This is a genomic window from Pseudalkalibacillus sp. A8 (assembly GCF_045920555.1).
Taxonomy (GTDB): domain Bacteria; phylum Bacillota; class Bacilli; order Bacillales; family Fictibacillaceae; genus Pseudalkalibacillus.
The window spans coordinates 5,938,319-6,022,064 of record NZ_CP174509.1; the positions used below are offsets into that span (position 1 = coordinate 5,938,319).

An 83,746-nucleotide genomic window follows, 5' to 3' on the forward strand; every position below is an offset into this window, starting at 1 on the left:
GCCTTTATCATCCGCTGTAGTAGCGATTTTTTTCAGTAATGTCGATTTCCCTGATCCAGGTCTTCCTTTTATGAAATAGCGTTTGTAGATATCTTCCGTCAGATTCGGGACAAAATCTACTGCTCCTTTTGGCGTTGCAGCTCCCAGGAAGCGATGAACAACCTTCGCACCTTTGTTCAACGATTTTCCTGCAAAAAATTCTTCGATCAATTCAGTTGTCAGTTGGTCGGCTTTTGTAAAGTCCATATTTTCGATATAGATCTTTTCCCATTCATCATGGACTACCAATGCTTTAGAAAAATAGGAATAAGCTTCATCATAAGCATTAGCAATGTTACCGTTGAGCTTCTTGATTTCTTCACGGTGAGCTTCCAACACGGTTGAATCCCAAGCTGTACCTAAATTTACATATTCCTCGATCGCTCCAGGATATTTTGGTTCGATTACATGTGGAGCCGTTCCATCAACTATCCCTACTTTTAGACAAGGTATGATCACCCCATCGATCGAATCATTATCTGATGAACAATGGAGAAATTCTATATCATAGCCTTTGTCATTCCATTCATACCCGATTGCTTTCATTAGCGAGGATTTACCTGTACCGGGTCCGCCTTTCAAGATGAACAACCGGTCCAACCCATCAAGGCATGATTCATATAAACTGTGAAAACCTCTAGCCGTATTGCCGCCTGCAAAATAATTTGTGATTTTACCTGGCAAAAAGAGCACTCCCTTCCATTTTATCATTGGGTTGCCTCTCTTATCGTATGCAGGTAGCCTTTTTTAGGTGATAGCCTATGAAAATCTCTGTTTTGAAAAGAACTTAAACAGGGAACTTTATAAAGGAATTTATTTTACGGAGGGATAGTAATGGACGTCCACCTGAAAAGAATTTATGAATCAAAGTCTGAAAAGGACGGACAAAGAATACTTATAGATCAAGTTTGGCCCAGAGGAATATCAAAAGAAAAGGCAGAATTGGATGTTTGGCTTAAAGAGATCGCTCCAAGTACGGACTTACGTAAATGGTTCGGCCATGATCCCGAGCGTTTTGAAAGGTTCAAGGAACAATACAAAAAAGAATTGGATTATGATGAAGAAAAGCAACAAGCAGTAGAAAAGTTAAAATCATATATCAAAAAAGGGAAAGTGACTCTTTTGTATACGGCAAGAGACCAAAAACACAATCATGCAATCGTGTTAAAAGACCACCTCTCCTAAAAAGCAACGGATGATCAGATAGCCTACCAAAGCCCCTCTTTGAGTACCTCGTTTTCCGTTTTTCTCTTTTTCAGGGTGGGCAAAACCCCTCTTTAAGTACCCCGTATTCCGATTTTTACTTTTTCAGGTTGAAATCAATATTCAAATTGATCAAAAAGAATGGGAATGACTTGAAAACGTCATTCCTCTCTTAAGATTTTGTGATTTTTGGATTTGAATTCTTTTCATACTTTTCCCTGATTTTTTCTGTACCTTTATTTGGAGGGCCTAAACTGATGACAATATCGCCTTCCTCACCTTTAATCGTATCTTCCTCGGTAAAAAATGCAATTTTACCTGAAGGTCTAAGGATGCATAATAATTCTGCATCATCAGCACGTTCATTTACATATTGTTCAAAGGTATATTGGTCTGTAATTTTCGTCTTTCTGAAAACATAACCGCTTTCCACCTTTTTGTTAAGCACTTCCCATGTTGCCCCATCATGGAAAATGATGTTTCCGCCTACAGTAGGGTTAAGTCCTCGAAGGTCATCTCCTGTAGTGTTATGAAGGCTTAATTGATACACATCTGTTCTCCCGAAAGTAGGAACAAATGTGTTACAAACCAGAGCATTATAAGAATCGATATCTGTTGAAGCAACCAAATATTCATATGGTGTCAAGTCGATCTGATAATCCGTTTGTTCAGATAATATTTCACCACGGTAGATTGGGACACCCAGGTTTCGAGCAATAATCAGACGCTCGTAGGAAGAATCCGTAATCAGAACTGGGATATCCAACTCCTTCAACACTCCCCCGAATTTTGCGCTGAAACTGCTGCCACCTACTAATAAAACACCTGGTTGATCATCGATTGCGAGTCCGAGCTTACCGGCCAGCCATCGGATTGAGAACCCGTGGGCACAAACTGTTGCAAATACAAGCCCTAATGTCAAAGGGATCAACAACCGTGCATCTTCAAAGCCTTGTGCACGTAATGCCCCCGCAAAATATCCTGAAACCGTAAGCGCGACGATTCCACGAGGTGCAATCCATCCTAGCAATGTCTTTTCTTTCAGGGATAAATCTGTTCCGATTGTTGATAAAAAGATGGACAATGGCCGCACGACAATCATCATCAAAATGACAAAGGAGAGAATATTCCAACTAAAAATCTCCAATAACGTTTCGATTGGCAAAGAAGCCGTTATCATGATAAACACTGCTGAAATGAGCATGACAGACATCGTTTCTTTGAAGTGCCTCATATCATCGATTGATGTGATGTGCATGTTTGCCATCGTGATTCCCATCGCGGTTACTGCAAGAAGTCCTGTTTCATGCATGATTTCATCGGATATGGAAAAGCAAGCAAGAACAAACGCGAATACAAAAGGCGACTTCAAGAACTCGGGAACATGACCTTTTTCGATCATCCAACCAGATACCCTTCCAAAGAGCCATCCGAGAAACCCTGCTACCGCAGAAGCAACGAAAAAGAGCAATAAAGTTTTGGCTGTAACCGTTTCTTCAGTAAGAAATTGAATGATTTCAAATGCGAATACAGCAAGTAAAGCTCCTAAAGGATCGACGATAATACCTTCCCATTTCAAAATCGCAGCAGGGCGTGATTTAAGTTTAGCCTGTCTTAGAAGCGGAAGAATGACAGTCGGCCCTGTTACGGTAAAAAGACCACCAATAACAAATGCGACCGCCCAGGAAAGACCAGCAAAATAATGGGCTGCTAAGGAACCTAAGACCCAAGCAATAAATGCTCCAAAACTGACAATCCGTAAAATGGGTCTGCCCACACCTCTTATTTCCCTATAATCTAAGCTCAGGCTCCCTTCAAAAAGGATGATAGCAACAGCTGCCGATATGATCGGATTATAGATCTGACCGAAATCTTCTTGTGGATTGATGATCCCCAGGAATGGACCAGCAATAAGACCAGCAACTGTCATGATTACAATCGCAGGAAAACCAAAACGCCAAGCCAACCATTGTGAGCCTATACCTAACACGATGATCAGCATGATTGTAAATAATAAAGATTCAATCATTATGTTCTCCTTCGCTCTTAAAGTATTTTAATAAAGAGAGAAACTTAGTCTTCGACCTATTATTAGTATGCAAAACCTTTGTGAATTTTAATTATACAGTTTTTCAGTTTCATGTCATGTATTTTAGTTCATCCACAAAGTGCATTCTCTTTCACAGATAAAATCAAATAAAAGAGACCCTCAATGCCATTAGCATGAGGGTCTTCAAATTACGTTTTTCTTAATTGTCTCACTCGTTTGATCGTTCTTTCTTTCAGTTTAAGTCCATTTCCTAAAGAACCAAATAAAATTCCTTTATGCGGGTCAATCAACTCTTTATCTTTGTAATAGAGCCTCGGTGTTTTAAAGAGTGCCAATAATGCGTGTCCAAAAGGCATCTCATGGTAGCGGTCAGGCCACATTTTTTTGATATGTTCCTTGACCATCGGATAATACTTGGGACTCATACCAGGGAACAGATGATGTTCAGTATGATAGGAAAAGTTAAAGTGTAAAACATCAACCCATTTCGGGGTTACGACTGTCAAACTGTTCGCTAATGGATCATTCACTGGTACAAGCGGGTTCAGGCGATGATTCGTCGAAATATAAGCCATTACAATAAAGTTAGCAATCAATAACGGCAACAAAAAGGCGAAGAACCATTTTTCAAACCCGATCCACAACAACAAACCGATCCAAGTCGCCCATGGTAAAATCGCTTCCAACCAGACACTCGGCTGTTTCTTTGGATTGAATTCCTTAATATATACGGTAAACATCTTCATAGAATGAAGTGTGAATGTAACAGCCAATGATGCAAAGCTGGCGATTGCTCTTATTGAAAATGGAACCCTGTAAATCCACTGCATTAATTTACTCTTGGTAAACTTCCTCATACTCGGCCATGCATCAGGGTCATTTTCTTCATCCTGTGTATGGACATGATGGGTCAGATTATGCCATTTCCTCCAAAGCTTAGGGCCAGTGGTCAACGGCCAGAATGCGACTGCACCTAGAAAGTCCCGCAGCCACGGTTTTCGTACAACTGTGCCGTGTAAAATTTCATGTCCTAAAAAGCCCATGCCCGCAAAACTTGCACCAAGGATGAAACTAATCAATATGCTTAACCAAATATTTATATCAAAGAAAATGATCGTGACAAAACTGGCAATTGAAATCAGTAAATATGCTAAACCGCCCAAAAGTCTTGCTGGTACGGGTTTGAAGGCTTTTTTCGGAAGGTGTGGAGCTATCCGTGCAGCATACCAACCAAATGTATGATAATCTTTCATTTTTACCGCTCCTTTTGTCGTTCCTGAATGAATTATAACTCGTATTTATACTCCTCCCAATTCAGCATTTTAATCAAAATATTGGAATTTTAATTTTCGCAAACTTTCTGAAACTTAAACTTAACGCTAACAGGTATGTAGTACACATGTCAATGAAAATTATTACCAAGTCATAATATGAGGTAGTATGTAACACAAATAGTTCTCCATGTAAAACAATACCATTACAACCTTATTATCGAAGTCTGAATTCGATATATGGAGAGCGAATCGGAACATTTATTTGGGATCTGTCTCTAATCATGCAAGGTATTTTCCCCGCATACTTTGAATTGATCATTTTCAATATGACAAAATTCGAATTTCTCTCAATTAACCGCATCCATGTTGAACCGGGCATATGATCTGGTGGCCTGCATGGAAAAATCAAAAGAACAACCGGTTTTATCTGAGGATATTGCGACCCTTTTACAGAATTCAACCATGAAAACCAGGACAAAGAACATTTTCTGGTCACAATTAGCATTTGATCCGCGCGGATGGCACTATGGATGAAAATATTAAAGTAACTCTGGATGGTTTAGAGTCTGAAATTGAAAAAAACAAGAATAGCTGTCATTCAAGGAATGATATCAAATTTGGATTCCGTTGGAGAATTTGACGATTTCATTAAACAAATTAAACAGTTTTATCAATTGAATTAAGTTGATCCATGGAGAGGTACTAATGTGCCTCTCTTTTTTATTGGGCGATTATTCCTTTACATACATGAAAACAATAAGTTGGGAAAAATTATGTAACAATCGATAAGAATGAGGAGGAATTCCTATGCCTAATAATTCTTCACTCCCTCAATTCCCTGAACCGATATGGAGAGCGGATGCCGGGCTTCCGTCGTTTGATACTTTGACTGAGGATCAGACCGTGGACGTAGCCATAATCGGTGGCGGGATTACGGGAATCACAACAGCCTATCTTTTATCCCGATCAGGTCATAAAGTTGCTTTGATAGATGCTGGAAATATCATTAATGGAACAACCGGTCATACAACCGCTAAGATTACAGCTCAGCATGATCTTATTTATGATGAATTGATCCAGCATATCGGCGAAGTCAGAGCTAAACAATACTATCAATCCAACACAGAAGCTATACGATTCATCCAAAATATTATCAATGAAAACAATACCGATTGTGATTTTAAAAATGAGGATGCTTATCTCTATGCAACGACAAAGGCTTCCAAGCAAAAGCTTCAGAAGGAATATGACGCCTACCGGAAATTGGGAATAGACGGAGATCTGGTTGATCAAATACCGTTTGATATTCCCGTTGAGTCAGCGCTAGTCATGAAAAACCAAGCTCAATTCCATCCGCTTCGCTATTTGCTGCCGCTTACTGAAAAAATCAAAGCAAACGGCGGGCAGATTTTCGAGAACACGACTGCGGTTGATGTGGAAACCGGGACAAAACCAACAGTAGTTACGAGAAACGGGTTCAAAATCAATTGTAACCATGTTGTCATCGCCTCCCACTTCCCGTTTTTTGAAGGGAAAGGTTTTTATTTCGCAAGGATGTATGCTGAAAGATCATACGCGATTGCCATCAAATCAGAGAAACCGTATCCAGGTGGCATGTATTTAAGTGTCGATCAGCCGAAACGTTCACTTCGTACAACGACCTTCAATGGCGAGGAGTACATTTTAGTTGGAGGGGAAAACCATAAGACTGGGCATGGCATCAACACCATCAAGCATTATGAAGCGCTACAAGATTGGGCGCAGATTACGTTAGGAATTCGTGAATACCCTTTCCGGTGGTCTACACAGGATTTGACGACAATCGATAAGATTCCTTATATCGGGAAAATCCGATCAAAATACGACAACATTTTCATTGCTACTGGCTTCAAAAAATGGGGGATGACCACCAGTGCTATTGCAGCACAACTGATTACAGATCTAATCACAAAGGGACTGAGTCCATATGCAGACCTTTATACGCCGTCCCGCTTTTACACGGACCCAAGCTTGAAGAACCTGGTGGTCCAAAATGCGGATGTTGCAGGTCATTTCGTTGCAGGAAAAGTAGGTCTGGCCCATAGAAAGCTTAAAGAAATGGCGAATGACGAAGGTGCTGTCGTTAAAGTTAATGGGAAACGTGCAGGGGCTTATAAAGATAAAAATGGCTGTTTACACCTGGTGGATACGACTTGTACCCATATGGGCTGTGAAACAGAATGGAACAGCGGTGACCGCACTTGGGATTGTCCTTGTCACGGTTCGCGTTTTGCAATTGACGGGACTGTCGTCGAAGGTCCTGCAGAAAAGCCGTTGAAGAAGGTCTCCCTTGAAGATTAAGGATTAATGGCTGCTATATAGGGTATTAGTATAGACATTTCCACCCAAGAATCGGAGGTCTTTCAGTGAAACAAGTATCCAGTGTATTTTGGATTTCAATTATCATTACCCTCGTTTTCGTTATTTGGGGAGCGATCATGCCGCAGCTCCTTATTGATGTCATGAGCAATACACAAGCATTTTTCATGAAAAATTTCGGTTGGTTCTACCAGCTGTCTGCAACTTTTTTCTTGGTCTTTGCCCTTTTTCTCATTTTCAGTAAATATGGGAAAATCAAACTTGGCAAAGATGAAGATAAGCCTGAATTCAACCGTCCTACTTGGTTTGCAATGCTATTCAGTGCTGGTATGGGGATCGGTTTATTATTCTTTGGGGTATCAGAACCGATTTCACACTTTTCCAACCCGCCCTTCGGAGAAGGTGGCACGAGCCAAGCAGCGAAAATCGCACTTCAATACACATATCTTCATTGGGGTTTCCATGCGTGGGCGATCTATGCTGTCGTCGCGCTTGCCCTCGCTTATTATAAATTCAGAAAAGGACTTCCTGGACTGGTAAGCGCTACCCTTTACCCGATTTTAGGTGAAAAGACAAAAGGACCGATCGGTAAGCTCATCGATATTGCAGCAGTCATAGCAACCTTGTTTGGTGTTGCTGCATCCCTAGGACTCGGAGCTGCGCAAATAAATGGAGGTTTAACTTACCTTACTGGTATACCGAATAATATTTCCATACAATTCATGATTATTGTAGTTGTCACTCTCTTGTTCCTTATTTCTGCGGCTACAGGAATCAAACGGGGAATTAAATATTTAAGTAATGCGAACTTAGGACTCGCATTCATTTTATTTGCCTTCTTCTTGTTCGTCGCACCCACGGTATTTGTTCTCGATTTATTCACGACTACTTTCGGTGGGTATATTCAAAATTTAGCAGGTTTAGGTTTGAGACTAGCCCCGTTTAATGAGGAAAATGCAACTTGGTTGCAATCTTGGACGATTTTCTATTGGGCTTGGTGGATCGCCTGGGCACCTTTTGTCGGCACTTTCATTGCACGTGTATCCAGAGGAAGAACAGTCCGTGAATTCATTACTGCTGTTTTGATCATTCCTACACTGGTATGTGCTTTCTGGTTTGCTGTGTTCGGGGGGACAGGAATCTTCATGGAATACAATCTTGGCCTGGATGTTTCAGGGCAAGCTCTAGAAGCAGCATTGTTCTATGTATACCAACAACTTCCCTTTACGATTATCCTTGTGGTGGTGACCCTGTTATTGATTTTGACGTTCTTTATTACATCAGCCGATTCTGCAACCTTCGTATTAGGAATGCAAACAACATATGGAAGCATCAATCCACCTAACATTGTAAAAATTGTCTTAGGTCTGTTGTTATCTGCTTCTGCGGTCGTCCTGATGGCTACAGGGGGGTTACCAGGGTTCCAATCAGCCATCATAATCAGTGCGTTTCCTTTAGGAATCGTCCTTCTCTTCAGCTGCTATGCGTTATTGAAGGCTTTTCGGTCGGAATTGAAGGGAAATAAGCAAACCCTAAGTAAAAAAGTTCCTGTAATCCTCAGAGGAAAGGTGCAACGAAGAAAGCTGCGTAAAAACGACATTTGATAAGTGACTAACAATTACAACTCAAACTGACATTTTTAATACTAAAGTTGTATTTTAAATGCATTTTAAAAAAAGGATTTGGCCTTATAAAAACGAATATTGAACTAGAGGAATAACCGAAATATCGACACGCTTTGAGATCATAGTAACCAAGAGATTCAACATCAAATGCTGCAATTTTAAGATTCTTGAGCAAAATTCGTAATAGCAAGAACCTTTCAGTAAGAAAATCTCTAAATACGGAGTCGATTTATGTGGATTATTATTAAGGATATTTTAGTAAACGTTTTATTCATTTTATTCCCTACGCTTTTCTATTTTGTTTTTCTTCGTGAAGATAGTCGCGTGCGAGAAAAAGTTATTTCGAAATTCTTTTTCGTATTGTTTTTTTCTATTATCCTGACGATGATCTTACCTGCTGTCTATTCTGAAGAGTTTAAATATGATCTTAGAATCATTCCCATCATCCTCGGTTTCATATATGGGGGATTGCTGCCTGGGCTTTGCTTGACTGCTTTGATGCTAGGGTTTACCTACATCCTATACCCGGCTGAATTTTTTACAGCCCTGGGTAATTACATAATCGCTTCTATCGTCTTGATCATTCTAAGCAAGTTTTATCATACTCAATCCAATAAAGGGAAATTACTCATCTTAACTGGGTTTTATTCCGTAATTGCCAGTTTGAGAGCTGTTTATTTCATCGCTAATGGATACTTCGATCAAATTGAGATTACAATCTATCTGTCAGTAATTACGTTGTTTACTTTGATATGCGTCATTGCACTGATCGAAGCCCTCAATAGGCAGATCATGCTTCAGAGGGAATTGGAACACATCGAAAAAATGAATGCAATCAGTCAGTTGGCAGCTTCAGTAGCGCATGAAATCCGAAATCCGATGACGACAGTCCGAGGCTTTCTACAGATTTTAAGCGGAAGTAAAGAAATTCCTGAAGGAGACCGTTCCTTCATTACAATTTCTATCTCAGAACTTGATCGTGCCCAAACAATCATCAATGAATATCTTTCTTTATCAAAGCCTCAGAAAAACACATTAGAGGTCATCGATTTTACCAAACTAATCAATGATTCGATCCAGATCATATCCACTTATGCCATCATCAATAATGTGGAAATCTCAAAGTCTGTGGATGATTCCTTAAAGGTCAGGTGTTTTAAGCATGAAGTTCAGCAAGTGTTGATCAATATCATGAAAAACGGAATCGAGGCAATGGACGGTTCTGGTAAAATGCATGTATCAGCCGTAAGAAAAAACCAATGGGTGGAAATCCTTATTCAAGATAATGGATCAGGAATACCTAAAGAACAAATAAAACGCTTGGGCACCCCTTATTTTTCTACTAAAGAAAAAGGTACCGGTTTAGGCCTCACAGTAAGTTTCGAGATCGTCAAACGAATGAATGGGTTAATTGATGTGCAAAGCCAGGTCGGTAAAGGAACGACCTTTAAAATTAGTTTACCAGCTGCGCAAGTAAAAAATGAAACCTAATGTAAAGAGGTTGGCGCTCATGCCAACCTCTTTTTTAGGGAATCATCCCATCTTTTTTTCGGCTTCCAATTGATGGATCTGATCTTTTAAATCTTTTATTTGTTGTTGAAGCTCGATTGTCCCTTTCTCATTACCAGGCTCGATCTCCTGTGCAATCAAGTTCGATAATTGCAACTTCAACCGCTCGATTTCATTGTTGATCCTTTGTTCTTCTTTTGATAAATGGACATGGTTTTTCCATTCCTTATAAGTCCCTTTATATTCGTAAAATCCATTATCCAAGGAAAAGACACGGTTTGCGATTTTCTCAAGCATATAAGGATCGTGTGATACAGTAACTACAGATCCAGAGTATACAGTCAATGCGTCTTCGATTCTTTCTCTTGTCTCGATATCGAGATAGTTGGTAGGCTCGTCAAGAACAAGAAGATTCGCTTCAGAAAAATACAACTTCACAAAAGCAACACGACACTTCTCCCCCATGCTCAAATCCTTCACTTTTTTAAATACTTGATCACCTTTAAACAAAAAGCATGCAAGAATGGTTCGTGCATCTGCTTGAGTCATTTGCGGCAACTTTAAAATTTGTTCGAGAATCGACCGTTGCAAGTCAAGCCCCTCCAACTCCTGCATAAAATACCCTATTTTCAATTGAGGATGATGGATGACATTCCCTGATACAGGCTGAAGATGTCCGGTGATCAGCTTGAGCAGTGTCGATTTCCCAGTTCCATTTTGACCGATCACGGCGATTCTGTCTCCATGGTCGATCCCAAAGGATAACGAGTTAAAAAGCAATTCATCTCGTTCATATTGAAAAGCTGCATTTTCAATCCTGAGCAGTGTTTTACTGTCGAACTTGCCAACTTCCAATTCAACATTGAGTGTCGGAGTATCTTTCGGTTTCTTGACCTGATTACTTTCAAGTCTTTCCAATGCTGCTTCCTTTGCCTTGAAGCGCGTCATATTCTTATTTGCTTTCTTCTTAGCAAAGGGGTCCCGCTCACTTGCAGCACTGTGGGATTTCTGAAACCACTGTTTGTATTGCGTAACAGCTTCCAAAAGCTTTCTTTTTTCTGCTTGTTGTTTGTGATATTGGGTCTCTAGAGACTTCCGTTCATGTTCAACCTGTTTAAGGTATTGTGAATAGCCTCCTTGATACTTTTTCGTTCCCTCGGGAGTAAGTTCATACGTGATTGTCGCTACTTGATCAATGAAAGCCCGTTCATGAGAAATGAATAATATAGCCCCTTTAAATGATCGGAGCCATTGTGCAAGCCATTGAATCGTCTCTACATCAAGATGATTGGTCGGTTCATCTAGAACAAGACCCTTTGGATTTTGCTGCATTGCCTTTGCAAGCTTAGCGCGTGTTTTCTGGCCGCCGCTCAAGCTCGTAATGGGCTGGTTCCAAGCTTCCTTCATAACGCCTAGCTTAAGTAACCACATCTCTACTGATACCTCCCACTCATATCCTCCTAATTCCAAAAAATTAGTAAGAACATCGTTATAAGCAGAAAGTACATTCATATCATCCGGTGTTTCTTGGATCGCTTGCTGATACTCTTCCAGAAGTTGCTTAGCATGAAATAAATCCGAGCTTCCACTCTCAACAAATTCTCTGGCTGTCAATGGATTATCCTGTAAAGAATCTTGTTCTACGATTCCCCATTCTTCGTTCTTCATAGGGTAGTTGATCGTCCCACCGGTCGTTTTCTCTTTCCCTAACAAACAGTTGATGAGAGTGGTTTTCCCTACTCCATTCCTTCCAATCAAAGCAATATGATCGCCATCATTGATTTCGATGGATGCACCTTCGAATATTTGCTTTCCGTCTCGTTCAACTGTAATATTCTCTGCCTTCAAAACTAGCATACAGATCCCTCCTTTTTGATGCTCTGTTAAACAGCTATGCCGATTTTTTGTTCATATCCGCTTCATTTTCATCGATAGGTTTTAACAAAGCCCTTTTGAACACAAAAAAACACAGGCCGCTGCCTGTGAACCAGATAAATGGAATCATGATGCTGAAAAAGGATTAGCCAAAATCCGATCATGAAAAAGTACGATATCTAAATGAAGACACACTAATCCCTATACTCTGTTTACAGGCAGAGCCATTTTTCGTATTAAGCTACGCGAAAAATGTTTAGGGACTTCATGATTTAAGAATCGATACCTCCTCGTATTTATATGTTCATTATATACGATAAAGCTCCTAAAATCCAAAGAATTCCGAAAAATTGTTTCACATGGAACACTTTCTGTTTAACCCCTTACAATTAAGGCTACAAATAAATTATCAATTCCCATTTTTTTGATGGTATGATAAGGATAAAAGTAACGGTAAAAGGAGGGAAAGTAGTTTATTATGCAGGCGCCAACACCGATTTCGACTCACCAACGTATCGCAACCATTGATATCATTCGTGGATTTGCACTTCTAGGGATTTTCTTTGTGAATATGCCAGCTTTATTCGCTCCAGCTCTGATGTATGACCTGTACTCTATCCAACTGACATATGAAGGGCTAGATCGATGGGTACGTCTCATTTTTGATATATTCATTCAAGCCAAATTTTACCCGATGTTCTCATTTCTTTTTGGATTTGGTTTTTACATATTCATTTCCAGAGCTGAACTTAAAACCGATCGACCTCGTAAACTTTTTGTCCGCCGGTTGGTCATCTTGCTTGCCTTTGGTTTACTGCACTTGATCTTTGTCTGGTATGGGGACATCCTTCATACCTATGCATTGATAGGTTTTCTGTTATTATTCTTTTATCCTCTCAAACCGAAAACGTTATTGATATGGGCAGTGTCCTTACTCGTCCTTTTTTACGCGTTATTGGCGCTGCCTCTACTAGCTCCCCCATCTTATTATGAAACTTCAAATTATGTAAGCGAGACCGTGGGCAGTAAAAAAGTGGAGGAGTCTGTCCACATGTACCAGGAAGCAGGATATATTGAATTGACAGCCTATCGCTTCCAAAATGAAGTCCTTCCTGTCCTAGAGTATTTTGTATTCAATATCCCTCAGATCCTGGCACTCTTTTTATTAGGCTTATATGTTGGGAAAAAAGGGATCATAGCTGACCCACGGTCACATAAAAGAATGATCAGGAAGATTTGGGGAATAAGTGTTACCATTGCCTTGCCGATCATGATCTGGTTGACAGCTATCGAACTGGATTGGCTTGATTACGGGGGCTATGAAGAAAGTCTTTCGTACTTGCTTATGAATTTAAGCGGCATGTTCCTGGCTTCCTTTTACATCTTTTCGTTTGTTTTGTTTTTACAGAATGCAAGAATGAATCGAATATTGCAATCTTTTCAAGCAGCTGGAAAAATGGCATTGACAAATTATCTCGTCCAAACCATCCTTTCCGTCATCTTTTTTGTCGGTCTAGGTTTTTACAATGAAGTCAGTTTGACTTTCGGGCTTGTGATGGTACTGATCCTGTTCTCCATTCAGCTTGTCTACAGTCATTATTGGTTGAAATATTTTTACTTCGGGCCTTTTGAATGGCTATGGCGTTCCCTTACATATAAACAACTACAGCCGATGAAAAGGAAGGATCTTCCTAACAACGAAATGTCTTAATAATTAAAGAAAAGCGCAAGAGCCCTGGGCATCCACGAAGGTCACTGGAAGTCCGACGAGGAGGCTGGCACCGCCGCAGGAGGTCTGAAGTGATCCAAGTGGTTTGGCGATGGAGCTAGACATTACTTCACCGCTACCAAAATTTATACTTTCTTATATTCCAAAAAAAGGGTTGACCTAATCGGTCAGCCCTTTAAATCTCTCAAATGTTGATCCAATCGATGTCTTTTTTCAACATGGACATCGTTTCGGCTTCTTTACTATTTGGTCGGGGTTGGAAGTTATATGTCCAGCTGGCCACAGGTGGCAAGCTCATGAAAATCGATTCGATACGACCTCCTGAATCCAAACCGAACTTCGTGCCTCGATCATATACAAGATTAAACTCGACATACCGTCCTCTTCGGACCCGTTGCCATTCCAGCTCGCCTTCTCCATAAGGCAGGTGTCTGTTTTGGTTAATTAGTGCCGTATAGATGCGGGAAAAAGCCTCGCCTACTTCATGGACGAGGGAAAAGCGGTCTTCCAAAGTGAACTCCTTCGATATACCAAGGCGGTCAAAAAAAATCCCGCCCACTCCTCGTGTTTCATTACGGTGTTTAATATAAAAATAATCATCGGCCCATTTTTTAAAAGCCGGATAATAGGAAGGATGATGTTGGTCGCATAAAGATTTAAGCTTTTGGTGGAACATTTTTGCTTGACGGCCATCAATGTAAATCGGGGTAAGATCAATTCCGCCTCCGAACCACTTCTCACCATTTGAAACTTCAAAATATCGAACATTCATATGTATGATAGGTACCATTGGACTGACTGGATGCATGATGACTGAGACCCCAGTGGCGTAGAAGGTTCCACCCCGATTAACTTGAAGGACATCCGCCATCTTGTCGGAGAGAGGGCCATGAACCTCTGAAAAATTGACGCCTCCCTTTTCGATGATCTTCCCGTTCTGAATAACCCGGGTGCGGCCGCCCCCACCCTCGTCACGTGTCCAAAGTTCTTCCATGAACTTTTCCTTGCCATCACACGCTTCAATCTCACTACAAATGTCATCCTGCAGGCATTTGAACGATTTACTAATCAATTCTTTGTCGACTCTAACTGCTTTTGTTTGTTCTTTTATACCCATAGCTACAAGCTGGTCCCTGTGTATATGACTGAACCAGAAACCAGCCACTCCCCCTCACATGATTTACTTTTTCAAAAGCAAATTTAGTTTGTTCAGGATCATTGAAGACTTAGACTCTTTCATGAATCAAACATACAGCATTCTCCGAATTTTGTAAAATATTAACTTATATTGTAGAAGAGTGTAAAAAAAGAGTGTTAACCTTATGGAAAAGCACTCTTAAGCTGCCGATATTTTTTCAAATCACCTTTTGATTTTCTTGATAAAAAGTACCTTCAAGTAATCGCCTTCCGGAAATTCCTTAATCGTCTTGAAATCCTCTGGAAGTGAATGTTCCTCAATAAGCTTATATTTTCCGTTCATTTCCCTGAACGCGTTTTCTACGTATAATTTGAATTTTTTCATATCAAAACCAGCAAAATTCGTCGAGGCTATGATCATCCCATCATCTTCTGTAATGGAAATTGCTTCTTTTATCAAATCTTTATAATCTTTCGCTGCGCTGAAGCGATGTTTCTTGGACCTTGCAAAGCTAGGCGGATCAAGGATGACCATGTCAAACTTCAACTTGTTCCGGACAGCATATTTGAAATAATTGAAAACATCCATGACACGGATATCGTGCGCTTCGTAATCTAGCCCGTTCAGGCTGAATTGTTCAATCGTCTTATTAAGACTACGGTTGGCAAGGTCAACACTTGTCGTTTTCGCCGCTCCTCCAAGCGCAGCGAAAACAGAAAACGCACCCGTATAAGAAAAAGTATTCAATACCGTCTTCCCTTCCGCATGATGGTCACGTATCGACTTACGTACATCCCTTTGATCGAGGAAAACGCCAACCATTGCGCCATCGTTCAAATAAACGGCAAAGTGAACGCCGTTTTCTTTGACGATGATCGGAAATTGAGCCCGTTCTCCGGTAAGGAAGTCGTCGTCTTCAATGTATTGCCCTTTTTGATCAAAACGTTTCTTTTCATAGATTCCTTTGTAATCAACTGAACTTTGGAGCGCCTCTCTAATCAAGTCCTTGAACTGGTAGATGCCTTCGCTGTACCAATTGATCAGAAGATATCCATCAAAGTAATCGACTGTAAAACCGCCGACACCATCTCCTTCCCCATTAAAAAGGCGGAAGGCGTTCGTCTGCGAATCTACGAAGAAAGCTTTCCTATGTTCAAGCGCCTTATTGATTTTACGCTCGAAAAATTCGTAATCAATTTCCTCATGTTCTTTTCTCGTCAGAATCCAACCAAGTCCTTTATTCTGTTTGCCATAATACCCTTTTCCGATGAAACGCTTTTGTTCATCGACAAGCTTGAGAAGAGTACCTTCTTCCTTCAGATTGTTTAAATTGACGATCGCTTCCTTGAATAGTAGCGGGTAACCGCCTTTTAACTTATTGAAGTACTTCGACTTTATCGTCAGCATCATTTCTTTAGGCATGATAGTCATCCTTCATTTATGTATTTTATCGCTCAAACCTTCTGAATCCATACTACCACTTTTCAAATCGTGAACAAAACTCTGCTAACGGGTCGAGACGAAACTATAAACCGCTGGTAGATTCTGTTCTTGATTTTTAATAGCAAATTCCTTATAAAAAAGGACCTACTGCAAAAACAACACTGCAATAGGCCTAATTTGATCAATTTTAGATCTGATAAAAAATCTTCAAAATCGTATCCTCTTCTTCAATTATCGAAAGAAGGGGTATATGCCAGCTTTACCCGGTTGGATTGGATGACTTCTCCTTTTTCTCACTTAATAATTGAACGTTTGTCATGAACCGTGATGCCGCTCTTTGTAAAAGGATTGGTCCTTGCTCCATCGCTTCTGCCAATGTCATAGGTTCATCGACGATCGGCAGTACTGAGGAAAGGCCTTGTTGCTTAGCGGCCTGTAAATCACCTTCGATTTTCCCAGCAAATGCGATTGTGGGTACGTGGTACTTGGCTGCAATCCGTGCGATTCCGACAGGGACTTTCCCATACAAAGACTGGGCATCGACTTTACCTTCACCTGTGATGACAAGCCGGGCTTGGCTGATATGTGATTCCAACTCGCTTAATTTCGAAATCAAGGTGAAGCCGCTCTCGAACTTCGGTTGTAAAAAGGCTAGGAGGGAGAAACCGAATCCACCTGCCGCACCGCTGCCTTCATCGGATCGGTGATCTTTTCCCGTATGAGAGGTGACGGTTTCTGCATACCGAGCCATCCCATTTTCAAAAAAAGCAAGTTTATCTTCTGCAACCCCTTTTTGCGGGCCAAATACTGCAACAGCTCCTTCTCTTCCTAGTAAAGGATTGCTCACATCAGAGGCAATCGTGAATTCAACATCTGCTAAGCGAGAATCCAAATTGGTGGCATCAATGGATTTAATTTCACCAAGTGTACCACCCGAGGCTTGGACCCCGTTCCCACCCTCATCCAAAAACCGGATTCCCAATGCTTCGAAAAAACCAGTTCCTGCATCGACTGTTGCACTGCCCCCAAGACCGAGGATCACTTTATCCGCACCAAGATCAAGTGCCCGGGATACTAACTGGCCCGTTCCATAAGTAGAGGCATGGTAAGGATCCAGCTCTCCCTCTTCTAAGTGGGGAAGACCAGATGCAGCCGCTGTTTCGATTACTGCCGTCTTTGTTTTCTCAATCCATCCGAAAGCCGCATGTACCTTACGTCCTATCGGATCTTTCACTTCTTCTGACTGTTTTTCTCCTCCTAGGATGGCTGTAAGAGCTTCAACCGTTCCCTCACCCCCATCTGCCATCGGGATCAGTATAACGTCAAGATCTTTATCGACTTCTAACAAACCTTTACGTATCGCTTCAGAAGCTTCAATGCTCGTCATTGACCCTTTGAAAGAATCCGGGGCGATGATTATTTTCATTGCAATCACCTGCTTTTTGTTTAGTGTTGTTACTATCTTACTAAAAAAACGAAACCGCTATCTATGTTACAAAGGACAAAATATCAATCTTAAAATTTCTCATTTTTATTTCATATAACAAAAAGAGCTGACTTAGTATCAGCTCCTATCTGGACCTTTATTAATCTTATAAAATATTAAAGCAACATAAAGGTTGACCGCATCTGTTAACACCCGAGGGTCATAACCAGTCATTTCTTTGATCCGCTTCAACCGGTATTGCAATGTATTTTTATGAATAAACAACTTATCAGCCGCTTGGGTAATCGATCCATTCACCTCAAAGTAACATTCCAATATATTTACGATCTGGGATAGATCATTGCCCGTTTCAGTCAAGAGAACCTTTTGGATGTATGCCTCCCGTGTCTCATCCGAAAGCTCATAGGCAAAAGTTTCTATACCTAATTCATCAATGAAAAATAGGGGCTGACTGCGATTTTTTGCATGTAATAATGCACGTTCGGCTTCCTGTACAGAGATTGAAATTTCCCTTGGATCGTGATATGCCTGACCGATCCCGGCAGCTGTTTTGAAACCATAAGCGGTTTGGATCGTTGATTGGATCATATCTAGCCTGTAGCGAATTATCTCTTTCATTTTTTTGTCCGTGGCCTTTTCATCTACTGATAATAATAATGTGTACTTTGTACTTCCTGAAGGAATGATGACATGTTGGCTTTGCTCTGGGAAATGTTCCCGGATTAAATTCAAAATCTCTCGTCTGAACCGCTGGAATTCCAATTCCCCTTTAACATCTGCTTCATAGCTTTTCAGTTTTTCATACAGAATATGATTAAAATCTCTCACATCTAATACTACCGCTATCCTGGGAATATGCACATTGATTTTAAGAATCCAACCTCTAGCCGCGAATAACTTATCATTTTCCCAATCCCCGGCGAGCCATTGGTTGATGAATGATTCCTTCGCCCTGCTTTCGAGTTCGACTTGTTCTTCTAAATAGGCTTCTTTTAAAAGTATTTCAGTCATTCGTTTAATGACCTCACCAAACTGGACAACCTCACCTGGTTTCCCGGTTACTCCGATGACACCAATGATTTGATTGTTCAATTCCACAGGCAGGTTGACGCCTGCTTTTGCCCCTTCATATTCATTTTCCTCATGTATGATCAGCGCCTCTTTTTTCTTCAAGACGGTCCACGCACCTTCATGGAAATAACCGATTCTATTTAGGTCGATGCTTGCAATGATATTTGCCTGGTCGTCCATGAAATTGATATTTCTGTCTATGATTTTTACTGTTTCTTCTACAATCGATTGTGCAACTTTGGAGGAAATGACCATCTTTCACACCTCTTAGGATATTAATTTAAGAAGGATCGGTTATTATTGATCCATTGTCTGACTCTTCGTTTGATTGTTCGATAGCAGCGATGACAGCTCCACTAGCTTGTTCAGTAAATAGCTCAGTTAGTTATTTACTGGCTGCCACCTATATTTTCAATAGTGGAACTTCCTGTATATTTTGGCTCTTCATCTTTATTTCATCAAAATTGTAGTTGGTACGGCAACAAAACTTAAAACTTAACATTCAGCTTACGCGCTGAATCCTGAAAACTCAACACTTCTTCAGAACATTCTGCTCGCTGATTTGAGTATGCACGAGGTCCGCATAGAATCCATTCTTTCTCAACAGTTCCCGATGGTTTCCTTGTTCGATGATTTCTCCCTCACTAAGGACAAGGATTTCATCAGCGCTTCGGATCGTATTCAATCGATGTGCGATAACGAAACTTGTGCGTCCCTTCATCAATGTTTTTAAGGCAGCGGTAATTTTCATTTCAGTAACGGTGTCGATGCTGCTTGTCGCCTCATCTAAAATAAGCAAGGCAGGATTTGCTAACATGGCTCTTGCTATCGATAGCAACTGACTCTGTCCATGGCTGATCCCTTTTCCATCAGAATCCAGAATCGTATCATATCCGTCTGGCAAGCGTTTGATGAAATCATCGACATGTGCCGCCTTCGCTACTTTCTCAACCTCTTCATCAGTCGCATTAAGTCTTCCATAACGGATGTTCTCACGTATCGTCGTATGGAAGAGCATCGAGTCCTGCAAGACGACTCCCATCTGTCGGCGCAAGCTTTCCCGTGTGATTGTTTTGATGTCTTTGCCATCTATGTAGATGTGTCCTTCATCGTTTTCATAAAATCTGGACAAAAGGGAGATGATTGTCGTTTTTCCTGCACCGGTTGGACCTACGAGCGCTATCGTCTCCCCTTTTGCTGCATGGAAATTTATATTCTTTAAAATCGGCTGGTCATCTTCATAAGAGAAATAAACTGATTCAAATACGATATCTCCTTCGATTTGTTCGATATCTTCTGCATCCTTATCATTTTCTTTTTCTTCAGCCTCGTCAATGATTTGGAAAACACGTTCCGCACCAGAAACCGCTGAGAGAATCATATTGTATTGGTTTGCCAGGTCGTTCAATGGACGGGTGAATTGCCTCGAATACGTCGTGAATGTAACAATCACTCCAATCGATATAAACCCGTTCAGGGCTAAAATCCCCCCTGCACCAACTATAATAGCGAAGCTTGCATTATTAAGCATGTTCATGAGTTTTGGAATAAATCCCGAATAAGTCTGAGCCCAGTAGCTCGCATTCCTCAACGATTCATTTTTTTCGGAAAAGTCATCAATCACACGCTTTTCCTGCGAATACATCTTAATAATCTCATGACCTGTAAAGATTTCTTCAACATAGCCATTCATTTCACCTAAATGCTTTTGCTGCTCTTTAAAATATCGTCCTGTTCGCTTCGTAATCCACTTCATACCGAAGTACATGACCGGAACAATCGTCAATGTCAACAGGGTAAGGATCGGGCTTAACCAGATCATCATTGCAATCGTACCAGTGATCGTCAGTACACTTGTAGTAAATTGGATAACAGCAGAATTCAAGGTTCGGCTCACATTATCCATATCATTAGTGAGACGGCTCATTAGCTCACCATGCTGACGTCTTTGGAAAAATAGCAACGGTAGCCGTTGTATATGTGAAAACAAATGATTACGCATCGAGTATACGGTGTTTTGGGAAATCCCGATCATCCAATAGTTCTGCATCCAGGATGTTACAGAATGAAGAATATACACAGCCAATAATAGCCCTGCCATTTGGAGAAGAGTTTCCGTTGCAGGATCTGAAATGATTTTGTCGACAGCAACTCCTAACAAATAAGGGCCTAGTAGCGACAATAACGAGCTGATCACTACGATGAACAGGACAAACATGAATAATTTCTTCTCAGTTCTGATGTAGGTCCAAATTCTTGCTAGTGTCGACCACAAATTTTCGACTTTTGGCGGCTTTGTACCGATGCCTTGATGCCGGCGATGAGGATGCTGAGGCGTACGATCCCGTTGTACAGTTGATTTTGACATCTAGATCACATCCTCTTCCATTTGGGACTTGTAAACACTCTGGTAGAAGGGGCTTGTTTGCAGCAAGCCTTCGTGATTTCCACTTCCGATCAGCTCTCCTTGATGCAACAGGAGGATCTGGTCTGCCGCTCGGATTGAACTGATCTTTTGTGCGACAATGTAAACCGTACACGCTTGTTTTTTCAATGTTTGAAGCAATCTGGCTTCCGTGTGGGCATCGAGGGCACTCGTACTATCATCCAATATCAGGATTTTCGGCTTGCGTACAAGAGCACGGGCAATCGAAAGCCGCTGCTTCTGTCCGCCTGATAAGGTGATTCCTTTCTGACCAATTCTCGTATCATACCCATCTGGTAAACTCATGATGAAATCATGAATCTGCGCATCCTTAGCTGCACTGATGACCTCCTCTATTGTTGCCCCGTCCTTTCCCCACTCGATATTTTCTTTTACACTCCCTGAGAACAGGTGGGCTTCTTGAGGTACGACGCTCATCTGCTTTCTTAAATGTTCATTATCAATCTCATCAATTTCTGTTCCATCTATGAAAATATGCCCCGACGATTTTTCTAACAGTTTCGGAATCAAATTCAAGAGCGTTGTCTTGCCGGATCCCGTCTCCCCCAATATCCCGACCGTCTTATTTTCATCAGTTGAAAAAGTAATTCCCTTTAAAACATCCCCGGATTGATCACTATACCGGAACGAAACATTTTCAAAACGTACACTTCCACTGATAGATTGTAAGGAAAGAACTTCAGAATGATGTAACGTTTTTTCATTTAGCACTGAAGCAATCCTTGTAGCTGAGGCGCTGCCTCTCGAATAGTTCATGATGAGGAAGGTGAAGACCGAAAATGTAAAAAGGATTCGGGTTGCGTAATTGATGATCGCGACAAGTTCTCCTGCCTGGACTTCTTGCATATTGAGCTGAACCGCACCAATCCAAAGGATAAGGATGATGACAATGTTCATCCCCAGCATCACCACAGGCATCGCCACTTCTATCATCCATAACGCTCTTTTATTTTGGTCGACCAATGAATGGTTTTCCTGTTTAAACCTTCCCTCCTCATATGCGCCACGATTAAACCCTTTGATCAGGCGGATTCCTGATAAATTTTCACGAATGACTGTATTTACGCGGTCAAGCTTTTCTTGAACTTTACGAAACAAGACAATACCTTTCGTCAAAATCCAAAATAAAAAAAGAAGTAAGGCTGGAACTGATAATAGAAGGTAGGTTGCAAGCCCTGGGTGGACGAAGAAAGCCATGATGATACCGCCAACAATGAATAAAGGCGCTCTCAGGGCAATTCGCATCAACATGAATAATAAACCTTGAACTTGTGTAACGTCGTTGGTCATACGCGTCACAAGCCCTGGAGTGGAGAATGTCTGAAAGTGTTTGCTCGTGAATTCTTGTACCTTATGAAAAAGGTCTCTTCGCAAGTCATGGCCGACACCTTGACTCGCATGAGCTGCAAAAAAGGAGTTCGTGATGCCTGCTGCAAATGCTATCAGTGATAGTCCGAGCAGAACGCTCCCCCATACTGCTACAATCGATAAATCTTCCAGTAAGATGCCATCGTCAATGATTTTCGCCATCAGCAAAGGCTGTACCAATTCAACGATCAATTCAAGGACCATAAGTGATAAAGCAATGGAAACCGATAATTTATATGTATGTAAATAGGAAAAGGCCTTTTTCATTTATAGAACCCCCGGTGTTTCTTGATGTTGTAATAATTATACAGCATATAGAAAAAAGAGCGTACCGGAATGGCCGCTCCTCTTAAACCTATTCTGTTTCCCCTGGAAACAATCCTCTTTTTTTCAAGTCTCTTTATGATGCATAAAAGAAGGGGATCCGGCTGTTCCTTTGGTTGAAGAAGAAAAAAGGGAAAGTCAATTGGTCTAAGTTCTCGAATCAATGGTCATTGTTTCCGCTTAAAACAACTTTTTTTATATAAAATGACGTTGGCTTTATTGCTTTATAAAATGCTCTGCTGCAGCCAGGTTTCATCCTGTCATGAAGCTCGATGATCAAGATTTTCACCTTGCCTACCAACTCTCGTACCCTTGTGAAATACTCTTTCTCAGCGCCTTCAATATTCAGTTTCAGGATATCAATCTCTTCTATACCGAAATCTGCAACAATGGAGTCGATTGTGACTGCTTTAAATGCACCTAGTTCAGACCGTTCGATTTCCTCTACCATCATCCCCCATTCGCCTAAACCAACATCCTTTACTCTCAAATACGTATTCTTGTTCCATAAACCGGCATGTAGAAGTTCAATCTGATCATAATTCCTGATGTTTTCTCTCATCACTTCTACATTAGAAGTTCTGATTCTACCGCCACTATTTTCGCATCTGGAAATTGTTCTGCAAAATAGACACTCGTATACCCGACATTTGCGCCGCCATCGATAATCCATTCAGGTTTAAACGTCAATGTTGACAAACGGTATTCCTTTTCATAAAACACGTATTTGAACGTATCGTAATCTGTAGAATCTCCTCGGAAATACAATATTTCTTCAATATCCGGTGGCTTTACGGCATTCAGTTGAGGCTCCCCCAATCCATTACCCCCCATCCTTTTTTATATTCATATGAGTCTTTTCATATCCCGTAACGGAAATGACAGAAGTTTATTAAAAACCTGAAGACTAGACTGATGTCACAAACAAAAATGACGGGTTTCCCCGTCATTCGTTTGTTGTCTTCTATTAGGATTTTTTACTGTTGTCGTTACCGTTTTTCGATTCTGAAATTCTGCCAAGGAAAAAGCCATCTATTTGTTCAATTTTCCCTCTCCAAAGGATCTTACCTTTAGAAGGTGTCGGTTTATTGTCTCCGCAATATACACGGGTGTTTTTCATATGAATAAAATTTGCTTCTCCACCATCATGTGAATCCGCTGCTTCACTTGCTTCCGAAAGGTCATCACTTAACTTTTGAGCAATCTTACTGCCATCTTCAAGTTTACCACTAAGCTCTTCGAAATATTTCTTCGCAGAAATCATCGTACCTGATATCACAGAACCATTCACGTTCAATGTAATATCTAACGTGAAATCACCTGTATTCGCTGCTTTCACGAAATATTCGAGTATACTATCTTTTGGTACAACTGAACTCATAATAATCACTCCTTTACTATTCAGTTATGACGAAGTGTCATCATCACTTGTTAGTGATGTGTCTTCATCTTCATCATCGTCTTTGTCTTCTTTGTTGGTTTTGTTAGATGATGTCTTCTTTTTTCCATTTGTCCTGTTTGATTTCTTGGCATTGGTATTCTGCTTTTCTCTTTCTTCTTCCTCTTCATCATCGTCTTTGTCTTCACGATCGTCTTTTTTTTCTTCTATTTTCGTATTTTTAGATTGCTTTTTCTTTGTTGAAGTTGAGCTTGGTTTTTTTCGATTCGTGGATTCTTCTTTCTCATCGTCGTCTTCATCTTCATCACTATCTTCGTTTTTGGTTTTTTCACCTTTGTTGCCTTTTCCTTTGTTTTGGTTCTCTTTATCTTCTTCTTCGTATTCATCTTTGTTATCAAGCAATTTATTCATTTTCTCTTCTAATGAATTCAACCGATCCTGGAGCTTTTGGTTTTCTTCTCTCAAGTTTTCAATTTCTTGGGAATCATTTTCGGTATCCTTCTCATCTGCCGTTTCCGTCGTAGCGCTGACTTCTGTTTCAGCACTTTCACTTTCTTCAGAATCTTTGCGTTTTCTGTTATTCAAGAAATTCGTAGTAGAGGTTTTAAGGCTCTGGGCAGCTAGCTTGGATTTTTCTTTCGCTGATCGGCTCAAATCCATACTTTTGTTTTTTAATGCTTCTTTATCGACCCGTGCCCAAAGTTTCTTGCCATTTTCAGGTGTGGCAAGATATCCAACTGTAGCACCAAGTATACCGCCTGCCACTGTACGTTTGATCGGTCTACCTGTCACCATGTTTTTAGCCTGCTTTTCCTTGTCTACCATAATTTTCCCCTCCGTTTATTATTAAATATCTTCAGCATTCAAACGATTAGTTTGATCGGTGTGAGTTGAATTGTTTTCAAGTTGTTCCAAGCGTTCTTTCAATGCCTTATTTTCATCCTCTAATGCTTTGTTTTGCTCTTCTGATGCTTTAGAACTCAAGTAAGGATCCGTTTCCCACCAATCCATGCCGATTTCCTTCGCTTTATCAACTGATGCGATGATCAGGCGGATCTTGATTGTCAACAGTTCGATGTCCGCAAGCCCTACTCGGATATCTCCTGCAATAACGACACCTTTATCTAGAATCTTTTCTAAGACATCGACGACTGAATGTGATTCCACTGGATGTTGTACAGCCATTGTATATCCCTCCTTGGTCCTTTTTCTGGACCGTTCAAAACGAGTCACGAATCAAATTCGCCGTTTATCAATAGTTTTTGCTTGTTTCACTATGATTTGTACCAAGGCGATTCATTCTCCAAGTACACTTGCGGACACTGGTACATGAGCCCTTGGTCCTTGATCCTGATGAAAAATATCTACCTAAGAAGGTTTCCTAAAGGACCTAAATCTATATTCAAATCCTCAGCTTCAAGGCCGAAGATGTTCTTTAGTTCTTCCATTTTTTCTTCTAAATTCATGAGGGCGACACCGAGGTCTTCAATCTGTTCATCCGTAAGGTTTCCACCTTCTACCCGTCTGATTGCATGCCGTTCGACAATTTGTCGTAATAATTCGATCACTGTCATGACTAATTGAGCTAGTCCTTGTTCGGATTTTTCCGGGTCGATGTTTATCCGTGAATTATTTGTTTGACTCTCCGATTGCATCATTCAGTTCACCCCTTTGTCTTTCAAAGTTTTCAGACGATAAATTTTTATTGCCGTGTGCTTGTACGAGGGTTTCTACTGAGGAGATCAATACACGTAAATCCAAGTACACTAGATCTACACCCGCGATTGAAATAATGATATCTCCCCTTATTGCCACTCCTTTATCAAGAATGACATCTAATATATCTATAAGTGCAATTTCCTTGTTTTCAATCGATTCTCTTTGTGACATCCATCAGATCCCTCTCTTCACGAAAAGCTGGAAAAATGATAAGCCGGCCAAGGCCCTGAAGCTTCAAACCTCCAACCAGTTTGTCCTAGTTCCTTTTCTAGTCTTTTGACTTCTTCCAAATAAGAATCAACTTTGTCGACTGGTAGAAGAAACACACTGTTCCACGCCATATTCTCTTTTAGACCTGTGACATCCCTGCTCCAATTTCTTTTGATTTCAGCTTTAACGGAAAACTCTTTCAGCTTTTCATGTAACTCTTCACATACACGGTTTTTCTCCTTTTCAAGTTCCGCTTCAACCAACTCATCGATCTTTTTCATTTCAAAAAATTGTCGCCCAGGTGTCAGTGTACTGATCTCTTTTTTCTTCGCTTCGATTTCGAAATTGTTTTTACTGACATCCTGTTTTAACTTTTCATCATCACAGTAGATTTTAAGGTTCCATTCTTCATTACCTTCAAGTGATTCAAAAGTCTGTTCGATTTTTTCTTCACTCGCTTGAATCTTGTCATACATGCTCTGTTCACTTTTATAAATCGTACAGAACTTCAAAGGTATAACGGTATATTCCTTATATAACGCAACCAGTGTCTTATGATGATGGAATGCTTTTTCCTGCAGCCATTCCATGTCATTATCAATCTTCTCTTTGATGGTTTCTTCTGAATGCCCATTTGCGTCAAGATTACAAACAACAGCAGTAACCTTGTTTATCGGGATCGTATAAATCTCTGACTCGCCGTCGAACCCTTGAAACGATGGAAATGATTTTTGTGCTGTAGCTGATGTTGGAATTAAACCGTATAAATAGATTAGTTGATCCATCCCCATTACCTCATTCCTTCTTCTTGGTCAGTTCTTCCCATTGTTCTATTTCTTTTTGTTTTGCAATTTCGTATCGGTTCAATAACTCTTCTTCTTTCACTTTATAAACATCTTCTGGTATTTCTTCTAGTTCATACATCATTTGAAGCTGGATGAGCTTCTGTTGAATCGTTGGAAGGTCATACAGTTCCTTGTCGACTTCTTCTTTCACCTTTTCGCCTACTTTAATGACCAAATTCATTGGTGCAGTGACGATTTTATGCAACATCAGCTTTCCTCGACGGTCAAGCGGATATTGATGAAATTGTAGGCTGGCCAAGGACCTGTATATTTGAAATCAACTTTATCCTTCCATTTTTCATGAGCTTCGTTCACCTTTTGATCGAACAATTCCTCTTTATCTCTATCAACTAGGAAAGAAGCATTCAAGAGCATGGTCTCACTAAGAGACTCATTTGCTTTAGCTGCTTCAGCCGTTTTCTCCAGAGGTGCAAAAATTTCCGTTTCTATATCATTTTGTATTTCTTGAACCATCTTTTGGGCTATTCCACCTAACTGGATACGCTCAAAATAGCTTGCAGCCTCTGATCTACCTTTAACGGCCTCTGCTTTCTGGACGGCTTCAGGATTTTCGTTGACCTTTGATTCAAGCCATCCCTTTTTTCCGATAACCTTTAAACCAACTTCTATTTTCCCTTTAATTTCAGGGAATAGTTTCTTGAATTGTGGATACAAGTTTTCCAACAGGACCTTTACATCATCCGTAGTCTTGAAAACATTTCCGAAGCTGATCGGGATTACCGTATCATTTTGATCCATTACTTTGGATACAGTGTTCTGATGAAACATCAAATTATCTCTATTGGGGTGATAGATTTTCATCGGCACTTCGGTTGCAACCATGGCCGCATCCTTGTATCTGATTGTGAATATTTTTCGTTCAGTCCCTTCTATTTCCACTGTTCCAAAATCGTCATCCTGTTCGGTCTGTATCCCACAAAATAGATATATCCCCTTCTCTTCCTGCTCGCCCATTCTATTACTCTCCTTTTCCATGATTACATGGTCATATATTATTGCATTCTTTTCTTATCAGCTCTTCTGCTGCTGTGCGAGGGTCTTCAGCTTCAATGCAACGGCTCATCGGATAAGAAAGTATGTCGAGACAAAGTTGTTGAAATTCTTCATCCTCGCCATCGATTAGAATATCTTCTTCTAAAGCAATCGTTGCAATCATGATCGATGATCTTATGCTCGGAACATTGCTCGTTTCCTTGGAGCATTGGACACGTAAATTTGATACAAGGGTCGTAATCGCCCTGGCATCACTTTCATCAATCCCAACTTTCTCGGCTACGATTTCTGTTTCCCCATCTATATCTTTGTAATCCACGTAGATTGTGACCAATCGATCCATCAAGGCATCCTGTGTTTTATAGACACCAGCATATTCTGCTGGATTACTAGTGAAAATCACTGAAAACTCAGGGTGTACCCTGTAGAAGGGTTCTGTAAGTTTTGACCCGTACAACGGGAGAACACCCTCTTCCAATATTGATAAAAAAAGATTGTTCGTCGTTGGTCGGGATCGTGTAAACTCATCATAAACGAGGGTATACCCATTTTTGACTGCTTCAAGCAAACGGCCATCTCTCCAAGTCTCCGTTACACTTTCATCTTTTTTGTATACAGAACGTATATACTGATCGATGACCTTTTTGCTTGTATAACCTGTAAAATCACCGATCAAATCCTTATTGTTCAGTTCATGGTTGCCATGCATAACCATGACAGGCCTCTTCCGTTTCTTTGCAACGGCTAGTGCAAGCGATGTTTTGCCTGCACCGGTAGGTCCTATGAAATGGAGCGGATATCCGGCGTTCAGGTATTGCAAAGATCTGGAAAGCAACTGTTCGGTTTTTGGATCTTTTATCAGTTCTCTTGTATCTTTCTTTGCCTGTTCTTTCAATACAGCCATTGAAGCCTCCCTCTGGTTACCTCCTAGACTCAACATCTACAGCGCTTCTAAAGCGAACATCCAGTCTTTTAAACGAGGTGACCTCTTTATCTTGATTGATTAAGACTTCATAGGTTCCAATCATTTCGTCTTTTGCATACTTTTTCATATATTCTTTTTCCTCGATTACTTCGATTGTGACCTTCCAGCCTTCTTTTTCCTCCATTGCCTCTACCGATGTGATCTTATGCGGCGGGGCAACATGCTCTTTGAAAAAATCAGTCACATTTTGCATGATTTCTTTAATTTCCATAGCCGCCTCCACTAACCATTTGAGTTATGAGGGAAGAGGGCTTATTACAAGCCCTCACACCTCTATATGCTGAATTGTGCATTTCTTCTTTCATTTGATTGTGCAGGTAACCCTTCTTCTTCCACTTCATCCCGCACCAATCCAACTGCTTCTGCATAACGCAGCCATGTATCGACACTTGCGATAACTACCCGTGCTTCAACTGTTAAAATTTCTATACCCACAACAGAAACTCTGACGAAAGCATCGATGACAATCCCCTTATCGAGGATCCGATCGATCACTTCTGCAAGACTAGAACTATCTGTACTTTTTTGAACAGCCATTTTACCATTCTCCTCTCCATATGGTTTAATGATTTAAGATCCCAATGTCTTAATATCCTTTGAAGATTTAATATCCATTGAGCTTTTTATTTCTGTTGAACTTTTTACATCTTTATAGCTCTTGATATTGTTGACGCCTTTAATATTTTGAACGCCTTTCAATTTCTTTGTATCTTTATTATCCGAGGAAGATATTTTTTCTTGGAACTCTTCCCCAGCTTCTTTGATTTTTGCCAGTTTTTCTCTGACAGACAATAAGACGTCTTGTACTTTGTCTTGTGCCTTTTCTGCTTTTTCATGAACTTTATCCGCATTCCGATCTTTAGCATCCGCTAATTTTTCAGAAGCTTCATTAGCTTTGGATTGAAGCTCACTTGTCATCTTTTCTTTTGCTTTTTCTTTTGCTTCTTCCTTTACCTTCTCTTTAATAGAGTCAGGAGTCTTTTCAATTGCTTTGATGACTGCTTTACGAACAACCTTTTTTACAGGTTTATCACTCATGGGAATTCCCCCTTTAAGGTTGCCTAAACATTACTTTTTCTCCTCAAGCAAAGCATTCAATTTTTCCTCAATTCGTTGTAATTGTTCGTTCAAACTTTTATTTTCTTCTTTCAGTTCATCGTACTTTTCATCATTCTCAATGACGGATTCTTCACTTTCCTGCTCGTCATTACTTGGTTTTAGAAAAGCTCCGCCTTGTTTCAATAAACTTCCTTCATATTTATTCCAATAACCTGCTGCGGTTTGCCGCAGTGCCATCATAGCCTGTTCTGTGATCATCTGTTGTGCTGATCTTCTTAGTTCGGTTCCTGCAGCCCTTACCACTTCTGATTGACCAAGGCTGTTCATAACCTTTTTTCCAGTGCCAGGGCTTGATAGGAGACCGATGCTAGCACCAACAAGCCCTCCAATTATGGCAAAATTCATAGAATTTTGTTGTTGTTCATTTGTTGGTTGATTATTTTTTTGTTTATCTGTCATCCCGATTCGATTCCCTTCTCTAGTATTCTTCACAATTTAGAGTTTGCCAGCCTCATATATTTTAAAAGCTTAATTGCCCCTGTCTGCCATTTTCTTCTACTAGTCCTTCTTCTTGTACATCATCACGTAGTAATCCAACAGCATTGGCATATCTTAACCAGGTATCTACGCTGGCGATGACCACTCTCGCTTCAACCGTTAAAATTTCAATGCCAACAAGTGAAACTCTGACGAATGCGTCAATTACAATTCCCTTATCTAAAATCCGATCGATCACTTCGGCAAGGCTGGAACTATCTGTACTTTTTTGAATGCTCATGGTCCACATTCTCCTTTCGGTTATTATTAAAGTGATTAAGAGTCTAACCAAACTGAATATTTGAATTTAGTGGGAATATACCCCCTTTGATTTGGTCTTAAAACCACTGTTGGGTAAAGATGGATATCGAGTACCAGTTTTTTTATATATTTTTTTCTAATACTATTTTGATGTAATAATAGAATCCCTTAACAAAAGGAATTTTTACGCTCTTGGTGTCTGAATAAAACAAACGTAACAATTAGATTACAAAAAATATAAACAGGCAATAATGATGATTCCCTTATGTAATTACTCAAAAAAAGACAATTTTTGAGCATTTCAGAGCATTTGTGAGAATATTCAAACTTATTGCCCGTTGTAAATTTTACATTGCTTAAAATTTGAATATATAACCATATTTAGGCTTTGTGTCCTAGATTATAGTTCACTATACTAATAAGATAGTTCTTTCGTCTAAGAATCTTTTATACTGTTATCTCTCACTAAAACTCTCAAATCTTTCTTTATATTTGGCTCTGTTATACTTCATTGTTGAATTTTGCGAAATTCACTCCCTTTCCGCGGGCGATCCACAAGCCTTCTCGCGCGTTCCTCGCTGCGGGGTCTCGCCTGGCTCGTTTTATCCGCAGGAGTATCACGAATTTCGCATTTAGCATTTTTTCTATTAGAAATCAACATTAAAATTTAACAAAGCCTTATATTAAAAACTTTTAAGGAGGTTTAAAAATTGAAAAGACTATCTTTATTTATGGTGATCACCACAATGCTTTTACTAACAGCTTGTGGAAACAATTCTGATGTCGATAGTGATCTTTCAACATTTGATCGGGCTAAGGAAGAAGGAAAAATTACCGTTGGTTTTGCTGGTGAAAATCCTTACGCATATGAAGATGAAAATGGAAAACTTACTGGAGAAGCTGTCGAAATTGCCAGGACAATTTTCAAAGAGTTAGGTATAGAGGAAATGGATGGTGAATTGGTAAAATTCAGTTCATTGATTCCAGGATTGAAAGCTGGAAAGTTTGATGTCATCACAGCCGGCATGTACATAACACCAGATAGATGCAAAGAGGTGGCATTTGGTGAGCCAGAATACAGTATAGGAGAATCTCTCGCAGTTCAAAAAGGAAACCCGTTGGACCTTCACAGTTATGAAGATATCGCGAATAATCCTGATGCAAAAATTTCTGTCATGAACGGTGCCATTGAAATTGATTATTTAAAGGCGGCGGGAGTTAAAGATAGCCAAATGGAAATCGTTTCTGATATTCCAGCGAATATTTCCGCCCTTGAATCAGGCAGGGTAGATGCGATTACAATGACTGGTCCAACTCTTGAAGCTGCCCTCGAAACGGCAAATGCTAAGAATATCGATCGTGTAGAAGATTTCACACAACCGACAGTGGATGGAGAGAGTGTACGGGGGTATGGTGCTGCAGCATTCAACCCATCAGATGGAGAACTTATCGAAGCCTATAACAAAGAGCTTGAAAAATTGAAGGAGTCTGGAGAACTATTAGAAATTATACAACCATTCGGGTTCACTGAAGAGGACCTGCCAGGAGATATGACAACAGAAGCTTTATGCGGTGAATAGACCCGTTCCTTTTATAGCAAGTAATGAATATGAAGACAGGCGCTCTATAAAAAGGAGGGCCTGTTCTTTTCTTAAAGGCTTCATCAGTTCAATTTCTATGAAAGATCTTTTAAAACGTCTTTCCATAGATCCTTTTCATATAATCCAAAATTGAAGGGTGTGGGACAACATTAACGTTTATTTGGACATCTTACATAAATTATTACCGGCAGGATGGATGACGATCAAAATCTTAGTAACATCTGCATTATTAACGTATTTGATCGCTTTTATAGCTGGTTTAGGGAGAGTATCACAGTTTTCAATCATTCGAACCTTGACCATGATTTACGTAGAATTATTCCGTGGCACCTCCTTGCTCGTGCAAATGTTCTGGATCTTCTTCGCCTTACCTGCATTTGGTGTAGAGTTTTCAGCTTTCTGGGCAGGGGTATTAGCATTAAGTTTAAACTACGGGGCTTATGCCTCTGAGGTTGTAAGAGGATCAATCCTCGCTATTCCCAAAACGCAGACTGAAGCCTCCATCGCTTTGAATATGACTCGATGGCAACGTTTGAAATTGGTCATCTTACCTCAAGCATTCCGGATTATGCTTCCGGGTTTGGGAAACAACTCGATTGAACTGCTGAAAGGAACTTCCCTTGTATCACTCATTACTTTAGGGGATTTGACCTACCGTGGATTGATCATCCAAAATACAAATCTTAGTTACACGGTCCCTGTATTTGTATTATTATTGATTCTTTATTTCATCATCGCTCTACCACTTATTATCATCGTACGGCGATTAGAGGCTAGAGCATCGAAAGGAGTGGCCAAGGCATGAGTTGGGATTGGGAGTTTGCCATAAAAGTTTTCCCGGAAATATTCAATGTAATTTGGCTTGTAATTGGAATAACATTTGGTGCCTATGCAGTCGCTCTTGTATTTGGTCTGATATTAACCTTCGCACGAAGATCAAGCTTCAAGCCTCTGTCTTGGACTGTATACGGTTTTATTGAATTTATACGCAGTACACCGCCATTAGTCCAACTATTTTTTGTGTATTTTGCGTTACCGTTGATAGGTATATCTCTTAACAAATATGTAGCAGGAATCCTTACCTTAGGGATCCATTACAGTACATATGTGTCAGAAGTGTATCGTTCTGGGATCGACTCGATTGAAAAAGGGCAATGGGAAGCTGCAAGAGCATTGAACTTTACCAAATCACAAACATGGTTTAAAGTCATTCTCCCTCAAGCAATCCCCCCTGTTATCCCAATGCTTGGAAATTACTTGATTATTTTATTTAAAGAAACTCCACTCTTAATGGCAATCGGAGTAGTTGAATTTCTACAAAAAGCATTCTTGATTGGAGCAGATCATTTCAAATATCTGGAGCCATTAACCATTGTCGGCTTACTATTTCTTCTGCTCAGTTATCCATCTGCTCTACTTATCAACAGACTTGAAAAATGGTCAAACCAGGCTTACGGAAAGGGAAGCCGTTAAATAATCCAAGCTAATGAATGACAATAGGAGAAAGGAAGGAACAATGACAAAAAATTCGGTTCAAAATCAACCACTTGTTAAATATGAAAAGGTTACAAAGAAATTTGATGATTTAGAGGTTTTAAAAGGATTAGACCTTGATATCAATCAAGGAGAAAGAGTTGCATTAATAGGACCAAGTGGTTCAGGGAAAACCACAATCATCAGAATGTTGATGACATTGGAGAAACCTACTGCCGGTATCATAAAGGTAGACGGCACTCCATTATGGCATAAAGAGGTAAACGGTAAATTGATGCCTGCCGATGAAAACCATTTACGAAAAATCCGCGGGGATATCGGTATGGTCTTTCAACAATTCAATCTATTCCCTCATATGACGATTCTAAGAAATGTAACGGAAGCTCAGATCCATGTAAAAGGTATTCCTAAGGCTGAAGCTGAAAAACGTGCAAAAGACATGCTTGAAAAGGTCGGGCTTGGGGAAAAAATCGATGCTTATCCTCTTCAACTATCTGGCGGCCAGCAACAACGAGTTGCAATTGCCAGAGCCGTTGTTATGCAGCCGAAAATTATGCTCTTCGATGAAGTAACCTCTGCATTGGATCCAGAGCTCGTCGGGGAAGTATTGCAGGTGATTAAAGAAATTGCAAAGGAATCTGATATGGCCATGATTCTCGTTACACATGAAATGGATTTTGCACGTGATGTAGCCGATCGCATCGTCTTCCTGCATGATGGACTAATTGAAGAACAGGGAAGTCCTAAAGAAATATTGGAAAACCCACAAAGCCCTAGACTCCAATCCTTCCTTAAGCGTTTTTTGAGTACTACTTAATATAAAGGCACTGTTATACTTTATGATGGATTTCAGCGAAATTCACTCCCTTTCCGCGGATCCACAAGCCTCCTTAATCGCTTTTCCCGCTGAAGTGTCGCGAATTACGCATAAAGCAATTTGCTATCTTGCTATTGATAATCACCAACAAGAATATAGCGTCAATAGAAAAAAAGTAGCGGTTATTTTTCGCTACTTTTTTTCTATTACTTATTCATACTGGATAGGAAGTCACCCAGCGGATCTTCATCCTCTTCAGAATCGTCTTCTTGTTGATTGTGAAGTTTAGCCTGTAGATTATCCAAGTTGAACTCGGTTAAATCATCGTCGTCTTCTACCCATTTGTGCTTTTTGCTTGCAGGTTTAGCCGTGTTAACCGTTTCTTGATGTAAGTCCGGTAGTGTAGCAGCTGCCTCATCTTCTTGCAAATAAAGTGCTTCATCAATATCAACCGAATTACTATTCAAGGAAGCAAGAAGCGTAGTTGCGCGCATTGGGTCATTAAGCAAATGGAACATGATACTGCCTATAAGTGCTTCGGAATGCTCGTGCTTGATCCAATTTCGCTGTTCTTTCGTCAACTGCTTAGGAAGGGGGATTGTAATCGTTTCTCTTTCTTTAGCAAAGGATTCATTTACGCCTTGTAGAACAAACTGAGCTATTTTACTAGAAAAGTTTCTTTTCTCAGTTTCTTTCAACCTTTGCAGTTGTTTTAAAAGATGATCCGGTGTATCAGAGGGCACACGAAATGTTATCGTTTGACCTCGTTCTACACTTTTTTTAGAACCATTCATACAATCACCTACTTAGCAGATGCAGTCTCTTTCTTCTCTTCTTTCGTATCTTTAGTATTTTTACGGATGAAATCAGAAATCAGCTTGTAATAAGCATTTGCCATCATCCAGACACTTTCATTTTCATCCTCAAAGAATTCAATATTGAATCCTTCCAAGTTGTTATTCAACATCTTCAGATAATCCTTGAGGACAGCAGAACCACCGCCTACAAAGTAGCAAATCTCTGTTTGAGAGTTACGTTGCCATACGTTTCTCAGATAACGGTATTGCTTTTTTGCAAGCTCTAAAAGGATTCGGTCTGTAATGTCATGCACGTTTGTACGGCTTCCTTTTACCATGATGTGGTGACGATTGTTCTTTCTAGTGATGATATCGACAACATCCCTGCGACTGTCCAGTTCGACGCCATGTTTCGTCAAAATTTCATCACGGATCATTTCAAGGGATTCTGCAACACCTAAATTGAATCCTTGTGCTTTGTCATCATCAACGTTCCGATTACGGATTACGGCGATATCCGTAGAAAGACCTCCAATATCTTGAATAAGGATTTGTTTGTCGATCAAGTCTTTGTTAATGATATTCAAGTCATTATCCATTACTAGATTCACAAACGCTGCAAATCCTTCAGGATATACTTTGACCTCATCAAACTTGATGTTAACTTTCAATCCTTGATAACGGGGTGTGACCAAAAATTCGATCTGGTGGACTGACCCTAGTAGTTGAGAACGGTAACCGACATCTTTGCCTTCTTTAACTTCTCTTAATGGTAATCCTGTTCCAAGTGTATAATTTGCTTCGATCACTTTTTTATTGTCCCTTGATTGATTTCTTCCATAACCGACTGCATCTAATGCTAGTGAAGCAAATAGCATGATCAACGTTTGGTCTTCTTCTGATTTACTGCTTCCCGGATCCAATTCTGTGGAGTTACTAGTTTTCGTTGCTAGATTACCAACACGATAAACCGCATTATTTTCTTTTAAAGCTGGAGAATGGACGCGTATATGTATGTTATCGATTGGGTCTTTTTCATCCAATTCTTCAATTCCGATGACAGGACGGTCTTCCATGTCTCTTGCAATCACATTAGGAATATACAATGAATTTTCTAGTTTTCCAAAATTAGCTTTTACTGCATCATTACCAACATCAACCGCAGCAATTCTTGATTTAGCCATAAAAATATTACCCCTCTCAGAGAAAGTATTTAATAGATTAAACTTATTAGACAATGGCAAAATAGTCAATGCGTCTTTTTTCGTGTTCTTTTTTGTATACTTGTACACAATTTGTAAACAGTTGATATATCAATATGTATACGTATATGTAAACATGTACACGCTTTTGTATACTTAATGTTTACATTTTGTGTACATGTTTACCTTTTTGTATACATTCCAATATATAGGTAAATAACCCCCTCCCCCGCTCTCTTAACAGACGAAAACAAGGTTGTTCCTGTAAATTATTGGGGTCTTATTTTGTCATATATTGTTAATTTTAGAATGTTAAAATCGAAGTAGAATAGTAGATAGGAATGACTTACAAAGAGGTAAATGATAAATTTAATCTGGAGGAGGAAGTAGGTAAGGAATACAAGAGTTAAATAAACAATAAAAACTTTCTTGCCTTGGAGCGAAAAGAGGTAAAAGAGGAAGAAGCGACTTTAGAAATATGTTGTAATTTATACAAGGTAGGAAGAAGATGTAGAAAGATTGTACAAAATTACTCTAAATATAAAAGACAAGATAGGAACAAAGCATAATATGTCATAAAAAAACACCTATAGAAGAAGATTCGAACTGGACGAAGGATACATTCAAGTGATCAACCAAAAACCCCCTTCTGAATCATTTATTCAGAAGGGGGAAGAAAATATCGATTTTTGATGGATCACTAGTTAGCTGAGTGGAATTGTTCAGTTTCTGTCGAGCCTTTAAGAGCGGTTGTGGAGGAAGTCCCACCTGAGATAACTTTTGCTACTTCATCAAAATAGCCTGTTCCAACTTCACGTTGGTGTCTAGTAGCTGTATAACCGTATTGTTCACTTGTGAACTCGGCTTGTTGAAGCTCAGAATATGCAGCCATTCCTCGATCCTTGTATTGTCTTGCCAATTCAAACATGCTGTGGTTTAATGCATGGAATCCTGCTAATGTGACAAATTGGAACTTATACCCCATTTTTCCGAGTTCCTTCTGGAATTTAGCAATCTTGAGATCATCAAGTTTTGCTTTCCAGTTGAAAGATGGTGAACAGTTATACGCGAGAAGTTTACCAGGATATTTTTCATGAATTGCCTCTGCGAATTGTTGAGCTTCCTCAATATTCGGTTCAGATGTTTCACACCATACCAGGTCAGCATAAGGCGCATAAGCAAGCCCTCTGGCAATTGCCTGGTCGATTCCAGCATTCGTACGGTAAAATCCTTCTGCTGTACGCTCACCTGTAATGAAATCTGCATCCACTGGATCAATATCACTTGTGATAAGGTCCGCAGCGTTTGCATCAGTACGTGCGACAATAATTGTAGGTACCCCCATCACATCAGCAGCAAACCGTGCTGAAATCAAATTACGGACAGAAGTCTGGGTTGGAAGTAATACCTTTCCGCCTAAATGCCCGCATTTTTTCTCAGAAGATAATTGATCCTCAAAGTGGACTCCAGCAGCTCCTGCTTCAATCATACTTTTCATAAGTTCAAAGACATTCAACTGTCCGCCAAACCCCGCTTCCGCATCAGCCACGATCGGGGCGAACCAATCGATATCACCTGTACCTTCCATACATTGTATCTGATCAGCTCGCTGCAAAGTTTGATTGATTCTTTTCACAACTTGCGGAACGCTGTTAGCTGGATAAAGGCTTTGGTCTGGATACATATTTCCTGATAGGTTCGCATCTGCTGCAACTTGCCATCCACTCAAGTAAATCGCCTTTAAACCTGCTTTCACCTGTTGCATCGCCTGGTTTCCAGTCAAAGCACCAAGGGCATTGACGAAATCCTCTGTTTTAAGTAGTTTCCAAAGCTTCTCAGCACCATGTCTAGCTAAAGTATGTTCTATTTCAATCGAGCCTCTTAACCGGATCACATCTTCAGCTGTGTACGGCCTTGTAACGCCTTTCCATCGTCCATCTTCGTTCCAATAATCCTGTAAATTCTCAATCTTTTCTTTACTCAATGTAGGATCCTCCCTAATCAACATTAGTTTTTTTTGATAACCTGGGTTCTTAAAGAATTCTCAAAATGATCATTTACTATCAACCATCTTTAAACGCTCTTTTGAATAACGATTAACTTATGGTTTTATTCATATCGTCACCCTTCAACTCTCTGAACATTTCCACCTTAACCCTCCAGATTTTCACTTCCATTCATCCTCCTAAGTATTAAAAAGACGATAGAAAGGACGAGGAACACCCTCATCCTTCTATTCTGCTTTTTTTGACAGGCAGTGTTCACATTCCATGAAATACGACTCAGCCTGTTCCTTGATCGTCTGTCCACACTCAGGGCATTTTTTCTTAGGCAAGTTTTTGAAAAATTGAACCGGATTCTCCATCGCCATTTGTAATTCCTCCTTTTTTAGATCAAATCATTTTTTGGTTTCTCTGTTATAGTACAGTATACATAAGACAGGTGAGTTTGTGTACCCATTTTTTGATTTTTTTGAAATTTTAACAACTCATATAGCTATAAACCTTGTTATATAAGGGTTTATAGAAATATTTTTTTGTTTCGATCAATTTATTTCTGTTATATTACAGAATATTGAATTTAAAAGCATCTATGTTGTGAAGATGAAATCCACTAAAAAAAAGAGCTTCTCTGGTGGAAGCTCTCTATTTAGTATGAATTCCATTTGTAGATCTAAAGGTTCTTTCGAATACGTTCTGATTAATCTCTTTTACATAACTACACCCCAAACTTATATAAAAATGTTGGGTTTCAATTGATAGATGGGCAGCAATATATAACTTGTATGCCCCTTTTTGTTTTGCTTCCGCGCAACACATCTTAAACAGCTTGTTACCTACACCCTTGTTACGGTATTCGTTCGATACATGGATATAAGAGAGTTCGAGATAATCATCATTAGATCCGAAAAACTCACCTTCTACACTCGCAAAGCCAATCAAAGGTGCTTCTGAAAAAGAACCTGCAACAATTCCGCCATACTGTATGGAATTTCGCAACTCCTGTAAGACTAGACGTTTTTTATTTTCATCCCAATCCTCTATGAAGTGATCGGTTTTAATAGCGTATTGGTCATTCTCTTTGTACCATACTTGATCTCTTGAAAACGGCTGAAAGTCGTGAACAGATCGGGGATTAATTCCTTTGATGTTATTAATCTATATTCTAATACTTGCATAGTTTTATGTTGTAATTGGAATCATGATGGTAAATTCGGGATCTTTGTCATAGGGATTTTGAGCCATCGGATACTTTTCAAAATGAGTAAGATCATCAACATTGTTTTCCTTGTATCCTTCCTTCTTAATCCATCCATATATGTTGTTATATGATTGATTGTCCTTTATGGTGTTCACATTTAGCATAGGTTAATTCAGGGACTGATATCTTTACCATATCGGTAGGAACTTCTTCTACCTGTAACACTTTTACGACAGAGTAGTGAGTAAACCCTGAACCGCCTGGAGTAGCGTGGTAAGACAACCCTAGTAATACATCCGGGTTCTCAACATATGCGATTTCATTTAGTCGTTCATGCATTTTTTTCTGCACGTCTCGTATTTCTCCAGCAAAAGCCGCTTCAAAAGTCCCTTCCCATTTCAATCCAATTGCTTTAAATGCTCCTTCAGTCACTAATGTTACTGAATTCTTTTGCTCCACGGACATGAATATAATCCCTCCCAATCGGTTTATTATATTTTAAATCTATGAACATGAAAAAATCTTCCATTTTTTCACCGAATCAGTTGAGGTTTCTTTTTTTGAAAATGAGTAGAATCTTGGTACACTATTAACAAGTTACTAAACAAATGAAAGAAGATGATAGTATGGGTTCACATAAATCGATTAAAGATATTCCTTTTTCAGTCCTTGATCTTGCTCCTATCCTTGCTGGCGGTACACCATCCGAATCTTTTCGAAATACAGTGGATTTAGCCCAGCATGCTGAAAGATGGGGCTATAATCGTTACTGGATAGCCGAACATCACAATATGCCTGCGATCGCAAGCTCTGCAACTTCGGTGGTAATTGGACATGTAGCAGCGAACACTTCTAAGATACGTGTGGGATCAGGAGGGATTATGCTGCCGAATCATGCGCCACTCGTGATTGCTGAGCAGTTTGGAACCCTTGAATCGATGTTTCCTTGTCGAATTGATCTCGGGCTAGGCCGGGCTCCTGGAACCGACCAGACCACATCATACGCCTTAAGAAGGAATCATAAACAGGATGCCCAGGACTTTCCGGAACAATTGGCAGAATTACGCACCTATTTCGACCCTTCAATGGCTCGCGGTAAAATACGTGTACGAGCGTTTCCTGGAGAAGGATTGGATATTCCAATTTGGTTATTGGGATCGAGCGGGTTCAGTGCCGAGCTGGCTGCCAAGGAAGGCATGCCATTCGCTTTTGCCAGCCATTTTTCACCTAACAACACTTTACCGGCTTTACAAGTCTATCGCCGATTCTTCGAACCATCTGAGTTCCTTGAAAAACCTTATGCTATGGTTGGTGTCAATGTTATAGCAGCAGACACGGATGAGGAAGCACAGCTATTAGCAACATCTCTACAGCAACAATTTTTGAATCTGATCCGTAACCAGCTGGTACCGCTGCAGCCGCCTGTTGAAAGTATGGAAGGAAGATGGACAGAATATGAAAAAGCCGCTTTACAACAGCAATTAGGCGGCTCTATCATTGGAAGCCCTGAAACAGTCAGGGAAAAACTTGATCATTTTCTTGAAGAGACAGAAGCTGATGAAATGATCGTCGCTTCTCAAATCTACAATCATAAAGCCCGTCTCCGCTCGTATGAAATCCTTGCAGAAATTATAAAAAGCTAAAAATAAGGAAAAGGAGCCATGTTCATTTTCAAAACTGGCTCCTTAATTCTTATATCAGGTTATCAGGATAGTGATTTTAAGTATTGACAGACTGTTTCAATCCCTTTAGTAAAATTCTCTAGATGGAAATGCTCATTCGGTGCATGGAGATTTTCAGAAGGAAGACCAAAACCCATTAACACAACCGGTGTACCAAGCACTCTTGAAAATACCTCTACGATCGGGATGGACCCGCCTTCTTTCGGAAACAGAGGACGGACTTTATATACTGCCTCATAAGCATCTGCCGCCTTTTGTATCATCGGATTCTGAGAGTCCAGTGAGACAGGATTAGCTTTGATGGTCTGCTTTAATTTGACTTTCGTCCCAACTGGTTTATTTATTTGCACATGTTTTTCAATCTGTTCATAAACCGTCTGCGGATCTTGCTCTCCGACAAGACGGCAGCTGATTTTAGCACTCGCTTCGCATGGAACGATCGTTTTGATGCCTTCTCCCTGAAAACCAGCTGTAATGCCATTGATTTCAAGGGTAAGCCTGACTCCTGTTTGCTCTAAGAACGTAAACCCTTCTTCACCAAATAAGGCTTCCAATCCTAGCTCTTTCTTTGTTTTCTCCTCGTTAAATGGAATTGCTGACACTTCATGCTTCAATTCTTCTGTCAGAGCAGGGACTCCTTCATAAAATCCTTCGACTGCAATCTTTCCATTTTGGTCATGGAAAGAATCCAATAGGCGTACTAGATTATGAGCAGCATTAGGAACGCCTCCTCCGTAAACTCCCGAATGAAGGTCGGAGTTCGCAGATTTTAAGCTAAGTTCCATGGCAAGCGCACCTCTAAGAGAAGTGCAAATCGCAGGCTGGCCTTTTTCAATGAACGAGGTATCCGAAATAAGCACTGCATCACAAGATAACTTTTCAGGATTCTCTTGTATAAAAGGAGGTAGATTAGGGCTTGCTTGTTCCTCTTCACCCTCTATACAAAGTTTTACATTGACCGGAAGCTCTCCATCTTCATTGATCAAGGTTTCAAGCGCCTTTACATGTATGAAAAGCTGTCCCTTATCATCTGTAGCACCTCTAGCATAAAGCTTATCCTCTCTCACTTCCGGCTCGAATGGAGGTGACTCCCATAGTTCAATAGGATCTGCCGGCTGGACATCATAGTGGCCATAGACAAGTACAGTCGGCTTACCTTTCGCGTGCAGCCAGTCTGCATAGACAATCGGATGGCCTTCTGTTTCGATGAGTTCGATATTTTCCATTCCAATCTGTTCAAGTGAGACAGCGAGCCATTTTGCCGCTTTATGGACGTCATCTTTATGATCAGGCAGAGTCGAAATACTTGGTATCTCTAAAAATTCCTTTAATTGCTCAACATATTGATCTTTATGTAGCGCGATGGATTCCTTCAAATCATAACCTCCACATATATCTACTTTAATAATTAGTGTAACATCTAGTAATAGATTGACTTCTTACTCGATAAATTTAATAAAAGCATACAGGATTTTTGCAGTAAGTCCCCATATCACCTTTCCTTCATACATATAGAAGTATTCTTCGATTTTCCGCGTCTGCCATTGATAATCCTTGCCATTTGCAATCAAATCAAACGGGAACCCTTCTTCTGGCTTCACTTCAAAATTTACATGATGAATCTCTGGTAGGGTGTTTTTGAAAAAAGAAAGCGGAACAGTAAACACCTCCTCTACTTCATCCTGATTCGGTTCTATGTGATTTGAGTTACAGTCTAAAAATCCCACATATGTGTTCACCATCATACCAAATGGGGAGAGCATATAGTCGAAAGGAAACACATCTTTTATCTCCTTGTCTGTAATCCCGAGCTCTTCCTTCGCTTCTCTTATCGCTGCATCTTGTGCCATCTTGTCTTGGATATCTACTTTTCCCCCTGGAAAGCAGATTTCTCCTGGCTGACGTCTCATATGGAGGGAGCGGACTTCAAATAAGATATGGAGTCCGTCCTCCTTTTCGATCAAGGGGAGAAGAACAGAATAATGGTTCAACACTTTATTTCCGATAATGGTGGGAGTATGGTCTTTCATTTTCCTGATAATATTTTCTCGTATCATAAGAACACTCCAAGTATCATTTATCTTTACTATAACAGAACAAATCAATATCATTGTCGCTTCTGTCAATTTCACCTTGATATTCTAATTATAGTGATTTTCCTAGAATTAAGTAAAAATAAAAAGTTTCAACAGTATGATTCCTGATTTTCTGGGAAAATATAAAAGGCAGGAGGGATACATATGAACGAGCAATACTTAACCGTGGAACAATTCAATCAATTAATACAGCAATGGAGCGGAAAAACCATTAAAATAACCAAGCAGGAACTCGGTGATCAGGATACCATCATCATGAAATTAGAGGATATTTCTTATCATAAAGATACAAGAAGAATCGATGATTATGAGCCAATGCATTCGATTCATTTGATTGGTGTGGGAACAACGGAAACGGATGGCCAAAGTGGGCAGCCTCTTCCGGCTTCCTCTTACGAAATTCCGCTGGAGGATTCGACTCGGTACCGATTTGAAGACATCGGATTTTCTCTTGTTAATGAAAGAGGGAGTTATACGATTGAACTATACGGATAAAAAGTAGGTCAGCAAGTTAATACTTGCTTTAATATTATCCCCCTTTGTGTTTCGGTTCATCGTATATTCCCTAAACAAAAGGTGATTTTGAGCACTTATCTCATTTATCTTGAAAATCATTCTGAATTAAATATGTATTTTTCAATTTAACCTTGGAAAACATGATAGTGTAGTAATTTTATAGTTTAAGTATTATTTGGGGGAATAAACAGTGGAATTGATACAAATATCTAGTAAGCTAGTTTTAGGCTTCTTTTTGCTTTTTTTACTAGTTAGAATTATAGGGAAGAAGTTAATAGACCAATTTACTCCATTTCACTTTATTTCAGCAATCGTCCTAAGTGAATTGTTGGGGAATGCTGTCTATCAGAAGACAATACCGATTACTCATATCCCATTCACTATACTCATATGGGGAGGTTTACTATTTTCAGTTGAATACCTATCCCAAAAATCCTTATTATTAAGAAGTTCTTTCGAAGGCAAACCTTCGATGGTAATTCGTAATGGACAGATTGATTTTGAACAGTTAAAAAAGAGCCGTATGAACATTAATCAATTACAAAGTTTACTCCGCCAAAGTGAAACTTTCTCCATTCGTGAAGTAGCATTCGCATTCATTGAATCGAATGGGTCTATTAGTGTGTTAAAAAAATCACCGTATCAAAAAACAACCCTACAAGACTTTAACATGCCCCCTCACCATGTTTATTTACCGATAACACTAATCAGAGACGGTGAATTGATCAAAGCAAATTTAAAAGAAATAAACAAAGATGACCAATGGCTAAGAAATCAGCTATTACCCATTGGGATAAGCAGGATCGAGGACGTCCTTTTTGCTGAATGGTTAGAAAACGATGGATTATTTGTTGTCCCTCATAACCCACATCAACATCATGGGAGTTTGAAGCCTAAATAAATTCAAAGAAACGAATATGTGCTATTTATGATACGGTTCTCCGCGATGAATCTAAATGAGGTTTTAAGTTTAAATTTGATGTTTGCTTTCACCAGTTCCAGTTGACTGCAAGTACCAAGAATTTAGGTAAATAAAATGAATAGTAATTTTTTCAACCAATAGCCTCCTTTCAAGCTATCTTAACTTTTAAAACTTCAATATTAGTGAAAAATAAACCTAACCTGCACCTTTTAGTTCAATAAGTTCAACAAAAAGAGCGTTAAGCCTTCTTGGATGAACGCACCTGTTCGTTTAACCAATAGTTATTCCTTATCATTTTTCTTTTTGATATAGATTTTCGGTGTATAAAATTTCAAAATATGAATGAGTTGATCTCCCATATACGAAGATGATTTTGTAAAATCACTTTCAATCCATTCTAGAATCAATCCAATAATACCATGTATACGATATGTGCTAAAAAGTTGGATATCAATATTGGGGTCTATCTCAGTAATCAAGAATTCAAATTCTTCTCGGAATAACTTGTCTAATTTTTGTATCAATTTCTCATGAAAATTGTAGGTTGTTGTTGGACTCAACATAAGCTTATAGAATCTTTTGTTTTCTAAAAAATGATCAAATAAGATAATTGAACTTGACGGTATTTCATTGAAATCTACAACTGATAAATTGAGATATGGTTCCCGGAATACTTCCGTCATTTTTTCAAACATTTCTTCAATGATCTCTTCTAATAAATCTTCCTTTTTTTCATAATGTGCATAAAAAGTACCTCGATTGAAATCCGCAGCCTTTACAATTTCCGTAATTGTAATGTCATCAAAGCTTTTTTCTTCCATTAACGATAATAAAACTTGACTAAACTTCTCTTTTGTTCTTCTTACACGTTTGTCGGGATGTTGCATAGACATTCGAAAGCTCCTTCTTACACTTTTAACGTACAAAATCTAAAAATATGTTGATTAACAGACATTTTTATTATTATTGCATATTGAAGCCCTTTCACACATGTTTTATGCTTAAAGTGTTCAATTTATCTCGAATTCGAGATAAATTTCACTTTATATTCTAAACAAGGGGGAAGGTCAACGTGACAAGATTAGCAGGTAAAGTAGCAATCGTAACAGGTGCAGCAGGTGGTATTGGGAAAGAAGTCGTACAAAAATTAGCTAACGCACAAGCGAAAGTTGTATTAGTTGATTTAAATGAAGATGCAATCAAAGCCGTTCAAGCTGAGCTTGGTTTAACAGAAGAAAATAGCTTAGTAGTAAAAGCGGATGTTTCAAATGAAGAAAATGTTAAAAATTATGTAGATCAAGCGATTTCTAAATTTGGTCGTATTGATGGCTTTGTAAATAACGCAGGCGTTGAAGGTCCAGCTAAACCACTTGAAGAAGTTACAGAAAAAGATTTTGATTTCGTATACGGGATTAATGTAAAAGGCGTACTTTTCGGTCTTAAATATGTATTGCCAATAATGAAAGCACAAAAATCTGGTTCAATTGTTAATACTTCATCTGTAGCAGGTTTAATTGGTTCACCAAGCATGGTATTATACAACTCATCTAAACATGCTGTAATGGGTATTAATAAAGTTGCCGCTTTAGAAGCAGCAGCATATAACGTTCGTGTGAACACAGTAAACCCAGGAGTGATTAATACACAAATGATGCGTAAAATTGAAGCAAATGTCGCGCCAGGTGCAGCAGAAGCAGCACAAGCAGCTTATAACGATGCAGTACCAATGAAACGCTACGGTGAACCTGAAGAAGTAGCTAACGTAATTGCGTTTTTACTGTCTGACGAAGCTTCTTATGTAAGCTCATCTTCATTCACGATCGATGGTGCTTTATACAACGTGTAATTATATGATCTTTTAAATTTAGTAGGGAAGGTGCATTTAGATATGAAACGATTTGAAGATAAAGTAGTTGTCGTTACTGGAGGTGGCTCAGGTTTAGGTAGAGCCGCAGCATTGGAAGTTGCAAAAGAAGGTGCTAAGCTCGTCCTTGTTGATTTGAACAGCAGTGCTTTAGAAGAGAGTAAATCTGAAATTCTTGCTGATGCTCCCGAGGCAGTGGTTGAATTAGTCGTAGCAAACGTTGCGGACGAAAAAGAAGTGGAAAAATACGTGCAGTTTACAATTAATACATTTGGTAAGATTGATGGCTTTTTCAACAATGCGGGAATTGAAGGAAAACAAAATCTAACAGAAGACTTTGGGATTGACGAATTTAACCGTGTAGTTAGCGTGAATTTGAATGGTGTCTTCTACGGAATGAAATATGTATTAAAAGAAATGAAAAAACAAAGATTTGGTTCCATCGTGAACACAGCTTCTGTTGGTGGTATTCGTGGTGTTGGTAACCAATCTGGATATGCGGCAAGTAAACACGGAGTTGTTGGCCTAACTCGAAATTCAGGTGTAGAATATGGTCAATACGGTGTAAGCATTAAAGCGATCGCACCTGGTGCAATTATGACACCGATGGTTGAAGCATCATTAAAACAAATTGGTGGAGACAATTGGGAAGCTGCTGGAAAAGAGTTTGTCAGTGTCAACCCAATGAAACGTTTTGGTAAACCTGAAGAGGTTGGCTATTTAGTCGCATTTCTATTGTCTAATCAAGCAGATTTTATCAATGGTGTAGTTATTCCGATTGACGGTGGCCAATCTTATAAATACTAATAGATTGATTTTACGCAAAACTATTATATGACAAAACAAAAAACGACTTTGTGGTCGTTTTTTGTTTTGTACTACCCTTTGACTATTCACCGAATGAATGATCTAAATTCCAAAATTTATCTCCCAAACCTTCTATTAACGCTTTTGCTCTTTTTTTATGTGCTCTGGAAGGTTGTTTTACTAAATCTTAGAAAGTGGTGCTTCTAATTGCTCACTCTTCAAAAAACCTCATTTACTTATGATACGGTTCTCCGCGATTGATTTTGAACGCTCTATAAATCTGTTCAACCAGGATCAAGCGCATGAGTTGATGAGGGAAAGTCATTTTGGAAAAGGATAGCTGGTCATTCGATCTTTTTAAGACTGCTTCACTTAATCCTAAAGAACCTCCGATCACGAAGGCTACTTTCGATTTTCCATAGGTAGCGAGCTGATCCAAATTTTTAGCAAACTGCTCTGATGTCTTTTGTTTCCCTTCAATAGCAAGTGCTATGACATAGACATCCTGGCCGATTTTTGTGAGGATACGTGAACCCTCTTCATCCTTTACCCGCTCCATCTCATTCTCACTTAATTGTTCTGGAGCCTTCTCATCTGAAACCTCGATTACTTCAATTTTGGCATAAGGCCCAAGCCGTTTTACATACTCTGAGATCCCTTGTTTTAAATACTTCTCTTTTAACTTTCCTACAGTGATGATTTGTATATTCACAGGTTGTTCACCCCTATAAACACTTTATCCACAAAATTTATCCACATATACACATTTTCTATCCACATTCTGTATAGGAACATTAGTTTGACACCATATATATGGCGTTATTTTTACAATATTCACAGGTTGTGGATAATTTTTCTGCCTCTGTGAGTTCTTTCATTGCAGGAGCTGTTTCATATTCATCAACGATAATTTCTAAAGCGAGTTCTACATGTTCTTTACAGCATGCGATCACTTTTGGTTCACTTCCTTTTAGCTTATTCACATGTTAATAGTGTAGCATAATCGTTATTTTTACATGAAAAAGGGAGAGTCTTGATTACTCTCCCGATCCTTTTGATTCTCCTAATGTCATTGTTGTCGTCTTCTTTTCCCCTTCACGATAATACGTGATTTCCATTTCATCTCCGATTTCTTTATTTGTATAAAGATGTTTTCTTAATTCAGCTGGTGAGTTGATCTTCTCGCCATCCAGCTCGACAATGACATCAAATTCCTTCAAGCCTGCCTCTGCTGAAGGCGATGTCGATTCAACTCCCATTACGACAACTCCTTGACTTACATCATTCGGAATCTTCAGGGTTTGTTGTCTGTGATAGTTCGATACTTGAGCAAGCGGTACAATTTCAACTCCCATATATGGCCGCATAACTTTTCCATGATTCTCAAGGTCCTCTATGATCGGCTGGGCAATATCAGAAGGAATTGCAAATCCGATCCCTTCTACTGCTTGTTGTGCTATTTTCATTGAATTGATACCAATTACTTGGCCTTTAATATTGATTAAAGCACCACCACTATTACCAGGGTTGATTGCTGCATCTGTCTGGATGACTTCAGCTTGCCAATCGGGCTGTCCATCACCATTAGGATCTACAGGAATCGTACGATCAGCGGCACTGACGATTCCTTGTGTGACTGTACCAGGAAAGTTTCCTAGAGGATTTCCGATGGCAATGGCGGGTTCCCCAGGTTTTAAATTGCTGGAACTACCAAACTCTGCAACTTCCTCGACTTTGCTTCCATCAACCTGTAACACAGCCAGATCCATAATCTGATCAAAGCCGAGCAGCTCAGCTTCTAATTTAGTGCCATCTACAAGGGCGATTTCTAATTGAGTCGCATTGGCAACAACATGTGCATTGGTGACGACGAATGCCTTACCGCCTTCTTTTTTATAAATGACACCGGAGCCGACACCAGCTTGATTTTCCTGTGAAAACATACTTGATCTCTGTATATTCTCGACCTCGACGACCGAGCCTTGTGCTTTTTCGACGGCTTCTGTAATTGCTGTATTGACATCGACGTTTACCGTTTCATTCGTTACATTTTGTTCTGTATCCCCTGCAGCGTCCTTGTTCGGGTTTAATTCCATATCTGAAAATAACCCGAAGTCAGTAGCAAAAATAACGAGGAGAGCTCCTAACAGGACACCTGTCAAACCCATTAAAAAGCCTCTTGATTTGTTCCCCTTTTGTCTTTGAGGATTACGAGGATCTTCATCATAGTAACCCATTTATCTCATCCTCCCTTTCAGTTATCCTTGTTATGCCCATTATAAACAAAAAAAACCGTCAGACTCCGGAATATGGGTGATTTTTGACATTTATAAACCACTTACTATATTTCCGTAACTGACAGTTTTTAAACCTGTACTTTCTATACAGTTATAAGTTCTGTCGGAACTTCTGCGTCCGTATCATAGAGGGCTACCTTTTCACCGATTTCAAATCCGCGATTCTCCAAGGTTTGCTGAACCGACATTCTAGCTAGATCTTTCATATTGTTATCCTTGCTTAGATGGGCCAGATAAATACGACGTGTTTTGTCACCGATTATTTCAGCCAGGGCTTCACCGGCGTCTTCATTGGATACATGGCCTTGATCGCCGAGGATCCGACGCTTGATATTCCATGGGTATCTCCCCATCATCAACATATCGATATCGTGGTTCGATTCGAAAATAATCATGTCTGAATCTTTAACTGTGCCTTTGATCCGATCACTGACATAGCCCATATCGGTTGCTAGCGTGAACTTCTTAGCTCCTTGATGAAAAACATAAAATTGGGGTGAGGCGGCATCATGCGATACACCGAATGACTCGACATCCAAATCACCAAAGGATTGTACCCGCTCACATTCGAAGTGGAACTTCAGATCAGTCGGTATTTTGCCGATTTGGTTTTCCATAGCAAGCCACGTTTTTTCATTGGCATAGATCGGCAGTTTGTAACGCCGTGATAAAATTCCCAAGCCTTTAATATGATCACTATGTTCATGGGTTACGAGGATCCCATCGAGAAATTTAGGATCCCGGTTTATTTTTTTGAACATAGACTCGATTTTCTTCCCACTTAAACCGACATCAACAAGCAGGCGGCTTTTATCTGTTTCAACATAACATGCGTTCCCAGTACTTCCACTAGCCAAAACACTAAACTTCACGTTATTCCTCACTTTCTTCATCTTCGTCTTCGTATTTATCAAGCGTAATGACCGAGGAATCGGTCGCATCCACCATCAGCTCTTGATCTTCAGTGACGATGTGCCAGCTTGGTACAAACACTTTCCATCCTTCATTCGTAATCAATGTAAAGTAGACTAGATCAATATCTAGCAAAGTAGTACCAGGAGGTATGTTCTGAACTAACAACGCTTCTTCAGCTGTAATCAATTTATCGTCAGTATCCTCTTCGGTAATATCCATTGATGTCAGCTTATAACTGGTAATCTCATCATCTTGGTTGGTAGATATCTCAATCAACCCAGTCAAGTTATTTTCAGTAACATAATCACTGAAATAGAAGGGGACTTCCTCTTTGTGTTGTCTGAATAAATATAGATTACGCTCCTCATCATGCTTCCAATATTCATATTGTTCATGAATCGGGACATACTCCTCTATGAAAGTTTCAAGTTCGGCCTTATTATCACTGTCTGTTGAAAGAGAAATAGGTTCATCCAATACGGAATAGATGATCTTGTTTGCCAACACAGTGACTTCCTGGTTGGAATTCTTTTTTGTAAACTCTGCTGCCTTTTCTTCTGTAAACTTTGTAGATGTCCCGCTCACAAGCGGTAGGTCCTGGTCAATCGTTGGTAATTTTTCATCATATTTGATATCCAACTTTTTTAAGGTTTCTTCCTTGAGAGTATCGAAATCCGGATATTCTTTTTCGTATAATTCTGTTCCAAGATAGAAATTTAGAATAAGAAAGGTAAATATGAAGATGGTTTTGATGTTTTTCCAATCCATTGTTTACCCTCCTTCATTCTTGATAGGATCTATCGATTCAAAATCTACTTTTAACCAGGAAGATCTGATCTTATAGTACCATGCTGGTTCTAAATACAACGTATTGCCTATACCTACATTCTGACTATCAGGGTCAAGTTTAAGCGCATAACCGATCGTGATATCCGATATATTGTTGGCATTGCTTAGTTCTGATAAAGCTCGGATGACATCGGCTCCTTTTGCCACTGTAGGTGGAGAATCCTGTTTATCATTATAAAATTCTTCCCTCAAATAGACTAATGATCGTTCATATTCACTTGCTTGATTCGTCATCCAATTTAATGAAATCTGCCCAATGCTATTGTCCATGATCGGAAACCCGTTCATGATCATCCGATAGGAAATTTCCTTCTGTTGGTTGGATGTATTGGTGTCTAAAGACGAATCGTAGTAATGATAAAGATGGAATGTATTGGTCCACCCAGCATGATTATTGATCCAATCCAGGCTTTGAATGATGGCATTTTGTCTTGACAATTCATCCTGGCTGTTCAGATTGATATAAGTAAGTTCGTTAGAGTCTTGATGATAAGTGATTTGGCTCTTTGATTTCGCATACACAATTTTGTTGTCCGTCTTCCTTGTAGCCACATCTCTAGGTAGGAGAGCTTTTACAAATAAGTTGACATCGACTTCACTTGTTGTGTAAAAGTAGGTATCGACCTTCATTTCTTCAATAGGTAAGTAGAAACTATTTCCATCAAGCTCATATTCTTCGACTTCCACCGTATTCTTCGAAGTTACCATCATTTCAACCAATGCTTTTGTGGATTTATCCGAAATTTCAAATTGATAGACGACAGGGTCCATATATTCATCTGAATCCTCATTTGTTTCTTCAGCTTTGAAAATGAACTGTATTTTCCATGCACCTTCATCATTATAGACCCTCAACCGTTCAACATTTCCCTCATAGTTTGAAAACGGCGTTTCATTGCTGAATTTGAACGTCTCTTTGAGTACATTGACTGGTATACCAGTAGGATAAGTGATATCTATCCCATCCGAAGAGATATTCTCTTGAAACTCGACCTGATCCTTCCCAATCAACAAAGCACTCTGCAGCTGATTGTAAACTTTATTTTGGTCAGTTGAATAAGACCAATAATGCTTTGAATTATGGTGGATAATTACCTGCCGAGGCTGGATGATGTTTGATAGCTTTTCCTTTCTTCCGTCAGGGATTTTCGTCTCAATCGGCGCTTCATTCTCCAGGACATTATTATTTGGGGTAAATGTCCAAAGGCTGAATGTCAGGAAAATACTTAGCACAATGAGAAGAGATAACAATACCGTCTTCAATTTTTCAATATTGTCCCAAATGGTCGTATAGAAATTTTTAAGTTGACGGATGATCCTCTTCCATACCATTACACTCTTGCCTCCCTGGTTTGATGAGTTGGAAGCTTTACATGAATCGTCGTGCCTTTTCCATACTCACTTTCTGCCCAGATTTCCCCGTTATGCGCCTTGACGACCTCACTCGCGATCGCAAGTCCAAGACCTGTACCGCCAATTTCTCGTGACCTCGCCTTATCGACACGATAGAATCGTTCAAAGATTTTTGTAAGGTTTTGCTTCGGAATTCCAACGCCCTCATCTTTTATGCTGATATGAACATTGGTCGCTTCTTTTTTAAGGTTGAAGGTGACTTTACCGCCGTCTGGTGAATATTTCAACGCGTTTGAGATGATATTATCCAACACTTGAATGATTTTATCTGGATCTATTCTTACTGGCAGTGGTTTATTGTATAAATGCTTTTCAAATGAGATTTTTTCACTTTTCGACATCTCAAACCGATCGATGACCTGTTGCATCATCTCCGTCAAATTAACCTTCTGGAAGTTTAATTGATAGTCTTTATTATCCATTTTTGATAATTGGAGTAAATCCGTCACTAGACGGATCATCCGTTCTGTCTCTGTCTGAGTGACCTTCAAGAACTTCGGTGCGAGATTTTCATCCTGCCAAGCCCCTTCTGCCAAAGCTTCCAAGTAACTTCTCATTGTCGTCAACGGGGTCCTTAGTTCATGAGATACGTTAGAGACAAACTCCCTGCGTTCTTTCTCAATTTGTTCTTGTTCTGTTACGTCGTGCAAAACGGTGATGATCCCATTCACCGGACCATCATCTTTCTGGATGACAGAGAAACTTGAACGGATAATAAAAGGCACTTCTTTTGAGCTATAGTCTAAAATCAATGAACTCGGTGATTCTTCTAGCTGGTCAATCGAAAAATCTTCTTCCAAACCTAGAATTTCTGGTAAAAACAAGCCCATCGCTTCATGGCGTGATAAAGACAGCATTTCCTCTGCACGATCGTTCATAAGAATGATATAACCCTCACGATCAGTTGCAATAACGCCATCTGTCATATAAGAAAGGACCGAACGAAGCTTCGTACGTTCACTTTCGGTAATTTCATTCGCTTCCTGCAGCTTGTTTGTCAGATCATTAAAAGATGCCGCCAACTGTCCAATTTCATCCCTATCATAGACCCGGACCTTACGGGTGAAGTCTCCCCTCGCCATGACTTGCGCCTGCTTCTGCATATCTGCTAACGGGCGGGTGATCGTTCTTGCGAGAATTATGCCTAATAATGCGGTTATTGCCAGGGCAATAATTGTCGCATTTGCAAGAATTTCGTTGAGTGTCCGCGACAATTCGTATATTTCTTCAATGGATGCTTCAATATAAAGCGTCCCCAAGACATCCCCATCAGTACCTTTTTGAATCGGTTTTGCAACGACATAGGTACGGACAAGTTGATCCCCGACTTTTTTCTGAAAAATATCGTTTGTCGGTGAACCTAGTAAGGCTTGGGAAATCATAGGTTGCGTAGTTTTCCTGCCGACGAGACTCTCTTCACTAGCTGCAATAATCTGCTGATCAGTGTTTACAACCATCAATCGGTCCATATCTGAAAATGACAAGTCTCTAATTAGAGATGTCAAATTTTGATAAGATTCTTCTTTCTCAGTGTCATTAATTATCTTTTCTAGTTCTTCTTCAAAATTAACTTCTATCATTTCAGCATTTTCATCGACATTCTTTGTGAAGTTATCCTTCAACTTATCTTCTTGCCGCTCCATAAAAAGAACGCCAATGACTTGCATGGCGATTATGATAAGAAGTATATAAACCACAACAAACTTAAAATGTATTGATTTAAAGAAGCCAACCTTTTCCATTTAATTACTCCTGGTCTGGATTTCTTAGATAATACCCTACTCCCCGTCTCGTAATGATCCACATTGGGTGACTAGGATTGTCCTCCACTTTTTCTCTTAGACGGCGCACTGTGACGTCTACGGTACGTACATCACCAAAATAGTCGTATCCCCAAACAGTTTGAAGGAGATGTTCACGGGTCATAACTTGGCCAGTATGTTTAGCCATATAATGAAGCAATTCAAACTCACGATGAGTCAACTCAATGGTTTCCCCGCGCTTTGTCACAAGATAAGCCTCCGGATGAATTGTAAGAGCACCGATCTTGATTTCACTTGTGCCATCAAGACCTTCACGCTCACCCTCTTGTTGGTGACGACGCATATTCGCTTTCACACGCGCAATAAGCTCTCGTGTGCTGAATGGTTTTGTCACATAATCATCCGCACCAAGCTCTAAGCCTAGAACCTTATCAATTTCAGAGTCCTTCGCTGTCAACATGATGATCGGCATATCATATTTCTTTCGGATTTCACGGCATACCTCCATGCCATCCTTTTGCGGCAGCATGATGTCCAGCAAAATCATGTCCGGCATTTCCTCTTCCGCTTTTTCAAGGGCAGTTGCACCGTCGTAAGCACAAATGACGTTGAATCCTTCTTTTTCTAAATTGAATTGCAAAATATCTGCAATCGGTTTTTCATCATCTACAACTAAAATTTTCTTATCCATATCCTGGTCTCCTTTTCTTATAAAGAAAAACTTGGTCAAAGCTAAACCATTGGATAGCTGAGCCTTAGGTCTAGAAGAAAGTAGCAATACTTTCTTTAAGTGAAAATTAAAACCAATTCAATAGAATGTATATCTTTAAACTTTGTTTTCATAGTTTTCACTTATTTTACCACACAATGTCGGAATGAGGAAATCTACAGGTGTAAAACCTCATTATAGAAAAACCTCCAGCAGGAATGACCTGCCAGAGGTGTCTGTTTATGGGCTGACATAATTTAAGGGATTTTGTAGTGCACCGTTTTTATAAAGCTCAAAGTGCAGGTGTACACCCGTTGAATTCCCGGTAGATCCCATGACGCCAATCTTTTGTCCTTTTTTGACTGTTTGTCCAGGTGAAACACTAATCGAAGCGAGATGAGCATATACCGTTTTAAATCCGTTGTTATGGCTTATTTCAATTTTATTCCCATATCCGCCTGTTGTATAGCCTGCGGATATGACCTTTCCATTATCTGCCGCTAAGATTGAGCGCTCGCTAGGACGCGCGATATCGATTCCTTTATGATCTCTACCCCAGCGTTGGCCTTTATGACTGGAAACATAACCACCAACTGCTGGCCATTGGAACGAGCCAGTCCCGCGTGATGGAATAACCTTCGTCCCTTTCAGCTTAATTTCCTTAACTGGTTCGGAAAGAATTTCCTCATTCAAAACTTCTTCTTCAGTCACTTTTCCATTTGTTTTAGTGATGGCATATTGAACAGCTTTCTTACCATCTTTACCTTTTTGTTCTATTTTTGTTTTACCTTCTAGGATTGAATCGTCTTTTTTAACTTCTGTTTCATGATCGATTGCATATTCCTTCGTCAATCTTTCTTTGACAATCACTTGAGCATATGGCTCATATGCCATTACAATCAGTTCTTGCCCTTCTTTCAATTTATCATCTTTATTGATCTTAGGATTCAATTCATATAACTTTTCCTGGTTAAGGTCATACTTTTTTACGATCGATCTGATCGTTTCATCTTTTTTGACTTCATGTTTTTGTTTCTCCAAGGTACCCATTTCGAATTTGGTTAAAGCATCCTCAGGGTCTGTGAGATCATCTGATTGAACTTTCGCGGGTTCAATATCTACCTCTTGATCGAAGGATACACTTAAAACTTTATCTTCTTTCTTATTATCTTCCTCTTCTTTATTCTCGTCGCTCTCTTCTTCTACTTCCTCAAGTGTTTGTTTGTCCGTATATTCTAGCTTTAATTCGCGGAGTACTTCCTGAGCTTCTTCTTCGTTCTTGAAGTAGCCGAGTGTTTTTCCACCTAATGACAGTTCCACACCTTGTATACCGATTGTAAGACGATCCTCAAGCTTTTGCTTGACTGATGAATGATTGACTTCCGGATTGAAGATTCTTTCAGGAACGTACTCGATAGTTTCGTTAATAGTCAACTGTACATTCTTAAAACGATCTTCAGCTTTCACTTGGACATCCTTTTTGATGTCATCCACAAAACTCTTTTCACTCACAAGACCGATATTTTCCCCATCTACATACACATGATAGACTGTTTTGATAAGTTCAAAACGATCATCCGAAGCTAATGTAGTGGCTGTAAAGCCTAACGACCCAAGTATAAATACTAGAACGGTCAACAAGGCGATTTTTTGAATTCTCCAGAGTCTAGCTCTTTTTATCCTACTTTTTCCCATAGCTCTATTTAGTCTACTCTTCCCCATACCCAAAACTTTTTGTCCCCTCCTACTATGTATTCTGCAGCATATTGGTTATATGTTTTGTGACTTTTAGTCTATTTATAGATATGACACCATTATAAACGGTATCATAAGTCCAAATTATCCGACAATATATTACATAGTATTGTAATGTAACTGTATTGTTGTTGTAAAAACTTTTCCATTTATTTGGGTTTATAGGAAATTAATCCTAAAAAATTGCATAAAAAAAGCATGATTTCAGAGTCATGCAATGTTAATGGTGGCTCGAGACGGAATCGAACCGCCGACACGAGGATTTTCAGTCCTCTGCTCTACCGACTGAGCTATCGAGCCAAATTGAAGTATTGAATTAGTTTAAAGATGGCGGACCCGACCGGATTCGAACCGGCGATCTCCTGCGTGACAGGCAGGCATGTTAACCCCTACACCACGGGTCCAACTAGTTTATTGTAGTAAATGGTGAACCATGAAGGACTCCGACGCGTTAACTAGTCCTGCTGAAAATGCCTTCTATTAATCTTCTGCAGGGGAACCGTAGGTGAGTGTCCCTACAAAAGTGAATGGTGAGCCATGAAGGACTCGAACCTTCGACCCTCTGATTAAAAGTCAGATGCTCTACCAACTGAGCTAATGGCTCTTATTAAAATGAAACTCTGATTTAAACCGACAGATTAAATAGTATCATGTAATCTATTAAATTACAACGAAAATCGACAAGTTTTTAAGACTATTTATCTTATCCTTTGACCACTTATACTAGGCCTATATATGGTTAATGTTTTTAAGAGCGCAATTATAAATTTATCGGCGGAATTAGGAGCTTTATCGGTGAAACGACATAATTCATCAATTTCACACACATAAAGAGTTTGAATATAACGAAATGAACCAGGTATCACCTCAGATACCTGGTTCATTTCGTTATATATGTTATGCAAATACGCCTCTTACCATATTCGTCTGCTTACGGTCTGGCCCTACAGAGAAGATTGACAATGGAATGCCTGTTAACTGGGAAATTCGTTCAACATAGTGACGAGCGTTTTCTGGAAGATCGTCTAACGAGCGTACACCCGTAATGTCTTCTGTCCAACCAGGCATTTCTTCATAAACAGGTTCACATTGAGCAAGCTCTTTAAGGCTTGCAGGAAACTCTTCGATGACTTTTCCGTTGTATTGATATGCTGTACAAATCTTTAATGTTTCAATCCCTGTCAATACGTCGATCGAATTCAGTGATAAATCGGTAATCCCGCTTACACGTCTTGCATGTCGGACAACGACACTGTCAAACCATCCTACACGACGAGGTCGCCCTGTTGTGGTCCCGTATTCATTTCCAACTTCACGGATTTGGTCTCCTGTTTGATCATTCAATTCTGTCGGGAATGGCCCATCTCCTACGCGCGTGGTATACGCTTTGGAGACACCTACGACATGATGGATCTTGGATGGTCCTACACCTGAGCCAATTGTCACTCCGCCAGCAATCGGGTTAGATGAAGTGACAAACGGATATGTCCCTTGGTCGATATCAAGCATGACTCCCTGAGCACCTTCAAACAATACACGTCGGCCGTTATCTAGTGCATCATTCAATGTGACTGAAGTATCCGTTACATATTTCGCAATTTGCTGACCATAATCGTAGTATTCATCGAGGATGTCTTCCAATTTCAGGCCTTCAACTTCATATACTTTTTCAAATAACCGGTTCTTTTCACGTAAATTACGTTCAAGCTTTTCAGCGAATTCTTCTTTATCTAGAAGGTCTGCTATTCGGATTCCTGTACGAGCTGCCTTATCCATGTATGCAGGACCGATCCCTTTTTTCGTTGTTCCGATTTTGTTTTCCCCTTTGTTTTCTTCTTCTAAGATATCAAGCTTCAAGTGATATGGAAGAATGACATGGGCACGGTTGCTGATTCGTAAGTTATCAGTGTTGACACCATGATTGTGGAGATACTCCAATTCTTGGACCAACGCCTTCGGATCGATGACCATCCCGTTTCCGATGACACACGTCTTGTTATCATAAAAGATCCCTGATGGAATCAAGTGTAGTTTATATTTCTTTTCATTAAATACAATTGTGTGACCGGCGTTATTTCCGCCTTGATAACGTGCAATAACTTCCGCATCTTGTGATAAATAATCTGTAATTTTACCTTTTCCTTCGTCTCCCCATTGGGTACCAACGACAACAACAGAACTCATATTTACACCTCCAAGGTTATGTAACAGTTCGTCTATTGCTTTAAAAACAATGCTAAGTTTATCAATATAACGTGTAAATGTCAATAAATCCGAACGATTATATTGACATTTTTTAATATGTTCGTAATTAGATAACATAGAACAACCATAATTTTTATACCCTGGCTATATTGTACCCCTTTATTCGGGTCAAATTAATTCAAAGTGAAAATAAAATTATAAAAAGACAGAGCGATCTTAATCGCTCTGTCCCTATGCGCCAGGCGGCATTTCATTCTCATCAAACCGCCGTTCTAAATTAACAAATTTGTTATATTCTTTAACGAAAGCGAGCTCGACGGTTCCGACTGGGCCATTACGTTGCTTCGCAATGATAATTTCAATGATATCTTTATTTTCACTTTCTTTATCATAATAATCATCACGATAAAGGAAGGCGATGATATCTGCATCTTGCTCGATACTTCCCGATTCACGTATATCTGACATCATCGGTCGTTTATCCTGACGGGATTCAACTCCACGGGATAGCTGTGAAAGTGAAATGACCGGCACTTCAAGTTCACGTGCAAGGCCTTTCAGTGAACGGGAAATTTCAGATACTTCCTGCTGACGGTTCTCTCCTGACTTTCCATTTCCCAGAATCAATTGCATATAGTCAATCAGGATCATGCCGAGTCCTTTTTCCTGCTTTAAACGACGGCATTTCGCCCGAATATCACTAACACGTACGCCTGGCGTATCATCAATATAGATACCGGCGTTTGAAAGGCTGCCCATCGCCATCGTCAGCTTTTGCCAGTCTTCTGGCTGCAGATCCCCAGTACGAAGGCGCTGCGCATCGATATTGCCCTCTGCACAAAGCATACGCATGACAAGCTGCTCTGCCCCCATCTCCAAACTGAAGATAGCTACATTCTCATCTGTTTTCGTCGCTACATTTTGTGCAATATTCAATGCAAAAGCAGTCTTACCGACTGATGGACGGGCTGCGACGATGATCAAGTCATTTCGCTGGAAACCAGCCGTTATCCGATCTAGCTCTACAAAGCCAGTTGGTATCCCAGTGATGTCTCCTTTTTTATTTTGGAGCATTTCGATATTATCATAGGCTTGAACGAGAACATCTTTAATCGATTTGAATACGCCGGTGTTTTTCCTTTGTGCAACTGCTAGAATATTCTTCTCTGCTTCATTCAAAATTTGTTCTACTTCATCTTCACGGGAATAACCGTTTGCTGCAATGTCCGTTGCAGTTCGGATCAATCTTCTGAGCAACGATTTTTCTTCTACGATTTGCCCATAATATTCAATATTTGCAGCTGTAGGTACTGAATTGGCAAGGTCACTTAAATAAGACACCCCACCTACTTCCTCTAGAAGCTTATGATCCTGTAATTCCGATGTAACAGTTACTAGGTCAATTGGCTCCCCTTTTTCTGACAAATTGACCATCACAGAAAAAATGCGTTGATGAGCTGCCCGGTAAAAATCTTCAGGCATCAAGAGTTCTGTTACTGTCGTCAACGATTCAGGCTCTAGAAAGACAGCCCCGAGGACTGCCTGCTCTGCTTCAATATTATGAGGAGGGATCCGATCTGAGAAAAGATCACTCATAGCTTTTCCTCCTGTTCATTCTATTATTTCTCTTCCGATACATGTACTTTCAATGTTGCGGTTACTTCTGGATGTAGTTTCATAGGTACATTCGTATAACCTAAAGAGCGTATCGGGTCGGAAAGCTCGATCTTACGCTTATCAACCTTATAGCCTTTTTTCTTAAGTTCTGCTGCAATTTGCTTGTTTGTAATAGAACCGAATAAGCGGCCGCCTTCACCAGCTTTAGTTGAAAGTTCAATGGTGAGTTTTTCAAGCTCATTCTTGAGTTTAACAGCTTCGTGACGTTCTTCTTCTGCTTGCTTCTTTTCACTCTCTTTCTTTTTCTCAAGAGTTTTAAGGTTGCCTTTATTCGCTTCCTTTGCGAGATTGTTCGGGAATAGATAGTTGCGTGCGTATCCTTCCGAAACGTTCTTCACTTCGCCTTGTTTTCCTTTACCTTTTACATCTTTAATAAAGATAACCTTCATTCCTCGTCTCCCCCTTCAAAATATTGATCAATAATCTCTTTCAATTGTCGTTCTGCTTCTTCAATCGTAACATCTTCCAATTGAGCCGCTGCATTCGTCAAGTGACCGCCGCCATTTAATCTTTCCATGATCAACTGGACATTCACATCACCAAGCGATCGGGCACTAATACTGATTTTATCATCAACCCGCTTCGAAATGACAAACGATGCCAGAACGCCAGACATAGATAACAATGTATCGGCCGCTTGAGCGATGAGCACTTGGCCGAACTCCTCATCTTCATCTCCCTTAGCAATTGCAATGCCGCCTTTATAGATGTGGGAATTCTGAATCAACCTTGAACGTTTTACATAACGTTCGATATCTTCTTTAAGGAACTTCTGTACGAGAATCGTATCTGCTCCATGAGAACGTAAATACGAAGCTGCATCGAATGTCCTCGATCCTGTACGTAACGTGAAGCTCTTCGTATCTACAATAATACCAGCTAATAAAGCAGTTGCCTCTAGAATTTCCATTTTTCTAAGTTTTGGTTGGTATTCTAGTAATTCGGTGACAAGTTCTGCCGTAGATGAGGCATAAGGCTCCATATATACAAGTACCGGATCATCGATAAAATCTTCACCACGACGGTGGTGGTCGATGACGATCACCTTTTCTAACTTATTGACTAATCGTTCCTCAATGACTAGCGATGGTTTATGTGTATCAACGACAACTAGCAGTGTATTCGGAGTTGCCCGTTCCAGCGCTTCCTCAGGGGTAACGAAATGCTCCCAAAGCTCTTCCTTCTCTTTGATTTCCTCAAGCAATCGTTGAATACCGATATCAATGTCATTTTGATCAAGCACTACACTGCATGGCCTATCGTTTATGCTTGCAACTTTCAAAATACCGATACAAGCTCCCAGGGCGTCCATATCAGGGTTTTTATGGCCCATAACAATAACTTGATCACTATCTAATACAAGCTCTGTAAGAGCATGGGAAATCACTCGTGCACGGACACGGGTCCGTTTTTCCATCGGGTTCGTTTTCCCACCATAGAAACGTACTTTCCCGTTCGTCTGTTTGATGGCGACCTGGTCACCGCCACGCCCCAAAGCAAGATCCAAGCTTGATTGAGCTAGTTGTCCTAGCTCAGGCAACATAGCCGAACCGCTTCCAAGCCCGATACTTAAGGTCAACGGGATGTTCTGCTTAGATGTGAGATCCCGTACTTCATCCAATAGAGCGAATTTAGTCTTCTCTAGTTCCGCTAAGATCCGTTGATTCAATACAGCGATAAATCGGTCTGAAGATGTCCGTTTCAAGAATATCCCGTAATCGGTAGCCCATTGGTTCAGAATGGAGGTCACTTTGCTGTTGATGTTACTTCGTACTTGATCGTCCATTCCTTGTGTGACTTCATCATAATTGTCCAGAAAGATGAGCCCGATGACTGTCTGTTCTTCATCATAAAGTCTTTCCACTTCAACTTGTTCGGTGACATCCGAGAAGTATAACAAACGTTCTTCCCTTTTTAAATAAACACGGTATTTCCGTTTATTCACCTTGATGATTTCTTCTTTTTCTTCCCCTTTGATGAAAGGGATAAGCTCTTCAGAAATCAGGTTAAGGGAATTCCCGATAAAAGATTCTTGCTCAATGATCGTTGTCAAATAAGGATTCGTCCATTCGATTTTATACTGCTCGTCGTAAAGGATGATCCCGATCGGCATTTCCATCAGGGCTTCTTCCCCTACTTTTTTCACTCGGTGTGAAAGCGTAGAAATATAATCCTCTATATTCGACCGGAATTCAATTTCCTTTATCAACGCAAAATAAACCGTCACACCAAGTACGAAAAAAGCGACGATTCCCATTATCCAATTATAGTAGGTGATGATTCCTATGAATATAGCTAAAATTACAAGTAATAAGAGAATATGTAATTCCTGCCATCTTTTTTCAAAAAACTTCGGCATGATGGTCAGCTCCTACGCTTCAGGCTTAATCCGCTTTCTTAAATCAAATCCTAAATCAATTATACCTAAGATACGTACCACATGTAATCCCACTGGTATGATAAATAGACTTATGGTAATGAGTATCGGTATCGTCTTCCCTTTTTTCTTCACCCAGAAATAGAAATAGATGAATGCCAACCCTTGGATGGCAAGTATAATTTCCAAGACTATATATAAGTTCATTATAACGATATAAAGAGCTGAGCCTTGTTCTGGATTCGTCAATTGAAGTAAAATCGTGGCAAGGTAATACCAGATGATACTCTTTGGGAATGACCAATTACGGAATGGTTCCCAATGTGGAATATCCACCTTAAACCGCTTCATTAGTAGGTTCGTTACAAAAATGGATGCGAAGGCAAAAAGCACTGATAGGATGACAAACAATGCAGGAATGAGATATGGAACAATTTCAACCAAATCCCTCAATTGTTGTATGGTAGCCTCTGCATCCCCGCCCACAGCACCGCTGATATTTTCAGTAAGTGCAATGGTCTCTTCAATGGATTGCTTCATTGCATCAATTAAATTGATATTTAAAAAAAGTATACTGATAACATAGATAAGTATGAAATTCGCTAAATATGTCAATGCCGTTCCTGCTAAAAGACCGAATGAGGATATTTTTTTTCGGTAAAGATGTCCCATGACTACCCCGACGGATCCAAACAAAATCGGAACATTGATCGCTGCTACGGTCCCTAAAATAATGGATAATACGATAGTTGTCATCACAAATACGAGACTCTTTTTCACACCATGCCGTACCGTATAAATCGTAAAAGGCAAGGACAGTAAAAAAATCGTAAATAAGGATAATACCGGTAAGAAAAGTGTTATAAGAAATAATACAGCATAAAGGGACGCGAGTATAGCCCCTTCTGTTAAAGCTCTAGTTTGATTCACGATGTCACCTCATCTGTAACTTTAAATCCTTTTCTATTGTATGGGTTTCTATGGTTTGGTTCAAACATAATTGTTCACTTTGAAGACTGCTGAAAAGGAATGTTTTCCCCATCAAAGGCTACCCCCTTATTTCCATATTAGCCGAGAAAAAGTGGATTTATCCTTTCTTCGTGAACAAGACCATCCTTCAATTTCAAGCTATAAGCTGAAGCGTTCCTTCTTGATGATACGATTCGTTCCAGTTTCCCATTTATATAATGAAGTGCGACACCATCATCGGCAGCCATTCCTTCTTTTACACTTCGGTCCTTTAAATAGTGATGGTATGCAGGACGGCGTGCTTCCTCTCCATCATAATGGGGACAGTTGCTTCCATTCAGGAAACCAAAGCATGTGATCGGTGAAATTTTACCTGGATATGAATCCGTCAGTCCTTGCTCGAACCAACAAATAGATCCAGCACTCAATCCTGCTAATATAACCCCTTTTTTCCAAGCCCGATACAGAATCGCATCCAGTCCCCATTCTTTCCAGAGTGCAAGCAGATTCTTTGTGTTTCCTCCACCAACATAAATGATATCTTGGTCCAACACAAATGGCTCAATCGAATGTGGGGGTTTGTAAAGTGATAAATACGTTGGCTGGCATTTAAGAGTTTTGAACGACCGGAGGAACCTCTCGATATATCCGTCTGCATCCCCGCTTGCTGTCGGAAGAAAGCAAACTTTAGGATTTCCTGTACGTGCTTGGTTCAGAATGTATCGGTCGAGCAGTAAATTATCAGGCTCCATCGAAAACCCGCCGCCACCCATGGCAATGATTTGCGTGTCCATCTCTATCTTCCATCCTTTTAAAAGAATCTAATAACATGATATTTTCCATACTCACTACCTATATCCTTTAAATTAATTTCAATCAAGCACCCACAGTTTTTTTATAGAAGGCTGTTAAATGTAAAAAGGACTCGCCCTGGGCGGGACGCAGTCCTTCGGTATTTGATTGAAAAATTCATTATAACCTAGGAGCAGCTAATTGAATCATGTTCTTGGAAGCCGAGTAAAATGATCATCGTGTGTCAAGCGATGGAGGACCTCTCTACACTGGAGTGTTCGGATGAGGGTTCATTAAAGGAGAATGAGGGCATCCATTCCATGAACGATTAGCTAACTCACAATACATAGTATGTAATACGGACAAGTCTGTTTGGACAAGTGTTGACGACTTCAGCACATTTTTCATCTGTTTGACTTATCTGTTAGTCATCATTGTTGATTTTCTACGAAATTCACTCCCTTTCCGAGGGCTAAAGAAAAGCGGAAGCGACCCGCTTAGTTCCGTAGGTCACTGGAAAATGACGAGCAGATTTGGTTCTGCTTGGGTATACGCTTCAACATAAATCAATGTGTCGACCGCCGCAGGAAGTTTGAAGGATCCAAGTGACTGGTCGCTGAGACATCACTTCCACGGGGTCTTGCCTGGCGCTTTTCCCGCAGGAGTGTCGTAAAATATCACTTAAAGACAAAACCATCGAATATACCTAGACTGATAATATCAATTTCGATGAAATTATACGTAATATAAAAAAAGCAATAGGATGTTGAACCCTACTGCTTTTCCCCTCTACTCAGCGGAGTATGGAAGCAATGCCATTTGACGGGCACGCTTGATTGCTCTTGTCAATTGACGTTGATATTTCGCAGAAGTTCCAGTTACACGACGCGGAAGAATTTTTCCACGCTCGGAAACGAAACGCTTAAGAAGATCAACATCTTTATAGTCGATGTAAGTAATTTGGTTTACTGTGAAAAAACAAACCTTTTTACGCTTTCTACGTCCTGGACGAGGCATGCATAACCCTCCTTTTCATTTGTTGTCAGTCGTTCATTTATAATCGTTGATGTCCATCAGAACGGTAAATCGTCATCTGAGATGTCGATCGGTTTACCATCGTTTGCAAAAGGATCATCATTAGAGTCGTTTTTACGGTTCTGATTGCCACCGCCGAAATTCTGATTCCCAGAATTTCCGTAGCCTCCTCCTTGGCTTCCTTGCCCAGCGAAAGGATTATCCTGATCTCGGTATCCACCTTGATTAGATGGACCTGACCCAGAACCCGATCCTTTTGGCTCAAGGAATTGAACACTTTCTGCCATTACTTCGGTTACGTACACTCGACGACCTTCATTATTATCGTAAGAACGTGTTTGCAAACGGCCGTCTACGCCAGCCAGGCTTCCTTTTTTCAAGAAATTAGCTGCGTTTTCTGCTTGTCTGCGCCATACGACGATATTGATAAAATCCGCTTCACGATCCCCTTGCTGGTTAGTGAAAGGACGGTTAACCGCCAGTGTAAAGTTTGCTACGGCTACGCCATTCGGTGTGTAGCGCAGCTCCGGATCTTTCGTTAGCCGGCCGACAAGAATAATGCGGTTGATCAACAGAACCACTCCTTAAATTACTGCTGTTCGTTTACGATTGTCATAAAACGAAGAACGCTGTCATCGATCTTCATTAGACGGTCAAATTCGTTAATAGCTTCAGTTTCTGCATTTACATACATAACTGTATAGAAGCCATCACGGAAATCATTGATTTCATAAGCAAGACGACGCTTACCCATGTCATCAACTTTTTCAATTTCAGCACCGTTATCAGTGAGGATATTTTGAGCTTTTTCAGTTACAGCTTTTTTAGCATCCTCTTCTAGATTCGGGCGCAGAATGTACATGATTTCATATCTACGCATTCCGGTCACCTCCCTTTGGTCTTAGCGGCTTTTACTCTTGTAAAAGCAAGGAGAGTCAATTATCTAAACAATAATAACTCACACCGACTCATTATAGCAAAAAGTCCAAGCTATAACAAGGGAAGATTAATGATTTCATAACGTTCACCTTTTTGGCACCTTATTTTCATTAGGGAATTATTGAAAAGATGAAAGGGGCTGACTTAAAAGAAACCAAAATAATTTTTTATCTCTGACGCCAGAGAACTTATTTGCTTGAAATCATTGTCGGGTTTTGCTTAATTAGCGGAAAAGATTTCCACTAATTTTAAGGCTCTGTTATTTTTCATTGTTGATATTTGCGAAATTCACTCCCTTTCCGAGGGCTAAAGAAAAGCGGAAGCGACCCGCTTAGTTACGCAGGTCACTGGAAAAATGACGAGAAGGCTCGAACCAAACAAAGATTTGGTTCTGCGTGGGTATACGCTTCAACATAAATCAATGTATCGACCGCCGCAGGTAGTTTGAAGTGATCCAAGTGACTGGTCGCTGAGCTGGACATCACTTCCACGGGGTCTCGCCTGGCTCGCTTTTCCCGCTGGAGTGTCGCGAATTAGCTTGTAAAAATCAACTACAAAATTTAATAGCGCTAATTTTAAAAAGGCTGCCCAAAAGACAGAGCAAACCACTCCAAGGCAACATCTAAGTGCTCAACTCCCGGAACAGTCTGCCCTTTATTGGTCAGCTATCGAATGATAGGTCTATACGTTAAAACGGAAATGGATGACGTCTCCATCCTTGACTACATATTCTTTTCCTTCTAATCTTACTCTCCCATTATCACGAGCAACAGCCATTGAACCGGCTGCAACTAAATCGTCATAAGAAACCACTTCCGCCCGGATGAACCCACGTTCAAAATCCGTATGGATGATGCCTGCGGCTTGAGGAGCTTTCGTCCCTTGACGGAAGGTCCAGGCTCTTACTTCCTGTTCTCCGGCCGTGAAGTAGGTGGCCAGACCTAATAAATTGTAGGCTGCACGGATTAACTGATCCAATCCGCTCTCTTCAATTCCGAGCTCTTCTAAGAATGCTTCCTTCTCTTCTCCATCAAGCTCTGCAATTTCGGATTCGACCTTCGCGCTGATCACTATCACTTCTGCTTTTTCGTTTGATGCATACTCTCTTACACGTTCAACGAGTTCATTTCCACCCTCCAACAAATCGTCTTCTCCAACGTTTGCTACATAGAGGACTGGTTTCATAGTGAGAAGATGAAGGCCGTGGACGAGTTTTCTCTCTTCTTTTGTCAATTCTACACTTCGAGCAGGTTTTTCTGCTTCAAACGCTGTTTTCAATTTTGAAAGTACTTCGAATTCATAGGAAGCTTCTTTATCTTTTTGACGTGCAAGCTTTTCAACACGTGTGATTCGTTTTTCTACGGTTTCCATATCAGCAAAGATCAGTTCAAGGTTGATTGTTTCAATATCATCAATCGGATCTACTTTCCCAGAAACATGAGTGATATTATCGTCTTCAAAACAACGGACGACATGAGAAATCGCATCGACCTGGCGAATATGAGACAAGAATTGGTTCCCAAGCCCCTCTCCTTTACTCGCCCCTTTTACAATGCCAGCAATATCCGTGAATTCAAAATGTGTCGGTACAGTCTTCTTCGGGTTCACTAGTTCAGTTAGTTTTTGTAAACGATGATCGGGAACATCCACGATTCCTACGTTCGGATCGATTGTGCAGAACGGGTAGTTTGCACTTTCTGCTCCAGCTTGTGTGATCGCATTGAATAAGGTAGATTTTCCTACATTCGGTAATCCAACAATCCCAGTTGTTAAAGCCATCTATATACACTCCTTTAATTATCCACCTGTTATACATCCTTTCCAATTATAGAGAGAAGTGCCGAAAAAGACAAGCGTAGACACGCGTTTCTATCCTATTACGAATCGATACCAAACCACATTCATCCTTATGTTCCACGTGAAACATTCAAAATAAAAAAGCAAGCCTCTGGGGCTTACCTTTAATGATCAGTAAGTACTTTTTTCAACTTTCGAACGAATTCTCTTCTCGGAAGCAAGACACTATGTTCGCAACCCATACATTTAATTCGTATGTCAGCACCTAACCGGATTACTTTCCAGCGATTTTCCCCGCAAGGGTGAGGTTTTTTCATTTCGACAATATCATTAAGCTCAAACTCTTTTGTCTGGCTCATAGCATCTGCCCTCCATTCATTATCCGTACCTCTATATTACAAAGGATGTGACCTGTACGCAAGGTTCTTCAAAGCTTATCGCCTTAAGTTTTTTCCGCTCGGCTAATGAACGGCTGAAGGATGATTGCCGCTAAAATGTAGAGGTTAATGATTCCGTAAATCGGGTATAAAACCGCTATAAGAGTCGAAAATCCAAAGATCGTCAATGGCATCATGATAAGCAGCAAAACCGCACTCATCATCCAGAACGGCATCGAAGTTTTATCCCGGAATCTCGAAATGATTCCAAAGACACCGGAAGCTGCTGTCGTATAGATCGCAATCCATAACAGGATAGACATGATCAATACCCAGAAATACGGGTAATGCTTTAATATCGCAAACAATGGGATTTCATAAAGCATGATTTCATTCGCAATGGAAATCAATGATTGGTTATACAAAAGGGAGATTCCGCCTAGTACAACCCCGCTTCCTATGCTTGCAATGAGTATTTCTCCTTTATGACGGATCTGATCCCCTACTGCAGATAACACAGCAACAAGAGGTAAAATGTTGAGGGCGGTAAAAGTAAAGGCTGACGGCCAATTGGATTGGTGACGCAAATCAATCGGAAACTGATCCATATGGTTCTTAGTGAACAAAAACAAGACGAATAATAACAGGATAACCAGGATCGGGATGACAAAAGCGTTCATGGAAATCATTCCTTCCACATCCCAAAAGAATAATAATACGAGCAAGGTGACGATGAATAAAACACCGATCCAATAGGGAACTCGAAATGTATGTAAGGTCGCTCCACCACCAGCCAGCATGACGACGGTTGTGGAAAACAAATATAGAATGATCAATATATCAAATACACCACTTGCTCTAGATCCGATCAATTTTTCCAATACGGGACGGTAATGTATTGTCTTTTCCTTAAAACCCATGGACATGATAACGTAACAACAAAAACTGAACAATAGGGAAAACAACACGATAGCAAGTACACTTTCTTGGCCAAAAAATTGCCACAGTTCTCTTCCTGAGGCATATCCTGCTCCTATGACGGTTCCCAAGATTAGGAACATCCATTGCAATCCTGATCGCACCAATTCATTATCCTCCCTAACGTTTAGTATTTATCGGATTTATGTATAGAGTCCAAATTTTATCCGTATACTGATACTACTATTACAAAGGAGAGGGTCCTATGAATCTAAAACGGAGATTACTTTCAAAAAAACCGTTTCAATATAAAATTCATCATGAAGACCAAGATGCGATTCAAGAAGTCACCCGTAATCTAGTCAAGCTTCTTCCTCCATCAAGACCGATTGTAATTGTATGTATCGGAACCGACCGTTCAACTGGAGACTCATTAGGACCACTAGTCGGTACAAAACTGAAAGCAAAACACTCATCTCATTATGAAGTATTTGGGACCCTCGAAGAACCAGTACACGCAGTCAATCTTGAAGAACGATTAGAGGAAATCAGGAAAACGCATATCAATCCTTTCATTATCGGAATCGATGCCTGTTTAGGTAAATTAAGCAGTGTCGGAATGGTGTCATTAGGTGAAGGGCCTGTCAAGCCTGGAGCCGCTGTTAAGAAACAATTACCGCCAGTTGGGGAGATTCATCTTACGGGAATTGTGAATGTCAGTGGATTCATGGAGTATTTTGTCCTTCAGAATACCCGGTTGAATTTAGTGATGAAAATGGCAGACTTGATAGCAGAGGGGATCTATTTAGCAAGTGTGAGAAACAGCTTCCAAAAACGGACTACTGCTGAAGCAACGTTAACGAAAGATCTTGCCGAATTACAATAAGGGTGCTGACTCGGATTCAGCACTCTTTCTTTATTATTCGGCTCTGTTCAATAGCTCTGTTGATTTGGGTTTATTTCCCTTCTATTTTCATGGACCGATGAGAGCAAGCTCGCCTTTGGAAAATCCTTTTACACGAATCAGCTAAAAACACTAAGAAATCAACACTTAAGCTTTAACAGGAGCCTATTATTTAAAAAATAAAAGAAAAAACATTCAAGAAGGCTTGTTTGTATTGGAGGAGATACACAAGGATTGCAGCCACCAGCAAGCTTGGTAAGAGATTCAAAACCTTTACGTGTAACACCTTCAACAAGTTGAGACCGATCGCACAAATGAGAATTCCCCCAGTTGCCGTTAATTCTGTTATCAAGGTTCGCAGCTGCTCTGGATCAAAAAGGTTTTGGATTTGCGTAGCAAGCAGCGCGATCACTCCCTGGTACAAAACCACAGGGATCGCAGAAAATATGACACCGAATCCCATGGTAGTCGTAAAAATCATTGATATAAAAGCATCTATCAAGGATTTTGTATATAGCACTTCATGGTCAAGCCGTAGTCCACTATCTAAAGCTCCAACGACTGAAAGTGCCCCAATAACGAAAACCATTGTCGCTGTGACGAAAGCTTTCGCTACACTTCCTTCTTTTTTGGCTCCTGCTTTCCTTTCAATCCACGAACCTAACCGATTCAAATGATCATCCAAGCGTAAACTTTCACCAATCACTCCTCCGATTGCCAGACTGATGATGACAAGAAGAATATGATTGCTTTCAAACCCCATTTTTATTCCTAAAAGAACAACTGCTAGGCCCATTGCCTGTAATACAGTTGTTTTTGTGCTTTCTGGAATTTTGGTGAAAATGAGTCCGAGTGCTGTTCCAACTACAATTGCTAACCCATTTACAATGGTTCCGAGTAAAACCATGGTCCCCCCCACTTTCCTCTATATCTAACATTTCAACCTATCATACCACTAAGGAAAAAAATGAAAAACCTTTGTGCATTGTCCTAATATAAAAACTACTGTAAAAGAAAGGCTGTTTTCTAAAAGTTAGTGGAAATATGCGAGACTTCTGCGGAAAAAGCAAGCTAAGCGAGACCCCGCAAGCGAGGAACGAGCTGAGGAGGCTTGCAGATTGCCCGCGGAAAGCGAGTATATTTCCAAATTGGAAAAAACAACAATCTATATAAAAACAGCCAAAAGAAAAAACCATCTCTATAGATGGCCTGTACTACGCTTTCCCTTCCAGCATTTCTAAAATTCGGTTCAGATCGTCTTGTGAAAAAAAATCGATTTCGATCTTACCTTTTTGTTTGTTCTGTTTAATGGATACAGTAGTGCCGAACCGTTCTCGTAACGTTTCCTCTTTCTCTTTTACGAATACATTTTTCTCGGGTTTTCGTTTCTTTGTTTCACGTGAAACATTATTATTCATTTGCTGTACGATCATTTCGACTTGCCGTACACTTAAATTTTCTTTCACGATTCGTTGGACTAGAGGGCTGATCTTGGCTTTGTTCTTAACTGCAAGTAACGCCCTGCCATGCCCCATCGATAATTTTTTCTCAGCCAATAACTGTTGGACCAATGAAGGCAACTGCAACAATCTTAAATGATTGGCGATATGAGGACGGCTTTTCCCTAACCTGTGGGCTAATTGTTCTTGGGTCAGTTCGAGCTCCTGCATCAAGCTTGCATAGGCTTGTCCTTCTTCAATCGGGTTTAAATCCTCCCTCTGCAGGTTCTCTATTAATGCCAATTCCATCATCTTCTGCTCATTCAACTCTTTGACGATGACTGGTATTTTTTTAAGCCCTGACTCCTTTGCTGCACGATATCTGCGCTCGCCGACCACGATTTCATAGCCCTTTATGCTTTTCCGGACGATAATAGGCTGAAGAATACCGTGTGTTTCAATAGATTCTTTTAATTCATCAATCGATTTTTGATCAAACGTTTTCCTTGGTTGATAAGGATTCGGACGGATTTCACTCAATTCGATTTCTTGGATCTCATGTTCCGTCTCTAATTCGTTAGCTGGGAATAAAGCATTAAATCCTTTTCCTAATCCTCTAGCCATTCGTCATCACTTCCTTTGCGAGGTCTAAATACACTTCAGCTCCCCGGGATTTCGGATCATAGATGATGATTGGTTTCCCGTGGCTAGGTGCTTCACTTAAACGGACATTTCGGGGGATGACAGTCCCATAAACTTTTTCTTGAAAATATTTCTTCACTTCATCAATCACTTGCATCCCCAGATTCGTCCTGGCATCAAACATCGTAAGCAGAACTCCTTCAATCATCAGTTGCTTATTCAAATGTTTTTGGACCAGCCTCACTGTATTAAGTAATTGGCTCAATCCTTCCAATGCATAGTACTCACATTGAACAGGAATAAGGACGGCATCAGCTGCTGTCAATGAATTGATCGTCAAAAGACCTAGTGATGGAGGACAATCAATGATTATGTAGTCAAACTGATCAGTTATTAGCTCGATTGCTCGTTTCAACCGGACTTCGCGTGAAATCGTTGGAACGAGTTCGATTTCTGCTCCAGCAAGCTGTATAGAAGATGGAATGATATATAACCCTTCTACATCGGTTTGTTGTACGACTTTACTTGCATCTACATCATCTACAAGAACGTCGTAAATACATTGTTCGATATCCCCTTTATCTATACCTACACCGCTTGTGGCGTTCCCCTGGGGGTCAATATCAATAAGCAAAACTTTCTTCCCTAGATATGCTAAACATGCACCTAGGTTCACAGATGTGGTTGTTTTGCCAACCCCGCCTTTCTGATTGGCAATCGCTACGACTTTCGCCACAATGTCACCTACCCTTACCCTACACTACTTTGTTTTTATTTTATCATGAAAATATGAGGATGAATGGACTTTTTGTTTAAAAACGTCGAAAGAAATACAATGAGAGTTTCTTCATAAGAAGAAACTCTTAAAGGTTTCGAAAATTGACTGAATTTTGTTACGCTTTCTGTAATTTCCATTCTAAAAAAGAACTGTCCATGAAGGGCCTCTTGTTCTCCATGTTTTGCCTTGAAGGAGACTTAAGCACAATCTTGGGACAGCTCGTAGCCTGCATATCTATTTTTTAGGGATTTTGATTGTGATCTGGTAATAATCAGCATGATCCTCTTCAGCTGTATCAATCGTCAACCCTGTCTGGTGAACCATATCAATCGATTGTCGGATCGTATTCAATGCCAGTCGTGTATCTTTACTAACAGACTTTCGCTTTGGCTTCATTCTCCGTTTCTTTTCCGTATCTTCTGATTCCAAAAGTTGTTTGATACGTTCTTCTGTTTGCTTCACATTCAGATTACGTTCTTTGATTTCCGACAGGATTTTTTCTTGTTTTTCCGGTATTTTCAACGATATGAGCGCTCTGGCATGACGCTCTGTTATTTCTTTATTTAAAAGTGCATGTTGAACCGCATCAGGCAACTTTAATAAACGGAGCTTATTTGCAATCGTAGACTGACCCTTTCCTAAACGTTGAGCAAGGCTCTCCTGGGTTAGACCATGGATTTCAATCAGCTTCGCATAAGCTGTTGCTTCTTCAATCGCTGACAACTCTTCACGCTGAAGATTCTCAATCAACGCAATGGATGCCGTTTGTGATTCGTTGAATTCTTTGACAATCGCAGGGATCGAATGCCAGCCAAGCTTCTGTACCGCACGATAACGCCTCTCACCAGCGATGATTTCATAATGGCCATTTCTTCTTCTTACCACGATCGGTTGGATAATACCATGTGTTTTTATTGTTTGCGATAATTCCTCAATTCGTTCGTCGATAAAGACCGTACGTGGTTGATATCGATTTGGCACAATCTCTTCAATAGGTATTTGAAGTACTTCTTCGTTTCCACTGAACTCTTCTTGTTCTTCTACCAAGTTCTCTTCCACTTCAGCTTCTGAAGTTTTTTCTCCTAAACCAAACAATCGTGAAAATGGATGTTTCATCTTTCACACCACCTTTATCAAACTCCATATAAAACATTCTACAGATTGAATCTTATTTCCTTTAGTAACCATCATCTTTATTCCGACAAAATTTGATTGTTCCACGTGAAACTAAAGCGGATTCCGATTTGGCGTCCCTGGTTTCCTGGGGAATTTTTTAGGTGTCGATTTTTGTTTACGCACAAAAATTAGATTACGTTCACTGTTTTCGATTGGCAAAAGGAATTGTTCAATCTTATCCAATTCGCCTCCTAATTGTCCGATTGCACGCTTCGCATCTTCTAGTTCGTCCTTCGCGTTGGCAGCTTTCATCGCTAAAAAATTACCGTCTTGTTTGACAAGCGGCAAGCACAGTTCTGATAGGACAGACATACGTGCCACAGCACGTGCAGTCACAAGTTCATATTGTTCTCTATGCTCTTTCTTTCTGGCAAAGGTTTCTGCACGATCATGATGAAAATGGGCATTGTTCAAACCCAGTTCCTGAGAAAGATGCTCTAAGAAAGAGATGCGTTTCTTTAAAGAATCAACAATCGCCAAATCGAGATGAGGAAAGCAAATCTTCAGCGGGATGCTTGGAAAGCCTGCACCTGCACCGACATCACAAATGTTGTTGATACGAGTGAAATCGAAATAAAACGCTGCTGAAATCGAATCATAGAAATGTTTCAAACAAACATCTTCTTCATCCGTAATTGCAGTCAGATTCATTTTTTCATTCCACTCTACTAATGTCTTGAAGTATGTATCAAATTGGTGAAGCTGTTGAGGAGAAAGGCTGATTCCTTTCTCCTCCAGCATTTTTTGAAACCGTTCATTGTTCATGAGAGTCCCCCGTTATTTTGCAAGTTTAGCGATCTTCCCTTGTTCAAGATAAACGAGAAGGATCGAAATATCCGATGGATTAACACCAGATACTCTAGATGCCTGCCCTACTGATAAAGGCCGAACCTCCGCCAGCTTTTGCTTTGCTTCTGTCGCAAGGCCATTGATTGCAGAATAATCGATATCTTCCGGGATTTTCTTTTCATCCATCTTCTTCACTTTTTCAACCTGTTGCAGTTGTTTATCGATATAACCTGCATATTTCGTCTGGATTTCAACTTGTTCTCCGACTACCTCTGGGATTTCCACTTCAGGTGGAGCAATCTCTGCAATCACGTCATAGATGATTTCAGGCCTTCTTAAAAGTGATGTCGCACTCATCGGCTCTTTCAACCGACTGCTTCCCGATTTCTCTAGGATGATTTGTGTGTTTTCATCAGGTTTAACTGAGGTATGCTCGAGTCGATCGATTTCCTTGGCAATCTGCTCCTTTTTATAAAGGAAACGTTGATAGCGCTCTTCAGGGATTAATCCGATTTCATATCCTTTTTCCGTTAGGCGAAGGTCTGCATTATCGTGACGGAGCAACAAACGGTATTCCGCTCTTGAAGTCAGCAGACGATAAGGTTCATTCGTTCCTTTTGTGACAAGGTCGTCAATAAGGACACCGATATAGGCTTCAGACCGGTCCAAAATGACAGGTTCTTCACCTTTTGCTTTTCGCGCAGCATTGATTCCCGCCATGATTCCTTGTCCGGCGGCTTCTTCATATCCACTTGTTCCGTTCAATTGTCCTGCTGTAAATAAGTTTTCTACGAGTTTCGTTTCTAGTGATGGCCATAGTTGCGTCGGAACGATTGCATCATATTCTATTGCATATCCTGCCCGCATCATTTCAGCTTTTTCAAGTCCAGGAATGGATTTCAACATATTCCGTTGGACGTCCTCTGGTAGGCTTGTCGATAAGCCTTGTACATAAACCTCTTCCGTATTCCTGCCTTCTGGCTCAAGGAATATCTGGTGTCGTGGTTTATCATTGAACCGGACGATCTTATCTTCAATAGACGGACAATAACGCGGTCCTGTCCCTTCAATCATACCGGAATACATAGGAGAACGCTCAAGATTGTTATTGATGAGCTCATGTGTGACTTCCCCTGTATAGGTTAACCAGCATGGAATCTGATCCATGATGAATTCAGTCGTTTCATACGAAAATGCACGAGGTACATCATCACCTGGTTGAATTTCTGTTTTACTGTAATCAATCGTATGGGAATTGACTCTTGGCGGTGTACCTGTTTTGAACCGCACCATATTGAATCCAAGTGCTTTTAAATTATGAGAAAGATTGATAGATGGCTGCATGTTGTTCGGACCGCTTTCATACGTAAGTTCCCCGATGATGATCTTTCCTCTTAAATAGGTACCCGTTGTCACGACGACCGTTTTAGCGTAATAAGCGGAACCTGTTTTGGTCACTACCCCTTTACATACGCCATCTTCTATGATCAACTCTTCAACCATTCCCTGGCGGAGAGTGAGATTTTCTTCTTGTTCCATTGTTTTTTTCATTTCATTTTGATACAAAAATTTATCAGCTTGTGCACGCAGCGCCCTTACAGCCGGGCCTTTCCCAGTGTTCAACATTTTCATCTGTATATGCGTTTTATCAATATTTCTTGCCATTTCCCCGCCGAGCGCATCAATTTCACGCACGACAATTCCTTTGGCAGGCCCACCAACAGATGGATTACATGGCATATACGCAATTGTATCCAGATTCAATGTCAAAACGAGTGTTTTCGCACCCATTCTGGCAGAGGCTAATGCTGCTTCTACACCAGCATGGCCCGCACCTACGACGATGACATCAAAATTGCCTGCATCATATCGTTTCATAGTTATGGAACCTCCTACTGCTCCTAAATTATTTCCCGAGACAAAATTGAGAAAACAACTGATCGATCAAACTTTCAGATACAGAATCCCCAATAATCTCTCCTAATATTTCCCAAGTCCGAGTAATATCAATTTGTACCATATCGACGGGAAGTCCAGCCTCTATTCCAGAAAATGCATCCTGAAGGGAGCGTTTCGCCTGCTTCAAGAGTGAAATGTGACGTGAATTCGAAACGTATGTCATATCTCCCGCTTCTACACTTCCAGTGAAAAAGAGTTCTTTAATTGAATCTTCAAGCTCATCGATTCCTTCTTCCTCTTTAATAGAAGTAGAGACGACTGGATGGTCTTTTGCTAATTCCCTTACTTCATCCATATCAATTTCCTGGTTCAAATCAGTCTTATTGACAATGACAATAACATCCATGCCACGGACCGCTTCAAAGAGCTTCCTATCCTCTTCGGTCAAGGCTTCCCCATAATTAAGGAGCAACAGGATGAGATCAGCCTCTTTCAATACTTGGCGTGAACGTTCTACACCAATCCGCTCAACGATATCTTCCGTTTCACGAATCCCGGCAGTATCGACTAGACGCAATGGTACACCCCGTACATTTACATACTCTTCAATTACGTCCCTCGTAGTACCCGGGATGTCAGTGACGATTGCCTTGTTCTCATGGACCAAACTATTCAATAACGAAGATTTACCGACATTCGGTCTACCGATAATGACTGTAGAGAGACCTTCTCTCAAGATTTTCCCTTGCTCAGCTGTTTGAAGCAGCGATTCGATTTCACTTTTTACATAGCCTAATTTTTCCGTCAAGAGCTGGTTGGTCATTTCTTCTGCATCATACTCAGGATAATCTATATTCACCTCGACATGCGCTACAGTTTCAAGCAACGTTTGTCGAAGTTTCTGGATGAGTTTTGATAATCTGCCTTCCATTTGGTTCAAAGCGACATTCATGGCTCTGTCTGTTTTAGCCCGGATCAAGTCCATTACCGCTTCTGCTTGTGATAAGTCTATCCGTCCGTTTAAGAAAGCACGTTTAGTAAATTCACCAGGTTCAGCCAAGCGAGCCCCGCTGTTCAATGCTATTTCCAATACACGATTGACAGAGACAAGTCCTCCGTGGCAATTGATTTCGACCACATCTTCTCGAGTGAACGTCTTTGGTCCCCTCATAACCGTTATCATTACTTCCTCTGCCTTTTCGTTGGTATCAGGATCAATAATATATCCATAATGGATCGTATGGCTTTCTACCTCTTTTAGCGATTGTTTACCGCGGAACATTGTGTCTACGATTTCCAGAGCTTGATCACCGCTCAATCGGACGATTGCAATTGCCGCTTCTCCCATTGGCGTCGAAATCGCCGTTATTGTATCTCCTTCCATGGGTTTCACCTCTTTTCTATATCGTTTCCCGATTCATGCTTCCTAACACAATAGATTAGCATACTTTCGGTTATCTATAAATCATTTAAAGACATTTATCCACAATCCTCGTTTCTCAACGTCTTGTATAAGTATTTATCCACAGTGGATATTTTCAAACTGTTTCTTTAAGATTTTCTTGAATTATCCACAACTTACTAGTTTAGTTCTTTCTCGTTCAAGAATCAATCTTTATCTTTTTTATAAAGGCACTATTATTCTTAATTGTTTATCTTTGCGAAATATACTCGCTTTCCGCGGGCGATCCGTGAGCCTCCTCACTTGCACAGGATGTCAACACAAAAATGAAATCATTTTCGTGTCTGCGATGAGAATTCTTAGAAGCTTTCCTTATGCTGGCTTCGACGTTCACCACAAGACACGTACTTAAATTCCATCCTTGTAGTTTTGCGCCGAGTAACCGCAGGCGCAGGACGTGGTGGTATTTAGTCGAAGATCCTTATTGTAAGCCCCTGGAAGACTCGCCTGGCTCACTTTTCCCGCAGGAGTCTTCTCGTATATATCCATCTCTTACAGGTTTTTCATTAATCTCCGTATCAAATCAAAAATTTTTTGTTACAACAAACTTATAGAAAAAACAAGCCTAAAAAAGTGCCCGGCTTCCTTTTCGAGAAAGCCGGACACTTTAATCAACCAAGTTACTATTCATTTGTAGGGGTGATGATGACTCTTCGATGCGGTTCACTGCCTTCGGATGAAGTCTGGACTTTATTGTTCGACTTCAATGTCATATGTATGACTTTCCGTTCCATTGAAGGCATTGGCTCAAGGGAAACCTTTTTATTGATTTTAAGCGCTTTTGAAGCTAAACGATGAGCAAGCTTTTCGAGAGTTTCTTTCCTTCTCTCCCGGTAGTTTTCTGCATCTAAGATAATGCGTTTGAATTCATCTGAAGATTTATTTGCAACTAAGTTTGTGAGATATTGCAAAGCGTTCAAGGTTTGACCCCTCTTACCAATCAGGATAGCAATTTTCTCACTCACCATTTCAAGTATCGTACCCTCTTCATCTTCCTTTACGGTAACGTTTACTTCGACTCCCATTTTAGAAGCTACCTTCTTAATGAATTGAATAGCCTCCTCCAATGGATCTGCATTCAATGTGACTTTCACTGTTGCTGGTTTAGCACCTAGTCCAAGAAACCCTTTCTTAGACTCTTCGATGATTTCGATTTCAACTTTATCCTTAGATGTTTGTAGTTGAGCTAATGCTTCTTCTACTGCTTCTTCTACTGACTTGCTCGTTATCGTTACTTGCTTCACTTTTTCGCGCCCCCTGTAGCATTACTTTCCTTATTTTTCATAGGAAGTGTAATAAAATAGGTTTGTGCAATCATGAATATGTTACCGACTACCCAATATAGGGAAAGTGCAGCTGGAAATGTAATCGCAAAGACGACGATCATGATCGGCATGATGTAGAGCAACATTTTCATCTGCGGGTTAGCTTCCATGCTGTCTGTTCCACCCATCATGATCCGTTGCTGTAGGTATGTTGTTAAACCTGCAATCAACGGCAATAAATAGATTGGATCAGGATTTCCAAGGTCGAACCAAAGGAAATTATGATTCGCTATCTCTTCTGTACGCATGATTGCATGATAAAAGCCTAATAAGATCGGCATTTGTATGATCAATGGCATACAGCCAGCCAATGGATTGACGCCATGTTTTTGGAACAATTGCATTGTTTCTTGTTGCAGCTTCTGTTGAGTTTTTTGGTCTTTTGAACTATATTTTTCCCGTAAAGCCTTGATTTCTGGTTGAACCCTTTGCATGGAAATTGAGCTTTTCGTCTGTTTGATCATTAATGGTAATAAAACCGTTCTGATCAAAATGGTAACAATGACGATTCCAAGTCCATAGTTTCCATTGAAAAAATCTGATACTTCTGTAATCAACCATGATAATGGATAAACGAAATACTCGTCCCAGAAACCTGTACTTTCCTTCGTGATTGGTTCATTCAGTGAACAACCTGCAAGAAATATGACCATTAAAATGGATGGAATTAATATGCCTATTCTCTTTCTCACTTGCTAAATCCTCCTTACAACGATACCTTTCTGCAAAAAAAGTTATCCCTGTTCCTTCTTCTCCTTTTCAGGTACAGGATCGTACCCTCCTGGATGAAATGGATGACATTTCAAAATCCGTTTCATTACCAACCATCCCCCTGCCAGTGCACCATGTTTTTGGACTGCTTCCAAACCATAGGATGAACAGGTCGGGTAAAATCGGCATGAAGGCGGGGTAAATGGTGAAATGCATTTCCGATAAAACTGAATCAAAACGATCAATATATATTTCATACCATCATCCTCTAGATCCTTTCATCAGTTTAGAACGTTTAATCACATGGATCAAACTGCTCTTTACCTCGTGAAAATCCATTGAGGAAGTAGGTTTTCTTGCGATAATTACATAATCATATGAGTCCTTGATATTTTCTTCTAATTCGTGAAAAGCTTCACGAATAAAACGCTTGATCCTATTTCGAGTTACAGCATTCCCAACTTTTTTACTGACAGATAAGCCTAATCTGAAATACTCCTGATCAGGCTTCCTTAAGTAATATATCACAAATTGTCGGTTGGCGAACGATTCTCCCTTACGAAAAACAGCTTGGAACTCTTCATTTTTTTTGATCCGATATTTTTTCTTCATCCGGATTCACTCCGACATAATTCTTCATTTTAAATAATAGGCTATGTTATTCTTCAGTGTCGATTTTTGCGAATTCACTCCCTTTCCGCGGGCGATCCGCAAGCCTCCTCACTCTCGTTCCTAGCTGTGAGGTCTTGCCTGGCTCGCTTTTCCCGCAGGAGTGTCGCGAATTTTGCTTAAAGAAATTTTCTATAAAGAAAAAGTATTAAATACTTTCTTACAGTGGAAGAAATCAACATTAAAATTCAACAAAGCCAAATAATAAATCCATGTGAAAAAAGACCACTGTTTATCCAGTGGCCTAGGCTGATAATACTTTTCTTCCTTTTTGACGACGACGAGCAAGAACTTTACGTCCATTTTTCGTGCTCATGCGCGCACGGAATCCGTGTACTTTCTTACGCTTACGATTATTTGGTTGAAATGTAGGTTTCATTTATTACACCTCCTCGAGGATTTCAAGTACATTTAGACAGTCCTAGTAATTATAAGAACATCTCACCTTTCTGTCAAGTTCAGGAACAATCTTTCTATTATTATGAAAATTAAATGTGACATTCTTTTTCCATTGCCTCGATCTATTTCTTCCCCTATCCAGTTGTAAACAGCTCCATCTTTTTAAAAACGCTATGTTATTCTTTATTGTTGATTTTTGAAATTCACTCCCTTTCCGCGGCGATCCGCAAGCCTCCTCACTCGTTTCTCGCTGCGGGGTCTCGCCTGGCTCGCTTTCCCCGCCGGAGTGTCGCGAATTTCGCTTATAGCAATTTTCTATACTTATCAACATAATCTTTACGTTGACCATGTGTAGAAAAAGAAACCGCGAAAAAATTCGATCGATATTGACTAGGATCCTTCACGTGAAAAATTCCTCGAATTGGCTGTGGATAAATTTTCGACATATTTTTCACTATCCACACCTATTATCGACAAATTACACACAAAATCTAGTGCTGTGGACAACTATCTTCCACAAGGTGTTGTAATTGTGGATAACCGCAAAAAACCCATTGCAACTACTGGCTCCTTTTGATATGATTATTGTGTTTTAACTCGTTCAAAACTTCCTCGAATAAATAGTTTATCCACACCTTGTGGATAAAAATGTGGACATTCCTACACCTCTGTGTATAAGCTTGTCCACAAATTTGTGTATACAGAAAATAACCCCTTTTTCTACTATATTAATGTTATTCACAATAGCTGTGAACGAAATCGACACAATGGGGCTGACAAAATGATGGGTCACCTCTTACACTTGATAGTTAAATTCTTCGACAAAAAGGAGGGTGAGG

General features: G+C 40.1%; 83 protein-coding genes and 3 tRNA genes (1 of these 86 only partly in view). 15 read left to right on the forward strand and 71 right to left on the reverse strand.

Annotation, left to right across the window (positions count from 1 at the left end):
• A protein-coding gene (locus ACJROX_RS29620; protein WP_408008741.1) for a PRK06851 family protein crosses the window boundary here: on the reverse strand, positions 1-750 show its 5' portion. It extends 387 nt beyond the left edge of the window; 750 of the gene's 1,137 nt are visible here — the first part of the coding sequence; it begins with the start codon at positions 748-750; its stop codon lies off the left edge, out of view.
• Positions 751-873: 123 nt separating this feature from the next.
• Here ACJROX_RS29620 and ACJROX_RS29625 point away from each other — a divergent pair, with 123 nt between their 5' ends.
• Positions 874-1,224: a DUF488 domain-containing protein gene (locus ACJROX_RS29625; RefSeq protein ID WP_408008742.1), complete on the forward strand. Its 351-nt coding sequence runs from the start codon at positions 874-876 to the stop codon at positions 1,222-1,224.
• Between the two features lie 190 nt (positions 1,225-1,414).
• Here ACJROX_RS29625 and ACJROX_RS29630 read toward each other — a convergent pair whose 3' ends face one another.
• Together ACJROX_RS29630 and ACJROX_RS29635 are read right to left on the reverse strand one after the other, a co-directional pair.
• Entirely contained in the window at positions 1,415-3,271 is a 1,857-nt protein-coding gene (locus tag ACJROX_RS29630; protein ID WP_408008743.1) for a cation:proton antiporter, read from the reverse strand.
• 209 nt (positions 3,272-3,480) lie between these two features.
• Complete coding sequence (locus tag ACJROX_RS29635) at positions 3,481-4,545, reverse strand: fatty acid desaturase family protein (protein ID WP_408008744.1); 1,065 nt, start codon at positions 4,543-4,545, stop codon at positions 3,481-3,483.
• A gap of 828 nt (positions 4,546-5,373) precedes the next feature.
• Between ACJROX_RS29635 and ACJROX_RS29640 the strand changes: the two genes are divergently transcribed.
• The 3 genes from ACJROX_RS29640 to ACJROX_RS29650 all read left to right on the forward strand — a co-directional run bounded on the left by ACJROX_RS29640 (position 5,374) and on the right by ACJROX_RS29650 (position 10,040).
• The gene (locus tag ACJROX_RS29640; protein ID WP_408008745.1) at positions 5,374-6,906 is read left to right on the forward strand and encodes an FAD-dependent oxidoreductase; all 1,533 of its coding nucleotides are present in this window, start codon (positions 5,374-5,376) and stop codon (positions 6,904-6,906) included.
• A gap of 65 nt (positions 6,907-6,971) precedes the next feature.
• The gene (locus ACJROX_RS29645) at positions 6,972-8,528 is read left to right on the forward strand and encodes a BCCT family transporter (RefSeq protein ID WP_408008746.1); all 1,557 of its coding nucleotides are present in this window, start codon (positions 6,972-6,974) and stop codon (positions 8,526-8,528) included.
• Between the two features lie 252 nt (positions 8,529-8,780).
• Positions 8,781-10,040 carry an ATP-binding protein gene (locus tag ACJROX_RS29650; protein WP_408008747.1) on the forward strand — a complete coding sequence of 420 codons (1,260 nt, stop codon included), beginning with the start codon at positions 8,781-8,783 and terminating at the stop codon, positions 10,038-10,040.
• Positions 10,041-10,082: 42 nt separating this feature from the next.
• Here ACJROX_RS29650 and abc-f read toward each other — a convergent pair whose 3' ends face one another.
• On the reverse strand, positions 10,083-11,915 hold the full coding sequence (gene abc-f, locus ACJROX_RS29655) for a ribosomal protection-like ABC-F family protein (protein ID WP_408008748.1): 1,833 nt from the start codon (positions 11,913-11,915) through the stop codon (positions 10,083-10,085).
• 496 nt (positions 11,916-12,411) lie between these two features.
• Here abc-f and ACJROX_RS29660 point away from each other — a divergent pair, with 496 nt between their 5' ends.
• Positions 12,412-13,644 (forward strand): DUF418 domain-containing protein, encoded by a 1,233-nt coding sequence (locus ACJROX_RS29660; RefSeq protein ID WP_408008749.1) that lies wholly within the window; start codon positions 12,412-12,414, stop codon positions 13,642-13,644.
• Positions 13,645-13,846: 202 nt separating this feature from the next.
• On the opposite strand, the gene hemF is transcribed toward ACJROX_RS29660, so the two are convergent.
• From hemF to gvpA, 22 genes are all read right to left on the reverse strand, one after another.
• A complete protein-coding gene (gene hemF / locus ACJROX_RS29665) occupies positions 13,847-14,827 on the reverse strand; it encodes an oxygen-dependent coproporphyrinogen oxidase (protein WP_408008750.1) in 981 nt (326 codons plus the stop codon).
• A 195-nt stretch (positions 14,828-15,022) separates the two neighbouring features.
• Complete coding sequence (locus ACJROX_RS29670; RefSeq protein WP_408008751.1) at positions 15,023-16,222, reverse strand: class I SAM-dependent rRNA methyltransferase; 1,200 nt, start codon at positions 16,220-16,222, stop codon at positions 15,023-15,025.
• Positions 16,223-16,502: 280 nt separating this feature from the next.
• On the reverse strand, positions 16,503-17,669 hold the full coding sequence (locus ACJROX_RS29675) for a glycerate kinase (RefSeq protein ID WP_408008752.1): 1,167 nt from the start codon (positions 17,667-17,669) through the stop codon (positions 16,503-16,505).
• A 138-nt stretch (positions 17,670-17,807) separates the two neighbouring features.
• Positions 17,808-19,016: a CdaR family transcriptional regulator gene (locus ACJROX_RS29680; protein WP_408008753.1), complete on the reverse strand. Its 1,209-nt coding sequence runs from the start codon at positions 19,014-19,016 to the stop codon at positions 17,808-17,810.
• Between the two features lie 274 nt (positions 19,017-19,290).
• Entirely contained in the window at positions 19,291-21,129 is a 1,839-nt protein-coding gene (locus ACJROX_RS29685; protein WP_408008754.1) for an ABC transporter ATP-binding protein, read from the reverse strand.
• On the reverse strand, positions 21,130-22,842 hold the full coding sequence (locus tag ACJROX_RS29690; RefSeq protein ID WP_408008755.1) for an ABC transporter ATP-binding protein: 1,713 nt from the start codon (positions 22,840-22,842) through the stop codon (positions 21,130-21,132).
• A gap of 217 nt (positions 22,843-23,059) precedes the next feature.
• Complete coding sequence (locus tag ACJROX_RS29695) at positions 23,060-23,461, reverse strand: FkbM family methyltransferase (protein WP_408011833.1); 402 nt, start codon at positions 23,459-23,461, stop codon at positions 23,060-23,062.
• Between the two features lie 5 nt (positions 23,462-23,466).
• Positions 23,467-23,718 (reverse strand): hypothetical protein, encoded by a 252-nt coding sequence (locus ACJROX_RS29700; RefSeq protein ID WP_408008756.1) that lies wholly within the window; start codon positions 23,716-23,718, stop codon positions 23,467-23,469.
• Between the two features lie 148 nt (positions 23,719-23,866).
• Entirely contained in the window at positions 23,867-24,280 is a 414-nt protein-coding gene (gene gvpU, locus ACJROX_RS29705; RefSeq protein ID WP_408008757.1) for a gas vesicle accessory protein GvpU, read from the reverse strand.
• Positions 24,281-24,304: 24 nt separating this feature from the next.
• Positions 24,305-25,123, reverse strand: a complete 819-nt coding sequence (gene gvpT / locus ACJROX_RS29710; protein ID WP_408008758.1) for a GvpT/GvpP family gas vesicle accessory protein — start codon at positions 25,121-25,123, stop codon at positions 24,305-24,307.
• A 21-nt stretch (positions 25,124-25,144) separates the two neighbouring features.
• A complete protein-coding gene (gene gvpJ / locus ACJROX_RS29715) occupies positions 25,145-25,483 on the reverse strand; it encodes a gas vesicle protein GvpJ (protein WP_408008759.1) in 339 nt (112 codons plus the stop codon).
• A gap of 179 nt (positions 25,484-25,662) precedes the next feature.
• Positions 25,663-25,953 carry a gas vesicle protein K gene (locus tag ACJROX_RS29720; protein ID WP_408011834.1) on the reverse strand — a complete coding sequence of 97 codons (291 nt, stop codon included), beginning with the start codon at positions 25,951-25,953 and terminating at the stop codon, positions 25,663-25,665.
• Entirely contained in the window at positions 25,928-26,188 is a 261-nt protein-coding gene (locus ACJROX_RS29725; RefSeq protein ID WP_408008760.1) for a gas vesicle protein, read from the reverse strand. The genes ACJROX_RS29720 and ACJROX_RS29725 overlap by 26 nt, the downstream gene beginning before the upstream one ends.
• Positions 26,189-26,205: 17 nt before the next feature.
• Positions 26,206-27,012 carry a GvpL/GvpF family gas vesicle protein gene (locus tag ACJROX_RS29730; protein ID WP_408008761.1) on the reverse strand — a complete coding sequence of 269 codons (807 nt, stop codon included), beginning with the start codon at positions 27,010-27,012 and terminating at the stop codon, positions 26,206-26,208.
• Positions 27,013-27,022: 10 nt separating this feature from the next.
• Positions 27,023-27,280 (reverse strand): gas vesicle protein GvpG, encoded by a 258-nt coding sequence (locus tag ACJROX_RS29735; RefSeq protein WP_408008762.1) that lies wholly within the window; start codon positions 27,278-27,280, stop codon positions 27,023-27,025.
• A complete protein-coding gene (locus ACJROX_RS29740; RefSeq protein ID WP_408008763.1) occupies positions 27,280-28,047 on the reverse strand; it encodes a GvpL/GvpF family gas vesicle protein in 768 nt (255 codons plus the stop codon). Before ACJROX_RS29740 ends, ACJROX_RS29735 begins: the two co-directional genes overlap by 1 nt.
• A gap of 31 nt (positions 28,048-28,078) precedes the next feature.
• Positions 28,079-28,990, reverse strand: coding sequence for a gas vesicle protein GvpN (gene gvpN / locus ACJROX_RS29745; protein WP_408008764.1), 912 nt, complete (start codon positions 28,988-28,990; stop codon positions 28,079-28,081).
• A gap of 16 nt (positions 28,991-29,006) precedes the next feature.
• Positions 29,007-29,282, reverse strand: a complete 276-nt coding sequence (gene gvpO, locus ACJROX_RS29750) for a gas vesicle protein GvpO (protein ID WP_408008765.1) — start codon at positions 29,280-29,282, stop codon at positions 29,007-29,009.
• Between the two features lie 62 nt (positions 29,283-29,344).
• Positions 29,345-29,608 carry a gas vesicle protein GvpJ gene (gvpJ, locus tag ACJROX_RS29755; RefSeq protein WP_408008766.1) on the reverse strand — a complete coding sequence of 88 codons (264 nt, stop codon included), beginning with the start codon at positions 29,606-29,608 and terminating at the stop codon, positions 29,345-29,347.
• Positions 29,609-29,641: 33 nt separating this feature from the next.
• Complete coding sequence (gene gvpQ, locus ACJROX_RS29760) at positions 29,642-30,109, reverse strand: gas vesicle protein GvpQ (RefSeq protein WP_408008767.1); 468 nt, start codon at positions 30,107-30,109, stop codon at positions 29,642-29,644.
• Between the two features lie 30 nt (positions 30,110-30,139).
• A complete protein-coding gene (gvpT, locus tag ACJROX_RS29765; protein ID WP_408011835.1) occupies positions 30,140-30,589 on the reverse strand; it encodes a GvpT/GvpP family gas vesicle accessory protein in 450 nt (149 codons plus the stop codon).
• A gap of 61 nt (positions 30,590-30,650) precedes the next feature.
• Positions 30,651-30,908, reverse strand: coding sequence for a gas vesicle structural protein GvpA (gene gvpA / locus ACJROX_RS29770; protein ID WP_408011836.1), 258 nt, complete (start codon positions 30,906-30,908; stop codon positions 30,651-30,653).
• A gap of 751 nt (positions 30,909-31,659) precedes the next feature.
• Here gvpA and ehuB point away from each other — a divergent pair.
• From ehuB to ehuA, 4 genes are all read left to right on the forward strand, one after another.
• Entirely contained in the window at positions 31,660-32,508 is an 849-nt protein-coding gene (ehuB, locus tag ACJROX_RS29775) for an ectoine/hydroxyectoine ABC transporter substrate-binding protein EhuB (protein WP_408011837.1), read from the forward strand.
• 169 nt (positions 32,509-32,677) lie between these two features.
• Entirely contained in the window at positions 32,678-33,334 is a 657-nt protein-coding gene (gene ehuC / locus ACJROX_RS29780; protein WP_408011838.1) for an ectoine/hydroxyectoine ABC transporter permease subunit EhuC, read from the forward strand.
• The gene (gene ehuD, locus ACJROX_RS29785; protein WP_408008768.1) at positions 33,331-34,002 is read left to right on the forward strand and encodes an ectoine/hydroxyectoine ABC transporter permease subunit EhuD; all 672 of its coding nucleotides are present in this window, start codon (positions 33,331-33,333) and stop codon (positions 34,000-34,002) included. The genes ehuC and ehuD overlap by 4 nt, the downstream gene beginning before the upstream one ends.
• Before the next feature lie 43 nt (positions 34,003-34,045).
• Complete coding sequence (gene ehuA / locus ACJROX_RS29790) at positions 34,046-34,840, forward strand: ectoine/hydroxyectoine ABC transporter ATP-binding protein EhuA (RefSeq protein ID WP_408008769.1); 795 nt, start codon at positions 34,046-34,048, stop codon at positions 34,838-34,840.
• Between the two features lie 206 nt (positions 34,841-35,046).
• Here the strand turns inward: ehuA and ACJROX_RS29795 are convergent, their stop codons facing one another.
• The 6 genes from ACJROX_RS29795 to ACJROX_RS29820 form a co-directional block, all read right to left on the reverse strand.
• Positions 35,047-35,634 carry a hypothetical protein gene (locus tag ACJROX_RS29795; RefSeq protein ID WP_408008770.1) on the reverse strand — a complete coding sequence of 196 codons (588 nt, stop codon included), beginning with the start codon at positions 35,632-35,634 and terminating at the stop codon, positions 35,047-35,049.
• Between the two features lie 8 nt (positions 35,635-35,642).
• Entirely contained in the window at positions 35,643-36,821 is a 1,179-nt protein-coding gene (locus ACJROX_RS29800) for a hypothetical protein (RefSeq protein WP_408008771.1), read from the reverse strand.
• 718 nt (positions 36,822-37,539) lie between these two features.
• Positions 37,540-38,823 (reverse strand): isocitrate lyase, encoded by a 1,284-nt coding sequence (gene aceA / locus ACJROX_RS29805; protein ID WP_408008772.1) that lies wholly within the window; start codon positions 38,821-38,823, stop codon positions 37,540-37,542.
• 249 nt (positions 38,824-39,072) lie between these two features.
• Positions 39,073-39,210 (reverse strand): protein YhfH, encoded by a 138-nt coding sequence (yhfH, locus tag ACJROX_RS29810; protein WP_408008773.1) that lies wholly within the window; start codon positions 39,208-39,210, stop codon positions 39,073-39,075.
• Positions 39,211-39,484: 274 nt separating this feature from the next.
• A complete protein-coding gene (locus ACJROX_RS29815; RefSeq protein ID WP_408011839.1) occupies positions 39,485-39,997 on the reverse strand; it encodes a GNAT family N-acetyltransferase in 513 nt (170 codons plus the stop codon).
• A gap of 166 nt (positions 39,998-40,163) precedes the next feature.
• Positions 40,164-40,505: a GyrI-like domain-containing protein gene (locus ACJROX_RS29820; protein WP_408008774.1), complete on the reverse strand. Its 342-nt coding sequence runs from the start codon at positions 40,503-40,505 to the stop codon at positions 40,164-40,166.
• Positions 40,506-40,648: 143 nt separating this feature from the next.
• On the opposite strand from ACJROX_RS29820, the gene ACJROX_RS29825 reads away from it, so the two are divergent.
• Positions 40,649-41,683, forward strand: a complete 1,035-nt coding sequence (locus ACJROX_RS29825) for an LLM class flavin-dependent oxidoreductase (RefSeq protein WP_408008775.1) — start codon at positions 40,649-40,651, stop codon at positions 41,681-41,683.
• A gap of 62 nt (positions 41,684-41,745) precedes the next feature.
• On the opposite strand, the gene ACJROX_RS29830 is transcribed toward ACJROX_RS29825, so the two are convergent.
• Together ACJROX_RS29830 and ACJROX_RS29835 are read right to left on the reverse strand one after the other, a co-directional pair.
• Positions 41,746-43,098 carry a dipeptidase gene (locus tag ACJROX_RS29830; protein ID WP_408008776.1) on the reverse strand — a complete coding sequence of 451 codons (1,353 nt, stop codon included), beginning with the start codon at positions 43,096-43,098 and terminating at the stop codon, positions 41,746-41,748.
• A gap of 63 nt (positions 43,099-43,161) precedes the next feature.
• Positions 43,162-43,779: an NUDIX hydrolase gene (locus ACJROX_RS29835; protein ID WP_408008778.1), complete on the reverse strand. Its 618-nt coding sequence runs from the start codon at positions 43,777-43,779 to the stop codon at positions 43,162-43,164.
• Positions 43,780-43,962: 183 nt separating this feature from the next.
• Here ACJROX_RS29835 and ACJROX_RS29840 point away from each other — a divergent pair, with 183 nt between their 5' ends.
• Positions 43,963-44,313, forward strand: coding sequence for a hypothetical protein (locus ACJROX_RS29840; RefSeq protein WP_408008779.1), 351 nt, complete (start codon positions 43,963-43,965; stop codon positions 44,311-44,313).
• A 211-nt stretch (positions 44,314-44,524) separates the two neighbouring features.
• Entirely contained in the window at positions 44,525-45,235 is a 711-nt protein-coding gene (locus ACJROX_RS29845) for a DUF421 domain-containing protein (RefSeq protein ID WP_408008780.1), read from the forward strand.
• Between the two features lie 302 nt (positions 45,236-45,537).
• Here ACJROX_RS29845 and ACJROX_RS29850 read toward each other — a convergent pair whose 3' ends face one another.
• On the reverse strand, positions 45,538-46,149 hold the full coding sequence (locus tag ACJROX_RS29850) for a TetR/AcrR family transcriptional regulator (protein WP_408008781.1): 612 nt from the start codon (positions 46,147-46,149) through the stop codon (positions 45,538-45,540).
• 179 nt (positions 46,150-46,328) lie between these two features.
• Between ACJROX_RS29850 and ACJROX_RS29855 the strand changes: the two genes are divergently transcribed.
• Together ACJROX_RS29855 and ACJROX_RS29860 are read left to right on the forward strand one after the other, a co-directional pair.
• The gene (locus ACJROX_RS29855) at positions 46,329-47,102 is read left to right on the forward strand and encodes an SDR family NAD(P)-dependent oxidoreductase (RefSeq protein WP_408008782.1); all 774 of its coding nucleotides are present in this window, start codon (positions 46,329-46,331) and stop codon (positions 47,100-47,102) included.
• A gap of 42 nt (positions 47,103-47,144) precedes the next feature.
• A complete protein-coding gene (locus tag ACJROX_RS29860) occupies positions 47,145-47,927 on the forward strand; it encodes an SDR family oxidoreductase (RefSeq protein ID WP_408008783.1) in 783 nt (260 codons plus the stop codon).
• A 232-nt stretch (positions 47,928-48,159) separates the two neighbouring features.
• On the opposite strand, the gene rlmH is transcribed toward ACJROX_RS29860, so the two are convergent.
• The 24 genes from rlmH to ACJROX_RS29980 all read right to left on the reverse strand — a co-directional run bounded on the left by rlmH (position 48,160) and on the right by ACJROX_RS29980 (position 70,878).
• Positions 48,160-48,639, reverse strand: a complete 480-nt coding sequence (gene rlmH, locus ACJROX_RS29865; protein WP_408008784.1) for a 23S rRNA (pseudouridine(1915)-N(3))-methyltransferase RlmH — start codon at positions 48,637-48,639, stop codon at positions 48,160-48,162.
• Between the two features lie 82 nt (positions 48,640-48,721).
• Complete coding sequence (locus ACJROX_RS29870; protein WP_408011840.1) at positions 48,722-48,880, reverse strand: CxxH/CxxC protein; 159 nt, start codon at positions 48,878-48,880, stop codon at positions 48,722-48,724.
• An 84-nt stretch (positions 48,881-48,964) separates the two neighbouring features.
• Entirely contained in the window at positions 48,965-50,164 is a 1,200-nt protein-coding gene (locus tag ACJROX_RS29875) for a S1C family serine protease (RefSeq protein WP_408008786.1), read from the reverse strand.
• A 143-nt stretch (positions 50,165-50,307) separates the two neighbouring features.
• Positions 50,308-51,117: an MBL fold metallo-hydrolase gene (locus ACJROX_RS29880; RefSeq protein ID WP_408008787.1), complete on the reverse strand. Its 810-nt coding sequence runs from the start codon at positions 51,115-51,117 to the stop codon at positions 50,308-50,310.
• A complete protein-coding gene (locus tag ACJROX_RS29885) occupies positions 51,098-51,907 on the reverse strand; it encodes a two-component system regulatory protein YycI (RefSeq protein WP_408008788.1) in 810 nt (269 codons plus the stop codon). The genes ACJROX_RS29880 and ACJROX_RS29885 overlap by 20 nt, the downstream gene beginning before the upstream one ends.
• 3 nt (positions 51,908-51,910) lie before the next feature.
• Positions 51,911-53,320, reverse strand: coding sequence for a YycH family regulatory protein (locus tag ACJROX_RS29890; protein ID WP_408008789.1), 1,410 nt, complete (start codon positions 53,318-53,320; stop codon positions 51,911-51,913).
• Positions 53,320-55,143 carry a cell wall metabolism sensor histidine kinase WalK gene (walK, locus tag ACJROX_RS29895; protein ID WP_408008790.1) on the reverse strand — a complete coding sequence of 608 codons (1,824 nt, stop codon included), beginning with the start codon at positions 55,141-55,143 and terminating at the stop codon, positions 53,320-53,322. Before walK ends, ACJROX_RS29890 begins: the two co-directional genes overlap by 1 nt.
• 4 nt (positions 55,144-55,147) lie before the next feature.
• A complete protein-coding gene (gene yycF / locus ACJROX_RS29900; RefSeq protein ID WP_408008791.1) occupies positions 55,148-55,855 on the reverse strand; it encodes a response regulator YycF in 708 nt (235 codons plus the stop codon).
• Between the two features lie 258 nt (positions 55,856-56,113).
• On the reverse strand, positions 56,114-57,568 hold the full coding sequence (locus tag ACJROX_RS29905; RefSeq protein WP_408008793.1) for a peptidoglycan DD-metalloendopeptidase family protein: 1,455 nt from the start codon (positions 57,566-57,568) through the stop codon (positions 56,114-56,116).
• Positions 57,569-57,852: 284 nt separating this feature from the next.
• A tRNA-Phe gene (locus tag ACJROX_RS29910) sits at positions 57,853-57,928 on the reverse strand.
• 28 nt (positions 57,929-57,956) lie between these two features.
• Positions 57,957-58,032: transfer RNA gene (locus ACJROX_RS29915), tRNA-Asp, on the reverse strand.
• Positions 58,033-58,156: 124 nt separating this feature from the next.
• Positions 58,157-58,232, reverse strand: a tRNA-Lys gene (locus tag ACJROX_RS29920).
• Positions 58,233-58,525: 293 nt separating this feature from the next.
• Positions 58,526-59,812: an adenylosuccinate synthase gene (locus ACJROX_RS29925; protein ID WP_408008794.1), complete on the reverse strand. Its 1,287-nt coding sequence runs from the start codon at positions 59,810-59,812 to the stop codon at positions 58,526-58,528.
• Positions 59,813-60,064: 252 nt separating this feature from the next.
• On the reverse strand, positions 60,065-61,429 hold the full coding sequence (gene dnaB / locus ACJROX_RS29930) for a replicative DNA helicase (RefSeq protein ID WP_408008795.1): 1,365 nt from the start codon (positions 61,427-61,429) through the stop codon (positions 60,065-60,067).
• 23 nt (positions 61,430-61,452) lie between these two features.
• Positions 61,453-61,899, reverse strand: coding sequence for a 50S ribosomal protein L9 (gene rplI, locus ACJROX_RS29935; protein ID WP_408008796.1), 447 nt, complete (start codon positions 61,897-61,899; stop codon positions 61,453-61,455).
• Positions 61,896-63,869 carry a DHH family phosphoesterase gene (locus tag ACJROX_RS29940; RefSeq protein ID WP_408008798.1) on the reverse strand — a complete coding sequence of 658 codons (1,974 nt, stop codon included), beginning with the start codon at positions 63,867-63,869 and terminating at the stop codon, positions 61,896-61,898. The genes rplI and ACJROX_RS29940 overlap by 4 nt, the downstream gene beginning before the upstream one ends.
• 12 nt (positions 63,870-63,881) lie before the next feature.
• Positions 63,882-64,817 (reverse strand): YybS family protein, encoded by a 936-nt coding sequence (locus tag ACJROX_RS29945; protein WP_408008799.1) that lies wholly within the window; start codon positions 64,815-64,817, stop codon positions 63,882-63,884.
• A gap of 137 nt (positions 64,818-64,954) precedes the next feature.
• On the reverse strand, positions 64,955-65,650 hold the full coding sequence (locus ACJROX_RS29950; protein ID WP_408008800.1) for a Type 1 glutamine amidotransferase-like domain-containing protein: 696 nt from the start codon (positions 65,648-65,650) through the stop codon (positions 64,955-64,957).
• Positions 65,651-66,437: 787 nt separating this feature from the next.
• Positions 66,438-66,665: a 30S ribosomal protein S18 gene (gene rpsR / locus ACJROX_RS29955; RefSeq protein ID WP_221567495.1), complete on the reverse strand. Its 228-nt coding sequence runs from the start codon at positions 66,663-66,665 to the stop codon at positions 66,438-66,440.
• 56 nt (positions 66,666-66,721) lie between these two features.
• Positions 66,722-67,255 (reverse strand): single-stranded DNA-binding protein, encoded by a 534-nt coding sequence (gene ssb, locus ACJROX_RS29960; RefSeq protein WP_408008801.1) that lies wholly within the window; start codon positions 67,253-67,255, stop codon positions 66,722-66,724.
• A gap of 17 nt (positions 67,256-67,272) precedes the next feature.
• Entirely contained in the window at positions 67,273-67,563 is a 291-nt protein-coding gene (gene rpsF / locus ACJROX_RS29965; protein ID WP_261131402.1) for a 30S ribosomal protein S6, read from the reverse strand.
• Between the two features lie 740 nt (positions 67,564-68,303).
• Positions 68,304-69,401, reverse strand: a complete 1,098-nt coding sequence (ychF, locus tag ACJROX_RS29970; RefSeq protein ID WP_408008802.1) for a redox-regulated ATPase YchF — start codon at positions 69,399-69,401, stop codon at positions 68,304-68,306.
• Positions 69,402-69,583: 182 nt separating this feature from the next.
• Complete coding sequence (locus ACJROX_RS29975) at positions 69,584-69,778, reverse strand: DUF951 domain-containing protein (RefSeq protein WP_408008803.1); 195 nt, start codon at positions 69,776-69,778, stop codon at positions 69,584-69,586.
• An 83-nt stretch (positions 69,779-69,861) separates the two neighbouring features.
• Positions 69,862-70,878 (reverse strand): hypothetical protein, encoded by a 1,017-nt coding sequence (locus ACJROX_RS29980; RefSeq protein WP_408011841.1) that lies wholly within the window; start codon positions 70,876-70,878, stop codon positions 69,862-69,864.
• A gap of 101 nt (positions 70,879-70,979) precedes the next feature.
• Here ACJROX_RS29980 and yyaC point away from each other — a divergent pair, with 101 nt between their 5' ends.
• Positions 70,980-71,600 (forward strand): spore protease YyaC, encoded by a 621-nt coding sequence (yyaC, locus tag ACJROX_RS29985; protein ID WP_408008804.1) that lies wholly within the window; start codon positions 70,980-70,982, stop codon positions 71,598-71,600.
• 190 nt (positions 71,601-71,790) lie between these two features.
• On the opposite strand, the gene ACJROX_RS29990 is transcribed toward yyaC, so the two are convergent.
• From ACJROX_RS29990 to rpmH, 12 genes are all read right to left on the reverse strand, one after another.
• Positions 71,791-72,525 (reverse strand): DUF554 domain-containing protein, encoded by a 735-nt coding sequence (locus ACJROX_RS29990; RefSeq protein WP_408008805.1) that lies wholly within the window; start codon positions 72,523-72,525, stop codon positions 71,791-71,793.
• Positions 72,526-72,832: 307 nt separating this feature from the next.
• The gene (locus ACJROX_RS29995) at positions 72,833-73,681 is read right to left on the reverse strand and encodes a ParB/RepB/Spo0J family partition protein (protein ID WP_408008806.1); all 849 of its coding nucleotides are present in this window, start codon (positions 73,679-73,681) and stop codon (positions 72,833-72,835) included.
• Positions 73,674-74,435, reverse strand: coding sequence for a ParA family protein (locus ACJROX_RS30000; protein ID WP_408008807.1), 762 nt, complete (start codon positions 74,433-74,435; stop codon positions 73,674-73,676). The genes ACJROX_RS29995 and ACJROX_RS30000 overlap by 8 nt, the downstream gene beginning before the upstream one ends.
• A 276-nt stretch (positions 74,436-74,711) precedes the next feature.
• Positions 74,712-75,593, reverse strand: a complete 882-nt coding sequence (gene noc / locus ACJROX_RS30005) for a nucleoid occlusion protein (protein ID WP_408008808.1) — start codon at positions 75,591-75,593, stop codon at positions 74,712-74,714.
• Between the two features lie 111 nt (positions 75,594-75,704).
• Positions 75,705-76,418, reverse strand: a complete 714-nt coding sequence (gene rsmG / locus ACJROX_RS30010; RefSeq protein ID WP_408008809.1) for a 16S rRNA (guanine(527)-N(7))-methyltransferase RsmG — start codon at positions 76,416-76,418, stop codon at positions 75,705-75,707.
• A gap of 12 nt (positions 76,419-76,430) precedes the next feature.
• A complete protein-coding gene (gene mnmG, locus ACJROX_RS30015) occupies positions 76,431-78,320 on the reverse strand; it encodes a tRNA uridine-5-carboxymethylaminomethyl(34) synthesis enzyme MnmG (protein ID WP_408008810.1) in 1,890 nt (629 codons plus the stop codon).
• A gap of 28 nt (positions 78,321-78,348) precedes the next feature.
• Positions 78,349-79,725 (reverse strand): tRNA uridine-5-carboxymethylaminomethyl(34) synthesis GTPase MnmE, encoded by a 1,377-nt coding sequence (mnmE, locus tag ACJROX_RS30020; protein WP_408008811.1) that lies wholly within the window; start codon positions 79,723-79,725, stop codon positions 78,349-78,351.
• A 701-nt stretch (positions 79,726-80,426) separates the two neighbouring features.
• Positions 80,427-81,047, reverse strand: a complete 621-nt coding sequence (gene jag, locus ACJROX_RS30025; protein ID WP_408008812.1) for an RNA-binding cell elongation regulator Jag/EloR — start codon at positions 81,045-81,047, stop codon at positions 80,427-80,429.
• The gene (spoIIIJ, locus tag ACJROX_RS30030) at positions 81,044-81,820 is read right to left on the reverse strand and encodes a YidC family membrane integrase SpoIIIJ (protein ID WP_408008813.1); all 777 of its coding nucleotides are present in this window, start codon (positions 81,818-81,820) and stop codon (positions 81,044-81,046) included. The genes jag and spoIIIJ overlap by 4 nt, the downstream gene beginning before the upstream one ends.
• Positions 81,821-81,862: 42 nt before the next feature.
• Positions 81,863-82,096: a membrane protein insertion efficiency factor YidD gene (gene yidD, locus ACJROX_RS30035; RefSeq protein WP_408008814.1), complete on the reverse strand. Its 234-nt coding sequence runs from the start codon at positions 82,094-82,096 to the stop codon at positions 81,863-81,865.
• Positions 82,097-82,100: 4 nt separating this feature from the next.
• Entirely contained in the window at positions 82,101-82,451 is a 351-nt protein-coding gene (rnpA, locus tag ACJROX_RS30040) for a ribonuclease P protein component (protein WP_408008815.1), read from the reverse strand.
• Between the two features lie 301 nt (positions 82,452-82,752).
• Positions 82,753-82,887 (reverse strand): 50S ribosomal protein L34, encoded by a 135-nt coding sequence (gene rpmH, locus ACJROX_RS30045; protein ID WP_221567513.1) that lies wholly within the window; start codon positions 82,885-82,887, stop codon positions 82,753-82,755.
• Positions 82,888-83,746 lie beyond the last annotated feature (859 nt).

What these genes read in the sequence shown, in the direction of transcription:
- ACJROX_RS29625 (WP_408008742.1), top strand. Translation starts at nt 874, where the DNA reads ATGGACGTCCACCTGAAAAGAATTTATGAATCAAAGTCTGAAAAGGAC.
- ACJROX_RS29630 (WP_408008743.1), bottom strand. Translation starts at nt 3,271, where the DNA reads ATGATTGAATCTTTATTATTTACAATCATGCTGATCATCGTGTTAGGT.
- ACJROX_RS29635 (WP_408008744.1), bottom strand. Translation starts at nt 4,545, where the DNA reads ATGAAAGATTATCATACATTTGGTTGGTATGCTGCACGGATAGCTCCA.
- ACJROX_RS29640 (WP_408008745.1), top strand. Translation starts at nt 5,374, where the DNA reads ATGCCTAATAATTCTTCACTCCCTCAATTCCCTGAACCGATATGGAGA.
- ACJROX_RS29650 (WP_408008747.1), top strand. Translation starts at nt 8,781, where the DNA reads ATGTGGATTATTATTAAGGATATTTTAGTAAACGTTTTATTCATTTTA.
- abc-f (WP_408008748.1), bottom strand. Translation starts at nt 11,915, where the DNA reads ATGCTAGTTTTGAAGGCAGAGAATATTACAGTTGAACGAGACGGAAAG.
- ACJROX_RS29660 (WP_408008749.1), top strand. Translation starts at nt 12,412, where the DNA reads ATGCAGGCGCCAACACCGATTTCGACTCACCAACGTATCGCAACCATT.
- ACJROX_RS29670 (WP_408008751.1), bottom strand. Translation starts at nt 16,222, where the DNA reads ATGCCTAAAGAAATGATGCTGACGATAAAGTCGAAGTACTTCAATAAG.
- ACJROX_RS29675 (WP_408008752.1), bottom strand. Translation starts at nt 17,669, where the DNA reads ATGAAAATAATCATCGCCCCGGATTCTTTCAAAGGGTCAATGACGAGC.
- ACJROX_RS29680 (WP_408008753.1), bottom strand. Translation starts at nt 19,016, where the DNA reads ATGGTCATTTCCTCCAAAGTTGCACAATCGATTGTAGAAGAAACAGTA.
- ACJROX_RS29685 (WP_408008754.1), bottom strand. Translation starts at nt 21,129, where the DNA reads ATGTCAAAATCAACTGTACAACGGGATCGTACGCCTCAGCATCCTCAT.
- ACJROX_RS29690 (WP_408008755.1), bottom strand. Translation starts at nt 22,842, where the DNA reads ATGAAAAAGGCCTTTTCCTATTTACATACATATAAATTATCGGTTTCC.
- ACJROX_RS29695 (WP_408011833.1), bottom strand. Translation starts at nt 23,461, where the DNA reads ATGAGAGAAAACATCAGGAATTATGATCAGATTGAACTTCTACATGCC.
- gvpU (WP_408008757.1), bottom strand. Translation starts at nt 24,280, where the DNA reads ATGAGTTCAGTTGTACCAAAAGATAGTATACTCGAATATTTCGTGAAA.
- gvpT (WP_408008758.1), bottom strand. Translation starts at nt 25,123, where the DNA reads ATGGTAGACAAGGAAAAGCAGGCTAAAAACATGGTGACAGGTAGACCG.
- gvpJ (WP_408008759.1), bottom strand. Translation starts at nt 25,483, where the DNA reads ATGGCTGTACAACATCCAGTGGAATCACATTCAGTCGTCGATGTCTTA.
- ACJROX_RS29720 (WP_408011834.1), bottom strand. Translation starts at nt 25,953, where the DNA reads ATGCAATCGGAGAGTCAAACAAATAATTCACGGATAAACATCGACCCG.
- ACJROX_RS29725 (WP_408008760.1), bottom strand. Translation starts at nt 26,188, where the DNA reads ATGTCACAAAGAGAATCGATTGAAAACAAGGAAATTGCACTTATAGAT.
- ACJROX_RS29730 (WP_408008761.1), bottom strand. Translation starts at nt 27,012, where the DNA reads ATGGATCAACTAATCTATTTATACGGTTTAATTCCAACATCAGCTACA.
- ACJROX_RS29735 (WP_408008762.1), bottom strand. Translation starts at nt 27,280, where the DNA reads ATGTTGCATAAAATCGTCACTGCACCAATGAATTTGGTCATTAAAGTA.
- ACJROX_RS29740 (WP_408008763.1), bottom strand. Translation starts at nt 28,047, where the DNA reads ATGGGCGAGCAGGAAGAGAAGGGGATATATCTATTTTGTGGGATACAG.
- gvpN (WP_408008764.1), bottom strand. Translation starts at nt 28,990, where the DNA reads ATGGCTGTATTGAAAGAACAGGCAAAGAAAGATACAAGAGAACTGATA.
- gvpO (WP_408008765.1), bottom strand. Translation starts at nt 29,282, where the DNA reads ATGGAAATTAAAGAAATCATGCAAAATGTGACTGATTTTTTCAAAGAG.
- gvpJ (WP_408008766.1), bottom strand. Translation starts at nt 29,608, where the DNA reads ATGGCTGTTCAAAAAAGTACAGATAGTTCTAGTCTTGCAGAAGTGATC.
- gvpQ (WP_408008767.1), bottom strand. Translation starts at nt 30,109, where the DNA reads ATGAGTGATAAACCTGTAAAAAAGGTTGTTCGTAAAGCAGTCATCAAA.
- gvpT (WP_408011835.1), bottom strand. Translation starts at nt 30,589, where the DNA reads ATGACAGATAAACAAAAAAATAATCAACCAACAAATGAACAACAACAA.
- gvpA (WP_408011836.1), bottom strand. Translation starts at nt 30,908, where the DNA reads ATGAGCATTCAAAAAAGTACAGATAGTTCCAGCCTTGCCGAAGTGATC.
- ehuB (WP_408011837.1), top strand. Translation starts at nt 31,660, where the DNA reads ATGGTGATCACCACAATGCTTTTACTAACAGCTTGTGGAAACAATTCT.
- ehuD (WP_408008768.1), top strand. Translation starts at nt 33,331, where the DNA reads ATGAGTTGGGATTGGGAGTTTGCCATAAAAGTTTTCCCGGAAATATTC.
- ehuA (WP_408008769.1), top strand. Translation starts at nt 34,046, where the DNA reads ATGACAAAAAATTCGGTTCAAAATCAACCACTTGTTAAATATGAAAAG.
- ACJROX_RS29795 (WP_408008770.1), bottom strand. Translation starts at nt 35,634, where the DNA reads ATGAATGGTTCTAAAAAAAGTGTAGAACGAGGTCAAACGATAACATTT.
- ACJROX_RS29800 (WP_408008771.1), bottom strand. Translation starts at nt 36,821, where the DNA reads ATGGCTAAATCAAGAATTGCTGCGGTTGATGTTGGTAATGATGCAGTA.
- yhfH (WP_408008773.1), bottom strand. Translation starts at nt 39,210, where the DNA reads ATGGCGATGGAGAATCCGGTTCAATTTTTCAAAAACTTGCCTAAGAAA.
- ACJROX_RS29820 (WP_408008774.1), bottom strand. Translation starts at nt 40,505, where the DNA reads ATGTCCGTGGAGCAAAAGAATTCAGTAACATTAGTGACTGAAGGAGCA.
- ACJROX_RS29825 (WP_408008775.1), top strand. Translation starts at nt 40,649, where the DNA reads ATGAAAGAAGATGATAGTATGGGTTCACATAAATCGATTAAAGATATT.
- ACJROX_RS29835 (WP_408008778.1), bottom strand. Translation starts at nt 43,779, where the DNA reads ATGATACGAGAAAATATTATCAGGAAAATGAAAGACCATACTCCCACC.
- ACJROX_RS29840 (WP_408008779.1), top strand. Translation starts at nt 43,963, where the DNA reads ATGAACGAGCAATACTTAACCGTGGAACAATTCAATCAATTAATACAG.
- ACJROX_RS29850 (WP_408008781.1), bottom strand. Translation starts at nt 46,149, where the DNA reads ATGTCTATGCAACATCCCGACAAACGTGTAAGAAGAACAAAAGAGAAG.
- ACJROX_RS29860 (WP_408008783.1), top strand. Translation starts at nt 47,145, where the DNA reads ATGAAACGATTTGAAGATAAAGTAGTTGTCGTTACTGGAGGTGGCTCA.
- ACJROX_RS29875 (WP_408008786.1), bottom strand. Translation starts at nt 50,164, where the DNA reads ATGGGTTACTATGATGAAGATCCTCGTAATCCTCAAAGACAAAAGGGG.
- ACJROX_RS29880 (WP_408008787.1), bottom strand. Translation starts at nt 51,117, where the DNA reads ATGAAGAAAGTGAGGAATAACGTGAAGTTTAGTGTTTTGGCTAGTGGA.
- ACJROX_RS29885 (WP_408008788.1), bottom strand. Translation starts at nt 51,907, where the DNA reads ATGGATTGGAAAAACATCAAAACCATCTTCATATTTACCTTTCTTATT.
- ACJROX_RS29890 (WP_408008789.1), bottom strand. Translation starts at nt 53,320, where the DNA reads ATGGTATGGAAGAGGATCATCCGTCAACTTAAAAATTTCTATACGACC.
- walK (WP_408008790.1), bottom strand. Translation starts at nt 55,143, where the DNA reads ATGGAAAAGGTTGGCTTCTTTAAATCAATACATTTTAAGTTTGTTGTG.
- yycF (WP_408008791.1), bottom strand. Translation starts at nt 55,855, where the DNA reads ATGGATAAGAAAATTTTAGTTGTAGATGATGAAAAACCGATTGCAGAT.
- ACJROX_RS29905 (WP_408008793.1), bottom strand. Translation starts at nt 57,568, where the DNA reads ATGGGAAAAAGTAGGATAAAAAGAGCTAGACTCTGGAGAATTCAAAAA.
- ACJROX_RS29925 (WP_408008794.1), bottom strand. Translation starts at nt 59,812, where the DNA reads ATGAGTTCTGTTGTTGTCGTTGGTACCCAATGGGGAGACGAAGGAAAA.
- dnaB (WP_408008795.1), bottom strand. Translation starts at nt 61,429, where the DNA reads ATGAGTGATCTTTTCTCAGATCGGATCCCTCCTCATAATATTGAAGCA.
- rplI (WP_408008796.1), bottom strand. Translation starts at nt 61,899, where the DNA reads ATGAAGGTTATCTTTATTAAAGATGTAAAAGGTAAAGGAAAACAAGGC.
- ACJROX_RS29940 (WP_408008798.1), bottom strand. Translation starts at nt 63,869, where the DNA reads ATGCCGAAGTTTTTTGAAAAAAGATGGCAGGAATTACATATTCTCTTA.
- ACJROX_RS29950 (WP_408008800.1), bottom strand. Translation starts at nt 65,650, where the DNA reads ATGGACACGCAAATCATTGCCATGGGTGGCGGCGGGTTTTCGATGGAG.
- rpsR (WP_221567495.1), bottom strand. Translation starts at nt 66,665, where the DNA reads ATGCCTCGTCCAGGACGTAGAAAGCGTAAAAAGGTTTGTTTTTTCACA.
- rpsF (WP_261131402.1), bottom strand. Translation starts at nt 67,563, where the DNA reads ATGCGTAGATATGAAATCATGTACATTCTGCGCCCGAATCTAGAAGAG.
- ychF (WP_408008802.1), bottom strand. Translation starts at nt 69,401, where the DNA reads ATGGCTTTAACAACTGGGATTGTTGGATTACCGAATGTAGGAAAATCT.
- ACJROX_RS29975 (WP_408008803.1), bottom strand. Translation starts at nt 69,778, where the DNA reads ATGAGCCAGACAAAAGAGTTTGAGCTTAATGATATTGTCGAAATGAAA.
- yyaC (WP_408008804.1), top strand. Translation starts at nt 70,980, where the DNA reads ATGAATCTAAAACGGAGATTACTTTCAAAAAAACCGTTTCAATATAAA.
- ACJROX_RS29990 (WP_408008805.1), bottom strand. Translation starts at nt 72,525, where the DNA reads ATGGTTTTACTCGGAACCATTGTAAATGGGTTAGCAATTGTAGTTGGA.
- ACJROX_RS29995 (WP_408008806.1), bottom strand. Translation starts at nt 73,681, where the DNA reads ATGGCTAGAGGATTAGGAAAAGGATTTAATGCTTTATTCCCAGCTAAC.
- noc (WP_408008808.1), bottom strand. Translation starts at nt 75,593, where the DNA reads ATGAAACATCCATTTTCACGATTGTTTGGTTTAGGAGAAAAAACTTCA.
- rsmG (WP_408008809.1), bottom strand. Translation starts at nt 76,418, where the DNA reads ATGAACAATGAACGGTTTCAAAAAATGCTGGAGGAGAAAGGAATCAGC.
- mnmG (WP_408008810.1), bottom strand. Translation starts at nt 78,320, where the DNA reads ATGAAACGATATGATGCAGGCAATTTTGATGTCATCGTCGTAGGTGCG.
- mnmE (WP_408008811.1), bottom strand. Translation starts at nt 79,725, where the DNA reads ATGGAAGGAGATACAATAACGGCGATTTCGACGCCAATGGGAGAAGCG.
- yidD (WP_408008814.1), bottom strand. Translation starts at nt 82,096, where the DNA reads ATGAAATATATATTGATCGTTTTGATTCAGTTTTATCGGAAATGCATT.
- rnpA (WP_408008815.1), bottom strand. Translation starts at nt 82,451, where the DNA reads ATGAAGAAAAAATATCGGATCAAAAAAAATGAAGAGTTCCAAGCTGTT.
- rpmH (WP_221567513.1), bottom strand. Translation starts at nt 82,887, where the DNA reads ATGAAACCTACATTTCAACCAAATAATCGTAAGCGTAAGAAAGTACAC.